This window comes from Pseudomonas sp. FP2335 (genome assembly GCF_030687535.1).
Lineage (GTDB): Bacteria > Pseudomonadota > Gammaproteobacteria > Pseudomonadales > Pseudomonadaceae > Aquipseudomonas.
Genome location: NZ_CP117437.1, coordinates 4,957,501 through 5,071,985, shown reverse-complemented (window position 1 = coordinate 5,071,985; position 114,485 = coordinate 4,957,501). Strand labels below are relative to the sequence as shown.

Genomic DNA, 114,485 nt, shown 5'->3' with positions numbered 1-114,485 from the left:
CCGGGCAAGGCACCGAATTGGTTTGCCGAGAAACTGCCTGGCACTCAATGGCAGGCTGTGACGGTGAAGGATGAAGCGATCACCCCCTTCAAGGATGCGACTCACTACAACAACTTCTATGAGTTCGGCACCGGCAAGGGCGATCCGGCAACGAATGCGGGTTCGCTCAAGACCGAGCCCTGGAGTGTTGTGATTGATGGTGAGGTTGCAAAGCCAGGGCGTTATGCCCTGGAAGACTTTATGAAGCCTTATCAGTTGGAAGAGCGGATCTACCGTTTACGGTGTGTCGAGGCGTGGTCGATGGTCATCCCCTGGATCGGTTTCCCTATCTCGGCGTTGCTCAAGCAAGTCGAACCGACCTCCAAGGCCAAGTACATTCGATTTGAAACGCTTCAGGACCCCAAGAGCATGCCGGGCCAGCGTTCGAGTTTTGGTTTGATCGACTGGCCATATATAGAAGGGTTGCGTCTGGATGAAGCGATGAACCCTTTGGCGATTCTTGCCGTTGGCATGTACGGGCGTGAACTGCCCAACCAGAACGGCGCGCCGCTGCGCTTGGTGGTGCCTTGGAAGTACGGCTTCAAAAGCGTGAAGTCCATTGTGCGCATCAGCCTGGTGAGTGAACAGCCGAAAACCACCTGGCAGAGTATTGCGGCGGATGAGTATGGGTTCTACGCGAACGTGAACCCCACGGTTGATCATCCGCGGTGGACCCAGGCGCGGGAGCGTCGCCTGCCGAGCGGCCTGTTCAGTCCCAATGTGCGTGAGACACAGATGTTCAATGGCTACTCGGATGAGGTTGCCTCCCTGTATGCCGGCCTTGATCTGCGGAAGAACTACTGATGCGCTACCCCATCTGGCGCCTCGGCGTTTTTATCGCAGTGGCCGTGTGGCAGCTATTCTGGCTATATGAGGCGTGGAGCTCTGTTCTCGGGCCTGATCCGGGCAAAGTGCTGGTGGATCGGCTGGGCCTGGGGGCGTTGGTCCTTTTGCTGATCACCCTTGGAATGACGCCGTTGCAGAAGCTCAGCGGCTGGGCGGGGTGGATAGCTGTACGCCGGCAGTTGGGCTTGTGGTGCTTTACTTACGTAGTGCTGCATCTGGCGGCTTATTGCGTGTTTGTCCTTGGGCTCGATTGGTCGCAGTTGGGTGTGGAGTTGCGCAAGCGGCCTTATATTATTGTGGGGGCGCTGGGCTTCTTGTCGCTTTTGGTGTTGGCGGTGACCTCAAATCGCTATAGCCAGCGACGTTTGGGGAGTCGGTGGAAGAAATTGCATCGCCTGGTTTACGTGATTCTTGGGCTCGGCTTGCTGCATATGTTGTGGATAGTGCGGGCTGATCTCAAGGAGTGGGCGGTCTATGCATCTATAGGTGTGTTGCTTTTGGCCCTGCGGATACCACCGGTGATGCGCCGAATCCCTCGCCTTATTGCCAAAAAGGCACCTTCTGCAACAAAAGCGTAATTAAAGGTTGACGGCGAATTGTAACTGTCTATAATTCGCCCCACTTCCGGCGCAGTCGAAACGGAAAACTCATTGATAAACAATGGGTTACGCAGTTTTTCGGCAGCAGGTCGCTTCAGTTCATCGAAGCGCTCAGGAAGTTGAAAAAGAGGTGTTGACAGCAGCGTGTAACGCTGTAGAATTCGCCTCCCGCTAACGAGAGATCGTAAGCGCAAGTGGTTGAAGTTGTTGAAGAAATCTTCGAAAGCTTCTGAAAATAATCACTTGACAGCAAGTGAGGCTGCTGTAGAATGCGCGCCTCGGTTGAGACGAAAGATCTTAACCAACCGCTCTTTAACAACTGAATCAAGCAATTCGTGTGGGTGCTTGTGGAGTCAGACTGATAGTCAACAAGATTATCAGCATCACAAGTTACTCCGCGAGAAATCAAAGATGTAACCAACGATTGCTGAGCCAAGTTTAGGGTTTCTTAAAAACCCAAAGATGTTTGAACTGAAGAGTTTGATCATGGCTCAGATTGAACGCTGGCGGCAGGCCTAACACATGCAAGTCGAGCGGTAGAGAGAAGCTTGCTTCTCTTGAGAGCGGCGGACGGGTGAGTAATGCCTAGGAATCTGCCTGGTAGTGGGGGATAACGTTCGGAAACGGACGCTAATACCGCATACGTCCTACGGGAGAAAGCAGGGGACCTTCGGGCCTTGCGCTATCAGATGAGCCTAGGTCGGATTAGCTAGTTGGTGGGGTAATGGCTCACCAAGGCGACGATCCGTAACTGGTCTGAGAGGATGATCAGTCACACTGGAACTGAGACACGGTCCAGACTCCTACGGGAGGCAGCAGTGGGGAATATTGGACAATGGGCGAAAGCCTGATCCAGCCATGCCGCGTGTGTGAAGAAGGTCTTCGGATTGTAAAGCACTTTAAGTTGGGAGGAAGGGCAGTTACCTAATACGTATCTGTTTTGACGTTACCGACAGAATAAGCACCGGCTAACTCTGTGCCAGCAGCCGCGGTAATACAGAGGGTGCAAGCGTTAATCGGAATTACTGGGCGTAAAGCGCGCGTAGGTGGTTTGTTAAGTTGGATGTGAAATCCCCGGGCTCAACCTGGGAACTGCATTCAAAACTGACTGACTAGAGTATGGTAGAGGGTGGTGGAATTTCCTGTGTAGCGGTGAAATGCGTAGATATAGGAAGGAACACCAGTGGCGAAGGCGACCACCTGGACTAATACTGACACTGAGGTGCGAAAGCGTGGGGAGCAAACAGGATTAGATACCCTGGTAGTCCACGCCGTAAACGATGTCAACTAGCCGTTGGAAGCCTTGAGCTTTTAGTGGCGCAGCTAACGCATTAAGTTGACCGCCTGGGGAGTACGGCCGCAAGGTTAAAACTCAAATGAATTGACGGGGGCCCGCACAAGCGGTGGAGCATGTGGTTTAATTCGAAGCAACGCGAAGAACCTTACCAGGCCTTGACATCCAATGAACTTTCCAGAGATGGATTGGTGCCTTCGGGAACATTGAGACAGGTGCTGCATGGCTGTCGTCAGCTCGTGTCGTGAGATGTTGGGTTAAGTCCCGTAACGAGCGCAACCCTTGTCCTTAGTTACCAGCACGTAATGGTGGGCACTCTAAGGAGACTGCCGGTGACAAACCGGAGGAAGGTGGGGATGACGTCAAGTCATCATGGCCCTTACGGCCTGGGCTACACACGTGCTACAATGGTCGGTACAGAGGGTTGCCAAGCCGCGAGGTGGAGCTAATCCCATAAAACCGATCGTAGTCCGGATCGCAGTCTGCAACTCGACTGCGTGAAGTCGGAATCGCTAGTAATCGCGAATCAGAATGTCGCGGTGAATACGTTCCCGGGCCTTGTACACACCGCCCGTCACACCATGGGAGTGGGTTGCACCAGAAGTAGCTAGTCTAACCTTCGGGAGGACGGTTACCACGGTGTGATTCATGACTGGGGTGAAGTCGTAACAAGGTAGCCGTAGGGGAACCTGCGGCTGGATCACCTCCTTAATCGACGACATCAGCTGCTCCATAAGTTCCCACACGAATTGCTTGATTCATTGAAGAAGACGATAAAGAAGCAGCCCGAAATTGGGTCTGTAGCTCAGTTGGTTAGAGCGCACCCCTGATAAGGGTGAGGTCGGCAGTTCGAATCTGCCCAGACCCACCAATTTTGTGTGGGAAACGCCTGTAGAAATACGGGGCCATAGCTCAGCTGGGAGAGCGCCTGCCTTGCACGCAGGAGGTCAACGGTTCGATCCCGTTTGGCTCCACCACTACTGCTTCTGTTTGTTGAAAGCTTAGAAATGAGCATTCCATCGTGACGATGGTGAATGTTGATTTCTAGTCTTTGATTAGATCGTTCTTTAAAAATTTGGGTATGTGATAGAAAGATAGACTGAACGTTACTTTCACTGGTAACGGATCAGGCTAAGGTAAAATTTGTGAGTTCTCTTAGTTGAGAAATTCGAATTTTCGGCGAATGTTGTCTTCACAGTATAACCAGATTGCTTGGGGTTATATGGTCAAGTGAAGAAGCGCATACGGTGGATGCCTTGGCAGTCAGAGGCGATGAAAGACGTGGTAGCCTGCGAAAAGCTTCGGGGAGTCGGCAAACAGACTTTGATCCGGAGATGTCTGAATGGGGGAACCCAGCCATCATAAGATGGTTATCTTGTACTGAATACATAGGTGCAAGAAGCGAACCAGGGGAACTGAAACATCTAAGTACCCTGAGGAAAAGAAATCAACCGAGATTCCCTTAGTAGTGGCGAGCTAACGGGGACTAGCCCTTAAGTGGCTTTGAGATTAGCGGAACGCTCTGGAAAGTGCGGCCATAGTGGGTGATAGCCCTGTACGCGAAAATCTCTTAGTCATGAAATCGAGTAGGACGGAGCACGAGAAACTTTGTCTGAATATGGGGGGACCATCCTCCAAGGCTAAATACTACTGACTGACCGATAGTGAACTAGTACCGTGAGGGAAAGGCGAAAAGAACCCCGGAGAGGGGAGTGAAATAGATCCTGAAACCGTATGCGTACAAGCAGTGGGAGCAGACTTTGTTCTGTGACTGCGTACCTTTTGTATAATGGGTCAGCGACTTATTTTCAGTGGCGAGCTTAACCGAATAGGGGAGGCGTAGCGAAAGCGAGTCTTAATAGGGCGTCTAGTCGCTGGGAATAGACCCGAAACCGGGCGATCTATCCATGGGCAGGTTGAAGGTTGGGTAACACTAACTGGAGGACCGAACCGACTACCGTTGAAAAGTTAGCGGATGACCTGTGGATCGGAGTGAAAGGCTAATCAAGCTCGGAGATAGCTGGTTCTCCTCGAAAGCTATTTAGGTAGCGCCTCATGTATCACTGTAGGGGGTAGAGCACTGTTTCGGCTAGGGGGTCATCCCGACTTACCAAACCGATGCAAACTCCGAATACCTACAAGTGCCGAGCATGGGAGACACACGGCGGGTGCTAACGTCCGTCGTGAAAAGGGAAACAACCCAGACCGTCAGCTAAGGTCCCAAAGTTATGGTTAAGTGGGAAACGATGTGGGAAGGCTTAGACAGCTAGGAGGTTGGCTTAGAAGCAGCCACCCTTTAAAGAAAGCGTAATAGCTCACTAGTCGAGTCGGCCTGCGCGGAAGATGTAACGGGGCTCAAACCATACACCGAAGCTACGGGTATCACGTAAGTGATGCGGTAGAGGAGCGTTCTGTAAGCCTGTGAAGGTGAGTTGAGAAGCTTGCTGGAGGTATCAGAAGTGCGAATGCTGACATGAGTAACGACAATGGGTGTGAAAAACACCCACGCCGAAAGACCAAGGTTTCCTGCGCAACGTTAATCGACGCAGGGTTAGTCGGTCCCTAAGGCGAGGCTGAAAAGCGTAGTCGATGGAAAACAGGTTAATATTCCTGTACTTCTGGTTATTGCGATGGAGGGACGGAGAAGGCTAGGCCAGCTTGGCGTTGGTTGTCCAAGTTTAAGGTGGTAGGCTGAGATCTTAGGTAAATCCGGGATCTTAAGGCCGAGAGCTGATGACGAGTTACCTTTTAGGTAACGAAGTGGTTGATGCCATGCTTCCAAGAAAAGCTTCTAAGCTTCAGGTAACCAGGAACCGTACCCCAAACCGACACAGGTGGTTGGGTAGAGAATACCAAGGCGCTTGAGAGAACTCGGGTGAAGGAACTAGGCAAAATGGCACCGTAACTTCGGGAGAAGGTGCGCCGGTGAGGGTGAAGGACTTGCTCCGTAAGCTCATGCCGGTCGAAGATACCAGGCCGCTGCGACTGTTTATTAAAAACACAGCACTCTGCAAACACGAAAGTGGACGTATAGGGTGTGACGCCTGCCCGGTGCCGGAAGGTTAATTGATGGGGTTAGCTAACGCGAAGCTCTTGATCGAAGCCCCGGTAAACGGCGGCCGTAACTATAACGGTCCTAAGGTAGCGAAATTCCTTGTCGGGTAAGTTCCGACCTGCACGAATGGCGTAACGATGGCGGCGCTGTCTCCACCCGAGACTCAGTGAAATTGAAATCGCTGTGAAGATGCAGTGTATCCGCGGCTAGACGGAAAGACCCCGTGAACCTTTACTATAGCTTTGCACTGGACTTTGAATTTGCTTGTGTAGGATAGGTGGGAGGCTTTGAAGCGTGGACGCCAGTTCGCGTGGAGCCATCCTTGAAATACCACCCTGGCAACTTTGAGGTTCTAACTCAGGTCCGTTATCCGGATCGAGGACAGTGTATGGTGGGTAGTTTGACTGGGGCGGTCTCCTCCTAAAGAGTAACGGAGGAGTACGAAGGTGCGCTCAGACCGGTCGGAAATCGGTCGTAGAGTATAAAGGCAAAAGCGCGCTTGACTGCGAGACAGACACGTCGAGCAGGTACGAAAGTAGGTCTTAGTGATCCGGTGGTTCTGTATGGAAGGGCCATCGCTCAACGGATAAAAGGTACTCCGGGGATAACAGGCTGATACCGCCCAAGAGTTCATATCGACGGCGGTGTTTGGCACCTCGATGTCGGCTCATCACATCCTGGGGCTGAAGCCGGTCCCAAGGGTATGGCTGTTCGCCATTTAAAGTGGTACGCGAGCTGGGTTTAGAACGTCGTGAGACAGTTCGGTCCCTATCTGCCGTGGACGTTTGAGATTTGAGAGGGGCTGCTCCTAGTACGAGAGGACCGGAGTGGACGAACCTCTGGTGTTCCGGTTGTCACGCCAGTGGCATTGCCGGGTAGCTATGTTCGGAATAGATAACCGCTGAAAGCATCTAAGCGGGAAACTAGCCTCAAGATGAGATCTCACTGGAACCTTGAGTTCCCTGAAGGGCCGTCGAAGACTACGACGTTGATAGGTTGGGTGTGTAAGCGCTGTGAGGCGTTGAGCTAACCAATACTAATTGCCCGTGAGGCTTGACCATATAACACCCAAGCAATTTGCGTCGAAAGGCCAGATTGCGGTGTGTGAAGACGAAATGAACCGAAAGTTCGACGCTCACAAAACACCGAAAGCTATCACATACCCAATTTGCTGAAGCGGGGCATACGCCACGACTCAGTACCCGAATTTCTTGACGACCATAGAGCATTGGAACCACCTGATCCCATCCCGAACTCAGCAGTGAAACGATGCATCGCCGATGGTAGTGTGGGGTTTCCCCATGTGAGAGTAGGTCATCGTCAAGATTAAATTCCAAAACCCCTGTTTGCTAACGCAAACAGGGGTTTTGTTTTGGGCGGTCGAAAAGTGCGAAGAGGGCCATTGCAATGGCCTTCAATGCTAAAGTCCACGCCTCGATTTTGCTTTTCCCAAGGAAGCCGTTATGCCGGATGCGACGTCTCTCAGTGCTGGATTCATGGTGGTTCATGGCAACCGCCTGGATGAACTGCGTAGCCTGGTCGTCAGCTGGATGCGTCGCTATCCCCTGGCGCCGCTTGAAAACGAGATCGCCTTGGTACAAAGCAACGGTATCGCCCAATGGCTCAAGTTGGCCTTGGCCGAAGACCCGGAAGATGACGACATGGGCGGTTGTGGTATTGCTGCAGCAATTGACGTGCAACTCCCCGGCAGTTTCATGTGGCAGCTCTACCGCATGGTCCTCGGCCGTGACGAAATCCCGCTCAAGTCTCTGCTCGACAAAGCCCCACTGACCTGGCGCCTCATGCGCCTGCTCCCGGAACTCATCGATCAACCCTACTTCGAGCCGCTGCAACGCTTCCTCACCCACGACACCGACCTACGCAAACGCTACCAACTCGCCGAGCGCCTGGCCGACCTGTTCGACCAATATCAGGTTTACCGCGCCGACTGGCTTGAGGACTGGGCCGCAGGCAGCCACCAATTACGCAACGGCCGAGGCGAGTCAAAACCCCTCGACCCTGCCAACTGCTGGCAAGCCGAACTATGGCGTGCGCTATTGCTGGATGTCGGCGCAGAGGGCATGGCCGAAAGCCGTGCCGGCGTTCACCAGCGTTTCATCGAGCGCATCAATACCCTTGAAACGGCCCCCCCAGGCCTACCTTCGCGGGTGATCGTGTTTGGGATTTCATCGCTGCCCGCCCAAGCACTGGAAGCACTCGCCGGCCTCGCGCGTTTCAGCCAAGTCCTGCTCTGTGTGCACAACCCTTGCCGTCACCACTGGTCCGACATCGTTGCCGACAAAGACTTGCTGCGTAACGAATACAAGCGCCAAGCACGCAAAGCCGGCATGCCGCTCACCATCGACCCGCAAACCCTGCACCAGCACGCCCACCCGCTGCTCGCCGCTTGGGGCAAGCAAGGCCGCGACTACATCAGCCTGCTCGACAGCTACGACGATCCCAACAGCTACCGCGCCGCATTCCGCGACGGTCGCATCGACCTGTTCAGCGACAGCGAACCCACCACGCTGCTCAACCAACTCCAGGACGACATCCTCGAACTGCGCCCACTCAACGAAACCCGCGAACGCTGGCCCGCTGTCGACCTGGAGCGTGACACCTCAATCCGCTTCCACGTCGCCCACAGTGCCCAGCGCGAAGTGGAGATCCTCCACGACCAACTGCTCCAACGCTTCAGCGCCGACCCCGCATTGCGCCCGCGAGACATCATCGTCATGGTCCCCGACGTCGACAGCTATGCGCCGCACATCCGCGCCGTGTTCGGCCAGCTGGAACGCAACGACCCACGCTTCATCCCCTTCACCCTGACAGACCAGGGCCAACGCGGCCGCGATCCCTTGCTGATCGCCGTCGAACACCTGCTCAAACTCCCCGACAGCCGCTTCCCTGTCAGCGAAATCCTCGACCTGCTCGATGTGCCCGCCCTGCGCGAACGCTTCGCCATCAAGGAGCGCGACCTACCCACGCTGCACCGCTGGATCGAAGGCGCCGGAATTCGTTGGGGGCTTGATGCGCAGCAACGCGCAGGGCTGGGGCTGCCACAAGAACTGGAACAAAACAGCTGGCGATTCGGCCTACGTCGGATGTTGCTTGGTTACGCCGTAGGCAGCGGCGCGTCCTGCGAAGGCATCGAACCCTACGACGAAATCGGCGGCCTGGATGCCGCCCTCATCGGCCCATTGGTCGCCTTGCTCGACGCCCTCAATGACGCGCATAAAACCCTGTCCGAGTCGGCAACTCCCCAGGTCTGGGGCGAGCGCTTGCAACGCCTGATGCAACTGTTCTTCCTGCCTAGCAGCGAGCACGACGACTACTTACTGGGCCAACTCGAACAGCTGCGCGAAACCTGGCTGGAAACCTGCGAGTCCGTAGGCCTACAGGACGAGTTACCGCTCACCGTAGTCCGTGAGGCTTGGCTCGCTGGCTTGGACCAAGGTCGCCTGTCCCAACGCTTCCTCGCTGGAGCTGTCAATTTTTGTACACTGATGCCCATGCGAGCGATCCCATTCAAACTTGTCTGCCTGCTCGGCATGAACGATGGCGACTACCCGCGCGCCCAGCCGCCGCTGGACTTTGACCTGATGGGCAGCGACTACCGTCCCGGCGATCGTTCACGCCGCGAAGACGACCGTTACCTGCTGCTCGAAGCCCTGCTCTCGGCGCGCGACCAGCTTTACATCAGTTGGGTCGGCCGCAGCATCCGCGACAACAGCGAGCGCCCGGCCTCGGTGCTGATCGGCCAGTTGCGCGACCACCTCGCCAGCGGCTGGCACCACGCCCACAGCGCCGAACCGCTGCTTGAGGCAATGACCCAGGAACACCCGCTGCAACCCTTCAGCGCCCGCTACTTCCACGAAGGCGATGCGCTGTTCAGCTACGCTCGCGAATGGCAGCTGCTGCACGAAGCATCTGATGTCGAAGCCAAAGCAGAGCAATTGCCGGAGCATCACCAAGAAGAACCCCTGAGCCTCGGCCAGTTACAAGACTTCCTGCGCAACCCGGTCAAACATTTCTTCAGCCAGCGTCTGAAAGTGTTCTTCGAGGCCGCTGAAGTGCCTCTGGCCGATGAAGAACCCTTCGTTCTCGACGCCCTGCAACGCTACAGCCTCAGCGACAGTTTGTTAAACGCGGCACTGGCCGAGCCCGATCATCCTGACCAGGCCCTCAACGCCCAAGCCCTGCGCCTGCAAGGGAGTGGCCTGCTGCCCATGGTCGGTTTTGGCGAATGCCTGCGCAATGAATTGATCGAGCCGTTGCCCGACCTGCTGCAACGTTACCAACAACTGCTGGCTCTCTGGCCCACGCCACACACCGGTGCTGAACCGATCAGTTTTGAGCATCAAGGCATTCAGCTGGAAGGCTGGATCAGCGGCCTGCACCGGCGCAGTGATGGCGGATTGCTTAGCGTGACCACTATTCCCAACAGCATCGGTTCGATCAAGACTCGCAAGTGGCATCGGCTGATCCGCCCCTGGGTCAACCACGTGGTCGCGTGCGCCTGTGGCCTTTCGTTAAGTACCGGCCTGGTCGCCAGCGACGACACCCTGCTGCTGGCCCCTCTGGAGAAATCCACCGCCCAGGACATCCTGCGCAAGCTGCTCCAGGCCTGGCATCGCGGGATGCAACAGCCGCTCCCCGTGGCCGTCAAGACCGCCTTCGCCTGGCTCGGCCAAACCGACCCGGCCAAAGCCGACGCCGCAGCCAGCAAAGCCTACGAAGGTGACGGCGTGAACACCGACGGCGAGCGCCGCGAAAGCCCTGCGCTTACCCGCCAATTCCCCGACTACGCGACACTCATCGCCAGCGCCGAATTCGAAGGCTGCTGCGAAACCCTGTATCGCCCGCTGATGAACGCAGCATGGCGATCACTGACCAGCGAGGAGGCCAGCGCATGAGCAGCAAACCCTTGGCCCTGGCCTTTCCGCTCAAAGGCAGCCAACTGATCGAGGCCAGCGCCGGCACCGGCAAGACCTTCACCATTTCTGCCTTATACCTGCGTCTTGTACTGGGGCACGGTGGCGAAGAGTCCGGGTTTGGCCGCGAACTGCTGCCACCGCAAATCCTCGTCGTAACCTTTACCGACGCCGCCACCAAGGAGCTGCGCGAGCGTATCCGCATCCGCCTGGCCGAAGCCGCGCGCTACTTTCGCGACGAAATCCAGCAACCCGATGCGCTGATCGCCGACCTGCGCAACCAATACTTGCCCGAACAGTGGCCCGCCTGCGCCAACCGCCTGGACATCGCCGCGCAATGGATGGACGAAGCCGCAGTTTCGACGATCCACAGTTGGTGCCAGCGCATGCTGCGCGAGCACGCGTTCGACAGCGGCAGCCTGTTCACTCAAACCCTGGAAACCGACCACAGCGACTTGCTTGGCGAAGTCCTGCGCGATTACTGGCGACTGTTCTGCTACCCGATGCACGACGATGCGCTCAACTGGGTCCGCACCCACTGGGGTGGCCCCGCCGCGCTGATGCCGCGGGTGCGCGCATTGTTTGGCAGCGAACGCCCCAGCGGTGAAAGCCGCGACCCTGCCGAACTGATCAACGCCTGCCTGCAGGAACGCCGCGAAGCACTGATCGAGCTCAAGGCACCGTGGCAGCAATGGGCCATCGAACTGCGTGACATCTGCCTGCAAGCCGTGGCCGCCAAAGCCGTCGACGGCCGCAAGATGCAGGCGCGGTACTTCGAGCCCTGGTTCGAAAAGATCAGCGCCTGGGCCGCTGACGAAACCCTCGAACAACTCGACATCGGCACCGGCTTCACGCGCCTGAGCCCCGACGGCATGGCCGAAGCCTGGAAGGGCGAGCCGCCGCAGCACCCTGGCATCGAGGCCATGGCCGGCCTCAAGGCCGCCCTCGACGCGCTGCCAACCCCCGATGCCGCGGTGCTGCAACACGCCGCCGGTTGGGTCGGCAAACGCTTCGAAGAAGAAAAGCGTCGCCGCGCCGAAATGGGCTTCGACGACATGCTCACGCGCCTCAACACCGCGCTCCAGGCCGACGGCGGCGAGCGCCTGGCCAGTGTGATCCGCGAGCAGTTCCCGGTCGCGCTGATCGACGAATTCCAGGACACCGACCCGGTGCAATACAGCATCTTCGACAGCATTTACCGCATCGAAGAAAACCACCTCGACAGCGGCCTGTTCCTGATCGGCGACCCCAAACAGGCGATCTACGCCTTCCGCGGCGCCGACATCTACACTTACCTGCGCGCACGCGAGGCCACTACCGGGCGCCATCACACCCTCGGCACCAACTTCCGCTCCAGCCACGCGATGGTCGAGGCGGTCAACCACGTGTTCCAACGTGCCGAAAGCGGCCGTGGCGCGTTTCTCTTCCGCAAGCCGGACGGTGAAAACCCGGTGCCGTTCCAGCCGGTCTTATCCCAAGGCCGCAAGGAGCTGTTGCAGGTCAATGGCCAGACGCTGCCGGCGATGAACCTGTGGCACCTGCCCACCGACCAACCGATTTCCACTGTGGCCTATCGCCAGCAACTGGCAGGCGCCTGTGCCACGCAGATTGCTGAACTGCTCAACGGCGGGCAGCAGGGCACAGCAGGTTTCCTACAGCCAGATGGTAGTTTCAACGGGGTGCTGCCGTCAGACATCGCCATCCTCGTGCGTGATGGCAAGGAAGCCCAAGCCGTGCGCGCCGAACTGGCCGCCCGTGGCGTACGCAGCGTGTACCTGTCGGACAAGGACTCGGTCTTCGCCGCCCAGGAAGCCCATGACCTGCTGGCCTGGCTCAAGGCCTGCGCCGAGCCGGACGTCGAGCGCCCGCTGCGCGCTGCCCTGGCTTGCGTCACCTTGAACCTGTCACTGCCGGAACTGGAGCGTCTGAACCAGGACGAACTGGCGTGGGAAACCCGCGTCATGCAGTTCCGTGGCTACCGCGCGATCTGGCGTACCCAAGGCGTGCTGCCGATGCTGCGGCGCTTGCTGCATGACTTCAAATTGCCGCAAACCCTGATCGCCCGTAGCGACGGCGAACGGGTGCTGACCAATCTGCTGCACCTCAGTGAACTGCTGCAACAAGCCGCCTCGGAACTGGACGGCGAACAGGCGTTGATCCGCCACCTGGCCGAACACCTGGCATTGTCGGGGCAAGCCGGGGAAGAGCAGATCCTGCGCCTGGAAAGCGATGAGCAACTGGTCAAAGTGGTGACGATTCACAAGTCCAAGGGCCTGGAGTACGACCTGGTCTTCCTGCCGTTCATCTGCTCGGCCAAACCGGTGGACGGCACGCGCTTGCCGCTGCACTACCACGATGAAAAGGGTAAACCCCAAGTTAGCCTGCGCCCGACCGCCGAGCTCATCACCCAGGCCGACGATGAGCGCCTGGCCGAGGACCTGCGCCTGTTCTACGTAGCCCTGACTCGCGCCAAGCACGCCTGTTGGCTCGGTATCGCCGACCTCAAGCGCGGCAACAGCAGCAGCTCGGTGTTACATCTCTCGGCGCTGGGCTACTTGCTCGGCGCCGGTGCCGCGCTGGGTGAGTCCGCTGCCCTGGCGCGCTGGTTGCTGGACTTGCAGGAAGGCTGCCCCGCCGTACACTACGGCCACGTGCCCGACGCGCAAGACATCCTCTTCCACCCACCGCGCAACGAAGCCACCTTGCTTGCACCATTGCTGCCCAAACGCAAAGCGGCAGAGAACTGGTGGATCGCGTCCTACAGCGCCCTGCGCATTGGCGACAGCATGAGTGTGGCCACCCTTGAAGCCCCGGAAAGCCCGCAGGCGCAAAAGCTGTTCGATGACGAGCGCCTCGACCCGGATGCGCCGCGCGAAGTGGCGGCGTCCGGTGGTGACATTCACCGTTTCCCACGCGGTCCGAATCCGGGGACTTTTCTCCACGGCCTGTTGGAGTGGGCGGGCGAAGATGGTTTCAACGTCACCCCGCAGGCCATCGAACAAGCCGTTGGTGCGCGCTGCAACCGACGCAATTGGGAAGGCTGGATCACCACCCTCAGCGCCTGGCTGGGCCAGTTGCTGCACACCCCGCTGCCGGTGGATAACGATCAGGTCGCACTCAGCAACCTGCAGCAATACCAGATCGAAATGGAGTTCTGGTTCGCCAGCCACAAAGTCGACGTGCTCGCCCTCGACAAGCTGGTGTGCCAGGCCACCCACAACGGAGTGTCCCGGGTCGCCGCCGAACCGGTGCTGCTCAACGGCATGTTCAAGGGCTTTATCGACCTGACCTTTGAACACGACGGCCGCTATTACGTGGCCGACTACAAATCCAACTGGCTCGGCCCCGACGATTCGGCCTACACACTGGAAGCCATGGAGCAGTCGATCCTCGAGCATCGGTATGACCTGCAATACGTGCTTTACCTACTGGCCCTGCACCGCCAGCTCAAGGCACGCCTGCCCGATTATGACTACGACCGCCACGTCGGCGGTGCGCTCTACGTGTTCCTGCGCGGCGTTCAAGCCGCCAGCCGTGGCGCGTATTTCACCCGCCCGCCGCGCGAACTGATTGAAAGCCTGGACCTGTTGTTTCAGGGCAAGCCCATCCCACCCAAGGTTGAGCCCGCCTGGGAACAAGGAGTTCTGCTATGAGCCTATCGCCATTGCCGTTGGAGGCGTTGGACCCCCTCAGCCGCGCCGCCGACCTCGTGCAACTGCTGGAGCGCTGGGTTGACCGCGGCTGGCTGCGCGCCCTGGACAAAGCCTTCGTCGGCTTCCTGCACGAACTCGATCCCCAGGCCGACCCGCTGGTGCTGCTGGCAGCTGCATTGACCAGCCACCAACTGGGCCACGGTCACGTCTGCCTGGACCTGTTCGAAACCCTCAAGGCGCCGGACTTCGCGCTGTCCTTGCCGCCCGAAGGCGACCTGCAGACCGGTGCGATGTTGCTGCCGTCGCAACTGCTCGACGGCCTCGACGGTGGCCACTGGTGCCAGGCGCTGGCTGCCAGTCGCCTGGTGGCCCAGGCCGTCGACGCCAGTGAGGCCGCGCAAAGCCGCCCGCTGGTATTGGCCGGCACGCGCCTGTACCTGCGTCGTTACTGGACTTACGAGCGGCGCATCGACAGCGCCTTGCGTCGCCGCCTCGCCACCCAGGAAAGCGTCGCTGCCGACTTGCCCCAGCGTCTCAATGGCCTGTTCGACCAGCCGCCACCGGACGGCGTGATCGACTGGCAAAAACTCGCCTGTGCCTTGGCTACGCGCGGTGCATTCAGCATCGTCACCGGCGGCCCCGGCACCGGCAAGACCACCACCGTGGTGCGCCTGCTCGCACTGCTGCAAGCGCCGGCGGTAGAAGCCGGCAGCCCGTTGCGCATCCGCCTGGCCGCGCCCACCGGCAAAGCGGCGGCGCGTCTCACCGAATCCATCAGCCAGCAAGTCCAGTCGCTGACCGTGCCCGACGACGTGCGCGAAAAAATCCCGACCCAGGTCACCACGGTTCATCGCTTGCTGGGCAGCCGCCCGGGGACGCGCCATTTCCGTCATCACCTGGGCAACCCGTTGCCCCTGGATGTGCTGGTGGTGGACGAAGCCTCGATGATCGACCTGGAAATGATGGCCAACCTGCTGGACGCCTTGCCGCCCCATGCTCGGCTGGTGCTGCTGGGCGACAAGGACCAACTCGCCTCGGTGGAAGCGGGCGCCGTGCTTGGCGACTTGTGCCGCGACGCCGAAGCCGGCTGGTACAGCGCCGACACCCGCCAATGGCTGCAAGCGGTCAGCGGCGAAGACCTCAGCGCCAGCGGCCTGGAGGAAGACCGCGACGCCAGCCATCCCCTGGCCCAGCAAGTGGTGATGCTGCGCTACTCGCGGCGTTTCGGCGAAGGCAGCGGCATCGGTCAGCTCGCCCGCTGGGTCAACCAGCAAAACCCCGAGCAAGCCCGTGACCTGTTGAATGCCGGCAGCCACGCCGACCTGGCTTGCGTAAGGCTCAAAGGGGAACACGACCATGCCCTGGAACGCTTGGTCCTGGACGGGCAGGGCAGTGACGGCGCCAGAGGTTATCGCTACTACCTCGACCTGCTGCGCAGTGCGCGTCCCGCCCTCGACACCCCGCGCGAAGACAATGCCTGGATCGACTGGGCACAACAGTTATTGCAGGCTTTCGACGCCTTCCAACTGCTCTGTGCCGTGCGCAAAGGCCCGTGGGGTGTAGAAGGGCTGAACCTGCGCATCACCGCCGCCTTGCGCAAAGCGCGGCTGATCGACGGCGACGAGCAATGGTACGAAGGCCGCCCGGTATTGATGACCCGCAACGATTACGGCCTGGGCCTGATGAACGGCGATATTGGCATCGCCCTCAAGCTGCCCGAAAGTGACGGCGGGCCCCAGGTGCTACGCGTCGCTTTCCCACGTAACGATGGCCAGGGTGGTGTACGGTTTGTTCTGCCCAGTCGTCTGAACGATGTGGAAACCGTGTACGCCATGACCGTGCACAAATCCCAGGGCTCGGAATTTACCCACACCGCGCTGATCCTGCCGGATGCGTTGAACCCGGTGCTGACCAAAGAACTGATCTACACCGGCATCACCCGGGCCAAGCGCTGGTTCAGCCTGATCGAACCCCGTGGCGGGGTATTTGAAGAGGCCGTGCGGCGTAAGGTCAAGCGCTTGAGCGGGCTGATGCTGGAGTTGGGGCATGTGGCGCAAAAACCTGACTGATAGGTCATTTATGGCGCTATATCGCGGGGGTTTCCGTCGCTGTGCTATCGTTGCGGCATCATTGTGACAAGTCCTGAGAGAAACGCTGCATGAACGTGGCTGTCTCGCCTACAGAGCGTCGTTTGAGCTGGAGACACATGCTGCTGACGGCGGTTCTGTGCATGCTCGCTCCCCGCGTGTTTGCCCAGGCGCCCAGCCCGGCGGATCATCGCGCCCAGGCCGTCACCCAGGTGGTACTCGGTATCCTCAGCTACGCCCGTTGGCCGGTGGAACCTGCGCAGCTGCGGCTGTGCATCGTCGGGCCCACCCAGTACACCGACGACCTGATCAAAGGTACCACCCAGGCCACCGGCCGTCCGGTGTTGGTCCAGCGCTTGCTGGCCGATCACCCCGACATCGTCAATACCTGTAACGCCGTATACATCGGCAAACTCAGCGCTGATGAACGCAGCAAGTTGTTTGCCTCGCTGATCGGCCACCCGGTGCTGAGCATCAGTGAAGGTGGCGACCAGTGCACCGTCGGCAGTCTGTTCTGCCTGCGGGTAGGGGATGAGCAGGTGTCGTTCGAAGTCAATCTCGACTCGGTGGCCCGCAGCGGCGTGCGCATTCACCCGAGTGTGCTGCAACTGTCCCGACGCAGGGCGCCAGAGCCATGACCGCGCTGAAAGAACGCCCGACCCTACGTTCGGTCATCGGCCGTGGGCACATGATCCTGGCGCTGGTGGCGGTGATTCTGGCGAGTGTGTCCTTGACCCTGCTCGGCGTGCTGGCGCTGCGTGTCTATGCCGAACACAACCTGCACCTGATCGCGCGTTCGATCAATTACACCGTGGAAGCGGCGGTGGTGTTCAACGACAGCGCGGCGGCCACCGAGGCCCTCAGTCTGATTGCCTCCACCGAAGAAGTGGCCCAGGCCGAAGTCTTCGATGCCAACGGCAAGTTGCTGGCGCAATGGGTGCGTCCGGACACCGGCATGCTTTCGCGGGTTGAGCTGGCGCTGGCGCATACCCTGCTTGAACAACCCATCAGCCAGCCGATCCTGCACCAAGGGCGCGTCATCGGCAGCATCCACCTGACCGGCCACGGCGGCAGCCTGCTGCGCTTCTTGCTCAGCGGCCTGGCCGGGATTCTGATCTGCACCGCCCTCAGCGCCTGGGTCGCTCTGCACCTGGCCCAGCGCCTGTTGCGCGGCATCACCGGGCCGTTGCAAAGCCTCGCCGCCGTGGCCCACGCTGCCCGTAGCGAGCGGGATTTCGACCGCCGCGTGCCGCCGGCGCGGATTGCCGAGCTCGACAGCCTGGGCAGCGACTTCAACGCCTTGCTCGGTGAGATGCAAGCCTGGCAGAACCACCTGCAAAGCGAGAACGAAACCCTCGCGCACCTGGCCAACCACGACAGCCTGACCGGCCTGCCCAACCGCGCGTTCTTCGAAGGCCGCTTGATCCGCGCCCTGCGCAGCGCCGCCAAGGCCAAGGAACAACTGGCGGTGCTGTACCTCGACAGCGACCGCTTCAAGGAAATCAACGACAGCTTCGGCCACGCCGCTGGTGATGCGGTGCTGGTGGCCGTCGCCGACCGTGTGCGTGCGCAGCTGCGTGAGGATGACCTGGTGGCACGCCTGGGCGGTGACGAATTCGCGATCCTGCTGGCGCCCCTGCACAAACTGGAAGACGCTCAGCGCATCGCCGACAACATCATCGCCAGCATGGACCTGCCCATCTCTGTGCCGGGAGAGGCCCAGGTGTTTACCTCCCTCAGTATCGGCATCGCCCTCTACCCCGATCATGGTGCCACCCCCGGCACCCTGCTCAATGCCGCCGATGCGGCGATGTACCAGGCCAAACGCTCGTCTTCGGGCGGCCAGCAAACGGCGGAATCGGAAGCCTCCGTCGTCAACGTTCAACACAGGAGTTGACCCCTTGTTCTCGACCGCGCGCTTTATGTTTATCACCCTCCTGGTGGCGCTGCTCGCCCTCGGCGGCTGCCAGACGGCCCCACCCAAAGGCCTGACCCCGGCGCAGATTGCCGTGCTCAAGCAACAAGGCTTTGAACTCACCGACGACGGCTGGGCCTTTGGCCTGTCTGGCAAAGTGCTGTTTGGCAGCGATGTCGAAAGCCTGAACCCGCCCAGTACCGAAATCGTCGAACGCATTGGCAAGGCCCTGCTCGGCGTGGGTATCGAACGGGTGCGTGTCGACGGCCACACCGACGCCTCGGGCAAGGAAACCTACAACCAGCAACTGTCGCTGCGTCGCGCGAAAAGCGTGGCCAAGGTGCTGACCGGCGTGGGGATGAAGGAAGAAAACATCCAGTTGCGCGGGCTGGGCAGCAGCGAACCTGTAGCGCCGAATACCACGGTGGCAGGGCGTACGGAGAACCGGCGGGTGTCGATCGTGGTGATCGCCGACTGAGTCGACTCACCTATTTTCAAATTGAAACACAATCAACTGTGGGAGCTGGCTTGCCTGCGATAGCGGTCTATCAGCCGTGAAGTGCCGACTGATCCACCGCAATCGCAGGCAAGCCAGCTCCCACACTCTATTTGGGGTGTGCTTTAAACCCCATCTCTCGTGTCTCCCCCATCAACAACCCCTGGTTCTGCTCCGTCACTTCCCGGATGTAGTCCCACAGCAACGTAATCCGCTTCAACTTCCTCAAGTCCTCGCGGCAATACATCCAGAACTGCCGCGTAATCGCGATCTCCTCTCCCAGCACCGGCAATAAGCGCGGGTCCTGCGCCGCCAGGAAACACGGCAGGATCGCCATCGACCGCCCCTGCTGCGCTGCCACGTACTGCGCAATCACGCTGGTGCTGCGCAAGCTGGCGCTGGCGCCGGGCACCACGTTTGCCAGGTACAACAATTCGGAGCTGAACGCCAAGTCATCCACGTAACTGATGAACGGATGCTCGGCCAGATCCGTCGGGCGTCGGATCGGCGGGTGTTGGTCGAGGTATTCCTGGGTCGCGTACAACTGCAGTTTGTAGTCGCACAGCTTGCAGCACACATAAGGCCCGTGTTCCGGGCGTTCCAGGGCGATGACGATGTCGGCTTCGCGCTTGGACAGGCTGATGAAGTGGGGCAGGGGCAGGATGTCCACCGAAATTGCCGGATACGTATCGACGAAGTGGCTCAATTGCGGCGTGACGAAAAAGCTGCCGAACCCTTCGGTACAGCCCATGCGCACATGCCCGGACAGCGCCACGCCAGAGCCGGAAACCTGCTCGCAGGCCATGTGCAGGGTGCTTTCGATCGACTCTGCATAGCCCAGCAAACGCTGGCCTTCGGGGGTGAGGACGAAGCCGTTGGTGCGGGACTTTTCGAACAGCAGGGTGCCGAGTGACACCTCCAGCGAACTGATGCGCCGCGACACCGTGGTGTAGTCCACCGCCAGGCGCTTGGCGGCGACGCTGGCCTTGCGGGTGCGGGCCACTTCGAGGAAAAACTTCAGGTCATCCCAGTTCAGGGCGCCCAGTGACGTGATGTTTTTTTGCATATTGGTCCGGCTTTTATGTGCGTTCTTATTAGAGATTTGCACATCTATACTCCAAAACAGTCCGAACGCCTCATTCCCAAGGCGATTCACGCGCCTTGTCTCTGCATAACTACAAGATTGGAGACCCCATGAACGCTTCTGCCGATATCTCCGTACAACAGGTCAAATTGCTGATCAATGGTGAATGGGTCGAGTCCAAGACCACCCACTGGCAAGACATCGTCAACCCGGCCACCCAGCAAGTGCTGGCCAAAGTCCCGTTCGCCACGGCCGATGAAGTCAATGCCGCCATCGACGCCGCCCACCGCGCCTTCCAGACCTGGAAGCTGACGCCGATCGGCGCGCGCATGCGCATCATGCTCAAGCTGCAAGCCTTGATCCGCGAACATTCCAAGCGCATCGCCGTGGTCCTCAGCGCCGAGCAGGGCAAGACCATTGCCGATGCCGAAGGCGATATTTTCCGCGGCCTGGAAGTGGTGGAACACGCCTGTTCCATCGGCACCCTGCAGATGGGCGAATTCGCCGAGAACGTCGCCGGTGGCGTCGACACCTACACCCTGCGTCAACCGATCGGCGTGTGCGCCGGCATCACCCCGTTCAACTTCCCGGCGATGATTCCGCTGTGGATGTTCCCGATGGCGATTGCCTGCGGTAACACATTCGTCCTCAAACCGTCCGAGCAGGACCCGCTGTCGACGATGCTGCTGGTAGAACTGGCGCTGGAAGCCGGTGTGCCGGCGGGCGTGCTCAACGTGGTGCACGGCGGCAAGGACGTGGTGGATGCGCTGTGCACCCACAAAGACATCAAGGCCGTGTCCTTCGTCGGCTCGACCGCAGTCGGCACCCATGTGTACGACTTGGCGGGCAAGCACGGCAAACGCGTGCAGTCGATGATGGGCGCCAAGAACCACGCCGTGGTGCTGCCGGATGCCAACCGCGAGCACACCCTCAACGCCCTGGTCGGTGCCGGTTTCGGCGCAGCAGGCCAGCGCTGCATGGCCACCTCGGTGGTGGTGCTGGTGGGGGCGTCCAAGCAGTGGCTGCCGGACCTCAAGGCGCTGGCGCAGCAACTCAAGGTCAACGCCGGCAGTGAAGCCGGCACCGACGTCGGCCCGGTGATTTCCAAGCGTGCCAAGGCGCGCATCCTGGAGCTGATCGAAAGCGGTGTGAAGGAAGGCGCCAAGCTGGAGCTGGACGGCCGCGACATCCAGGTGCCGGGCTACGAGCAAGGCAACTTTGTCGGCCCGACCCTGTTCTCCGGCGTGACCACCGACATGCAGATCTACACCCAGGAAATCTTCGGCCCGGTGCTGGTGGTGATCGAAGTTGCGACCCTCGATGAGGCCATCGCACTGGTCAACGCCAACCCGTTCGGCAATGGCACAGGCCTGTTCACTCAAAGTGGAGCGGCGGCGCGTAAGTTCCAGAGCGAAATCGATGTAGGCCAGGTCGGTATCAACATTCCGATCCCGGTGCCGGTGCCGTTCTTCAGCTTCACCGGTTCCCGTGGCTCCAAACTTGGCGACCTCGGCCCGTACGGCAAGCAAGTGGTGCAGTTCTACACCCAGACCAAGACCGTCACCAGCCGCTGGTTCGACGACGACACGGTCAACGATGGCGTCAACACCACCATCAACCTGCGCTGATTCCGGGAGACGAGCATGAAGATTGCATTTATCGGCCTGGGCAACATGGGCGCGCCCATGGCCCGCAACCTGATCAAGGCCGGCCACGCGCTGAACCTGTTCGACTTGAACCAGACGGTCCTCAAGGAGCTGGCCGCGCTGGGCGGCACTATCAGCGCCTCACCGCGTGACGCGGCCAACGGCGCCGAACTGGTGATCACCATGCTGCCGGCCGCGGCCCATGTGCGCAGCGTCTGGCTGAATGAAGACGGCGTACTCGCCGGCATCGGCAAAGGCGTACCGGCGGTGGATTGCAGCACCATCGACCCGCAAACCGCGCGTGACGTAGCCGCGGCTGCCGCCAAGCAAGGCGTGGTGATGGCGGATGCACCGGTGTCCGGCGGCACCGGCGGCGCCCAGGCCGGGACGTTGACCTTTATGGTCGGCGCCACCGCAGAACTGTTCGCCACCCTGCAACCGGTGCTGGCGCAGATGGGCCGCAACATCGTGCACTGCGGCGACGTGGGTACCGGGCAAATCGCCAAGATCTGCAACAACCTGCTGCTGGGCATCAGCATGGTCGGCGTCAGCGAAGCCATGGCGCTGGGGGATGCGCTGGGCATCGATACCCAGGTGCTGGCGGGAATCATCAACAGCTCGACCGGGCGCTGCTGGAGTTCCGATACCTACAACCCGTGGCCGGGGGTGATCGAAACGGCGCCGTCGTCCCGTGGCTATACCGGCGGGTTTGGTGCCGACCTGATGCTCAAGGATCTGGGGCTGGCGACTGAAGCGGCACGCCAGGCGCACCAACCTGTGATCCTCGGCGCGGTGGCGCAGCAGTTGTACCAATCGATGAGTCAGCGTGGGGAGGGGGGCAAGGACTTTTCGGCAATCATCAACAGCTACCGCAAACCCGAATAAGGTCGACCTGTCGTGAGCGGGGCAAGCCCGCTCACGACAGCGGTTTTGGCTTCAGCAGCAGGTCAGGCGAACACGAAGTACTTACGCACGGTCTCGACCACTTCCCAGGTGCCTTTCATCCCCGGTTCCACCACAAAGATGTCCCCGGCACGCAAGTGAATCGGCTCTAGGCCGTCTGGGGTGATGATGCAGTAGCCTTCCTGGAAGTGGCAGTATTCCCACTTCACGTAGTCCACATACCACTTGCCCGGTGTGCAGATCCAGGTGCCCATGATCTTGCTGCCGTCTTCGCTGGTATAGGCGTTGAGGTTGACGGTGTGCGGGTCGCCTTCGAGCTTTTCCCATTTGCACGCGTCCAGGACCGGCAGGGGGTGAGTGTCGCGCAGTACGGTGATGGGCTTGGACATGATGTCTCCGAGGCAGGGAATTCAAAGATGAACCCTACGGCCTCGGGCGTTGCGCCAGTGGTCTGAACTCGACATCGGGATGCCCAGAAGCGCAGCAGAGTCCGATTCCTCTGACACGCTTCTGTTTACTGTGGGAGCGGGCTTGCTCGCGAATGCGGTGGGCCAGTCAACTCAGCCGTAACTGGCCGACTGCATTCGCGAGCAAGCCCGCTCCCACACGGATTACTGCGCCACAGCGACTTTCGTGTTTTTCATCCGCAAGCGATAGGCAATGTAGATCACCCCCACCCACACCGGCATTGCAAACACCGAATTGCGAATCCCCGGGATCGCCAGCATCACGCTGATGATCACCACCATGAATGCCAGGCACAGGTAGTTGGTGTACGGGAACCAGAAGGTCTTGAACGATGGGGTCACGCCTTGCTCGCCCATGGCCCTGCGGAACTTGATGTGGGTGAGGCTGATCAGCGCCCAGTTGATCATCAGCGAGGCAACCACCAGTGCAAACAGCAGCTCCAGCGCGCTGTGCGGTGCCACGTAGTTGACCACCACGCAGAGCATCGTCACCAACGCCGAGACCGCCAGGGCGCGTAGCGGCACGCCTTGCTTGTTCAGCTTCATCAGCGCTTTTGGCGCATCGCCTTGCTCGGCCAGGCCGAACAGCATGCGGCTGTTGCAGTACACGCCGCTGTTGTAGACCGACAACGCTGCGGTCAGCACCACGAAGTTGAGGATGTGTGCCGCGGTGTCATTACCGATCAACGAGAAGATCTGCACAAACGGGCTGCCACTGTAGGCATCGCCCGACGCGCCGAGGGTTTGCAACAGTTGGTCCCACGGGTACAGCGACAGCAGCACGGTCAGGGCGCCGACGTAGAAAATCAGGATGCGGTACACCACCTGGTTGATCGCCTTGGGGATCACCTTGCGCGGCTCGCTGGCTTCGGCGGCGGTGATGCCCACCAGCTCCAGGCCACCGAACGAGAACATGATGAACGCCATCGACATCAACAGCCCCATGCCGCCATTCGGGAAGAACCCGCCGTGGTCCCACAGGTTGCTGATGGACGCTTGCGGGCCGCCAAGGCCGCTGAACAGCAGGTAGCAGCCGAGCAGGATCATGCCGATGATCGCCACCACCTTGATGATCGCAAACCAGAACTCGGCCTCACCGAAGAACTTCACGTTCAGGGTATTGATCAGGTTCACGGCCGCAAAGAACACCAGCGCGCTGACCCAGGTCGGAACCTCTGGCCACCAGAACTGGATGTACTTGCCCACCGCCGTCAGTTCGGCCATGCCGACCAGTACGTAGAGCACCCAGTAGTTCCAGCCCGCCAGAAAGCCCGCGTAGCCGCCCCAGTATTTGTGGGCGAAGTGGCTGAAGGAACCGGCCACCGGCTCTTCGACGATCATTTCGCCAAGCTGGCGCATCATCAGGAATGCGATGAAACCGGCGATCGCGTAACCCAGGATCATCGACGGCCCCGCTGACTTGAGCACGCCCGCCGAACCGAGGAACAGCCCCGTACCAATCGCCCCTCCCAAGGCGATCAGCTGAATATGCCGGTTCTTCAGGCCCCGCTTGAGGCCCACCGGGTTAACCATGTCATCCGCCATTCACGTTACCTTCTACTTTTTTCGCGAGGTGGTGCACATCGCACCTGCCCTTGGAACTGCTGAGGGGGCAGATATTACTCTGCGTGACCGCCGAGCGTTATCAACGCGGTCAAAAAATGTGTGAGGGGTTCAGGGCGTCGAACAAGGCTTTGGCGTAACCGGGTAGCTGTTCAAATGAGCGCGCGCTGAGCAGCAGCTGTCGGCAGGCCCATTCTTCGCGCAAGGGTTGAGCCTTGAAGCGGCGCTCCTTCGGCCAACGCTCCAGGGCCGCCTGGGGCACGATGGCGAGCCCGGCGCCGCCTGCGACCATGCGGATAACCCCATCAAAACCTTCCGCGCGGATCCGCGTTTGCAGGCGGAACCCGGCGTGCAACGCCTGTTCTTCCAGATACACCGCCAGCGCGCTGTTGGCGGCGAGGCCCACGTAGTCGTGTTGCAGGCTATCGATGAAGCTGACGTTCCGGCTGGCGAGCGGATGATCCAGCGGCATGATCAACACCAGCGGGTCGTCGCGAAACGCCAGGGTCTGTAAGCCGTGGGTGTCCACTGCGTCGGAAATGATCCCGAGGTCGGCCGTACCCTGGCGCAATGCCTGGGTGATGCGCAGGCTGGGCAATTCCTGAAGGTCGATGTCGAGGTTGGGGTGCTCACGCAGAAAGTCCGCCAGCAGTTCCGGCAGGTATTCGCTGAGGGCGGTGGTGTTGCACAGCAGGCGCACCTGGCCTTTGACGCCGTTGGCGTATTCCGCCAGGTCCTGTTGCAGGTGTTCGGCCTGTTGCAGCAACAGGCGCGCGTGACGGGCCAGAGCCTTGCCGGCGGGCGTGGGGGTGACGCCACGGCGGCCGCGTTCGAGGAACTCGATGCCCAGTGACGCTTCCATCGCCCGGATGCGTGCACTGGCAGCGGCCAGGGATAAATGGCTGCGGGCGGCGCCGGCGGTGATATTGCCGGTGTCGAGGATGTGCAGGTAGAGGCGCAGGTCGATCAGGTCAAAGTGCATGGCGGGGGTTCTCGAGTGACTGGGCTGGCCCGCGAAAGCGTCATCAGCCTCACGCAAAACAAGAGGCTGCCTCAGTATATGGCGAATTTCCAACCCCGCCTCAACCCGCCACAATCCGGCCATGACTACTGTCCTCACGTTCTACCAAGACATCGGCCCCGCCCTGACCCTGCTGGTATTCGGCACCTTCCTGCTGGCCGGCGCCGTCAAGGGCGTGATCGGCCTGGGCCTGCCCACGGTCGCCATGGGCCTGCTCGGCCTGGCTATGCTCCCGGCGCAGGCTGCGGCGTTGCTGATCATTCCATCGACCGTTACCAACCTCTGGCAATTGGCATTCGGCGGCCACCTGCGTGCGCTGCTCAAACGCCTGTGGCCGCTGTTGCTGCTGATCTTCCTCGGCACCGGGCTCGGCACGCTGTGGCTGGGCATGGACGGCGGCGGCTGGGTGGTGCACGCCTTGGGCGGCGCGCTGCTGGTGTATGCGTTGAGCGGATTGTGCCTGCCTACATTGAAGGTCAAGCCTGAAACCGAACGCTGGCTTGGCCCGGTGTGTGGCCTGGTCACCGGTATCATCACCTCGGCCACCGGCGTCTTCGTGATTCCGGCGGTGCCGTACCTGCAAGCCCTGGGCTTGAGCCGCGACCAACTGGTGCAGGCGCTGGGGCTGTCGTTCAGCGTATCAACCCTGGCGTTGGCCGCCGGCCTGGCCTGGCGCGGCAGCCTCGGCGGTGGCGAGATCAATGCCTCGCTGCTGGCGCTGGTGCCCGCGCTGCTGGGTATGGGGTTGGGCCAAGTGGTGCGTCAGCGCATCAGCGCGGTGCTGTTCAAGCGCGTGTTTCTTATCGGTATGGCACTGTTGGGCGGCCATCTGCTGATCAACGGTTAACAATCGCCAGGTATTCGTGCATTGCAGTCAAATGTATTTTGCCGCGCCACCGCTTATTCCGAGGGGCTGAGGTCGATAGTCTGCGTCCAGACATTTCAACTTCTGGAGACCCTCCCATGAAAAAAGTACTCCTGCTCAACGGCGGCAAAAAGTTCGCCCACTCCGATGGCCGCTACAACAACACCCTGCATGACGCCGCCGTGGCCGTGCTGGACCGTGGCGGTATCGACGTCAAGGTCACCCATATCGATGAAGGCTACGATGTGGCCGAAGAAGTCGCGAAATTCCTCTGGGCCGACGTAATCATCTACCAGATGCCCGGCTGGTGGATGGGCGCACCGTGGATCGTCAAGAAATACATCGACGAGGTCTTCACCGAAGGCCACGGCAGCCTGTACGCCAGCGATGGCCGCACCCGCTCCGACGCGTCGCAGAAATACGGCAGCGGCGGCCTGATCCAGGGCAAGCAATACATGCTGTCGCTGACCTGGAACGCACCGCAGCAAGCCTTCGACGACCCGAGCGACTTTTTCGAAGCCAAGGGCGTGGACGCGGTCTACTTCCCGTTCCACAAGGCCAACCAATTCCTTGGCATGACCGGCCTGCCGACCTTCCTCTGCGTGGACGTGATGAAACGCCCGGCCATCGACGCCGACGTGGCGCGCTACGAGCAGCATCTGGCGCAGGTGTTCAAGCTCTCGGTGTAAGCTGCGGCTAACCCATTACGAGGACAGCCAGTGAAAGCCCGATCCGACGAGCTACAAATCTTCGTCAGCGTGATTGAGTGCGGCTCGATTTCCGCCGCGGCGGAGCAGGTCGGGCAGACGCCGTCGGCGGTCAGCCGCACCTTGTCGCGCCTGGAGGCCAAGCTCGACACCACGCTGATCAACCGCACCACGCGACGCATGGACCTGACCGAAGAGGGCAAGTACTTCTTCGAGCAGGCCAAGCTGATCCTGGCGCAGATGGATGAGCTGGAAGAACGCCTGTCGTCGCGCCAGAAGCACCCGGCCGGGCGCCTGCGTATCAATGCGGCCGTGCCGTTCATGCTGCACGGGATCGTGCCGTACATCGCCGAATTTCGCCGCCTGTACCCGCAGATCCAGCTGGAGCTGAACAGCGATGACTTGATCATCGACCTGCTGGAGCAAAGCACCGACATCGCGATCCGCATCGGTACGCTGGCCGACTCCACCCTGCATGCCCGCGCCTTGGGCTGCACGCCACTGCATATCCTCGCCAGCCCTGCCTATATCGAGCAGTTCGGCACGCCGACCACGGTAGCTGAGCTGGCCGACCACACCTTGCTTGGCTTCACCCAGACTGAAACCCTCAACCACTGGCCACTGCGCCATGTGGAAGGCGACCGCTGGCTGATCCAGCCGGGCATTGCCGCGTCCAGCGGTGAAACCCTGCGCCAGCTGGCGCTGGAAGGGCAGGGCATTTGCTGCCTGTCGAACTTCATGACTAGCGCCGACATCGACGCCGGGCGCCTGGTGCCGGTGCTGGAGGCGTTCAACAGCGGCTATCGCCAGCCGATTCATGCGGTGTTCTATCGCAACTCGCAGTTGGCGCTGCGCATCCAGTGTTTCCTCGACTTTATCCAGGCCAAGCTGGCGCGGTATGCCTGCTAGCGGTTGGCTTGGGACCGCGGTGCGGCCTTTCGCGGGCAAGCCCGCTCCCACACTTGACGGCATTCCAAGGTTCAAACGCGGTCAAGTGTGGGAGCTGGCTTGCCTGCGAAAGGCCCGACACGGTCCGCCAGACTAGCCCCACCCCCCGGCAATTGCGTACCATCGCCCGCCTTATTCCCGCCTTACCCTGGTACTTCATGAACCTCACCCGTCTGCGCGCCGATGCCCTGGCCGGCCTCACCACGTCTTTCGCGCTGCTGCCCGAATGCATCGCCTTTGCCTTGGTAGCCCATCTCAACCCGCTGATGGGGCTCTACGGCGCCTTTATCATCTGCACGCTCACGGCGCTGTTCGGCGGTCGTCCCGGCATGGTCTCGGGTGCGGCAGGGTCGATGGCGGTGGTGATCGTCGCACTGGTGGTGCAACACGGTGTGGAGTACCTGCTGGCCACGGTGCTGCTGGGCGGGTTGATCATGATCGCCTTTGGCCTGTTGCGCCTGGGCAAGCTGGTGCGCATGGTGCCGCACCCGGTGATGCTGGGGTTCGTCAACGGCCTGGCGATCATCATTGCATTGGCGCAACTGGAGCATTTCAAGAGCGGTGAACACTGGCTCAACGGCACGCCGCTGTACGTGATGATCGGCCTGGTGCTGGTGACCATGGCCATCGTCTACCTGCTGCCGCGCATCACCCGCGCAGTGCCGCCGGCGCTGGTGGCGATCCTCGGCGTGGGCCTGGCGGTGTACCTGCTCGGCCTGCCGACCCGCACCCTGGGCGATATGGCCCACATCGCCGGCGGCCTGCCGACGTTTGCGCTGCCGCAGATCCCCTGGACCCAGGAAACCCTTGGCATCATCGCGCCGTACGCGTTCCTGATGGCCATGGTCGGCCTGCTGGAAACCCTGCTCACCCTTAACCTCACCGACGAAATCACCGAGACCCGTGGCTACCCCGATCGCGAAAGCGTGGCTCTGGGCGCGGCGAATATGGTCTCGGGCGTGTTTGGCGGCATGGGGGGTTGCGCGATGATCGGGCAAACCGTGATCAACCTCAGTTCCGGCGGGCGCGGGCGTTTTTCCGGAGTGTTTGCCGGGGTGATGATCCTGTTGTTTATCCTGTTCCTGTCGCCGTTTATCGAGCGCATTCCGCTGGCGGCGCTGGTCGGGGTGATGTTCGTGGTGTCCCAGCAGACCTTCGCCTGGGCGTCCTTGCGGGTGATCAACAAGGTGCCGCTCAACGATGTGCTGGTGATCCTGGCAGTGACGGTGATCACCGTGTTCACCGACCTGGCCACCGCCGTGCTGTGCGGGATCGTGATTGCGGCGCTGAACTTCGCCTGGCAACAGGCCCGCGAGTTGTACGCCGATACGCATCTGGAGGCCGATGGCAGCAAGCTCTATCGGGTGCACGGCACCTTGTTCTTCGCCTCGACCACGCCGTTCTTGAACCAGTTCGACCCGGCGGGCGACCCCGCGCAGGTGACGCTGGATTGCCGGCACCTGAGCTTTGTCGATTATTCAGCGATTGCCGCGCTGATGACCTTGCGCGAGCGGTATGCCAAGGCCGGCAAGCACCTGCGGGTGCTGCATTTGTCGGAGCGCTGCAAGAAGCTGCTCAAGCGCGCCAAGGTGCATCACGACTGAGGGTGGAACCTTGTGGCGAGGGAGCTTATTCCTACAGGGTCATGGTCCGACCAGGTTTTCCAGTTCCTGGGCGCGGGTCTGGGTCATGTCCAGTACGCAGCCGGAGCCGTTGACCTGATCGATGCTGCCTCCGGTGGCTGAGCCGGCGAAGGCGCAATTGGCATCGCGGTATTTTATCCACAGGCGCTGCACGTCTTGCAGTTGCTGTTTGCGTGCGCCTTCCTGGGCGGCGAGGGCGGTCTTGTAGGCCGCGTTCAGGCGCTTGTCCTGCACCTTGGTTTCCTTGGCGTTGCAATTGACCATGTCGGCGGTGGTGTTGGCGCCGTCCATGCATTTTTGCAACGCCGCGTTTTCGGCAGCCGAGGCCGCGCCGCACAGGACGAGGAGCAGGGCGCCGGTGGCTAGGGATGTACGAGTCATGGTCGTGTTTCCTGAGCGTGAGTGATTGCGCATTGTAGGACTCGACGACGACGCTTGAGTTTCCGACATCCTCTGATCTTCATGTAAGAACACCCCCCGAATTTTCATCCACAGCTGTCGGGCATATCCCCAGGCGACAGTGCTTGTCTGTGGGCGAAAATTACTTTCATAAAAATTGAAAACACTCATCGGTAATGATTTATGACTTTCACAACCTATTCGACGTGACCCTTTCCGAGGAGTACCGCATGGCCGCATTACCGGGCTTGGGGCTATTGGCATACGCTGCCATCGCCATCATCGCTTTGATCGTGCTGATTGCACGCTACCGACTCAACCCGTTTATCGTCATCACCCTGGTGTCAATCGGCCTGGCGCTGCTGGCCGGGATGCCGGCGGACACCATCATGGGTTCGTATGAAGCGGGCGTCGGCAAGACCCTGGGGCATATCGCCCTGGTCGTGGCGCTGGGCACCATGCTCGGCAAGATGATGGCCGAGTCCGGCGGCGCCGAGCAGGTGGCGCGTACCCTGATCAATCGGTTCGGCGAGCGCAACGCGCATTGGGCGATGGTCTGCATCGCGTTCCTGGTAGGGCTGCCGCTGTTTTTCGAGGTCGGTTTTGTGTTGCTGGTGCCGATCGCCTTTACCGTGGCGCGACGCGTGGGCGTGTCGATCCTGATGGTCGGTTTGCCGATGGTCGCCGGTTTGTCGGTGGTGCATGCCTTGGTGCCACCGCACCCGGCGGCGATGATGGCGGTGCTGGCGTATAACGCGTCGGTGGGGCAGACCGTGCTGTATGCGATTTTGATCGGTATTCCCACGGCGATCATCGCCGGCCCCGTGTACGCCAAATTCATCGTGCCGCGCATTCACCTGCCGGCGCAAAACCCGCTGGAACGCCAGTTCATCGACCGCGAGCCGCGTACCCGCCTGCCCAGTTTTGCGCTGACCATGGGCACGATCCTGTTGCCGGTGGTGTTGATGATGATCGGTGGTTGGGCCAACGTGATCTCGACGCCGGGCAGCGGTTTCAACCAGTTCCTGCTGTTTATCGGCAACTCGGTGATTGCGCTGCTGCTGGCGACCTTGGTGAGTTTCTGGACCTTGGGCATCGCCCAGGGGTTTAACCGCGAGTCGATCCTCAAGTTCACCAACGAATGCCTGGCGCCGACGGCGAGCATCACCTTGCTGGTGGGCGCGGGCGGCGGCTTGAACCGCATCCTGGTGGATGCGGGCGTGACCAATGAAATCCTGGGGCTGGCCCACGCGTTTCAGCTGTCGCCGCTGGTGATGGGCTGGCTGTTCGCGGCGTTGATGCGCATCGCCACCGGCTCGGCGACGGTCGCCATGACTACCGCTTCCGGCGTGGTGGCGCCGGTGGCCATGGGCCTGGGTTATCCACACCCGGAATTGCTGGTGTTGGCCACTGGTGCGGGTTCGGTGATCTTTTCCCACGTCAATGACGGCGGCTTCTGGCTGATCAAGGAATACTTCAATATGACGGTAATCCAGACCTTCAAGACCTGGACCGTGCTGGAGACCTTGATTTCAGTGGTCGCCTTCGGTCTCACCTATGGTCTGTCCTGCCTTCTGTAACCCGGAGATTCCATGGACATCCTCTACCAGATCCGTGCCCGCCAGGATTCCTTCAGCGCCGGTGAAGGGCGTATCGCCAGGCTGCTGCTCGACGACGTGGGGTTTGCCGCGTCGGCCAGCCTGGAAGCGTTGTCCCAGCGGGCCGAGGTCAGCACGGCCACACTGTCGCGGTTTGCGCGCAGCGTGGGCTGTCGCGATTTGCGTGACCTGCGCCTGCAATTGGCCCAGGCCAGTGGGGTGGGCAGCCGTTTTCTGGACCCGGCGGGCAAGCCTGAGCAGTCGGCGTTTCATCGGCAGATTCTTGGCGACATCGAGGCGACCTTGCGCCAGCACTTGTCGGGGTTCAACCAGGCAGGGTTTGCCGATGCGGTCAGCCTGCTGGGCAAGGCACGGATGGTCCACGCGTTTGGCATGGGCGGCCCGTCGAGCCTGTGCAGCGACGAATTGCAGGTGCGCCTGGTGCGCCTGGGCTATCCGATTGCCGCCTGCCATGACCCGGTGATGATGCGGGTCACGGCGGCAACCCTGGGCTCGGATCACGCGTTGATTGTGTGTTCCTTGACCGGCCGCACGCCTGAGCTGCTGGACGTGGTGGCACTGGCGCGCAATTACGATGCACGCGTCATCGCCATCACCTTGGCCGACTCACCCTTGGCGCAGTTGGCGGATGTCCTGCTGCCGCTGCAACCGGCCGAGACCAGTTTTATCTATAAACCGACGGCGGCGCGCTACGGCATGCTGCTGGCCATCGACCTGCTCGCCACCGAGCTGGCACTGGCCCAGCCGGACGACAACCGCGAGCGCCTGCGCCGCATCAAGCTGGCCCTCGACGAATACCGCGGCGGCCCCGACAGCCTGCCGCTTGGAGACTGATATGAAGTACGACACGCTGATTCGCCAGGCGCTGATCATCGATGGCAGCAACACCCCCGGGTACATCGCCGATGTGGGACTGTGGGAGGGGCGCATCGCGGCGATCGGTGATTTGTCGCAGGCAACGGCCACGGATCAGATCGACGCCACGGGGCGCGTGCTGGCGCCGGGGTTTATCGACGTGCACACCCACGACGACACCATGGTGATCCGCCAGCCGCAGATGCTGCCCAAGCTGAGCCAGGGGGTGACCACGGTAATTGTCGGCAACTGTGGCATCAGCGCCTCGCCAGTGAGTTTGCGCAGTGACCCACCGGACCCGATGAATTTGCTGGGCACGCGTGAGGCGTTCACTTATCCACGGTTTGCCGATTACCGTGCGGCCGTGGAAAGTGCCCATCCAGCGGTCAACGTCGCGGCGTTGATCGGCCACACGGCGTTGCGCAGCAACCATATGGACGATCTGTATCGCACCGCCACGCCGGACGAAATCACCGCCATGCGCGAGCAATTGCAAGACAGCCTCGCGGCCGGCGCCCTCGGCTTATCCACAGGCCTGGCCTACGCCAGTGCGTTTAGCGCCGAGACCGATGAAGTGCTGCAACTGAGTGAAGAACTGACGGCGTTCGGCGCGGTGTACACCACCCATTTGCGCAGTGAATTCGAGCCGGTACTGGAGGCCATGGACGAGGCGTTCCTGATCGGCCGGCACGCCAAGGTTCCGGTGATCATTTCTCACCTCAAATGTGCCGGAGCGGGTAATTGGGGGCGCAGTCCGCAGCTGTTGGCCGCGCTGGAGTCGGCGGCGAAAACCCACCCGGTGGGCTGTGATTGTTACCCCTATGCGGCGAGTTCTTCGACCCTGGATCTGAAGCAAGTCACCGACGCGTTTCGTATCACCATCACGTGGTCGACGCCGCACCCCGAGTTGGGCGGGCGTGATTTGCAGGACATCGCCGCCGAGTGGGACGTTTCGCTGATGGATGCTGCACGTCGCCTGCAACCGGCGGGGGCGGTGTACTACGGGATGGACGAGGCGGATGTGCGCCGCATCCTCGCGCATCCATTGTCCATGGTGGGCTCGGATGGGTTGCCGGAAGACCCGTTCCCCCACCCACGGTTGTGGGGCGCGTTTGCGCGGGTGCTCGGGCATTTCAGCCGGGATGTGGGGCTGTTCCCGCTGCACACGGCGGTGCACAAGATGACTGGCTTGTCGGCGGCGCGGTTTGGCTTGGCCGAGCGTGGCGAAATTCGCCAAGGGCACTGGGCCGACCTGGTGCTGTTCGACCCGTTGCGCGTGCGTGATGTGGCCGATTTCAAGGACCCGCAACGGGCGGCGCAGGGCATTGACGGGGTGTGGGTCAACGGCGTGTTGAGTTACTGCGAGGGGCAGGCGAATGGCCAACACGCCGGCCGGTTCCTGGCGCGCAATGGCGATTTGCGTTGTGGTTTTTCGTCTTTATAGTGGGGGCTTTTCATACACGGAGCGGTTGCCATGCACTTAGGAAAAGTCATCCCCATTTTGCGGATTTTCGACGAGGCCAAGGCGTTGGAGTTCTACGTCGAGTTCCTGGGGTTCAAGGTGGATTGGCAGCATCGTTTCGAGGCGAATTTTCCGCTGTATCTGCAAGTGTCACTGGGGGAATGTGTGTTGCACCTGACCGAGCATCATGGTGACGCCTCGCCGGGCGCAGCGGTGCGAATTCAGGCACAAGGCGTGGACGCCTATCAGCAGCAGTTGCAGGGCAAGGACTATCGCTATGCCAAGCCTGAGGTTGAGCCAACACCGTGGGGCTCGCGGGAGATGAGCATCAAGGACCCGTTTGGGAATCGGGTGGTGTTTGTTGAGGAAGGTGAGGGCTGAGGGGAAATCGCAGGCAATAAAAAACCGCCTTAGTAGGGCGGTTTTTTTGCAACCCCCGTTAGTGACCGGGGCTGCGGCTTCACTGGAAGCGCTGACCTGCAACGCGGATAGTAATGCCGGTTTTTGTATCACGCAAGGTTTGACGGTGGTCGGCAATATTTTTGCTAGTTGTCATATTTTTTTGTAAGCCTGACCGAAAAAAATTGCAATAAATCAGCTGCTTTTTATTGAGGGATTGTTGTGACCTGCCACACCTTTTACCAAAATGTTGGTTAGTATCACCTCCGTTCCAAGTATGTCGTTTTGTAGGTGGCTGGGTGTGCGCGCGGAATTATGGACCGCCCGCCACGGGCTAGTAATCCGTGCCGGATTCATGCGGGAGGAACCAAAGCCCGGCTGCCTCATTGGAAGCGCTGACCTGCTTCCGAAGGCTCACGTGTTCCGGTAAGTGCGCTGGAGGTAAGGCCCAACTCACGGAGGGCCGAGTATGTCTAAGTTCGCACGACGTACGTGGAACCTCGTAGTGAACTGCCTGCGTGCTTATCACGTCTGGAAGTTCCTGCGGGACAGCTTCGATGACCGTTAAGGTCTGAGAAGTGGAGCCGCCTCGGTTCAGGCCGAGGCGGCTTTTTGGTTTCCTACACCCGGAAATGGCTGACCATCTGCTGCAACTGGCTACCCAAACGCGCCAATTCAACACTCGATTTCGCCGTCTCGTCACTCGCCGTAGCCGTCTGTTCCGAGACATCACGCACGTTCACGATACTGCGGCTGATCTCTTCTGCCACGGCACTCTGCTGCTCGGCGGCGGCGGCAATCTGTTGGTTCATCGACTGGATGTTCGACACCGTGCGGGTGATGTTTTCCAGGGACACACCGGCCTTGCGCGTCAGCTCGACGCTGCTGTCGGTGAGGCTGCGGCTGTTGTTCATCACATTGGCCACTTGCTGGGTGCCGTTCTGCAAACCGGCGACCAGGCCTTCGATTTCCTCGGTGGATTTCTGTGTGCGCTGGGCCAGGCCCCGCACTTCATCGGCGACCACGGCAAACCCACGACCGGCTTCACCGGCACGCGCGGCTTCAATCGCGGCGTTGAGTGCCAGCAGGTTGGTCTGCTCGGCCACGGCCTTGATCACGTCCATCACGCTGCCGATCTTGTTGCTCTCTTGTTGCAGGTGCGCCATGGCGTCTGTGGAACGTGCCACTTCGGCGGCCAGGCGCTCGATCTGGGCGATCGCTTCACCCACCACCTTGTCGCCTTCGCGGGCTTGGCCGTCGGCGTCGGAGGCGGCTTGGGAGGCTTGTTCAGCGTTGCGCGCGACTTCCTGCACGGTGGCGGTCATTTCATGCATTGCGGTGGCAACCTGATCGGTCTCGATCTTCTGGCTGTTCACCCCGGCGCTGGTTTGTTCGGTCACGGCCGACAGTTCTTCGGCGGCGCTGGCGATTTGTGTCACACCGTCGCGGATACCGCTGATCAACTCGCGCAGGGTCGTGCCCATGCGCTGGATGCCTTGTTGCAGCACGCCCAGTTCGTCGCGGCGGGTGACCTGGATGTTGTGGCTCAAGTCGCCGGAAGCGATGCGCTCGACCACGGCCAGGGTTTCCTGCAGTGGGCGGGTGATCTGGCGGGTGATGACCAGTGCGGCGATAACACCGACCAGCAGGGCCAGCAAGGTGCTGATCAATTGCAGGCTGCGGGCCTGGGCGCTTTCGGCGTCGCGGCGCTCAAGCTGGATGTCGTAGAGCTTGTCGCTGATGGTGACGATGTCGGCACCTTGGGTGGTCATTTCTGCGCGAGCGCTGACGATGTTGGCGTTGGCGGCCTTGTAGCTTTGTACGGCGGAGCGGTAGGCGCCGAGGGCGGTTTCAAGCGAAGCCAGTGCGGTTTGCTGTTCGGAACCAAAGACGGCGCTGAGCTTTTTCAAGCCACTGATGGCTTTTTCGATTTGTGCGGCGGCGCGGGCTTCGGTTTCGGCGTTGACGTTGCCGGTGTAGCCACGCACTTCATAACGGGCGAGCTGGAACTCTTCCTTGGCCTGGGTCAGTGCCTGGTACTGGACGAAACGCTCCGGACTGTCGGCCATCTGCTGCACGCTGGTGTCCAGGGCATTGATCTGGGCGTTGGCGATGTCGGCCTTGTCACCCATGACCTGGCGCGCGGCGTTGCCGTTACGGTAGGCCTCGCGCATTTTGTTCAAGGATTGCTGGTAGGCGGTGATGACGCTTTTCTGCTCATTGAGCAGCTTGAGGTTATCCGGGCTCTTGAAGCTGTCCAGCAGCTTTTGTTGCTGGGCAGCGAAAGCGTCCAGGTTGGTCTGTACGGTTTGTGCCACGGCTTCGTCACCGTTGGCCAGCATGTATTGCAGGCGCACGATGCGCAGCTTGGTCAGCGAGGCATTGAGCTGGGTGATATCGCTCATCCAGTTGCTGCGGTCGATCAGGCCGCCCAGGCTGGTCCAGCCGGTCAGGGCCAGGATCGAAGTGAGGACCAGTACCAGGCCGAAGCCCAGGCCGAGTTTGAGGTTGACGCTGATGTTACCGAACCAGCTGTTCATCGAATGCTCCGCAAGAGTGATGTCTGTTTGCTGGTTGATGTTGTTGTTTGAGCCAGCCGAGGTGTAGCGGGTTATCGGCGGCAAAACCTGAATCTGAAATGCTATTTCGGCTCATCGACGCAGGGCGCCGATGAGTGGTTGCGGGAGAATTGGGTTACTGGCTCGTGGGGTTTAGCCGACGTGATTCAGGCCAACACCTCTGGGCGGAGGGGTTTTGAGCATATCGACCAGTTGCGATAAATAGAAAAAGCGCTGATGACGCTGTTCTGGCCAGCGCTCGATGAGGAACTGGCCCTTGTCGTTGATTTGAATGGGGGTGGTGACAATCTCATTGCCACGGGACATGTGCACAAGGTTGATCTCGGTGGAGGTTCGGCGCTCGACGATGAAATGCCCGGGTGTTGTGAGTCTGCTGCGGTCCGGCGGCGCCGGCACGCTTGGCACTTTTCGCCCAGGAATACCGACGTAGAGCGTGAAGTCACTGCGCAACGCCACGCCCTTACCTTCCTCGAACGATTCCCACGCCCCCTGGTGCAACGGCCTGGCCAGTTCCGGGGCGCTGTCGCGCACATGCAGGCTGACGGCATCCTGCAGCGTGGCGAGGCCCGGCACGCCCAGGTGCGTATCAGTGTGGGTGCTGCCCACGAACGCGACCCACTTGTGCGGCCCTTGGGCGAGTTGGTCGGCCTTGATCACCTCGTTGGCGAAGTAGCTGAACATTTGGAGGCGCGGCAAATCGCCATTCAGACCTTTGATGTAATAGGTGGCCGTGCAGTCCAGCGCTCGTATGCGTATCCCGTATTTATTGGCTTTCTTGACCAGGTGAGTGTAGGTGTCCGTGCCCTCGTAAAGGGGCATCTGGCCTCGGTCCAACTGCCGGAGGTAGTTCTCCAGGATCGACGGCATCTTCGAGGTGCGGTAGTAGGTTTCCAGGGCTTCCTGATGCAGATCGGTCAACAAATGCTCGAGGTACAGCGTCTTGACCCCCAGCTTTTTCAGGTGCTTGAAGTATTGGATCAGCAGGCGCTTGCTGGATTGCGCGGTATGGGCCTCGCCGATGACCAGCCCATTGCGCTGTTTGAACAGCCGTTCAAACAATACGCTCTCGTCTCTTGCGCTGGTCAGCTCGCCCAAGGCTCTGCGTTGGGGCAAGGTGAGGTCGGCGAAATGCGCTTTGGCAGTGGCGTACAGGCGCTGGCGGGTCTCGATGAAGGTGTTCATTGCCCCGGCATTCTCTGGCTGGGCGTGGGAGTAACGCGAGTCCAGGCCACGCCGCTCCAGGCGCATCTGGTCGATGTTCGCGCGCATCGGCGCCGGGATGTCGAACGCCGCGTAATGAGAGACGGTGCCCGATGCTGGCGTGAGGCTGCTCGGTGCGCGCAGTGCCCCATGGGTTGTTGCAATGGATAGGGCGTAGTCACCTCGGGACTGGGCGCTGCTGTGTGTGTCGGGCCACAGGCCGGTCGGCTCCCCAGGCGCCACGTCGTGAACGCGCAGCGCTGGCGCCTGTTGCAACTCCGCCAGCCCGGCAATGCGCTCGTAACTGCCCAGGCGGTTGGTCTCGACCAACGCCAGCCAACCTTCGTCCGGGTTGTGTTTCAGGTTGAACTCGATAGCGGTGTGAGAGTAGAAATTGCGCAGCTTGCTGCTGCGCGGCACAAAACGCGCGCCTTCGCCCAGGGCCAGCACGTGGCCCATATGGTATGAAACTGCAGCGTCCAGGCCGTCGATGGCGATGTTCAGGCGCTGGGTTTCGAGCAGCAGCTTGCGGTACGTGAACGGCGCATCCGCTGCGAACCCCAAGGCCTCGTCCACCTGCGCCAGATGCCGCTCGATCTGTTGCAGGGCGTGGGCTTTGTTGCCGTTGAGCTGGTTGTTGAGGACTTTCAACTTGCGATGGAACAGGTCGCGGGGCAGGTTCTCGATGTACACCCGCTTGAGTCCCTGTTCCGCCAGGCCTGGCAGTTGTTCGATCAACAGCTGTTTACTGGCGATGGAGTTGTCGACGGCTCCGATAATCAAGCGCTTGTTGCGGCTGAACAGGCTCTTGAGAATGTCGCTGTGGGCTGCGTTGCTCGCCAGTGCGGGCAGTGCGCTTTTCGGCGCCGGGGCCGGTAACGCCTGGTAGAACGCGTCGGCGTCTTCGCTCAAGCGTGCGACGTTTTGTTCATAGGCCGTGCGCAGTGGTTGCGCTTCGATAAACGCGTTGCCTTGGGCAGCCGCCGCGTCCTGCCCCCGGCTTTGCATGTGTGTTTGGAAGCCTGAGTCGAGCAGGGTGCGGAAGGTCTTGGCCTGATCGGGCGCTACGTCGAAGGCCTCCAACGGGCTGCTTTCATCCGCCAGCAGCTTTTCGTATTGCTTGCGCCCACCCCCGGGGACGCTGAAGCGCACCCACTGCCCATCACTGTTCTGGCTGACCAGGCGTGCGGTCGAATGGAGCTGGCCGGTCAGCGGGTCGTGGCGATACAGCAAGTAACGGCCCAAGGCGTCGGGAGTCTGCGATACCCACAGTGGCTGCCCATCAAACAGGATGGATTGCATGCCTTCGGGGTTGATCGCATCCAGTTGCTTGAGCGGCGCACTGCCGACGGCGTGTGAACTGGTCTGGATGACGGCACGCAGGGGTTTGAAGCTGCTTTTGAGCAGTGGGCGCAAATCGAACAGCACGGCCCCCATAGCATTGGCCAGGAAGCCGACGTAGTGCTCAATCGCGGCGGCCCTGTCGTTCTGGTGATAGGCGTTGAGGGCCAGCATGGCGTCCTTGAATGCCAGCAGGCCGCCCAAGGTCAAGCTCAGCAAGGGGAATGGCATCGTTGCAATGGCCGTTACCCACTCGATACAGGTCCACAGGATGCCGGTAATCATTTGGGTGCGATTGATCGTTGTGCCGTGCACGTCATCGATGGTGCGCTGCAAGCTCATGTTGTATAGCTCGTGGCGCAGATCGAGCAGCGGCGTGACGCGGCTTATCGAGTCGTGCCGAGCCGGGCTTGGGGTGGTGCGGTCGATGTCATCCGGCAGGCCGTTGCGGGCATTCTCCAGAAACAGGTGCACTCTGCGTATCGACGGCAACGACACGCGAGAGCACCAATAGCCGGGCATGCCCTCGACTTTTTTCAGCAGGTAGTTGAACAGCTTCGCTTCGCGAAAGTTGACGCCGTCCGGAGCGTTGGGGGTGTACAGCAACACGGGATAGTCGGCGTGGCTGAACAGGTAGTTGCCCAGCACCCAATCACCGTCGATAAACAAGCGGTGGACTTTGTAGGTATTGCGCGTGGTGCTGCGGGTATCCGACAAGCTGTCGATGGCCTGGTTGAGCCAGCTCAGGTCGACACTGGTGATATGCCCCTTGAGTCGGGCCTCCAGCGCGGCACTCTGCATCTGCAATTGGTGAATCGCCAGCACCGCACTGCGTCGTTCGTGATAACCGGGGCTGTCGCTGGATTGCAGGCGCTGGCGCACTTCATTGATATAGTGTTCTCCGACCCATACGCCGGTGACCGAGCGGGCAACGTTCTGTGCAGTCAGCGGGCTCAGGTCTACGCCCCTGGGGCCGCGAAAGACCGCGGATCTGGAAAACTTCTCGTCGAGAAAGCCGATGCCGTCTGCATAACCGTCGCGGTACAGGGTGGTGTAGGACAGTGGTGTTGGCGGCGCACCGAGCAATGTCCGTGGCGAGTAGGCGAAGACGCTGTCCGGGTCGACGTCATTTTTGGAGCGTCCCAGCAGTCTGTTCAGGCTGAGCCTGGCTTTATCGCGCAAATAGCTGTCGAAGCTCGGGAAATTGGCTTCGGTATCGGGTCTGGCATTGTAGGTGCGCAGGGCACCCTCGATGTTATCCGCCAGGGTGATCAGCCGGGTTCTGTCTGCCAGGGAGGCGTTACGAAACCAGGCTGGTGAGCTGAAACTGTAATCATCCAGTTGCAGCGCCAGGCGGTGTGCGGCCATCGCGTCCAGGCAATCGGCGTGGCTGCAGGGTTTGCCGAAGGTCACCTCGCGGTGTTCTTCGGCATCGGGGCGCAGGCTGATCGCCTGGATGAAGGTGCTCATTTTCGGGCGGAAGCGCAGCGGCACTTGTTGCAGTACGTAATTGCTCATCGTGTGGGGTTGATCCAGCCAACCGATGATATGGGTCTGGCATTCGCGCAGGCTGCTGAAGGCGAAGAACTGTTGTGCGCTGGGGGCGTCAGGGGTGCACAGCAATAGGCGTTTGACCTGGCCGTGAGCATCATCTTCGCGCAGCAGCCACAGGTCTCGCAGTTGAGCGCCGTGCAGCAGCACGGTTTGTGCGCAGAGCTGCGGGCGGGGATTTTCGCGCAGATCTGCAAACAGCTGCACATCGTCCGGACTGAGGTGGCCTTGCAGTTGGGCAATGTAGGCCAAGGCGACCAGGCGTTGATCGAAAAACGTGCGGGCCGCCTGTTTGATCTGCGGCGTGCCTAGCACGGTTTTTTGTGTGTCGGCAAAGTCCAGGCGTGGTTGCAGGTCTTGCAGCAGGGTGATCAGCACTTGCGGGGTGAGTCGGGCATAAGCCATATCGAGCGGGGCGCCGGCGTAGCTCAAGGTGCTGTGTTCAAGGAAGGCTGAGCCCGGCGCACTGTCGCCGGTGTGCAGGCCGCGCAAGGCCAGTTCCACCAGTGAACGCTGCTGCTCGTAGGTGCCGACCGGCGGCACTGTGCGCCGGGTTGTGATGCGCAGCAGGTCTGGGTCGAGGTCGTGGATGTCCAGTTCATCGGCCAGTTTCTCGGCCCATTGGTGCCGGGCGAGGGCCTGGGGCGTTGCCGCCGGGCCGAACAGATTCATGAACGCCTCGCGCGCCTGGTTGTAGTTGCGCAGGTGTTGGTCGAGGGTGTCGCGAAGCGGCTTGCTGGCGCTGCGGTACCAGTCGGGCAGGGCGTAGAACAGGTCGCGCTCAAGCAGTCGCTGTGCGCGAAAGTCCAGGCGCAACGTCAGGTCGGGCAATGCGGCTTGGATGGCGTTGTCGAGGTGCTCCTTGATGTGTGTGGCTTCTGCATGGCTCAGGGCGTAATTGATGTCCTGTTCACGTTTGTCGAGCAGGGCTTGGTAGACGTGTTCGAACAGCGGTTTGTCCTGGATCGGAAGTAAGGTCAGTGGCCATATATCAACGGTATCCAGGTGTTGGTAGCGCACAGGCAGGTGACGATTGAACTCTGCCCGCCCGGTGGCGAGCGCCATCGCAGATTGCAGGCCTTGGTCCAGGTCGTGCAGTGAGTCGAAGGCTTCCAGACCCCGCGCGGGCGTGAACAACAAGACCGGCCCCACGGGGGGCGCTGCTGGCAGGCTGTCGACGACGGGGTTGGCCTGGCGCGTCAGCACAAACGCACCGGCGAACGTGACGGTCTGTTCCTGGTAGGTGAAGGCCAGGGCGTACATGCCGGGGCGGAAGGTTGGCCCCAGCGAGCAGTTTTCCAGCATCTGCTGGTCGGCGGGGGACAGCAGGTTGTCACTGACGTTGAGCCGGGTTTCCAGTTCCAGCGCGTTGATGCCGGCGGTGAAGGTCAGATAAGTCTTACGGCTCTGCCCTGCGACGGCGCTGGTTTCATCCAGCGCCTTGAGGCGGCTGTTCAGGTCCGGTGGGATCACATCCTGATACAGGGCACGCGCCTGGCTCATAAACGTAGCGTTGATACGCTTGAGGTCGGTGTTGAGCTGTTGCAGCGTGGCGTACTCCGCCGGCAAGGTAACGGGGCGTTTGCTCTGGCTGCGCAGGGTGGGGTCAATCTCCAGCAAGTGGGCGTGAATCTGATCAAGCGTGGGCGCGGCATCGCGGGTATTCGGCGTACTCATTGGCACAACCCCTGAGGTGGTGAGTGGAATCACCAGCATGGGCAGCGCAGGGGCGTGTTCGGCAGTAGATAGGTATGTCGGTGCGCTCATCAAGGCACGGTGTTGTGTGCTAGTCTGCTGGCCCTTTTAGTTTTGGGTGACAAGGAACGCGCGGCTTTTGTGCGGCGTTTTCAGTGTTGTCCTACAGCGGAGCACCTTCATGTCCGAAGTTAATCTGTCCACCGACGAAACCCGCGTCAGCTACGGTATTGGCCGTCAACTGGGCGACCAACTGCGCGACAACCCGCCACCGGGTGTGAGCCTGGACGCCATCCTGGCTGGCCTGACCGACGCTTTCGCCGGCAAGCCAAGCCGTGTTGATCAAGAGCAAATGGCTGCCAGCTTCAAGGTTATCCGCGAAATCATGCAAGCCGAAGCGGCTGCCAAGGCCGAAGCGGCTGCTGGCGAAGGCCTGGCTTTCCTGGCTGAGAACGCCAAGCGTGATGGCATCACCACCCTGGCTTCCGGCCTGCAATTTGAAGTGCTGACTGCCGGTGAAGGCGCCAAGCCGACCCGTGAAGACCAGGTACGTACCCACTACCATGGCACCCTGATCGACGGCACTGTGTTCGACAGCTCCTACGAGCGCGGCCAGCCTGCAGAATTCCCGGTTGGCGGCGTGATCGCCGGCTGGACCGAAGCCCTGCAACTGATGAATGCCGGCAGCAAATGGCGCCTGTACGTGCCGAGCGAACTGGCTTACGGCGCTCAAGGCGTTGGCAGCATCCCGCCGCACAGCGTTCTGGTGTTCGACGTCGAGCTGCTCGACGTTCTGTAAGACCTGCTGATTACTGCGGGAAATGGCTTGTGTGGGAGCGGGCTTGCTCGCGAAGACGGCGTGTCAGTCGCACATTTATTGACTGACCCACCGCTTTCGCGAGCAAGCCCGCTCCCACATGAAGCTCGCTTCCACAGGATGGGCTCATGGATGGAATTTGCCATTCAATTCAGTGGCCGGGCGCAACGCTCGGGCATAGCAGAACAGAAACAGATTGCGCACCACTTCCTTCAGTACCCCGGGCTCACTTGAGCTCAAGCCATTCACGTCCAGGTCGCCCTGGTCCTGCAGCTCGCTCAGCGCTTCTTCTTCCAATACCGCACAGACTTCGCCGGTTTCCCGATGCAGGATGCGCAGGTAAGGGTGTGGGCGGTCCAGCCAGGCGTCTATCAAATAAGTCATGGTCGTTCTCCTTGATGGGTTTCAATGAGAATAATTCTTATTCGTAGAATAGCAAGTGCCTATTGGCGGTTTGTGGTTTTTTCTGTGTGGTTATTGCGCGGGGTCAACCGGGAGGGCGAAACGCCATCCCGCGGCGGGCGCGGGATGGAAGTTGCAGGTTCAGACCTTGCGGACGAACTCGGACTTGAGTTTCATCGGGCCGATACCGTCGATCTTGCAATCGATGTCGTGGTCGCCATCGCACAGGCGGATGTTCTTGACCTTGGTGCCGACCTTGACCACCAGGGAGGTGCCCTTGACCTTGAGGTCCTTGATCACGGTGATGGTGTCGCCGTCCTGCAGGACGTTGCCCACAGAGTCTTTCTTCACGGTTTCATCGCTAGCCGCTTCGGCCTCGCCATTGGCGGACCACTCGTGGGCGCATTCCGGGCAGATCAGCTGGGCGCCGTCTTCGTAGGTGTATTCGGAATTGCATTTCGGGCAGGGTGGCAACGTGCTCACTAAAGCTCCTTGTAGAGTCAGGGATGGCTAAAAGTCGCACATTATATAGGGTTTTAGCGGCGGGAGGGGCGGCTTGGCTCGGTCTAATGTGGGAGCTGGCTTGCCTGCGATATCGGTAGTGAATTCACTAAAGCTATCGCAGGCAAGCCAGCTCCCACATTAAACGGTGTGCAATCAGTGCGTACGGGCTACCGCAAACTCACTCAGCTCAACCAGTGCATCCCGGTATTCGCTGGCCGGCAGGGCTTCCAGGCATTGAATGGCGCGGGCCACGTAGTCACGCGCCAATTGTGCGGTGTAGTCCAGCGAACCCGAGGCCTCCACGGCTTCGCGGATGCTTTCGAGGTCTTCGATCCCGCCTTTCTGGATCGCCTTGCGCACCAGGGCCGCCTGTTCCGGCGTGCCTTCGCGCATGGTGTAGATCAGCGGCAAGGTCGGTTTGCCCTCGGCCAGGTCGTCACCGACGTTCTTGCCCAGGGTCTCGGCGTCGCCACGGTAATCGAGCAGGTCGTCTACCAATTGGAAGGCCACGCCCAGGTGGTCGCCAAAGGTGCGCAGCGCTTCGGCCTGTTCGGCGGTCGCGCCACACAGCGCGGCGGCGCTATGGGTGGAGGCTTCGAAGAGCATCGCGGTTTTGCCGCGAATCACTTCCATATAGGTTTCTTCGGTGGTGCTGGCGTCACGCACCTTGGACAGCTGCAACACTTCGCCTTCAGCGATGATGCGGGTGGCCTGGGACAGAATCTTCATCACCGGCATCGAACCCAGTTCGACCATCATTTCGAACGAGCGCGAGTACAGGAAATCGCCGACCAGCACGCTGGGGGCGTTGCCCCACATGGCATTGGCGGTCTCGCGGCCACGGCGCATGCCCGACATGTCGACCACGTCGTCATGCAGCAGGGTCGCGGTGTGCAGGAATTCGATAGTCGCCGCCAGCAAACGCAAGTCGTCGCCTTCGCGACCCAGGGCCTTGCCACACAGCAACACTAATAAAGGACGCAGGCGTTTGCCGCCCGCCGACGTAATATAGTCGCCAATTTTGGAGACCAGCGGCACTTTGGACGTGAGCTGTTTCTTGATGATGCCGTCGACGGCGCTAAAATCGTCCGCGACCGCGCGGTAGAAAGCTTGGGGTTGCATCAGCTACAGTCGCTCCAGAAGGGTTGCGCGGCATGCTAGGACCCTGACCCCGCAGTGTCAAGGCGCGATAGACGGCCCCTTGCAAGGCTTCTATAGCTTGCGTACAATCGCGCACCCTGAACTTCCTGGGCAGCACCTGCCTTACGCAATTGCATTCGGGACGTCCATCCCATGCAGCCATGCCAGCCAATACCTCTTCTTATAAAGAGCTGGGTGAGCAGGATTATCGGAGAAATACCATGTCGTACGCAGTAATTGTTACTGGTGGCAAGCAATACAAAGTCGCCCCAGGTGAATACCTGAAGATCGAAAAACTGGAAGTCGCTACCGGCGAATCCGTTACCTTTGATCGCGTTCTGTTGGTCGCCAATGGCGATGACGTGAACATCGGCGCTCCAGTTGTTGCTGGCGCTACCGTTGTGGCTGAAGTGATCTCCCAAGGTCGTCACGATAAAGTCCGCATCATCAAGTTCCGTCGTCGTAAGCACCACATGAAGCGTATGGGCCACCGCCAGTGGTACACCGAGATCAAAATCACCGGTATTCAGGCTTAATTTCAGCCTAATTCCTCACTAGGAGAATTGACTCATGGCACACAAAAAAGCTGGTGGTAGTACCCGTAACGGTCGCGACTCAGAAGCCAAACGCCTTGGCGTGAAGATGTATGGCGGCCAGAAAATCATTCCGGGCAACATCATCGTGCGTCAGCGCGGCACCCAATTCCACGCCGGTTACGGTGTAGGCATGGGTAAAGATCACACCCTCTTCGCGAAAATCGAAGGCGTGATCAAGTTTGAAGTAAAAGGCGCGTTCAACCGCCGTTACGTGAGCGTTGTCGCAGCTTAATTGCGAGATCGCTGGAAAAGCCCTGTCTTGCGACGGGGCTTTTTCGTTTGTGGAGTGAGTCTCTTGCAAAGCTGTTTGTAATGGGCGATAGCAGCAGGATATGCGGTCGTTGCTTGAGGTCGCTGCGCTCATTTTTGCAAGAGTCTTATGTCTTGGTTTCTTAAGCTCGTCCGTGCGGCGAGAGGCGTTTTGTTATGAAGTTCGTTGATGAAGTTTCCATCCGAGTAAAAGCAGGCGACGGCGGTAACGGTTGCATGAGTTTCCGTCGCGAAAAATTCATCGAAAACGGTGGTCCAAACGGCGGTGACGGCGGTGACGGCGGTTCCATCTACATGATGGCCGACGAAAACCTCAACACCCTGGTCGACTACCGTTACACCCGGCACTTCGATGCCGAGCGTGGCTCCAACGGCGGCAGCACCGACTGCACCGGTAAAAAAGGCGAAGACCTGGTGCTGCGCGTACCCGTCGGCACCACGATTATCGACTCCGCTACCCAGGAAGTGATCGGCGACCTGACCAAGGCCGGCCAGAAGCTGATGGTGGTGCAGGGCGGCTGGCACGGTCTGGGTAACACCCGATTCAAGTCCAGTACCAACCGCGCGCCACGCCAGACCACGCCAGGCAAGCCGGGCGAGCAGCGTGACCTCAAGCTGGAAATGAAAGTACTGGCCGACGTAGGCCTGTTGGGCCTGCCGAACGCGGGTAAAAGTACCTTCATCCGCTCGGTCTCGGCCGCCAAGCCGAAAGTCGCCGACTACCCGTTCACCACCCTGGTGCCAAACCTGGGCGTAGTCAGCGTCGACCGCTGGAAAAGCTTCGTGATCGCCGACATTCCCGGCCTGATCGAAGGCGCTTCCGACGGCGCCGGCCTGGGCATTCGCTTCCTCAAGCACTTGTCCCGCACCCGTTTGCTGCTGCACCTCGTGGACATGGCGCCGTTGGATGAAACCAGCGCAGCGGACGCCGCTGAAGTGATCGTCAGCGAACTGACCAAGTTCAGCCCGGCCCTGGCCGAGCGTGATCGCTGGTTGGTCCTGAACAAGTGCGACCAGATCCTCGAAGAAGAGCACGAAGAGCGCGTCAAGGAAATCGTCGACCGCCTGGAGTGGGAAGGCCCGGTCTACGTGATCTCGGCCATCGCCAAAGAAGGCACCGAGCGCCTGACCCGCGACATCATGCGCTACCTCGAAGACCGCGCCGACCGCCTGGCGGCCGACCCGGTGTTCAAGGCCGAACTGGCTGAACTCGACCAGCAGATCGAAGACGAAGCCCGTGCCCAGTTGCAGGCGCTGGACGACCAGCGTGCCCTGCGCCGCAGCGGCGTGAAGTCGGTCCATGACATCGGTGACGACGATTGGGACGAAGAAGACGTGGATGATGAAGACGGTCCTGAAATCATTTACGTGCGCGACTGATTCGTTGCAGTAAACTTAAGCGCCGCTCAATTGAGCGGCGTTTTGGTATCTGGGTATACGTAGTCACGAATAACGTTATGGGTTGCGCTGGGTCGCGCAGCCCTCTATCTAAGGTTGAAGATGATGCGGAGCAAAGTGACAGGTGCGCAGCGCTGGGTCGTAAAGATCGGAAGTGCGCTGCTGACGGCGGATGGCAAGGGGCTCGATCGTGCAGCCATGAGCGTCTGGGTCGAGCAAATGGTGGCCTTGCATGAGGCTGGCGTTGAGTTGGTGCTGGTGTCGTCCGGGGCGGTTGCCGCCGGGATGAGCCGCCTCGGCTGGACCGCGCGACCCAGCGCGATGCACGAACTGCAAGCCGCCGCCGCCATCGGCCAGATGGGCCTGGTACAAGCCTGGGAATCCAGCTTCGCCGAGCACGGCCGCCACACGGCGCAGATCCTGCTGACCCACGACGACCTGTCCGACCGCAAGCGCTACCTCAACGCCCGCAGCACCCTGCGTGCGCTGGTAGAGCTGAAAGTCATCCCGGTGATCAACGAAAACGACACCGTGGTCACCGACGAAATCCGCTTCGGCGACAACGACACCCTGGCCGCCCTGGTGGCCAACCTGGTGGAAGCCGACCTGCTGGTGATCCTCACCGATCGCGACGGCATGTTTGACGCCGACCCGCGCAACAACCCCGATGCGCAACTGATCTACGAAGCCCGCGCCGATGACCCTGCGCTGGACGCCGTGGCCGGCAGCGTCGGCGGTGCCCTGGGCCGTGGCGGCATGCAGACCAAGCTGCGCGCTGCACGCCTGGCTGCGCGTTCCGGTGCCCACACCATCATCGTCGGCGGGCGCATCGAGCGTGTGCTCGACCGCCTCAAGGCTGGCGAGCGGATCGGCACGCTGCTGTCGCCGGAGCGGGGTATGCTCGCGGCGCGCAAACAATGGTTGGCCGGTCATCTGCAAACCCGTGGCACCCTGGTGCTGGACGATGGCGCTGTATCTGCGCTGTCCCAAGGCAACAAAAGCTTGCTGCCGGTCGGCGTCAAGCTGGTGCAGGGCAGCTTCCGCCGTGGCGAGATGGTGGTGTGTGTGGCCCCGGACGGTCGTGAAATCGCCCGCGGCCTGGCCAACTACAGCGCCCTGGAGGCGCAGAAAATCATTGGGCAGTCGTCTGACGCGATTGTGGGCCTGTTGGGTTATATGGCGGAGCCGGAACTGGTGCACCGCGACAACCTGATCCTGGTTTAAACAAAGGGAGTATTCGATGCGCGTAATGAAGGGATTGCTCGGCCTGCTATTGGCCATGCCACTGTTGGCGTCTGCCGAAGAAGTTGGCCAGGTGTCGACGGTATTCAAGTTTGTCGGCCCCAACGACCGGATCGTCGTCGAAGCCTTCGATGACCCCAAGGTCGACGGTGTGACGTGCTACCTGTCGCGCGCCAAGACCGGCGGCGTCAAAGGCGGCCTGGGCCTGGCCGAAGACCGTGCCGAAGCCTCGATCGCCTGCCGCCAGGTGGGGCCGATCCGCTTCAAGGGCGAGCTCAAGGATGGCGACGAAGTATTCAAGGAGCGTACGTCGCTGGTGTTCAAGACCATGCAGGTGGTGCGCTTCCTCGACAAGAAGCGCAACACCCTGGTTTACCTGGTGTACAGCGACCGCCTGATCGAAGGCAGCCCGCAGAACGCCGTGACGGCGATTCCGATCCTGCCGTGGCCGACCGCTCAGTAATCAGCAGGCGGGTTTTGTCATCGGCGTCTATGATTGCAGGCTTGCGGGTTGTAATCTCGACGAGCCGCTTTGCTAAGAACATGGGATATCTGGAGTTCGTCATGAGTGCTTTCCACGACCTGAAACTCAAAGCTTTGGACGGACAAGAGCTGCCACTGGCACCCTTCAAGGGGCAAGTGGTGCTGGTGGTCAATGTGGCCTCCAAGTGTGGCTTGACCCCGCAATATGCGGCTCTGGAAAACCTCTACCAGCAATACAAGGGCAAGGGGTTTGTCGTGTTGGGCTTGCCCTGCAATCAGTTTGCAGGCCAGGAGCCGGGCAGCGAAGAGGAGATCCGCGAGTTCTGCAGCCTGAACTACGGTGTGACCTTCCCGCTGGGCGGCAAGCTTGACGTCAACGGGCCGGACCGTCACCAGCTCTACCGCTTGCTGGCGGGCGAGGGCGCGGAGTTTCCCGGGGATATAACCTGGAACTTCGAGAAATTCCTGCTGGGCAAGGATGGGCGGGTGCTTGCACGCTTCTCTCCGCGTACCGCACCGGATGATCCCACCATCGTCCAAGCCATCGAAAAAGCCTTGAATTAACTCGGCCCGGCCTGTGGAGAGAGAGCAAGCTCTCTCGCCACAGGTCAGTCGCCGTTCGCTTTTATCCTTTAATCATTCAGATCAATAGTGCTGTTCAGGTCTGTGTGGGGCCAATATTATCCACGTCATAAACCCGCCTTACGTGGAGCATCCCCATGCCTGTCCAAGCCTTGTTCAAACCCTTCCAGCTCGGTGCTCTGCAACTGTCGACCCGTGTAGTCATGGCGCCGATGACCCGTTCGTTCTCGCCGGGCGGCGTACCCAACGCTCAAGTCATCGAGTACTACCGCCGCCGCGCCGCTGCCGGTGTGGGCCTGATCATCACTGAAGGCACGGTGGTCGGCCACCCAGCGTCCAACGGCTATCCCAACGTCCCGCATTTTTACGGTGAGGCCGCTCTGGCTGGCTGGAAAAAAGTGGTCGACGCCGTGCATGCCGAGGGCGGCAAGATCGTCCCGCAGCTGTGGCATGTGGGCAGTGTGCGGCGCATCGGCACCGAGCCGGATGCCAGTGTGCCGGCCTACGGCCCAATGGAAAAACTCAAGGACGGCAATGTCGTTGTCCATGGCATGACCCGGCAAGACATCCAAGACGTGATCAATGCCTTTGCCCAAGCCGCCAAGGATGCCCAACGCATCGGCATGGACGGTGTGGAGATCCACGGCGCCCACGGTTACTTGGTCGACCAGTTCTTCTGGGAAGGCAGCAACCAGCGCACCGACGAATACGGTGGCAGCCTGGCCAACCGTTCGCGTTTTGCCATCGAGTTGATCCAGGCCACCCGCGCCGCGGTTGGCGCGGACTTTCCGATCATCTTCCGTTTCTCCCAGTGGAAACAGCAGGACTACACCGCACGCCTGGTGCAAACCCCCGAGGCGCTGGGTGAGTTCCTGCAGCCGCTGGCTGACGCTGGTGTGGACATTTTCCACTGCTCCACTCGCCGCTTCTGGGAGCCGGAATTCGAAGGTTCCGACCTCAACCTGGCCGGTTGGACACGCCAGCTCACCGGCAAGCCGACCATCACCGTAGGCAGTGTTGGCCTGGACGGCGAGTTCCTGCAATTCATGGTCAACACCGACAAGGTCGCGCAGCCGGCCAGCCTGGAGAAGCTGCTGGAACGCCTCAACAATGAGGAATTCGACCTGGTTGCCGTGGGCCGTGCGTTGCTGGTGGACCCGGATTGGGCGGTGAAGGTGCGCGAAGGTCGCGAGGGCGACATTCTGCCGTTCAGTCGCGAGGCGTTGACCACATTGGTCTGATCAAGCCATTCGGCGTTGGAGAGGGGCCGGGTATGTCGATACCCGGCCCTTTTATTTCAGCGGTTGCTCAAACGATGGTGTGGTTGTACCGGCCGCCGCTCTGCATAGGGCGTCCGGTAACCGTCATCGTGGTCGGGCTGCCTCGGTGTAGGCCTTGACGAGGTTTGCCGGAAGTCCCAGCCGGGTTGTGAGTAGTCGCGATCCGGCTGTGGCCGGTACTGAGGGTTCCAGCCTGGCCGGGTGTACTGGTAGTCGGGCTGTGGCTGGTACGGAGGGTTCCAGCCTGGCCGAGTGTGCTGGCAGTCGGGCTGTGGCTGGTACGGAGGGTTCCAGCCTGGCCGGGTGTACTGGTGGTCCGGCTGTGGCTGGTACGGAAGGTTCCAGCCTGGCCGGGTGTATGGCTGATCCGGCTGTGGCCGGTGTGGTGGGTTCCAGCCCGGCTGGGTGTGTTGGTTATCCGGCCGGGGTGGGCGCGGGCGATACCACGGTTGCTGAAGATGGGTCTCGGGCCTTTGCGAGGGATTGCCCGTATCCGCCGGAGCGCTGAAGTGCCAATTACCGTGAGCCGCTGCTCCGTTGATGTGTGTCGACATAAAAAACTCTTTCAGATTATGGGGTGCCCACCTTCACCAGGCAGGTGCGTCATGGGTGGCCATAATCGGAGTGACGTTCCCGAAATATCCTGTTTGGTGGCGGGGATTCAGACAATGCCTATTGCCTATTCCGAATCGCGGCCCCATAAGCCGTCGGCTGTGGGCGCCGGGTGGGGAAGTGGATGACTGAAACTGTCGCCGGATCAGCGGGTGGAGGGTAACGGCGGAGCGACAAGCTCTCCCTTGCACACACCCCGTAACTGGTGCTCGAACTGCTCGATGATCGCCGGCCAACCCTGGCGGCTGGCATGTTGGCGTGCATTCAGGCGCGCCCTGCGCAAACTCTCGCGCTCTTCGAGCAGCCAGCAGGCCGCATCGCAAAACGCCTCCTCATCCCCCGGCATCGCCAGTACGCCGTTATAGCCATGGCGGATATGCTGGGTCGCAGCCGCCTGGTCATACGCCACCACGCCCAACCCGGAAGCCATGGCTTCCAGCACCACGTTGCCGAAGGTTTCGGTGAGGCTGGGAAACAGGAACAAATCGCCCGACGCGTAATGCCGCGCCAGTTCTTCGCCGCGTTGCGTGCCGCAGAACACGGCGTCGGGCAGGTCATGTTCCAGCAGTGAGCGTTGCGGCCCGTCGCCGACGATGATCAATTTCAGCCTGCGCTGTGGATATGTGCTGCGCAGGGACTCGAAACAGCGCTTGAGTACACCCAGGTTTTTCTCCTGGGCCAAACGTCCTACGTGCAAAACTGCAATGTCGTCATTGCCCAGGCCCCAGCTCTCACGCAGTACGTTGTCGCGCTTGGCCGGATGGAACAATTGGCTGTCGACGCCCCGCGACAACATGCCCAGCCGCTCGAAGTGGCGGCGTTCCAACTCCAGGCGCTGGCTGGCACTGGGCACCAGGGTCAAGGTCGAGCGGTTATGGAACCAGCGCAGATAATGGGTGACTACCCGGCTCAGCATGCTTAACCCATATTGGTTCGAGTACTGCTGGAAGTTGGTGTGAAAGCCACTGACCACGCTGATCCCCAGGCGCCGGGCAGCGCGCAGCGCGGATAAGCCCAGCGGGCCCTCGGTGGCGATGTACAGCACATCCGGACGCTGGCGGGTCCAGCGGCGCAGCAATTTGTGCATCGACGACTGGCCCCATTGCAGGCCCGGGTAGCCCGGTAGCGGCCAGCCACGGCACAGCAGCAATTCGTCGTCGCTGGGACGGCTCTGGTCAGCGTTCTGGCGTGGACGCACCAGTTCGACCTGATGGCCGCGCGCGCGCAGACCTTCGCACAGGCGGCCAAGGGTATTGGCCACCCCGTTGATTTCGGGCGGGAAGGTTTCGGTGATCAGAGTGATGTGAAGCGAGGCTGTCGTCATGGCCCACAGTGTCACTGTGGGCCGTGTCGTCATTGTGTCATTGGGATGATGGATTTATGACGTGGTCACGTTCTGTCGCGCCATCGCTTCGGCGCCCTGCTCACGCACCCAGAACAAGGTCGCCCCGGCCACTGCCGCCGGCATCATCAACAGGTTGACCACCGGCACCAGCAACACCAGGTAAACGATGCCGCCGAAGCTCATGCTCTGCCAGCGTTTCTGGCGCAGCCAGGCGAGCATCTCGTTCCAGCCCAGCTTGTGGTTGTCGGCCGGGTAGTCGATGTACTGGATCGCCATCATCCACACCCCGAACAGTAGCCACAACGGCGCGGCGATCAGGTTGACCACCGGAATGAACGACAGGATAAACAAGCCGATGGCCCGTGGCAGGAAGTAACCCAGTTTGCGCATTTCCCGGGCCAGTGTGCGCGGCACCATGGCGATCAACTCACCCCAACTGAACGCCGGGAAATCGTCGGTGCCACGCACCACCACTTCGACTTTCTCCGAAAGAAAACCGTTGAACGGCGCGGCGATGATATTGGCCAGCATGGTGAAGGTGAAAAACACCATCAGCACCACCAACACCACAAACAGCGGCCATAGCAAGTAGTTGAGGAAGCTCAGCCAGTTCGGCAGCGTCGGCATCAGGTGGTCGACCCACAGGCTGAACTGATGGCCGGCGAAATAGATCAAGCCGACGAATAACACCAGGTTGATCGCCAGTGGCAGCAGCACAAACAGGCGCAGGCCAGGGCTCAAGACCAGCTTGAGGCCTTCACGCAGGTATTGCGGGCCGGAAAGGGCAGGGGCGGGCATGGATAACTCCGAGCAAAGGGGCGAACGCGCCGACCTTACCGGCTTTGTATCACGGGCGAAAGCGGCGACATCAGCCGTAACAAACCCGTCGATCAGCCGGGTCGACTGCATAGGGACCGTCTATGAGCTGGATTGTTAATGCGTATTTCCTTAATCTTGCCCCCCTCTATACGCTGCACCCATTATTTTCAGGGCCTGCGAGTTAAAGCCTTCCCCAAGTGCTTCGTGGTCCCTTTTTTATTCCAGCCGCCTTGTGGTCCGGGCGGTCGACAGGAGTGAGTCATGTCTGATACCCGTCATTCGCGAGTGATTATTCTCGGTTCCGGCCCTGCCGGTTACAGCGCTGCCGTCTACGCTGCCCGGGCCAACCTCAAGCCGCTGCTGATCACCGGCATGCAGGCGGGCGGTCAATTGACCACCACCACCGAAGTCGACAACTGGCCGGGCGACGTCCACGGCCTGACCGGCCCGGCGCTGATGGAACGCATGAAAGAACACGCCGAGCGCTTCGAAACCGAGATCGTGTTTGACCATATCAACCAGGTCGACTTCTCCAAGAAGCCTTACAGCCTGACCGGCGACAGCGGCGTCTACACCTGTGACGCACTGATCATCGCGACCGGCGCCAGCGCCCGTTACCTGGGCCTGCCATCGGAAGAAGCGTTCATGGGCAAGGGCGTTTCCGCCTGCGCGACCTGCGACGGTTTCTTCTACCGCAACAAGCCGGTCGCTGTGGTCGGTGGCGGCAACACTGCCGTGGAAGAAGCGCTGTACCTGGCCAACATCGCCAGCACCGTGACCCTGGTTCACCGCCGCGAGACGTTCCGCGCCGAGAAGATCCTGATCGACAAGCTGCACGCCCGTGTGGCTGAAGGCAAGATCATCCTCAAGCTCAATGCCACCCTGGACGAAGTCCTGGGCGACAACATGGGCGTGACCGGCGCCCGCCTGAAAAACAACGACGGCAGCTTCGACGAGCTGAAAGTCGACGGCGTATTCATCGCCATCGGCCACACGCCGAACACATCGTTGTTCGAAGGCGTGCTGGAAGCCAAAGACGGTTATCTGGTCGTACAGGGCGGCCGTGAAGGCAATGCGACTGCGACCAACCTTGAAGGCATCTTCGCCGCTGGCGACGTAGCCGACCATGTGTATCGCCAGGCCATCACCTCGGCTGGCGCTGGTTGCATGGCGGCACTGGATGCCGAGCGTTACCTGGATGGTTTGGGTAACGCTTCGCTCTAAACCGTAGCAATAAAAAACCGGCTGAGAGGCCGGTTTTTTTACACCCACGATTTAACTGACACCAAAGCACAAATGTGGGAGCGGGCTTGCCCGCGAATGCTGAGTGTCAGTCACTGAATTAGGCGACTGACCCACCGCTTTCGCGGGCAAGCCCGCTCCCACAGTTTGATTGGTGTCTGACTCAGGATCTGCGGGTCAGGGGCTGCGCCGTGAACGTCACACCCGCCAAGCCGTGTGCGATAAGTGCACGGATATTGCCATGGTCACTGCCCTCAGGCGTCGCCACCACCGAACGGTAGTGCTCGCCAAACGCCAGCAGCGCTTGCTGATCGCTCAAGCCTTCCAGCACAGCCAGGCCCAGGGTCTTGCAGGAGCCTTCGTTCTGCCCGGCAGCGTTTTCCACATCACCATTGGTAAAGGCTTGCGGCTGGTAGTCATAACCTGCGGCAATAAACGCCAAGGTGTCGGCAAACGCATGTTCGCCGCTGTTGAGGCTGGCGCGCAGGGTGTTCAAATCAGTCATGGGTTTTTCCTTTGGCGAACGCCGCCTGTTGATCGGCGCTGGCTTCTTTCTGGTATTGGGCTTTCCACTCGGCGTACGGCATGCCGTACACCACTTCTCGGGCATCATCGAGGCTCAGCTCGATGTGGCGCTCATCGGCCTCGGCCTTGTACCACTTGGACAAGCAGTTGCGGCAGAAGCCTGCGAGGTTCATCAGGTCGATGTTCTGCACATCCTTGCGGCTGTCCAGGTGTGCCACCAGCCGGCGGAAGGCGGCGGCTTCGAGTTCGAGGCGTTCTTGGTCGTTCATAGGGCTCACGCAGGTTCAGGGTTGGCGGCTGGCTGCCAGGGTAATCGACACCGATTCGGCAAAGCGCAGCGCATGGGGCTTGTCCACTTCGACTTCGGCGTACAGCACTGTTTCATTGCTCATCACCAGATCCAGCAGTTCCTGGGTCAGGCGCTCCAGCAGGGCAAAACGGTTGCCCTCCACATGGGCAATGATCGCCTTGGTGATGGTGCGATAGTTCAGCGCATGGTCGATGTCATTGTCGCGCACGGCCTCCTGGGCGGCATACAGGATGGTCAGGTTGATCAGCACATCCTGCTTGTTGAGGATTTCGTCCTCGTTGATGCCGATGTAGGTGCGCAGGCACAGGTCCTTGACCCGGATGCGCGCCATGCCTGGTTGAAGTTGTGGCATTGCTACTTGCTCCGTCCGATCAGTTGCAGGAACTCCATGCGCGTGGTGTTCGACTCGCGGAACGCGCCGAGCATCACCGAGGTGTTCATGGTTGAATTCTGTTTCTCCACACCGCGCATCATCATGCACATGTGCTTGGCCTCGATCACCACCGCCACGCCGGCGGCCTGGGTCACGTCCTGGATCGCATCAGCGATTTGCCGCGTGAGGTTTTCCTGGATCTGCAGGCGCCGTGCGTACATGTCGACGATGCGCGCCAGCTTCGACAGGCCGAGGACCTTGCCGGTCGGAATATAGGCCACGTGGGCCTTGCCGATGAAGGGCAGCAGGTGGTGCTCGCATAGCGAGTACAGCTCGATGTCCTTGAGGATCACCATCTCGTCATTGTCGGAAGTAAACAGCGCGCCGTTGACGATGTCGTCAAGGTTCTGCTCGTAGCCGTGGCACAGGTACTGCATTGCCTTGGCCGCGCGCTTGGGGGTGTCGAGCAAACCTTCACGCTCCGGGTCTTCGCCCAGGCCTTTGAGAATCTCGCGGTAGTGTTGGGGCAGGGATAAGGTCATACAACATCCTCACAAACGGCTTACTTGATATGCCGCCCGCCGTTGACGGTCAGGGTGGTACCAGTGACATAGGGGTTGTCCAGCAGGTAACGCACGCTCTGGTAGATCACCTCGGGCCCGGGTTCGATGCCCAGTGCGGACTTGGCCAGCACCTGGGTGCGATAAGCGGCGGCGTCGCCTTCGTTGAACATCACCATCGCGGGCGCGACGCCGTTGACCTTGATCAGCGGCGCGAACTGCGCGGCAAACGACAGCGTGAGGCTGTCGAGCCCGGCCTTGGTGGCGCAATAGGCGATGTGCTGGCGGCTGCCCTTGCGCACCACGTCATCGCTGATGTGCACGATGTCGGCGGGTGTCGAGCGTTGCAGCAAAGCTGAACAATGCAGGTTGATCAGGTAAGGCGCAAGCATGTGCACGCTGAACATGTCGGTAAAGGCACGGCTTTCGTCATCGGGACTCTCTGCGATCCAGGCCGAGGCGTTGTGGATGATCGCACGCAGGCTTTGGGTGTGGGTGTTCAGCTCGGCGATAAACGCCAGGATGCCGGCTTCGCTGGAGAAGTCGGCAAACACACCGATCGCACCACGTTCGCGCAGGGCCTGCACGCCGGGACGTTCGCTGCGGTAGCTGAAAATCACCGGATGGCCGTCGTCCAGCAGGCGCTGGGCGCAATGCAGGCCGACACGCTGGCCGGCGCCGGTGATCAGGATCGGGGCGTGTGTTGCAGTCATGGAGGGCTCGCTTCGCTGGCAGGTTCAAATCATACCAGCGAGCGGGCCCCCCTGTACTCACGCGGCGGCTTCGGTGGCCTTGCGTGGTGTGGGCGCAGGGTGCAGCCAGTTGGCCAGCAGGTGGGTCGACAGTGGAATGAACAGATAAACCATCAGCGGCGTGAGTGCCAGGGTGCTGATCAGCACGCGCGGCACCAACTCCAGCTCATTGAGCAGCGGGCCCAGTACAAAGTTGAAGATCAGTGACACCGGGAAAAACGCCAGCCAGATCGCCACGGCCTGCTTCCAGCGCGGCGGCCGTGCCCCCACGGCACCAAACCAACCGTCGATGCCGCTCACGCGATGCTCGGACGGGTCGGCAAACAGCTCGCTGCCACGGCCCAGCCAGGCACTGCGGGACGCGGAAAACTCCCAGGCATGCAGGGTCTTTTCATCGGCGAAGCGGAAGATGATCTGGAATTCGTCGTCATTGGGCGGCGGTGCGAGCACGCCTGAACCCAGGTAACCGGGGAAGTCGGTGGCCAATTGCTCGCCTTCGCGCAGCCAGGCCATCAGTTCTTCGTAGCGACCTTTGGCCACGCGACGCGCAACCATCAGGGTGACTGGGGAGGTAGACATTATGTATCTCCAAATAAACGGGTGCGCTGGACCGGGTAGGTGGCGCACGAACATAGCGGCGGGGTAGTGCCGCTATGTAAAAACAGGCAAGGATTATTCCTGTTTTACAGAAATACGCCAGTGACATTGGTCTAAAGAGGGTGGACCTTGAAAAAGACAGCTCTAAAGGCGTTAAATGGCTGCCCCAATTACCATTGGTTTTTTGGTCTCAAATGCCCGAAATTACTGCTCCCCTTGATAGCATTTCACATCTGGATTCGACCGATTCCGAGGCGTTTTTTCCGATTCGTGAAGTGTCGAGATTGACAGGCATAAATCCAGTGACGCTGCGTGCATGGGAGCGGCGTTATGGCCTTATACAGCCGACGCGCACCGAAAGCGGGCACCGGCTCTACTCCAAGGCCGATATTGAGACGGTCAATCGCATTCTTGATTGGATCGAGCGCGGCGTGGCCGTAAGCAAGGTCGGCAAGATCCTGGCGCGCGATGACCAGCAGGCGCAAGCCGTGCGTGCCGAGCACGACACGCCCGAGGGCGCCGAGTGGGCTCAATGGCAGGCGCGGTTGAGGCTGGCCGTGAGTGCTTTCGATGATCGCCAGTTGGAGCATGTGTACGGCCAGATTTTTGCGACCTACCCCCAGAGCATCGTGTTCCAGGACATCCTGATGCCCCTGTGGAGCGAGCTGCTGCGCCATCAAGGCCGATTCGGCCAGGCCAGTGAGTGGCTGTTCTTCGACGCGTTCCTGCGGGTACAGGCGTTGGCGCGTCTGCATGTGGCGTGCGCGTCGTCGGCCCCCCGGGTGCTGTTGGCGGCCATGCCCGGCGAATGCCGCAAGTTGGAATTGCTGGTGGCCGGGCTGTTGATGACGCGCGACGACCTGGCGGTGAAGGTGCTGGGCATGGGCCAGCCATTTGATGAGCTGACACTGGTCTGTGAAAAGACCCGTCCCCAGGCCCTGATCGTCTATTCCAACCGTTCCCACCGTTATGACCTGCCGGGGCGCCTGAGCCGCCTGGCGCTGACCCTGGATTGCCCGTTGTTCCTGGCGGGGGTCGCGTCGGACCTGGCCGAGAAGGACCTCGCCGGTTCTTCCATCGGCTGCCTGGGCAATGAAGGACGCCTGATGCAGCGTCGCTTGCAGCAGTTTCTCAGTGGGCAGCTGGATACCTGAGATCAGGCGTGTACGTGCGGGTGGACCAGGCGGTGTTGATGCAGGATGAATTGGCGCAGGCGCTCGATCTCATCCGCATCGCTCTGGCTCAGGCGGTAGGCGAACAAACCGCGTGCGGTTACCCGTTCCAACGTGCCGCGTAGCGCAATGCGTTCGTAACCGGAAGGGCTGAACCACAGCGCAAAGGTCTTGGGCGCCTTGACCCGGCCGCGGATCTCGACCAGCACACCCTTGAATGACACTTCGTGCACCCACAGCGCGCCCGGCGTGCCTTTGATGTTCTCCAGTGCCACCGGTGCCTCGAGGGCCAGGCGCCATGGACGGATCATCGGCCCGTCTTCGAAAATGCTCGGCACCCCCAGACGCAGATGCACCGCATGAAACTCATCCTCCACCAGATGCAGGGGGAAGGTGAGTTGCTGGTTGTCGAACTGTGCCTGGATGGTGACGTGATCGTGGGCGGCCAGGCGTGTGAGCAAATCGCGGATCTGCGCGCCGCCGTTGACGGTCAGGCTCGATGAAGCATCCCGCAGGTTTAGCTGGGGGGTGTGCTGCATGTTCTGAATGAAATCCAGTTCATCCTGGGTCAGAAGTGCGTCGCGTCGCATCGATCATTGCTCAATGAGGGGGTACTAAAATGCCATTATCCGCTCTACAGACCGCATTATCTAAATTTTGTTAGATCCGCTCGTCATCTTTAGCGCGGCCAGCTCTGCCTTGACCTGGGCCAGTTCGGCTTCCAACTGGGCGACGCGCTGCTGGGCCTTGACCTGCAAGGTCACATCTTTTTGCACACCGACAAAATAAGTCTGCTTGTCGGCCTCGTTGTACACCGTCGACAACGACAATTCGTTCCAGAAGTGACTGCCGTCCTGACGATAGTTGCGCAGGATTTCCCGGCACGAACCGCCACTGTCCAGCGCCTCGCGAATCGCCATCAGCGCCGGCTGGTCGCGGTCACCTGACTGCAGGAAGCGACAATCCTGGTACAGGATGTCATCCAGGTGGTAGCCGGTCAGCTTCTCGAATGCCGGGTTGACGTAGATTATCGGCTTGTCCTTGCCTTCGCGCTCGGCGACGACAATCCCGTCGTTGGAAGCGTTGACAACCATTTGCATCAGCTTTGCGTTGATCATTGAGCGGTCCATGGCTTGTTTTGGGAGCTTTGAGTTTATGGCAACGGTTGAATGTTTCACCGGGCCCGCTGAAATATTTGTGACAACTGCTAATATCCCAGCTTTTCACTCAACTACAGGATCAGATTGATGAAAGTCGCCATCCTTTCCGGCTCGGTCTACGGCACGGCTGAAGAAGTCGCCCGCCACGCCGCCGGTATCCTCAACGCCGCCGGTTTTGAAGCCTGGTACAACCCGCGCGCCACCCTGGCGGACGTACAGGCTTTCGCGCCCGAAGCGTTTCTGGCGGTGACGTCCACCACCGGCATGGGTGAGCTGCCCGACAACCTGCAACCCCTGTATTCGGCCCTGCGTGACCAACTGCCCGCCACCTTGCGCGGTCTGCCCGGTGCGGTGATCGGCCTGGGCGACGCCAGCTACGGCGACACCTTCTGCGGCGGCGGCGAGCAAATGCGTGAACTGTTCGGTGAACTGGGCGTGCGCGAAGTGCTGCCGATGTTGCGCCTGGACGCCAGCGAAAGCGTCACCCCCGAGGCCGACGCCGAGCCCTGGTTGGCCGAGCTGGTCACTGCACTGCGCGGCTGACCGGATACTCGCGCAACAACGCCAGCCAGGCCTGGGCGGCTCTCGACAGATAGGCGCCCTCACGCCAGATGAATGCAATGTCCCAGCGCAGGAAGTCCGGCGCCTTGAGCGTCAGGCGCACCACGCCCGGTCGCACCAGCCCACGGGCGACCACGCTGGGCAGCAGCACCACGCCTTGACCGGCCGCGACCAAGGCCACGAGAAAATCCGCCTGGCCACTGCGGCCGATTTCCTTCGGGCTAAAACCCACTTGCTTGCACGCCTGCATCAGCCGGTCGTTCAGCACAAAACTGCGCTGGTACATCAGGAATGGCGTGTCCGCCAATTCCTCCAGGCGCACCTGGGCGTTTTCCGCCAGCGGGTGATCCATCGGCAGCAGGGCGTCCAAAGGCTCGTCGCAAAAGGCTTGCCAGGCGAAGGCCGGGTCGTTGGGCATCAGGCTGCCACCGACATCCAGCTCACCGTTGAGGATCGCCTGTTCGATAGTGCGGCTGCCGCCCTCCAGCAACTGGATAGTGACGTTGGGGTAACGCTTGCGATACTCGGCAAACAGCCCGGCGAACAACGTATCCCCCGCCAGCAGCGGCAAGCCCAGGCGCAGCTCGCCGCGGGCCAGTTGCTGCATGTCGTCCAGCTCACTGAGCAACTCGCTTTGCAGGCGCAGCATCGCCTCGGCGCGCTGTAATACCACGGCGCCGGTGGCGGTCAGGCGCACGTGCGAGCCGGTGCGCTCAAGCAACGGTGTGCCAAGGCTGTGCTCCAATTGCGCCACCTGTTTGCTCACGGCGGATTGGCTGATGTGCAAGGTTTTACCGGCTTGGGTAAAACCGCCCCGGTGGATGACTTCGACAAAGCTGCGCAGCTGTTTGAATTCCATGCTCTCAATTCCGGTTTGGAATAGTTGACAGTCTAACAATTCGCTGTGGGTATGGGGTTGGCCTCTTTAAAATGGGCGCTTGCGAGGACCCAAAGCCCATGAAACGTTTCACCCGTCTGTCTATTGAATTGGTTGTGTTGTTGGCCATCTACTTTCTCGGCTGCCAACTGGCCGTGTGGTTCGCCTGGCCTATCCCTGGTGGTGTCGTCGGTCTGGGCCTGCTCCTGGCAACGTTCGCCAGCGGCCTGGTCAAGCCCGCCGCCCTGCAGCTGGGCGCTGGCGTGTTGATGGCCGAGATGCTGCTGTTCTTTATTCCGGCCTTGATGAGTTTGCTGGACTACGGCGGCCTGCTGCGCAACGAGGGCTGGCGCATCCTGCTGGTGATCGGCGTGAGCACCTTGGCGGTGATGTTGGTGACGGCGTTCACCGTTGAGATCGTCTGCCGCTGGAGGCTGCGCCATGAAGCTTGAACTGATGCCGGTGTTCTGGCTCGCCCTGACCCTGGGCGCGTACATCTTCAGCCGCTGGATCTACCGGCGCACCGGGCGCTATCTGTTGTCGCCGCTGATTCTGGTGCCGGTGCTCTTGCTGGCGGTGGCGGTGCCGATGCACACCGCCTACGCCGAATACGCTGCCGATACCCACTGGCTGATGCTGGTGCTGGGGCCGGTCACCGTGGCATTCGCCGTGCCGATCTGGCAACAGCGCCGCCTGTTGGCGCGGCACTGGTCGGCGTTGCTGCTGGGAATGGTCGCCGGCAGCGTGGCCTCCATCGGCACCTCGTTCGGCCTGGCCAAAGCGCTGGCGCTGGACAGCGCGGTGACAATGTCCCTGGTGCCGCGCTCCATCACCACACCGTTTGCCATGCCGGTGTCGTCCGACTTGGGCGGCGTGCCGGAACTCACCGCCGTGTTCGTGATGTTCACCGGCGTATTCGGTGCGATGCTCGGTGGCGTGTTGCTCAAGTGGCTGCCGCTGCGCACGCCCTTGGCGCGTGGCGCATTGTTTGGTGTGGGGGCCCATGGCGCCGGGGTCAGCCGGGCACATGAAGTGGGCGGTGAAGAAGGCTCGGTCGCCGGTTTGGTGATGGTATTGACCGGGCTGCTCAACCTGTTTGCCGCGCCTTTATTGGCGGCGCTTCTCTGACGCCATTTGCGCAGGTTTCAACTATTCTCAAAGCTGACTCGTACGGTCATCAAGCTGGCTGCCAAGGCAACTACGACGACTGGGACGTCTGACTAGACTGGCCCATCACTCAAAAAAACAATAAGAAAGTGCGCCAAGGAGGTCATCACCGTGAGCTTAGCCCCGGTTCTATCGCCGCAAAATGTCCAAGGCCAGGTCAGCGCTGCCGAATGGCAGACCCGTGTCGACCTGGCAGCCTGCTATCGCCTGGTGGCGTTGCACGGTTGGGATGACCTGATCTTTACCCACATCTCGGCCAAGGTGCCGGGCACCGATGACTTCCTGATCAACCCGTATGGGCTGATGTTCCACGAGATCACTGCGTCGAGCCTGGTCAAGGTCGACCAGGCCGGCAACAAGCTGATGGACAGCCCCTACGAGATCAACCCGGCGGGCTACACCATCCACAGCGCGATCCACGAAGTCCGCCATGACGTCACCTGCGTGCTGCACACCCACACCGCGTCCGGTGTCGCAGTGGCGGCGCAGAAGCAGGGCGTGCTGCCGATCAGCCAGCAATCGATTTTCGTGCTGTCGAGCCTGGCCTACCACGCCTACGAAGGCGTGGCGCTGAACCATGAAGAGAAGGCCCGCCTGCAGGCCGACCTCGGTGATAACAATTTCCTGATGTTGCACAACCACGGCCTGCTCACCTGCGCCGCCAGCATTGCCGACACCTTCCTGATGATGTTCACCTTCCAGCGGGCCTGCGACATCCAGGTGCTGGCGCAGAACGGCGGGGCCGAGTTGATCCCTATCGGCCCGCAGATTCTTGCCGGGGCCAAGGCGATGGTGGCGGCCGTGACCAAGAGTGCACAAGGCATGGGGGGCGCGCTGGCCTGGCCGGCGTTGCTGCGTAAGTTGGACAGCCTCGACCCTGGGTATAAAACCTGATGCCACTCGCCGAGATCCCGCTCACTGCCTGGCACAAGCGCGGCCAGAGCTTCGTCTTCCGTGGCCATACCATCCGTTATTGGGTGGCGGGGCAGGGCGAACCGCTGCTGCTGATCCACGGCTTCCCCACCGCCAGCTGGGACTGGCACTACCTGTGGCAACCCCTGGCCCAGCGCAACCTGGTGATCGCCTGCGACATGCTCGGCTTTGGCGAATCGGAAAAACCCCTCGACCATGAGTACTGCCTCTTGGAGCAGGCGGATTTGCAGCAAGCCTTGCTGGAGCATTTGGGTGTGGACCAGCCGGTGCACGTGCTGGCCCATGACTACGGCGACAGCGTCGCCCAGGAACTGCTCGCGCGGCATTACGAAGCGCGTTTCCAGATGGCCAGTTGCGTGTTTCTCAACGGCGGCTTGTTCCCCGAAACCCACCGGCTGGCGCTGGTGCAGAAACTCCTGCTCAGCCCCCTGGGCTGGATGATCGGTCGCGCCTTTGGGCGCAGCGCGTTGTCCGACAGCTTCGGCCAGATTTTCGGTCCGCATACACGTCCCAGCGAAAGTGCCCTGGATGATTTCTGGCAGTTGATCAGCTGCAACGATGGCACGCGGGTGCTGCATAAACTGATCGTCTACGTGCCCCAGCGCCGTCGCCTGCGCGAGCGATGGCTGGAAGCGATGCAGCGTGATGAGGTGCCCCTGCGGGTGATCGACGGCGAGGTTGATCCGATTTCCGGTGCCCATATGGTGGCGCGTTATCAGCAGCTGATCCCCCATGCGGATACGGTGCTGCTGGCCAATATCGGCCACTACCCGCAGATCGAGGCGCCGGTGCAGGTGCTCAAGCATTACCTGGCGTTTCGTGAGCGGATCGCCGGCCCGATGTCCTATCTGGCTTATTCCTGACGGCACACAGTTCAACAACTGGTGGCAGCGGGCTTGTGTGGGAGCGGGCTTGCTCGCGAAAGCGGTGGATCGGAGAAATAGGTGTCGACTGAAACACCGCCTTCGCGAACAAGCCCGCTCCCACACAAGCTGACGTCCACGGCGCACCGGCCATCATCCCCCAGCCTTATCGCGCACCATTCAGCCCTGGCCGACTTTATTGTGACCAGAGGCCGGGTGCCTGACACTCATGGCATTCCCATTGTCGCCAGCGGAGTTCGGTATGAGTGAGTCAGTGCAGTTCCAGGATAAGGTCGTGATCGTCACCGGAGCCGGCGGCGGGTTGGGCCGGGCCCATGCGCTGCTGTTCGCCCGCCACGGGGCCAAGGTGCTGGTCAACGACCTGGGCGGCTCGACCCAGGGCGAAGGTGCCAACGCCTCGGCGGCCGACCGCGTGGTTGCCGAAATCCGCGCCGCTGGCGGTATTGCCGAAGCCAACCACGACTCTGTCACCGACGGTGACAAGATCGTGCAGCACGCGCTGGAGGTGTTTGGCCGCATCGATGTGGTGGTCAACAACGCCGGCATCCTGCGCGACAAGACCTTCCACAAAATGGACGACAGCGACTGGGACCTGGTTTACCGGGTGCATGTCGAAGGCGCCTACAAAGTCACCCGCGCTGCCTGGCCGCACATGCGTGAGCAAGGGTATGGACGGGTGATCTTCACCGCGTCCACCTCGGGCATCTACGGCAACTTCGGCCAGTCCAACTACGGCATGGCCAAGCTCGGCCTGTATGGCTTGACCCGCACCCTGGCGCTGGAAGGGCGCAAGAACAACATCCTGGTCAACGCCATCGCGCCCACCGGCGGCACACGCATGACCGAAGGCCTGATTCCGCCGCAGGTGTTCGAGCGGCTCAAGCCGGAGTTGGTCAGCCCGCTGGTGGTGTACCTGGGCAGTGCCGCGTGCGAGGAAACGGCCGGCCTGTTTGAAGTGGGCGGCGGCTGGATCGGCAAGACCCGCTGGGAGCGCAGCCTTGGCGTGGGGTTCGATCCTGAAGCCGGTTTTTCCCCGGATGACGTCGCCGCGCACTGGCAGCAGATCTGCGACTTCGAGGGCGCCGCCCACCCCAAGGACAACATCGAGGCGCTGAAGGAGATGATGGCCAACTTGCAGAAGTACAGCCTCTGATCATTGCTCCAACAGCAGTGAATCGTGCGGGGCGCCAAGGGCGCCCCGTTTTATTGCGCGCATAAAAAAGGCCGCTGCATAGGCAGCGGCCGAAGTAAGACGTTGGATCAAGGAGCTACAAATCCACGTCAGTGAACACCGGTAACAGATTGATAAAAGGCATCAATCCCATTGAATCTGGCTTTTCTCCCGGTAGCGGAAGCGGGCGTTTTGCCCTGCAAGCCCGGTAAGAATAGTCGGTTGTAACAGAATGAGTAATAGCGCTTCAGGACAAGGACTGTTACCGATACCGCAACAGTTGCCGGGGTGCTATCCATTGGCCTGATAAGCCGCCATCCATTCGATCCATACCTGCCTCCAAACCCGCTGCCTGGGCGGCCGCTAATCCTTTCGAGCGACAACACGAATCCCTCCTTGGTGCGCTTATCGCTCCTGTTGCGCGGCAGTAGGGTGGGGCCTTCTGTCACTCACCGGGGAAGACGCATGACAAAAACAACAATGCGCGCCATCTTCACGCCACAGGCGCTGGCCGCTGCGGTTGCACTGGGTTGCTGTGCGCAGGCGCAGGCTGTTTCGTTCAACATTGGCGAGATCGAAGGGCAATTCGACTCCTCGCTGTCGGTCGGCGCGAGCTGGGGCATGCGCGATGCCGATAAGAAACTGGTCGGCACCGTCAATGGCGGCACCGGGCAGGCGTCTACCGGGGATGACGGACGGCTGAACTTCAAGAAGGGCGAAACCTTCTCCAAGATCTTCAAGGGCCTGCACGACCTGGAACTCAAGTACGGTGACAGCGGCATGTTTGTGCGCGGCAAGTACTGGTACGACTTCGAGTTGCAGGACGAAGACCGCGAATTCAAACAGATCAGCAACCACCATCGCGACGAAGGCGCGCGCTCGTCCGGCTACGAGTTGCTCGATGCCTTCGTCTATCACAACTATTCGATTGGCGATCAGCCGGGCAACGTGCGCCTGGGCAAGCAGGTGGTCAGCTGGGGCGAAAGCACCTTCATCGGCAACTCCATCAACAGCATCAACCCCATCGACGTTTCCGCCTTCCGTCGCCCTGGCGCGGAGATCAAGGAAGGGCTGATCCCGGTGAACATGCTGTTCGCTTCCCAGAGCTTGACCAACCAGCTGACGGTGGAAGGCTTCTACCAGTTGAACTGGCAGAACACCGTGCTGGATAACTGCGGTACGTTTTTTGGTGGCGACGTTGCGGCCCATGGCTGTAATGGCAACTACACCGTGGGCAACCCGGCGATTGCGCCGTTGCAGCCAGTGGCCGCAGCCTTCGGGCAGGGTTTTGAAGTGACGCGCGAGGGCGTGATTGTGCAGCGCGCTCGGGACCGCGATGCGCGTGACGGCGGCCAGTTCGGTGCGGCCCTGCGCTGGCTGGGGGATGACACCGAGTACGGGCTGTATTTCATGAACTATCACAGCCGTACCCCGACCGTCGGCACCATCACCAACAACACCACGCTGGCCCGGCTCGGCGCCATCGCTGGCGCCGCCAACGGTATCGCGCCCGGCACTGGCTCGGGCCTGGTCCAGAGCCTGATGCTCGGCCGTGGTCAGTACTACCTCGACTACCCCGAGGACATTCGTCTGTTCGGCGCCAGTTTCTCCACCACCTTGCCGACCGGCACGGCGTGGACCGGCGAAATCAGCTACCGCCCGAATGCCCCGGTGCAACTCAACACCACCGACCTGACCCTGGCCCTGATCAACCCGGTGGCCGGCCAGGCGGCCTCACCGATCCGCAGCAACTTCGGCGACGACAACAAAGGCTACCGCCGCAAGGAAATCACCCAGATCCAAAGCACCATGACCCAGTTCTTCGACCAGGTGCTGGGCGCCGAACGCCTGACCCTGGTGGGCGAGGCGGCCTTCGTGCACGTCGCCGGGCTGGAAGACAAATCCAAGCTGCGTTACGGCCGTGACTCGGTCTACGGCGCCTACGGTTTCCAGGGCGACACCGACGGTTTTGTCACGGCCAATTCCTGGGGCTACCGCGCCCGGGCGATCCTTGACTACAACAACGCGCTGTTCGGGGTGAACCTCAAGCCCAACCTGTCGTGGTCCCACGATGTCGCCGGCTACGGCCCCAACGGCCTGTTCAACAAAGGCGCCAAGGCCATCAGCGTCGGCGTGGATGCGGACTACCGCAGCACCTACACCGCCAGCCTGAGCTACACCGACTTTTTTGGTGGCGACTACAACACCCTCACCGACCGTGACTTCCTCGCCCTCAGCTTTGGCGTGAACTTCTGATCTGGCTTAAAGAAGGACAAGAATCCATGCGTAAGACACTTGCTGTATTGGCTCTGAGTTTGCTGGCTGCCAATGTCATGGCTGCCGTATCGCCGCAGGAAGCCGACAAACTCGGCACCAGCCTGACCCCGATCGGCGCCGAAAAAGCCGGCAACGCCGACGGCTCGATCCCGGCCTGGACCGGCGGCATCCCGAAAAACGCCGGCGCGGTGGACAGCAAAGGCTTCCTCGCCGACCCGTTCGCCAGTGAAAAACCGCTGTTCGTGATCACCGCCGCCACCGTCGACAAGTACAAGGACAAACTCTCCGAAGGCCAGGTGGCGATGTTCAAGCGCTACCCCGAGACCTACAAGATCCCGGTGTACCCGAGCCACCGCACGGTCAACCTGCCGCCGGAGATCTACGAGTCGATCAAGCGCAGCGCGCTCAACGTCAAGCCAATCAACGACGGCAACGGCCTGGAGAACTTCACCGGCAACCGCTACTACGCGTTCCCGATCCCCAAGAACGGCGTGGAAGTGCTGTGGAACCACATCACCCGCTACCACGGTGGCAACCTGCGCCGCATCATCACCCAGGCCACACCGCAGACCAATGGCAGCTACACGCCGATCCGCTTCGAAGAAGAGGTGGCGGTGCCGCAACTGATCCCCGACATGGACCCGGCCAAGGCCGCCAACGTGCTGACCTTCTTCAAGCAGTCGGTGACCGCGCCGGCACGCCTGGCGGGCAACGTGCTGCTGGTGCACGAAACCCTCGACCAGGTGAAAGAGCCGCGCCTGGCGTGGATCTACAACGCCGGCCAACGCCGCGTACGCCGCGCCCCGCAAGTGGCGTATGACGGGCCGGGCACCGCGTCCGACGGCCTGCGCACCTCCGACAACTTCGACATGTTCTCCGGTGCACCCGACCGCTACGACTGGAAACTGGTGGGCAAGAAGGAGATGTACATCCCCTATAACAGCTACAAGCTGGACCAGCCGACACTCAAGTACGATGACATCATCAAGGCCGGCCACATCAACCAGGACCTGACCCGCTACGAACTGCACCGGGTGTGGGAAGTGGTCGGCACGGTCAAGCCCAGCGAGCGGCACATCTACGCCAAGCGCCACATGTACATCGACGAAGACAGCTGGCAGGTGGCGCTGGTGGATCACTATGACGGTCGTGGCCAACTGTGGCGGGTCGCCGAAGGGCATGCGCAGTTCTACTACAACCACCAGACCCCGGCCTACACCGTGGAAACCCTGTACGACATCATCGCCGGGCGCTACATCGCCCTGGGCATGAAGAACGAGGAGAAGAGCAGCTTCGTGTTCGGCTTCAACGCCAAGGCCGCGGACTACACCCCGGCTGCGCTGCGAGCCGAAGGCGTACGCTGATTTCAGAGGTGAAATGCAATCCAACTGTGGGAGCGGGCTTGTGTGGGAGCGGGCTTGCTCGCGAATGCAGTGTGTCAGTCAAAGATGCTTCGACTGATCCACCGCCTTCGCGAGCAAGCCCGCTCCCACACAAGCCCTGCTACCACATTCGTTTGTGTACACCTTGGGTTTTATGGCCGCCAATCACGCCGCTGAATCTTTCTTCAACAACCACCAACCACAGGACTAGGGTACGCATCAGGTTGCATAACAATAAAAAAGCAGGATGCAGCAATGACCGCCATGACACGCTGCCTGGACCGTCCTGGATTCATGCCCCGGCTGTCCGCCCACCATCTGCTGCGCCCGCGCCTGGCCGAGCCTTTGCTGGCGGCGCAGGCACGGGTCAGGTTGCTCTGCGCCCCCGGTGGCAGTGGCAAGAGCGCCTTGCTCGCCGAGTGCGCGTTGCAGGCACCGGCCGCTTGCCAGGTGTATTGGCTGCCGCTCAATGGCGCCACCCTCAGCCCGCTGGAGTTGTGCCAGCGCCTGGCCCTGAACCTGGGCCTGCCGTTTACCGATGAAGCCACCTTGCTGCTCGACCTTGGTCGCTGGCAGGCCCCGGCTTGGCTGTTTCTCGACGATTTCTGCCGCCAGCCTGCGCCCGCACTGGACGCACTGCTCGACCGCCTGCTCAGCGCCGCCAGCCCGGCGTTGACCTGGTGGCTGGGCGCTCGCCGCCGGCCCATCTGCAACTGGCCGCGCCTGTTGCTTGATGACGAACTGCTGGAATGCAGCGGCAGCGAACTGGCCTTCAGCGCTGCAGACATCCAGGCGCTGGCGCCGGGGCACGAGGTCGACCGCATCCTGCAGTTCAGCGGCGGCTGGTGCGCGGGCGTGCGGATCGCCCTGCTCGGCGACGGGCACCCGGACAAAACCCTGCTCGACTACCTGCAACACGAACTGTTCAGCAGCTTGCCGGCGGAACTGGCCGAGGCCTGGCGCGTGCTTGCCCATCTGCCGCGTTTCAACCCCGGCTTGTGCGAGCACCTGTTCGGCGCCGGCGACGGTGATCAGTACCTGCGCGACTTGCAGGCCCTCGGCGCCTTTATCCAGCCGTGGGAAGACGCCGCCGACTGGCTGCAGGTGTTCCCGCCGCTCGCACAACTGCTGCGCGACGAGCCCTGGCCGGCCAAGCGCTCCTGGCATCGGCGTGCCTGCCAATGGTTCACCGCCGAGGGGGATTGGCAGGCGGCGTTCGAGCAGGCGTTGCTGGCGGAGGAATATGAGATCGCGGTCAGCCTGTTGCAGCACTTCAGTTTCGAGGACCTGTTCCGCCAGCAAAACGCCGTGCTGCTGTTGCGCCTGCACGAGCAGCATGGCGATGAGCTGATGCTCGGTTCGGCGCAACTGGTGGGGTTGGTCACGGCGGCCTTGTTGTTCGCCGGGCGCTTCGAACAGGCGGCGTTGTGCATCGATCAACTGGCGCGTTTCGCGCCGCAACCCAGCGCGGCGCAACAGTGCTATCTGCTGGCGCGCTGGCAGGCGCAATGGGGCTGGTTGCTGCATTTGCGTGGCGATGCCGAGCGTTCCCGCGAACATTTTCTTGAAGCGCTGCAAGCTTTGCCCGACAGCGCTTGGACCTCGCGCCTGATGTGCTTGTCGGGGTTGACCCAGCAAGCCTTGCTGCGCGGCGAACTGGAAGTGGCGCAAGCCTTGAGCCGCGAAGCGTTGTGCCTGGCCCGTGCCCACGGGTCATTGGTGTTGGAGGCGTTGCTGGAGTTGGACCACGCTCAATTGCTGGAACAGCGCGGCGCGCCGTACCGGGCGCAGAGCCTGTTGGAAAATGTCCAGGCGATGTTGCTCAAGCAGCGTCTCAAGGCCGGGCCGCTGGTCGGGCGCATCGCCTTGCGCCGTGGGCACCTGGCCTTGCGTCAAGGCCAGGATGCGCTGGCCGCCGAGTGTTTCGATGCCGGCTTGAAGATGTGCCTGCACAGCCAGGACAAGCGCGTGCTCTATGGCTTTCTCGGCCTGGCGTTGCTGGCGGCCAACCATGGCGATTACGCCCAGGCCTTTGTGCAACTGCGCGAGGCCGAGCGGCTGATGCAGCAGCGTCAGGTGCCGGATTCGGTGTATCGCGCGGTGTTGCTGTTGGTCAGTGGGCACTTCTGGTTGCAACAGGGCCGTGCCGAGTTGACGCTGGAAGCGGTGCGGCGGGTGCTGCGTCACTTCCGCGGGCCACAGGCCAAGCAGGCACCGCCGGCGACGTTGGAGTTGATACCGCGTCTGGAATACCTGCTGGTGCTGGCCGAAGTGAAACTGGGTCGTGCCGAGCAACCGTTGGAGCGCTTGCGCGCCTTGCTGGCGACTATCCAGCAGCGCGGCATGTTGTGCCTGGAAACCGAACTGCACCTGGTGCTCGGCGAGGTGGCCTGGCAACTCGGCGACTCGACCCTGGCGCGACGGTCGTTGCAGGCCGGGTTGGAGCTGGCCGCACGTTGCCAGGTGCAGCAGGCCATTCGTGAGCTGCGTTTGCGCTCGCCCGGGTTGTTGAGTGAGGTGGGGCTTGAAGCGCAGGTGTCGCCCGCCGGTGCGGCGGACAATCCCCTGAGCCAGCGCGAACTGGAAGTGCTGCAATTGATCGCCCTGGGCAGCTCCAACCTGGAAATCGCCGACCGTTTGTTTATCTCCCTGCACACGGTCAAGACCCATGCACGGCGCATCCACAGCAAGCTTGGCGTGGAGCGGCGCACGCAAGCGGTGGCCAAGGCGAAGACGTTGGGCCTGATGGTCTAGGCGCTGAACGCCTGGCGGTATTCGCCGGGCGTGGCGCCCATGGCCTGGCGGAAGCGATGGGTGAAGTGGCTGGCGCTGGAAAAACCGCACATCAGGGCGATCTCACCCAGGGGCAGGGCGCTGCTGCGCAGCAGTGCCTGGGCGCGGGTCAAGCGCCGCGCCAGCAGGTATTGGTGCGGCGGCAGGCCGAAGCTTTGGCGGAACATCCGCGCGAAGTGGTATTCCGACAGCGCGCACAGCCCGGCGAGTTGCCCGAGGCTGATGGGGTCTTCCAGGTGCTGATCGATGTAGTCCATCAACCGCCTGCGCTGGTACGCCGCCAGCCCGCCTTTCAAGCGCAACCCATCGCGTGCGCCGACCTGGCTGAGCAGGGTGTGGCTGAGCATTTCGTGGGCCAGGCTGCTGGTCAGCAGGCGTTCGGCCGGTTCGTGCCAGTTGAGGGCGATCAACTGGTGGAAGCGCCGGGCCTGGCTGGCATCTTCCAGGAAGGTGCTTTCGCGCAGTTGCAACGCGCGCGGTTCGCGGTCGAGCAGGGTGACGCAGCCCAGGGCAAATTGCTCCGGGCTGAAATACACGTGGGCCAGGCGGATCTCGCCGTTGATCACCCAGGCCGACTGATGCTCGGCCGGCAGGATGCACAGCTTGTCGGGCCCGCCCTTGGTGCCCGGCTGGTCGCGGCGAAACGTGCCGGTGCCGCCGCCGACGTAGCAGGACAAGGTGTGATGGCTCGGCGCCTGATAATCCTGGGAATCGTGATGGTTGCTCCACAAGGCCGCAGACAAGCCGTCACCGAGCTCGGCGCAGGCTTCGAGGCGTGCGTTGGGCGAGCGGTTAAGGGCTTGGAAGACTTGCAGGGATTGCAGATCAGGCATGGCGAGCACTCTGTGGACGCCTTGCATCCTACTCTGCGCTGATGACGCTGTGATCCCACCGCCCGACAAAAGCGCAAGAATCTGCAAGCGGTTTGCTCGGGGCGGGGGCGACACTGGGGCTCAATCGATGGAGCCTGTCATGAACCTTTTCCTGTACTTACTCACCGTGCTGATCTGGGGCACCACCTGGATCGCCCTTAAATGGCAACTGGGCGTGGTGGCGATCCCGGTGTCCATCGTCTATCGCTTCGGTCTCGCGGCGCTGGTGCTGTTTGCGTTGTTGCTGCTCAGCCGCCGGTTGCAGGTGATGAACCGGCGCGGGCATCTGATCTGCCTGGCCCAGGGCTTGTGCCTTTTCTGCGTGAACTTCATGTGCTTCCTGACGGCTAGCCAGTGGATTCCCAGCGGCCTGGTGGCCGTGGTGTTTTCCACGGCGACCTTGTGGAACGCGCTGAACGCCCGGGTGTTTTTCGGCCAGCGCGTGGCGCGCAATGTGTTGATGGGCGGCGGCCTGGGTCTGCTGGGGTTGGGCTTTCTGTTCTGGCCGGAGCTGGTCGGGCACACCGCCAGCCCGCAGACCCTGCTTGGCCTGGGCTTGGCGCTGCTCGGGACGATGTGTTTCTCGGCGGGTAACATGCTGTCGAGCCTGCAACAGAAAGCCGGGCTCAAGCCGCTGACCACCAATGCCTGGGGCATGGCCTATGGTTCGGCGATGTTGGCGACCTATTGCGCGGTGCGCGGGATTCCGTTCGAGATGGACTGGAGCGCGCGGTATATCGGCGCATTGTGGTACCTGGTGATCCCAGGTTCGGTGATCGGGTTTACCGCGTACCTGACCCTGGTCGGACGCATGGGGCCGGAGCGGGCGGCGTACTGCACGGTGCTGTTCCCGGTGGTGGCGTTGAATGTGTCGGCGTTTGCCGAGGGCTATCAATGGACCGGGGCGGCGCTGGTGGGGTTGGTGCTGGTGATGTTGGGGAATGTGTTGGTGTTCAGAAAACCCAAGCCCGTTACCCCCATCCTCAAGGCGCAGCAAATCTAATGTGGGGGCTTGTGTGGGAGCGGGCTTGCTCGCGAAGGCGGTGGGTCAGTCAACGGATTTAGCGACTGACACTGCGCCTTCGCGAGCAAGCCCGCTCCCACATTTGACCGAGTTGACCGGGTTATTTGAGACCGAGGCGCTTGGCCATGCGCCCCAGGTTGGCGCGGTCCAACCCCAGCTCACGGGCCGCACTGGCCCAGTTGTGCTGGTGACGCTCCAGGCAGGCGCTGATGATCTGGCGTTGAAAGTGCTCGGTGGCCTGGCGCAGGTCGCCCGTGACCACGGGGATCACGTCGTCTGGGGCTTCGATGGCCGGCGCGCTGACGTCAGGCAAGTCCAGGTCCTGGGCGCTCAGGCTGAGAATCTTCGGCCGCTCGCGGCAGTTGCCCAGGGCTTTGAGCGCGCTGCGGCCGATCAAGTGTTCCAGCTCTCGCACATTGCCCGGCCAGTTATAGGCCAGCAGCGCCGCCTGGGCATCGCTGCTCAGGCGCAGGCTGCCCAGGCCCATGCGCGAGCGGTTCTGCTCCAGGAAGAAACCCGCCAGCAGCAACACATCGCGCCCGCGCTCGCGCAGGGCCGGGACTTGCAGCGGGTACACGCTGAGGCGGTGGTAGAAGTCGGCGCGGTAGCGGCCGTTGCGCACCTCTTCGGCGAGGTCGCGGTTGGTGGCGGCGATCAGGCGCACGTCGACCTGATGTTCCTTGTCCGAGCCCAGTCGCTGCAACTGGCCGCTTTGCAGCACGCGCAGCAGTTTGGCCTGCACGCTCAGGGACAGTTCGCCGACTTCATCAAGGAACAGCGTGCCGCCGTTGGCCAGTTCGAACTTGCCGCGTCGCTCATTCAGCGCGCCGGTAAAGGCGCCGCGCACATGGCCGAACAGCTCGCTTTCCACCAGGGTTTCCGGCAGAGCGGCGCAGTTGAGGCTGATCAGCGGTTTGTCGGCACGGGCTGACGCAGCATGGATCGCCTGGGCCACCAACTCCTTGCCCACCCCGGTTTCGCCGGTGATCAGAACGGTGAGGTCGCTGCCGCCCACCAGCTTGATCTCTTCCACCAGGCGTTTGTGGGGTTTGCTCTGGCCGATCATTTCCTTGTGCTGCTGGCCGCTGGCCTCGCGATAGATTTCGGCGCGCAGGGTCAGGCGTTCGATACGTTCGGCGACGTTGACGGTCGCGGCCGCGAGGCTGGCGAAGGCTTGCAGGGCGTCGAGTTCGACCCGTTCGAAACGCTCGGTGTCGAGGGCGTCCAGGGTCAGCAGGCCCCATGGCCTGTCGTCGACAAACAGCGGGCAGCCCATGCAGTCGTGGACTTCCAGCTGCCCGTGTATGCCAGCGACGAGACCGTCGTAGGGGTCGGGCAATTCGCTGTCGCTGTCAAAGCGCGTCGGGCCGGGGCTGGCGAGCAATACGGCGAAGCGCGGGTGTTCACTGACCTTGAAGCGCCGCCCGAGGGTATCGGGGCTCAAGCCATCCACCGCCAGTGGTACCAGCCATTCACCGTCCAGGCGCAACAACGCGGCGGCATCACACGGCAGCAGGGCACGCATGGCTTGCAACAGGCGGCGGTAGCGCTCGCCTTCGGGCAGTTCACGGGACAGGTCGGCGACCAGGGGCAGCAGGGTGGTGAGCAGCGATTGTGCAGTCATAATGACTCCTTGTAGTCCTTATGACTATAAAGTGTAGGAAGTCATACTGACTACATATTATTCAACTCATTGAAATATAAGGATTTATAAGTTGGCACGAATACTGAGTAGGTAAAGGCAATCAGTAAAAAGACCCAGGAGTCTGCCATGCTTAGTGCCCAAGACCGTGCCATCGTCAAATCCACTGTGCCCCTGCTGGAAAGCGGTGGCGAAGCGCTGATCACCCATTTCTACCGCATGATGCTCTCCGAGTACCCTGAGGTGCGCCCGCTGTTCAACCAGGCTCACCAAGCCAGTGGCGACCAGCCGCGCGCCCTGGCCAACGGCGTGCTGATGTATGCGCGACACATTGACCAGTTGGACCAGCTGGGTGACCTGGTGGCGAAGATCATCAACAAGCACGTGGCCTTGCAGATCCTGCCGGAGCATTACCCGATCGTGGGGGCCTGCCTGCTGCGGGCGATTTCCGAAGTGCTGGGCAGCGAGATCGCTACCCCTGAAGTGATGAATGCCTGGGGCGCGGCCTACGGCCAACTGGCGGATATTCTGATCGGTGCCGAAAGCGCCATCTACGCTGAAAAAGCCCAGGCCCCCGGTGGTTGGCGCGGTGCGCGGGCGTTCACGCTGGTCAAGCGTGTGGAAGAAAGCGCCGAGATCACGTCCTTCTACTTTGCACCTGTGGATAACGGCCCGATCCTCGCGGCTGCGCCCGGCCAGTACATCGGCATGAAGCTGGTGCTGGACGGCGAAGAAGTGCGCCGCAACTATTCTCTGTCGGCCCTGAGCGATGCCGGCCAGTACCGCATCAGCGTCAAGCGCGAAGCCGGTGGGCGGGTGTCCAACTACCTGCATGATCAACTGCAGGTTGGCGCGACCATCGACCTGTTCCCGCCGGCGGGCGAGTTCACCTTGGCGGCCAGTGATAAACCGCTGGTGCTGATCAGCGGCGGGGTGGGTATCACACCGACCCTGCCAATGCTCGAAGCCGCGCTGGCGACCGAGCGCCCGGTGCACTTTATCCACTGCGCGCGCAATGGCGGGGTGCATGCGTTCCGCGATTGGGTGGATGCCCTGGCGGCCAAGCACCCGCAACTCAAGCGCTTCTATTGCTACGCCGAGGATGACGGGGTGAGCCCGGCGGCAGACAAGGTGGGCTTGTTGAGCCAGGCGCAACTGGCGGCGTGGTTGCCCGAGCAGCGTGATGTGGATGCGTATTTCCTCGGGCCCAAGGGCTTCATGGCGGCGGTCAAGCGTCACCTCAAGGCGTTGGGGGTTCCAGAGAAACAAAGCAGGTATGAGTTCTTCGGTCCGGCTGCGGCATTGGAGTAACACACTGTCCGAATTGTGGGAGCGGGCAAGCCTGCTCCCACATGGGGTCGCTATTGCGACTGATTAATCTCCTGTTAACCCCTTTCTGTTTAAACCTCTCTCTGTGTGTAAACTTGCGGCCATTGGCATGACCAGACAAAGGGAAACAGAGATGAGTGACGAATTGCGTTTAGGCAGGGAGCGGCGCTTTCTGGTGTTGCTGGGCATCATCTGCCTGGCGCTGATCGGTGGTGCACTTTATATGCAGGTCGTGCTGGGCGAGGCGCCGTGCCCGCTGTGCATCCTGCAACGCTATGCGCTGCTGCTGATTGCGGTCTTCGCCTTCCTTGGCGCGGCCATGCGCCGCAAAGGCGCGGTGACGCTGTTCGAAGGCCTGGTGGTGCTCAGCGCCCTCGGCGGCGTGGCAGCAGCCGGCCATCATGTGTACACCCAGTTCTTCCCCCAGGTCAGTTGCGGCATCGATGTGCTGCAACCGATCGTCGACGACCTGCCCCTGGCCAAGGTGTTCCCCCTGGGCTTCCAGGTCGACGGTTTCTGCAGCACGCCGTATCCGCCGATACTGGGCCTGTCCCTGGCGCAATGGGCGCTGGTGGCGTTCGTGCTGACGGTGATCCTGGTGCCGCTGGGTATTTACCGTAACCGCCAACGCCGCACCTGAGTGTTGACTGAAACGCCCCGGTCCTCCTTGAGGGAAGTCCGGGGCGTTTTTGTTTGTAGGGTTTTGTGAACAGAGCGTGACGCGGGACAATTCCGGGTGCGCGCAGCGTGCGACATGTTGTCACACGGAAGCTGCCGCAGGACGTTTCCGACTCGCTCATTGCCTCGTTAAATTTGCCTAAAACGCGCAAATTGTGCTGTCAGTTCGTGGTTTGGACGAGGCGGCGCAGCTCACGCCGCCCGTGCCTTTGAGTGATGTCCGAATGCCTTGTTTTCTGGGGGGTTGGGTACGTTTAGCGTGCCCTTACACTGGGTAAGGGCTGTGACGCTTTGTGCAATAACACGGCAATTTTTGTGGTTTTTGTTGAGAATCGAACACGATAAGATCGCGAACCTTTGCGGTTTTGGTGAAGGATTGTTGCTGTAATCGATAAAAATTATTTCTTTATAAGACATGGTTTATACATCGCTAGCTAACTACAATCGCCCGCACTGAATGTCCGGTGCTGTTCAATATTTGAGCACTGGAGCGGTCGAGGGGCAGATGGATGGCTCTGTGCGACCCCAAGGTTCCGGCAGCCTTTCAACTATCCGCACCAAATGGAATTGGTCTGTAACAAGGCCTTTAACCACGAAATCGAATAAGAACTCACCGCAGGTCCGCGAAACGCGCCGTTAAATGGCGTGATGGGCAGGCTCTTATTCAATCGAAGAGAAATGCCAACCCTTGGCAGGGTGAAGTGTTGGCGATCAAAACCCAACTGCATTGCGCAAGCTGCTTTAGAGGTCGTGAGATGAGTAAAAACAGGTACCCCCGATTACTAGGCTTTTTGCCGCTGCTTGGCATGATGTTAATGCTGGGAGGCTGCAAGTGGACCTTGCTCGACCCGAAAGGACAGGTCGGCCTGGATGAACGAAACCTGATCATCACCGCTACCCTGCTGATGCTGCTGGTCGTGGTCCCTGTGATCATCATGACCTTCGCGTTCGCCTGGAAATATCGCGCGTCGAACACCAGCGCGACCTACGCGCCGAAGTGGTCGCACTCCACCAAGATCGAAATCGCGGTGTGGCTGGTCCCGATCCTCATCATCATTGCCCTGGGTTATGTGACCTACAAGTCCACCCACGCTCTGGACCCGTACCGTCCGCTGGAATCCGACGTCAAGCCGATCAACATCGAAGTCGTCGCGCTGGACTGGAAGTGGCTGTTCATCTACCCAGACCTGGGTATCGCCACTGTTAACCAGATCCGCTTCCCGGAACACACTCCGCTGAACTTCAAGATCACCTCCGACGCCGTGATGAACTCGTTCTTCATCCCAGCCCTGGGCGGCCAGATCTACGCGATGGCAGGCATGCAGACCAAGCTGCACCTGATCGCCAACCAGAAAGCTGAAATGGAAGGCATCTCCGCCAACTACAGCGGCGCTGGCTTCACCGGCATGAAATTCAAAGCGATCTCGACAAGCCAGGAAGAATTCGACGCCTGGGTAGCCGAAGTCAAGGCCGCACCTAAACAGCTTGATCAAGCTGAATACGACGCCCTGGCCAAACCAAGCCAGAACAACCCAGTCGCCCTGTACTCCACGTACGAGCCGAACCTGTTTCAGAAAATCGTCGACAAGTACGAAGGTATGAAGCCAGGCAAGCCGGTCAAGCACGAGAAGAAAGAAGTGGCCGCGGTTGAAGGTTCTGACACGGGCTCGCATTCAACTGCTGGGGCAGAGGAGTAAACGATGTTTGGTAAATTAAGTTGGGATGCGATCCCGTTCCACGAGCCGATTGTGATGATTACCATCGCCATGATCGCGCTGGGTGGTCTGGCACTGTTCGCGGCAATCACTTATTTCAAGAAGTGGACCTACCTGTGGACCGAGTGGCTGACTTCGGTTGACCACAAGAAAATCGGCGTCATGTACATCATCGTGGCCATGGTCATGCTGCTGCGTGGTTTTGCCGACGCCATCATGATGCGTACCCAGTTGGCCATGGCCACCGAGGGTTCGCCTGGCTACCTGCCACCTGAACACTATGACCAGATCTTCACCGCCCACGGTGTGATCATGATCATCTTCATGGCGATGCCATTCTTCACCGGCCTGATGAACCTTGCAGTGCCGCTGCAGATCGGCGCGCGTGACGTTGCCTACCCGTTCCTGAACTCCCTGAGCTTCTGGCTGCTGGTTTCCGGCGTGGTGCTGATCAACGTATCCCTGGGCGTCGGCGAATTCGCCAAGACCGGTTGGGTTGCGTATCCGCCGCTGTCGGGCATTCAGTACAGCCCTGGCGTGGGTGTGGACTACTACATCTGGGCCCTACAGTTATCAGGACTCGGGACGACGCTGACGGGGGTCAACTTCCTGGCCACCGTGCTGAAAATGCGCGCCCCTGGCATGAAACTGATGGACATGCCGATCTTCACCTGGACCTGCACCTGGGCCAACGTCCTGATCGTGGCTTCGTTCCCGATCCTGGCCGCCACCATGGCGCTGCTGTCGCTTGACCGTTACCTGGATTTCCACATTTTCACCAATGAACTTGGTGGCAATCCAATGATGTACGTGAACCTGTTCTGGGCATGGGGTCACCCTGAGGTGTACATCCTGATCCTGCCAGCGTTCGGTATCTTCTCCGAAGTGATCTCGACCTTTACCGGCAAGCGCCTGTTCGGTCACCACTCGATGGTTTACGCATCGGGCGCAATCTCTGTACTGGGCTTCATGGTTTGGCTGCACCACTTCTTCACCATGGGTTCGGGGGCAAGCGTCAACGCCTTCTTCGGCCTGGCGACGATGCTGATTTCCATCCCGACGGGGGTGAAGCTATTCAACTGGCTGTTCACCATCTACCACGGTCGTCTGCGCATGACCAGCCAGGTCCTGTGGACCCTGGGCTTCATGGTGACCTTCGCCATCGGCGGCATGACTGGCGTACTGCTGGCCATCCCGGGTGCTGACTTCGTCCTGCACAACAGCCTGTTCGTGATCGCGCACTTCCATAACGTGATCATCGGTGGTGCGGTATTCGGTTACATCGCTGGCTTCAGCTTCTACTTCCCGAAAGCGTTCGGCTTCAAGCTGCACGAAGGTTGGGGCAAGGCTGCATTCTGGTTCTGGATCTCGGGCTTCTTCGTCGCGTTCATGCCGCTCTACGCGCTGGGCTTCATGGGCATGACCCGTCGTCTGAACGCCACTACCAACCCTGAGTGGGTGCCGTACCTGTACGTCGCCATGTTCGGTGCGGTGATGATCGCTGTGGGTATCGCCTGCCAGCTGATCCAGCTGTACGTGAGTATCCGTGATCGCAAGCAGAACATGTGCGAGTCCGGCGACCCATGGAATGGCCACACCCTGGAATGGTCGACTTCGTCGCCACCACCGTTCTACAACTTCGCTGTGATCCCGACTGCGAACACCATTGATGCGTTCACCGAAGCCAAGGAAGACGGTACTGCGTACCAGAAACCGGCCAAATATGAACCGATCCACATGCCAAGCAACACCGCCACTGGCGTGGTGATGGGTGCGCTGTTGACCGTGTTCGGTTTCGCGATGATCTGGCACATCTGGTGGCTGGCAATCGTGAGCCTGGTTGGCACTATCGGTTACTTCATCGTTCACGCAGCCCGTGACGATCAAGGCTACATGGTGCCGGTCGAAGAGATCGAACGCATCGAAGCCGAGCAGCACGCTCGCCTGGTAGCCGAGAAGAAGATCCCGGCCAACCGTGTTGAAACCTCGTTGGAACAGGCTTAAACCATGTCGAACTTAGTGACCAATGCTGGACACGCCCATGTCGATGACCATGGGCACGATGACCATCACCACGACTCGGGGCCGATGACCGTTTTCGGTTTCTGGCTCTACCTGATGACCGACTGCATCTTGTTTGCGTCGATCTTCGCGGTGTACGCGGTACTGGTAAACAACACTGCCGGTGGCCCGTCGGGCCACGACATCTTCGAACTGCCCTACGTGCTCGGCGAAACCGCCTTGCTGTTGTTCAGTTCGATCACCTACGGCTTCGCCATGTTGGCCTTCTACAAGGGCAACAAGAAAGGCGTACTGAGCTGGTTGGCACTGACCTTCCTGTTCGGCCTGGGCTTCATCGGCATGGAGATCAACGAGTTCCACCTGCTGATCTCCGAAGGTTACGGCCCGCACCGTTCCGGCTTCCTGTCCGCGTTCTTCACGCTGGTAGGCACCCACGGTCTGCACGTATCCGCCGGCCTGCTGTGGATGGCGGTGATGATGTATCAGGTCAATAAACACGGCCTGACCAACACCAACAAGACTCGCCTGAGCTGCCTGAGCCTGTTCTGGCACTTCCTGGACGTGGTCTGGATCTGCGTATTCACCGTTGTCTACCTGATGGGGACTCTGTAATGGCTAATGCACACTCCCATGACAGCCACGATGCAAGCCACGGCAGCGTCAAGTCGTACGCTATCGGCTTCATCCTGTCGGTCATCCTGACCCTGATCCCGTTCGGCCTGGTGATGTACCCGACCCTGCCGAAATCGATCACCTTGATGATCGTGTTGGCATTCGCGGTAATCCAGGTTCTGGTTCACCTGGTGTACTTCCTGCACCTGGACCGTTCCGAGGCCCAGCGTGAGAACGTGATTGCGTTCGTGTTCGCAGGCCTGGTGATCGTTCTGCTGGTTGGTCTGTCGCTGTGGATCATGTTCAGCATCCACACCTACATGATGGCGAAGTGAGGTAAGACCCGATGTCGCTTAAGCACTTTATCCAAATCACCAAACCGGGGATCATTTTCGGTAACGTGCTTTCTGTGGCGGGCGGTTTCTTCCTGGCCTCCAAGGGACATGTCGATCTGGCCATCTTCCTGGCTGCGATGATCGGTACGTCCCTGGTGGTGGCTTCCGGTTGCGTGTTCAACAACTGCATCGACCGTGACATCGACATCAAGATGGAGCGCACCAAGAATCGCGTGCTGGTCCAGGGCCTCATCTCCCTGAAGCTGGCACTGATCTATGCGACCGTCCTCGGTGTTGCCGGTGTGGCGTTGTTGTACAAGGTGGCCAACCCGCTGGCGGCGCTGTTCGCCGTGATCGGTTTTGTCATCTACGTCGGCCTCTACAGCCTGTACCTCAAGCGCAAGTCGGTGCACGGCACGCTGGTGGGCAGTCTGTCGGGGGCGATGCCGCCGGTGATTGGTTATGTGGCTGTGACCAATAGCTTCGACATGGCCGCGCTGACGCTACTGGTGATGTTCAGCCTGTGGCAGATGCCGCACTCCTACGCCATTGCGATTTTCCGCTTCAATGACTACCTGGCTGCGTCGATTCCGGTTCTGCCGGTCAAGCGTGGCATCCAGGTGGCCAAGAAACACATCCTGCTCTACATCCTGGCCTTCCTCGTGGCGACCTTGATGTTGACCTTCAGTGGCTATGCCGGCATGAGCTACCTTGCCGTCGCCGCCGCCATGGGCATGTACTGGTTGTACATGGCCTGGACCGGCTACAAGGCGGTGGATGACACCGTCTGGGCGCGCAAGCTGTTCGTGTTCTCGATCTTCACCATCACCGCGCTCAGCGTGATGATGTCCCTGGATTTCCAAGTGCCGAAAGAGCTTCTGCTGACCTACGCTCACTGAGTGGTCGCGCAGTGAAAGAGCCCCGCCTTCGAGAGAAGCGCGGGGCTTTTTCTTGGGCGGGCGGTTAAATCGGACTAGGCTTTTCTCGTCTTACCCTCAAGTACGAGCTGTGCGAATCCATCCCCCGCCTTACAAGGAGTTGTCACATGGTCAGCGTTAGTCGTCGGTCCCTTCTCGCCGTGGGCGCAGCCCTGCCGCTGTTAGGGCGTCTGGACTGGGCGGTAGCGGCCCCGAAGCCGGCAAAGTCTGACAAGGTGCGGCTCAACTACAACGAAAGCCCCTACGGCCCATCGGGCGCTGCGCGTGAGGCGATGCAACGCGGCATCGCCAGCGCCGGGTTGTACCCCTACGGCCACATGTACGCACTGGCCGGGCTGTTCGCCCAGCAGCAAGGGCTTGCCGAGGACCAGGTGGCGGTGTTTTCCGGCTCCATGGCCGCGCTGCGGTTTGCGGTCCTGGCGTTTACCAGTGAAACCCGCGGGCTGGTGATGGCCACGCCGTCCTATGAAGTCCCGCGCCAGGCGGCCGAATCGCGCAAGGCGCCGGTGAAAGAGGTCGACCTCAACGCCGAACACGCCCACGACGTGCCCGCCATGCTCGCCGCCGCCCCCCAGGCCGGCATGCTCTACCTGTGCAACCCCAACAACCCCACCGGCACCATGACCCCCACCGAGGCGATCCGCCACGCACTGGCGAACAAACCCAAGGGCAGCGTGCTGGTGGTGGACGAGGCTTACATCGACTTTTCCGACGCTCCCAGCGTGATCAGTTGGGTCAAGGAACACGATGACCTGCTGGTGCTGCGCACCTTCTCGAAAATCTACGGCATGGCCGGTGCCCGCGTCGGCCTGGCGGTGGGGCACCCGAAGTTGCTGGAACAACTGGCGGTGTTCGGCGGCGACAATGTCCCGGCCGGTTCGGCGCTGCTCGGCGCCAAGGCCAGCCTGGAAGACATCAAGCTACTGCCCCAGCGCAAGGCGCTCAACGCACAACTGCGCGACGAGACCGTGGCATGGCTGAAGGGGCGTGGGTTTACCTGCACGGTGTCCCAGAGCAACTGCTTCATGATCGACGTGAAGCAGCCGGCCGAGCAGGTTATCGAGCGCCTGGCAGAGCAGGGTGTGTTGATCGGGCGGGTGTGGAAGAACTGGCCGCAGTGGGTGCGGGTGACGGTGGGGAACAAGCAGGATATGCAGCGCTTTCGTGAGGCGTTTGCGGCGCAGGATGTGCGGGCTGTCTGACCCCGCATGAAACAGATGTGGGAGCGGGCTTGCTCCCACATTCAGTTCGGCGGTGTCGCTGGCGACGTGTTATTGCTGGACGATGCTGTAACCGTCAAACGCACGCTGCTGCTGCAACGCGGTGATCACACTCTTGCGGCTCAGCGGTTGCTCAGCGCCGGTGTTGTCCACGAAGCTTTCCACTTCCAACTCAGCCTCATCCCCTTCACCTACAAAGCTGAAGCCCAGGAATTCAAACGCCTCGCGGTCAACGTTCAGCTTCGAGCGCGGTGTGCGCAATGGCAGGGTGACGCTGATCCCATCCTTGCTGATCACAAACACTTCGGCTTCTTTCTTCGGGCGCGAGGCCTTGCTCTTGCCGGCGCTTGGGTTGCTGATGGCCTGGTGGCTCTGGTTCAGCACCTTCAACGCCAGGCCGTAGACCAACTCCTGGAACTCGGGGTCGTCCTTGAAGCTGGACAGGATGCGGCTGATGGAGAACTTGCTGCTCAGGTCTTCCAGGGCAATGTTGTCGGCGGCCTCGGCGTCCTTGAGTTGCTTGAGATGGCCCATCAGGTCGTAGGCCTTGTCATCGTCGAAAGCGTCGTGGGCCTGGCGGATCGCCACGCGCAGTTCGCGGATCTGATCGCTTTCCTTGGAGGTGTGAAACGCGTCCAGCACCATTTCGCTGATGATCTTGGCCGCTGGCACATGCTGTGAAAGATTGATGGCGTTTTCGTATTCAGCTTTGGATTGCAAGGCGACTACGGATTCTTCGTGGTGGGAATCAGACATTGAAATTTCACTACTTCAGTAAACGGGAGACAAAAAAGCGTCGCGCATTTTCAAGGCGTGGGGGGATCAGGTCAAGGCAGCACATTGCCCCTGACCCATATCAAAACCCCCTGCCCGCATATCCGTTACAACAACCCTGCCTGATGAACCTATAAAAACGACCACTGACCTGCGCCAAGGGGACCTCCCCACGCCAGGTGATTAAAGGACTAACACGATGGCGCTTTCTCTTGCACGCCTGGCCATGCTGGGGGCGACGCTGAGCGTGGCGCTTCCCCTGCACGCCAGCGCCCCCGACACCCCACTGATCGAGCATGGCAAGTACGTCGCGCAACTGGGCGACTGCATCGCTTGCCACACTGCCAAGCAAGGCCAAGTGATGGCGGGCGGGCTGGAGCTGAGCACGCCGATGGGCACGATCTTTTCCAGCAATATCACGCCCGACCGTGACACCGGCATCGGCAACTACACCTACGAGCAATTCGACCGGGTCATGCGCGAAGGTGTCACGCCCAGCGGTATGAACCTGTACCCGGCGATGCCATATCCGTCCTACGCCAAGATGAGCGAAGACGATATGCGCGCCTTGTACGCCTACCTGATGCAAGACGTAGCGCCTGTGCAGCAAGCCAACCGTGAAGCCGACATGGGTTTCCCGTTCAACCAGCGCTGGGGCCTGGCGCTGTGGAATTTCGCCTTTCTCGACAAGCGGCCCTTCCAGCCGGACCCGGCGCGGGATGCACAGCTCAACCGCGGCGCCTACCTCGTCCAGGGCCTGGGCCATTGCGGTTCCTGCCACACGCCGCGTGGCATCGCCTTCCAGGAAAAAGCCCTGAGTGATGAAGGCCGCAGTGGCCAGCATTACCTGGCTGGCGAAACCGTAGAGCATTGGCGCGCCCTGAGCCTGCGCAACCTGTGGACCGTGGAAGACACCGTGCAATTGCTCAAGACCGGGCAAAACCGCTTCGCCACGGTCGCCGGCAACATGGCCGATGTGATCCACCACAGCACCCAGCATTTCAGCGATGACGACCTCACGGCCATCGCCCGCTACCTCAAGTCCCTGCCACCGGGCAAAGACGATTTGCCAATGCCGTCCGTGGCCCAGGCACCCGCTGCGCCGCCGACGGATCTGTTCACCAGCCGTGGCGGCCTGGGTTACATGCAGTTCTGCAGCGACTGCCATCGCAGCGACGGCGCCGGTGTCAAAGGCCTGTTCCCGCCGCTGGCGGGCAATCCGGGCACTGCCTCCAGCAACCCGACGTCACTGCTGCACATCACCCTGACGGGTTGGGAAACCGCGCAAACGGCCGCTCACCCACGGGTCTACACCATGCCCGGTTTCGCCCGCCTGGCCGATCAGGAAATCGCCGAGATCCTCAGCTTTGTGCGCACGAGCTGGGGCAATGGGGGCACGCCCATCAGCGCGGCGCAGGTCAAAACGCTGCGTGACCAGCTCAACCCGGTGACCACCGATTCAACGGCATTTGAAACCCCGCGCCTGGCCGATCTGCTCGCCGCGCCCAACGCCGACCAAGTGGTGCGCGGCATGCGCCTGCATCTGCAAACCAAGGCATTGTTGCCGGACAACGTCGGCAACTCGCTCAATTGCACCAGTTGCCATCTCAACGCCGGTACCGTGGCGGACGGTTCGCCCTTTGTCGGCGTGTCGGCATTCTTCCCCAGCTACGCGCCGCGTGCGGGCAAGGTGGTGAGCCTGGAAGAACGCATCAACGGCTGTTTCCGTCGCTCGATGAACGGCAAGCCGTTGCCGCCGCAATCGGCAGATATGCAAGCGATGGTCGCCTACTTCGACTGGATGAAAAACAACACCGGCCCCGCAGACAAAGTCGCCGGGCGCGGCGTGGGCAAGGTCGACCCGGCGATCAAGCCGGACCTGCTCAATGGTCAAGCGGTCTACGCCAAGCAATGTGCGGTGTGCCATGGTGACAACGGCCAGGGCCTGGCGCGCGCCGACGGCGAACTGATCTACCCGCCGCTGTGGGGCGAGCAATCGTTCAATATCGGCGCCGGCATGGCCCGCACCTATACGGCGGCGGCATTCGTCAAACGCAACATGCCAATAGGCTTTCACGAGAAATTTCCGCTAGGGCAGGGTGGTTTGTCCGACCAGGACGCAGTGGATGTCGCGGCGTTTTTCTCGGGGCAACCGCGCCCGGACTTCCCGGACAAGGTCAAGGATTGGCCCAATGGCGGCAAGCCCGCCGATGCACGTTATTGATGGGCTGAAAACGGGGAGCCGCCGGGCTCCCCGCGCAGGCGCCTAGGGGTAGGTGACCGCTCCCACCGAGCAGCTTTGCTTGTTGCTTTCATAACTGTTGGCCCGCACCGTCCACGTGCCGCCCTGGGTGGTGCCCAGCCAGATGGCGATGGTGGTGATCAGCGTCGCGTCATGGACGTGCTTGTCCTGGCGCCAGCAGACTTTCAGTTCGGTCATGGTTCCGTCTTTCGTGAATTTTTCCTGGCAATAGCTGGCCATGGTTGGGTTCTCCCTGAGTGGATGGCGGTACAACGCTTAATGACCCGTGGCGCTCGGGATGCTGATCACCCCGAGCAACACCGGTATGTCGATGTCGGTGGAATCAAGCTCAATATCGAACTGGTCCGAGCCCGCGCTCGTCACCGCGCCGGCCTGCACCGAGAACGGGCCGATGCGGCTCACATTGCTGGCCAATTGCTGGGCCGATTGCAGGGTGCTGGCGCGCAGTTTCAGGCACGGGCGAAAGCCCAGCACTGCCTTGAGCGGCAGCAGGCCAAGCGGGCCGTCGAGCGCCAGAAAGGGCGGTGCGCCAGCGGGCAATGGGTAACGGGTGGCGTCGAAGAAGCTCGGGGCGAGCCACGCGGCGGGGCTCAGGCTGAAGGTGCCGAAGGCCTGCATCGACACGCTCAAGCTCAGCGTCGTGGTGTCTTCCAGGGCGGCGAGGCTGGCCGTATCCACTTGGATAAAGGCAGGCGCGCTTTCCGGCACGTTGACGCTGACGGCATCGAGCACTGCCACGGGTGCAACGCGTGCTTGCCACTGTGCAAACGTGGCGCTCCAGTTTTCCAGGGCATAGCCGGGATACAGGTACTGAGGAGCGCCCGCCGCCAGTTGCACCCACATGTTGGTCGCGACCTTCTCCGGCTGCATGGCCAGCCAGCATTGATTGAGTGCCGCGCAAATCTCGGGGACGCTCGGCCCCAGCGTTGCCATCAGGTGTTGATGGGTCTGGGACAGCGGTGTGCTGTTCAGTTGTTGGGCCTGCAAGGGATTGGGCGGCGTCGAGGTGCTCACCAGTTGCCGATACCGATCAAAGTCGACCGGGCTGGCGTTTACGTTCGCCAGAGATGCCGGTTGTGCGGCTTCCAGCAAGTAGCTGAGGTAAATCCAGTAAGCGGTGAACACACCGCTGTGGATCGAATAAGTCCCCGTGGGCACGGGAATGCCATTGCCCAGCTGGTAGATGCTGGCGTTGCATATGGCCGGAATCGGGCTACCCAGGTCGGTGTAGGTGTTGAGCGCGGTAATCGAAAACACTTCGCCGGGTGCTACTTGGGCCAGGTTGGCCAAGGTTTGGTCGTATAGCTGCCAAAGCGTTGGGTCTGCCACGCGCGATGCTCCTGTGCCATGAAGCCGGGAGCCGCGAAGGCCCCCGGCCGGGCTGTCACTGGCCCAGTTGTTGGCTGACCACACCCAACAGAATCGGCAGGCTGCTGTGGATCGGACCGATGGTCACGGTGGCCGAGGCGTCATCCCAACGGATGTCTTGTTTGCTGCCATAGGCGGACGTGGTCGCCGACCCGATGCGGAACGGGCCGATGCCGATGGACGCGGTGGCCTGGGATTGCCAGCTGCTTTTCACGTTGCTGTAGTCGCTGGCCTTCATTTTCAGTTTCACCGTTGGCTCAAAGCCGACCACCAGTTGCGTCGGCACGGCCGCCAGGGAGCCGTTTTCGCCGAAGAAGGCCGGCGAGCCCGGTTTGAGTTTGTTCTGGAAGGTGTTCACCAGTGAACCGTTATCCCACCAGGCGCCCGGAGCGATGATAAAGCTGCCCAGACCAGTGAAGTCGACGGTCAGCGAGAAGTCGCTGCTTGAGGTGTCGATGCTGGTTTTCTGGCCACTGGCGGAACCGCTGGCGGTGAAGTTGAAAAAATCACCGAACAGGCTGGCATTCGCCGAAGCACTCCAGCCGGATTGGCTGAAACTGTAACTGGCGGTGCTGGAGCTGACCGAGATCGAGGCCCCGACCTGCCCGGCGACGCTAGCGGCTTGCCAGGCTGCATACGCGGTGGAAAATCCTTGCAGGGTGTAGGACGGAGCAAAGGACGATACCAACGCACTGGCCGGTGGTGGAGTGGTGCCACCGACGACCACCGGCTGTGAACCCGGCGCTGCGATCGACCCGGAGGTCACGGCCATGTTGAACGGGTTTTGCGCGGTGAGGCTCTGCGCACCGTTGATCCCGACCTTGCTGCGTGCTTGCTGCAACGGCACATACCCGGCGCCATACGCCTGCACCATCAACGAATCGAGGGCATTGGCGGCGCCAATCAGGTTGTTGTTGGCGGTGACGTAGCTTGGGTAGCTTTGTACGACCCACGTCGAGAACGGCACAAACGGTGGAGAGTTGATGGCTTTGTAGTTGACGTACTGCTGGATCGCCTGGGTGGTGACGTTGTTGAACGCGGTTTGCGCGGTGTTCAACGCCGACGTGGCAAGGTTCACCTGGCTGGCCAGGTTCGGGTTGGGGATCGCGCCCAGGTCGATGCAATCCAGAAACACCGCGTAGCTGGTCAGCAGGCCGCCGGCCGGCGAGTACGACGGGCTGTTGGCGGGCACCACATCGCCCAGGCCGTGGATGTAGTAATTGACGATCGTCGGGTCGACGTTGCCCAGGTCGACGTTCAGCGTGGTGGAACCTGCGCTGAAGCGCTGACCGCCGCCCAGCCCACCGCTCAATGCTTGATTTTGTACAGCCCCCATCCATTTTGCCCACAGGTCCAGCGTATCAACGTTAGCCATGACATTAAGCTCCAAATCGGTTGAGTAAACCGAGCACCGGGCAACCGCCGCGGTCTCCGAAGGCCATCAATGCAAAAGGTGAAGGGCACTGATAGCCGGAGGCCATATTCGTCATCGCGGGCGTTCGAGGCACTGTGCCGGATGCTGATTTACGTGTTCCGCAATGCTGATTTTCGGATCGGTACAAGTACCGATGCTCGCCGTCAGACCAGGCCTTCGCGTAGCGCATAACGGGTCAGTTGGGCGATGCCTTTGACGTTGAGCTTGCTCATGATGTGCTCGCGGTGGGTGCTCACGGTCTTGCTGCTGATGTGCATGCGTTCGGCAATCACCCGCGTGGTGCAGCCTTCCACCAGCAACTGCAGGATCTGTTTTTCGCGCGGGCTCAAGGGGGCTCCAGCGACCCCGGTGCGTTGGCTGGGGTGTTGATGGGCGACCATCTCGGTGGCCACCTCCGGTGACAGGTAGATGCGCCCGCCGGCCACACTGCGCAAGGCCTTGAGCAGTTCTTCGGCGGCGCAGTCCTTGAGCAGGTAACCGCAGGCCCCCGACTCCAGCGCCAGGGCAATCTTGCGCAGTTCACCATGGGCGGAAACGCACAGACAACGTGCCGCGGGGTAGGCCTGGCGGGCGCGAAGCAACGTGTCGATACCGTTGAGCAGCGGCATCTCCATATCCAGCACCACCAACTCGGGGCGCAGCAGGTCAATCTGCGCCAACGCCTGCAGGCCATTTTCTGCCTGGCCGACAACGTGCATGTCCGCCTCGGCGGCGAGCAAGGCGGCCAGGCCCTGGCGAAACAGTTGGTGATCGTCAACCAGCAGCACCCGCAATGGGGCGCCGCTCACGGCGCAGGTACCCTGAAACGCCGGTGATGTGCTGGGGCCACTGGGATCACCACACGGGCGCATGTGCCAAAGCCAGGGCGCGAGTCGATCATTAGCCTGGCACCGACCGCTTCCAGGCGTTGGCGGATGCTCGCCAAGCCGCGGGAGGGGTCTATCAGCGTCGGGTCAAAGCCACGGCCACAATCGGCCAGCACCACTTCAACGCAGCGCTGAAGGCACGAAGAACTCAGGAACGCCTGGCTCGCCTCGCTGTGTTTGCGCAGGTTGGCCAGCAACTCCTGGACGGCACGCAACACGGCGGCCATCAGCGGTGGCGCAAGCGGCAGGCGTGGCCCCTGAAGGTTGAGCAGAATCGATGGCGAACCGGTGAAACGCTGGTGCATTTCGCGCACGCTGGTACGCAGCGCATCATCCAGGCGCAAGCCGCCCGCGGGGGGGCGCACCAGGCCGTCGATCACTTGGCGCAGTTGTTGGCTCACGTCACGAATCAGGCGCCGTATGTCCTCGATCATCGGTCGGATATGGGCGCTGCCCTCGTGGCGATTCAACTCCGCCAGGCGCAGTTGCGCCCATGCCAGGGTTTGCAGCGGTTGGTCGTGCAGTTCGTGGGAAATGCGTCGGCGCTCTTGTTCAAGCGGCGACAGTTCAAGCACAGGCGTTGCTGGCGAGGCGTGCGGGGCAAAGGTCTGTGGCCCGGCACGCAGGGTTTTTTGACGTGACATTCCTTGTCTCCGTGATAGATCGGGATAGTGCGTCACAAAAAGGGCGGTGCTGAAGGTTGCTGTGTCACTTGCCCGATGTTCCTTGCAAAGGGGGATGAATCACAACATTGGAGTCCAGCCGCGTGCAGCGCAATACTGCCGATGGCGTAGGTTTTACGCGGGCATGGCAGTCTAGAGCGGGTGTTGCAGGCAGTAGAGGACCAGTTGCGCCATGCGCTGGATGCCGAGTTTACGGTAGAGGTTTTCCCGGTGTTTGCGCACGGTGAGGTCACTGATGCCGAGGTTTTTTGCAATTTGCTTGCTGGTTTGCCCGGCGGCGATGTATTCGGCAATTTCCCGTTCACGGCGTGTCAACGGTGGTGCAAGGGCCAGCCGCCGACGGCCGGGGTGGAATTCCCATTCGACGGCAAAGGTGGCGAGTTGAACCGCAGACTTGAGCCCGGTTTTCGCCAGGATATTGCTGCGGTGTTTACGCGCGGTCAGTGGGCTGATGGCCAGGTGCAGGGCTACCGCCTGGCAATCCATGCCCATGCTGATCAATCGCAATACCGCTTGTTCGCGGGCCGTCAGGGCACCCGTATTCAAGGCCCGCTCCGGTTCCATATGGGGATGACTGCGCAAAATGTGACCCTGGAGTTCTCTGCTGAGAACAACGGTATAGCACTTTGACAGCAGTTCGGAGGGGCGACCCGCTCAGAGGTGACGCAATCAGACCAACTGCGCCAGGCAGCGCTGCAAAATATCCAGGCCTTCCTCCAGCACCGCAGGCTCGATCGTCAGCGGTGCGAGCAAGCGGATGATGTGCCGCGACTTGCCGCTGGGCATCAGCAGCAAGCCTGAATCCCGCGCCAGACCGAGCAATTGCGTGAGTTGCTGGGGCGCTGGCGTGCCGTCGGCGTGGGCCAACTCGATGCCGCGCATGGCGCCGACGCCGGTCAGGCGGCCGAGGTAGGGCGACAGGCCTTGTGCACGCCAGGCGTTGTAGCGGCTGACGATGGCTTCTTCCTGCTGCGCGCCCCATGTGTTCAAGTGCGCATCGCTCATCGCATCCAGCGTGGCCAACGCTGCTGCGCAGGCAATCGGGTTGCCGGAATAGGTGCCGCCCAATCCGCCTTTGGGCAGGTTGTCGAGCAGCGCCTTGCGCCCGACCACCGCACCCAGCGGTACGCCACCGGCGATGCTTTTGCCCAGCAGGATCAGGTCCGGCTCAATACCCAGGCGCGAAAAGGCGAAGCGCTGGCCGGTGCGGCCGAAGCCGGACTGGATTTCATCGGCGATCAGCAGGATGTTCTTTTCATCGCAAAACTGCCGCAAGGCTTGGGCGAACTCACTGTCCAGGGCCAGGAAACCGCCTTCGCCCTGCACCGGCTCGATGATGAAGCAGGCTACGTCGTTGACGTCGATTTCCACGCTGAACAGGCGGTCCATGGCCTTCAAGGCCTCGGCGCAGGACACGTCGTTATCGGGGCTTGGATAAGGCAAGTGGTACACAGGGCCGGGTAGTACGCCGACCTTTTGCTTGTAGGGCGCTACCTTGCCATTGAGGTTGAGCGTGGCCAGGGTACGGCCGTGGAACGCGCCGTCAAACGCGATCACCGCCGTGCGGCCAGTGGCGCCGCGCACGATCTTCAAGGCGTTTTCCGCAGCTTCCGCGCCACTGTTGGTGAGCATGCCGCTGACCGGGTAATCCACTGGGATAAACGCGCTCAGACGCGTCATCAGTTCAATGTAGGGCGCGTGGGGCGCGGCGTTGAACGCGTAGTGGGTCAACTTTGTCGCCTGTTCGCGAATCGCTGCGACCACACCGGGGTGGCAATGGCCGAGGTTGAGTACGCCGATGCCGCCGACAAAATCGATATACCGTTTGCCCGTGGTGTCCCAGACCTCGGCGTTCCTGCCGTGGCTGAGGCTGATGGGGTGAACGATGGAAATCGACTGGCTGATGGTTTCGCGGCTCATGAATCTGGGACTCGGCAATGGAGGGCACCTTTTTATCTAAGCCGTGCGCCGGGCCTTGTCGCAAACGAAATAAAGTCGCCGGGTCATTATTAAAATTCGGGATGTGCCGTGGCGAGGGCGCTTGCTGCCGCGGGGCGTGCAGCCGTCCCTATCCAGTTGGAGCACGTTGCTTTGCTACCTCGACTATCCAGCTGAGAAAGGCCTTTACCTTGGGAATCTCCCCGGCATGTTCGGCGTGGGCGATAAAGTGCGCGCCAGCGCTGGGCATCGCGTACTGCCACGCAATCATCAAACTGCCATTGGCCAGCTCTTCGGCCACCAGATACTGTGGCACCAGCGCTACGCCGTAGCCCGACTGCGCGGCACGGATGCACATGTAGAAGGTGTCGAAACGCGGCCCGTGGTAGCTGTTCTGCGAGTGCAGGCCCTGTTCCAGGAACCATTCGTGCCAGGCCTCCGGGCGCGAGGTGCATTGCAGCAAGGTATGGCGCGACGAGGCGTCGCTGCCCTCGGCGACGAACCCCGGTGCACACACCGGTACCACCGCTTCACGAAACAACTCGATGCAGGTCGCCCCCGGCCACGAGCCCTGGCCGAAGAAAAACGCGATGTCGGCCTTGGCCTGCAGCACATCGAAGGGTTCCAGTTCGTTGCGCACGTCGAGGTGGATATTGGGGTGGCGCGCCGCGAAGTCCTTGAGCTTGGGCACCAGCCAGCGGTCACCGAAGGTCGGTTGGGTGGCGATGCGCAGCACTTCGGTCTCGCCACCGTAGGTGAGGATGTAGCGGCTGGAAATGTCCACCTGCGTGAGGATCTTGCGCACTTCGGCCAGGTACAGCGAGCCCGCCGGCGACAGGTACAAGCGCTGGCGCACCCGTTCGAAGAGGTTGTGGCAGAGCATTTCCTCCAACTGCGCCACTTGCTTGCTCACGGCACTCTGGGTCAGGTGCAGCTCTTCGGCGGCGCGGGTGAAACTCAGGTGGCGGGCAGCGGCTTCGAAGCACTGCAGGGCGGTCATCGAGGGGGTCAAGCGTTTTGAAATCATGCAGTTCATTCCAAATCGGAAGGAGCCTTTGCCTAAAGGTCGTTTGTGGCAGCGGCGCAAAGCCGTTGATACTGCCCGCCAGCACTATAAACCGGCGCGGGATATGCGGCGCCGAATAAAAAAAACGACAGGGAGAGCCTTGCATGACCCCATTCAAAACCACCTTGGCCGCACTTGTTGCCGGCGCTGTACTGGGCCTGGCCGGCACCGCCCAGGCGGGCGTGACCCTTGATGCGATCCAGAAGAAAGGCTTTATCCAGTGCGGTGTCAGCGACGGCTTGCCAGGCTTTGGTGTGCCGGACAGCAACGGCAAGATGACCGGCATCGATGTGGACGTGTGCCACGCCGTCGCGGCGGCGGTGTTTGGTGATGCGTCGAAAGTGAAGTTCAGCCAGTTGACCGCCAAGGAGCGTTTCACTGCGTTGCAGTCCGGCGAAATCGACCTGATCTCGCGCAACACCACCTGGACCAGTTCGCGGGATTCGGGCATGGGCCTGGTGTTCACCGGCGTGACCTACTACGACGGCATCGGCTTTCTGGTGAACAACAAGCTGGGCGTCACCAGCGCCAAGCAACTGGACGGCGCGACGGTGTGTATCCAGGCCGGCACCACCACCGAACTCAATGTCTCCGACTACTTTCGCACCCACGGCCTGAAGTACACGCCGATCACCTTCGACACCGCCGATGAAAGCGCCAAGGGCCTGGAAGCCGGCCGTTGCGACGTGCTGACCACCGACCAGTCGGGCCTGTACGCCCAGCGCATCAAGATGGCCCACCCGGACGAATTTGTGGTGCTGCCGGAAATCATCTCCAAGGAACCCCTGGGCCCGCTGGTGCGCAAGGGCGATGACGAGTGGTTCAGCATCGTCAAGTGGACCCTGTTTGCCATGCTCAATGCCGAGGAAATGGGCATCACCTCGCAGAACGTCGAAGAGCAGGCCAAGACCACCAAGAACCCGGATGTGGCGCGTTTGCTCGGCGTAGACGGTGAGTACGGCAAGGACCTGAAACTGCGCAAGGATTGGGTGGTGCAGATCGTCAAGCAGGTGGGCAACTACGGCGAGGTGTTTGAGCGCAACATTGGCCAGGGCAGCGTGCTGAAGATCAAGCGTGGGTTGAATGCGTTGTGGAACAACGGCGGGATTCAATACGCGCCGCCAGTCAGGTAGGCAATAACCTGTGGCGAGGGAGCAAGCTCCCCCGCCACTGCCAGCGGGGAGCCAGTCGCAGCGCTTTTCCCACCTCAGCTCCCCGGCGCCTGTTCACCGGTTTCGCTGGAACATTTGCGCAGATGAATATCACGGTGCGCCCCCACCATGCGCGCCACCGAGCCGTCAGGGTTACGCGCGATCACGTAGCCACGATCCTCGACCCAAAGGTAGCTGCCGTCTTCTTTGCGGCAGCGGTATTCGGTTTGGTAAAGGGCTGTGCGCTGGCTGATGTAGTCATCAAACGCCGCCATCACGCGAGGGAAGTCCTCGGGGTGGATCACGGTTTCCCAGGTGAGCACGCTGTTCTCCAGGGAGTGGCGGGGGTAGCCGAGCATCTCGTACCAGCCAGGGCTGCGGTACACGAAACCGGTATTGGCGTTCCAATCCCAGACCCCGTCGCTGACCAGTTCCATGACCGCATGCAGCATGTCGGTGGTGAGGTCGGAAAAGTCGTTCTTTAACGGCTTGTTGCTGGATCTATCGTCCATTTGCGCGCTTCCTGCATGGGCTGGCTGGGGGCTACTGTACATCGCAGGTTGTGGGCTTTGAATAGGCGGCTGCAGTCGCGTGGCGTTAGGGGATTACTGCGGCGCCACCATCCGCGTCTGCGGCGTCCCATCGGCGTTGTGCTGGTAGATTGCTTCAGGCTGGCCCTGTTCGTTGAAAAACACCTGGCCGATCCCTGCCGAATTCCATAGCCGTTCGCCCGCTTCGGCGTGTTCGGGGATGTGCGGCACCACTTGCATGGTGCGTCGACGGGTAAACCAGTTGAGCGGGGAGCGCGGTGAGTAGAGCCAGCGGTTGAGGCGGTCGAACCATTCCAGCAGGCGCGGCGGGAATTCGTTCTTGATGCCGCTGCTGGTGATCTGCCAGATTTTCGGGCCGGCGTTGCGGTGGCGGATCAGCACTTCGTAGACGAACGAGTAATGCACGTCGCCGGAGAGGATCACGTAGTTACCCGGCGTGCGGGAGTGACGGAAGATATTGAGGATCACCTGGGCGGCGCCGCGATGGGCCATCCAGTTTTCCGCGTCCACCAGCAGCGGGTAACCGCACCAGCTGAAGACCTTTTGCACGGTTTCGATCAGCTTGACGCCGAAGATCGGTGCGGGCGAGACGATGATGGCCGAGGGGTGGTCGAGCAGTGCCTGTTGCAGTTCGCTCAAGGCTTCCCAGTCCAGCAGGCCGGAGGGTTGCTTGAGGGTGAACTCGCTGCGCCAGCGCCGGGTGCGGGTGTCGAGCACCACCAGGGCCGGAGTGGTGGGCAGCACGTAGTGCCAGTGCTGGAATGTCAGCAGGGTTTCGAGCAATTCATCCTGTTTGGTCGCATCGAGACAATTGTCCAGGGCGTGGGCGGTGAGCGTTTGGGTCTGGCTCAGCAGATCACCGAACACCTGCGGCTGGTTACCCCATCCCTGACAGAGCAGATAGGCGAGCAGCGCGTTGCCGATGATGCGTTTGGAAAACGGGTGGCCGTAGGCGGTTTCTTCCCATTGGGCGCTGAGGTTCCAGTCGTCGGTGATGTCATGGTCGTCAAAGATCATCAGTGTGGACAGGTGCGCAAACACCCGCGCGACACCCGGCAGGCCATCGCGGAACCGTTCGATCTGCACCTGTTCCCGGGCGTACCGCCGTTGTTCGTCCGCACTCAACTGCGGCGGTTGCGGCGCGATCAGTGTCCACGGCGTGGGCGACCATACCAGCAGGTACATCGCGATCACTTCGGCAAAGGTCACCAAGTGATTGTCGGCGGTGCTGCTGGTGAAAATCGGTTTCTTCGCCCCACCAAAAAAGCGTTCGCGCAGGGTTTCGTTGCTCTCCAGCGCGGGCAGCAGGTCGGCACGATGGTAATAGCTGGCGCGATGCCCATAGAGGCTGGCGCTGTCGTCCACCACCGCACCTTCAAGGGATTCGTCGAACAGGCCCAGGCGCTCGACCAAGGCATGAATCGCCCGCAGCATCGGCCCGGCGACATCGTCTGCGTAGATCTGGTCGCCGCTCATCATCAGCAAGGCCGGACGTTCTGTCGGGGTGGCTGCACCCGCCAGCAGGCGGTCGACACACAACAAGCCTTCGTCGGCACGGTGATGGGGTTTGCGGCAGGAGCCGTGCACCAGTTGCCGGATGCGACTGTGCAACACGAACGTCGGGCCGTGGGCATTGGCATAGAGCAGGTGCGGCGCCCAATCGGCGATGCCGTGACCGTCGATCAGCAGGTCATAACCAATCTCTACATCCTCGGGCAGCGCGTCATCCAGCGGCACGTCGATCAGGTGGATGAACGCGTGGCGCCCGACCGGCACGACCTGGCACTGGCCCTGGTCCAGGGTGACCAGACGGGCCTGCCCGGCAACGTGCAGTTTGAGGGTCAGCGCCAGTTCACGACTGCCCACCAGCCAGAACACCAGGCGGTGGGGTTCCAGCCGCCGTAGAAGCGGGCCAGCGAGGACAGCAGGTTGACGCATGGGTATGACGGCTCTGTTCAAGGACGATATTCAGATTAACGCAGTGGATGTCAGCATTTTGTCGAAGCGACCCAGAGGACGGTATTTAAACCGCCCCCTGACTCAACGCGTCAGATGATTCTTCCGCCGCCCAGGCTGTCGATGCTGCCAGAGCTCCGGTTGTCTTGCCGGTTTCTGCTACCGCTGAAATCAACGCTGGCGTCCGGAGTGGGCGGCGGTTGTCGGGGGGCTGTGGTTTTTGCCTGTGTGGAAGTGGCCGGCAGAATGTTGTGTATGAACGTTGCGCTAGAACCGAAAAAAATATCCATGGCGTTTTCCTCTGAATGGTTGGGGCACGCCGCGCTGCATCATGGGCACTGCGACGCGAGCCGACCTTACAGAGCGTGTGACGGGAAACCTATAAACGCCTCATCTCAAAACGTTGCGAGATTCAGGTATGCGAATCGCCAAGTACCTTGGGCACCGTAAAGCGGAACTCGCTGCCACGCCCCACCTCGCTTTCAGCAACAATTTTGCCGCCGTGGGCCTGGATGATGCCTTGGGTGATGTACAGCCCCAGCCCGCTGCCGGTGGGATTGTTTTCAGTCTTTGTCCAATAGCGATCAAACACGTGGGGCAGTTGCTCCGGCGCAATGCCTTCACCGCTGTCACGTACCGAAAACACGATCTCTTCACCGTTGCTCATGGCGCTGATACCGATATTGCCCTGGCGCGGGGTGAACTTGATGGCATTGCCGATCAGGTTCGACAGCACCTGGAACAGGCGCTCCGGGTCCGCATTGATCTGCAGGCCGGGCTCGGCATTGAACGACAGGTCGATGCCTTTCTCCATCGCCAGCGGCGCCAGCAGCGAATAGGCCTCCTCAAAGATCTGGCTGACGTCCAGCGACACCGGCTTGACCACATAACGCCCGGCCTCGATTTTAGAGGTGTCGAGCAGGTCCTCCAGCAACACGTTCATGCGCCCGGCGGCCTGTTGCATGGTGTCGATGGCCGAGGAAATCCGCCGCGAGGTGTGTGGGCCATCGGAGCTGAAGGCCTTTTGCATCATGCCGCAGAGCATCGAGATGACAGTCATCGGGTTGCGCAGGTCGTGGGACACCACCGCCACCAGTTCATCACGTGCGCGCACCGCTTGTTGCTCGCGCAGCACCTGGCGCGCCAGGTCGTTTTCCAGGGCGGACCGGCGCAGGTCGTTGGCGGCGAAGCGGTCGCCATGGCTCCATTTGGTGGAGATGCCGGCCATTTCCACTTTCCAGATTTCAAACGAGGTGCGTGGGCGAAGGCGCAGGCCTGCGTCGGAGTTTTCCAGGGCCAGCGGCTTTTTCGGGTCGCCACTCCAATTGATGTTCTCTTTCACTTCCGGGCGGAACCACAGCACGCCGTTGTCCACCGGCTTGGGCAGGCTCATGGCCAACACGCCGCTGGCGACTTGTTGGAAGTCGACGGCCGGTGGGTACACCGAGGCCAGGTTGTGGCTGGAAAACACCGGCTCGCCGCCTTGTTGCAGCCACTTGTGCAGCGCACGGATCTGCCCCGGTTCCGGGCAATTGCCGTAGCGGTGCAGTTGCTTGTCTTCGATGATCGCCACGCCGCCGGACAGGGTCAGGTTCATCAGCACCTGGGCTTGCTGGGCCAGGCCGTCGAAGACGTTTTCGTGGGACGCCTTCATCGCTTGATCCAGCAGGGCCAGGGCCTCGACCTTTTCTTCGCGTTGGCGGTTCAGGTCGAGGGCTTCCATGGCGCTGATCTGCAACGACAGCACCTGGCCGATGGTCTGGCAGGCGGTGCGCAGGTCGTTCGGCACCAGCAGCGGCGCGCGGTTGCCGCAACTGATCAGGCCCCAGAGCTTGTCGCCCTTCATCAGCGAGATGCTCATGGACGACAACACACCCATGTTCTGCATGTATTGGCAGTGAATCGGCGACACGCTGCGCAGGGTGGCGAAGCTCAGATCCAGCGGTTGGCCGGTGTCCGGGCGCAGCTTGGGCAGCAGTGGCACGGGTTCGTAGGCTGCGTTCGGGATGATGCGTAGCCAGTTGGTGCGATACAGCTCACGGGCCTGCTCTGGGATGTCGGACGCGGGGAAGAACAACCCGTTGAAAAGCTCCATGGACGGCGCTGATGCTTCGGCGATGACCTGGCCATGGCCTTCTTCTTCGAAACGGTAGATCAGCACACGGTCGTAACCGGTCATGGCCTGAATTTCATTCACGCTGATTTCGTACAGCGCCTGCAGGGTTTTCGCCGACTGCAAACGCTGCAGCATCTTGCCCAGGTCACTGGTGCGACCGTTCAGCGCCCGTGGGTGGAAATCCCTGAGCAGCGGTTCGAACTCCAGCACCAACACGTTCTGATGGCGATGCAACAAGCCCTCGAATTCCGCACCGTTGAACGTGACGTGCAGCGGTGGCGCATCGAAAAACGTGTTGTTTGCGGCCATGGCTGCAACAGCCTGGGCTTGCTCGCTGCCAATCAGCGTGTGCAGCGGCTGGCCCAGCAGCGCCTCGGGCGCATGGCCGAACAAAGTGCCGATGTTGGCGCTGACCTGGATGATTTCCAGGCCCGGTTCGGACAAGGTCAGCAGCACGCCGTGGGGCTGGATCGCCCCCGGGAAACGAATGGGCTCGTCGGCACAGTTGGCAAGCAGCTTTTCAAAATCGTCGGGTTTCATAGCAGTACCTCCTGGCTGTCGAGCCATTGCTCAAAGCAGCTGAATGTCGAACGGGCTGCATCCACCGCGCGCTGTTTGGCGTCAGCGTCCAGTGGCAGGCGGCCCAGGTAATCGAGGAAATCCTTCCAGCGTCGACCGGTCTCGGCGCCGTACACATTGAGAAACGCGCCACCGTTGTCGGCATCCAGGCCCAGGCGCTGGGCCATTTCCCGGCGCAGTACCTGGCCGCCCAAGGTTGCGCCTTCGAGCACATACAAGGCGCCTAGACAGGCGGCGGCGGTATCGCAGACCGGGAGTTCGGCGCAGCGGGGGAGGGCGTCGATGGCGAGGTTGTCCAGGCCCAGCGCGTGCAGGTCGTCCACCAGCGTCGGTGTTTTCAGACGCATTGCCGAGTCGAAGCCTTCAGGAATCAAGGCGTTGTCATACAGTGAGGCTTCGATAGGCCGATAAAAGCCGTAGTACGCCTGGAGCAAGCGCCCATACCAATGGGCTTCCAGGCGTTCAGAGAAAAACGGCAGGCGCTGTTCCAGCGCTACGTGCAGCTGGGCAGTGCCTGTGCGCAACGCTTCCAGCAAGGTGGGCGGACCAACGTCATGGGCCTTTGAGTGCATTCAGCTAGCTCGAACTGTGGGCCTGTCGGCCATGAATGACGCGTGGAAATGGGCGACGATTCTACACACCTCAGAGCCGATAACTGTCCGCACAAGGCGAATAGGCTGACCAGCGGATCAGAAAAGTCGCTCCATGCCTCATTAATGACTGCACTATTTGCCGCGAAGTTCGGTTTAAGTAATGTCGTGAAGCTATCAGTGCACGGACGATCAGTGCCCGGTCAGTGCGGTTTGCACCGACTCCAGCAGGTGTTCAGTGCTCCATGGTTTGGGCAAAAAACGCACCGAGCCCCCCAATTGCGCCGCCAGTTTGGTATTACCGGACGTCAGCAGCACCGGCACGTTCGGCCAGCGGTGGGCCACCACCCGGCTCAAGTCATAGCCATTGAGCAACCCCGGCATCTGAACATCACTGACAATCAGGTCCACCGGTTCGTCGCCTCGTTCCAGGTAAATCATTCCTTCATCCGCCGAAGGAAACGACGTCACCAGCGCCCCGAATTCCTCTAGCACATCCACCATTAACGAGCGAATGATCTCGTCGTCTTCCAACACTAAAATCGATGGCTGAGCCATGATCCTTACTCCACCATCAGGGTTCATTAACGTGGAGTAGAGCACGACTGGATAGGTTCGATTGGATGTGTTCGAAGTGATGGGTGGTCATGAGAATGCCGTTGCAGGATACTCGCGCACCTCAAGGCCACTCGCGCAAGGCAGTCAACCGTGAATGATCCGGATCTGGGCAACCGCATGATCAAAGTCGACCATGCCGGTGAGCATGGCGCGATTTGCATCTACAGCGGCCAACTGTTCATGGCCCGGTTGTTGGTCCCGGGCATGGTGGCCGAGTTGCAAGAATTCCTGTCCCACGAACGGCGTCATCGCGAGGTGTTCAGGGCTGAACTGCAACGCCGCGGTTACCGCCGCTGCCGCAGCTATTGGTTGTGCGGGCTGGGTGGCCTGGTGCTGGGGTTGATCACTGGCCTGTGCGGACGCAAGGCGATCGTTGCCACCACCGTTGCCGTGGAAAGCGTGGTGTTGCGCCACCTGGCCCATCAACTGCACAGCTTGCACGACATCGACCCGCAGGCCGTAGCGGCGATTGCCTCGATTGTCGAGGAAGAACAGCACCACCACGACCACTCGGCGGCGCAGATTGATCAGCGTGACCCGTGGTTCCGTGGGTTGACGCCGGTGGTCACGGCGTGGACCGAAGCCGTGATCTGGATGGGCATGCGTTCCTGACAAACAGGCATAATCGCCCGCTACACCTGATGGAGCTTGCCATGAAGTACGCCTTGATCACCCTCGCCCTGACCCTCAGCGCCAGCCCCGCCTTCGCGGCCGGCGATGCCGAGGCGGGCGGCAAGCTGTTCACCAAGACCTGCGGCGGTTGCCACAGCGTTGGCGAAGGCGCGCGGGGCGGGTTTGGGCCGCAGCTCAATGGCATCATTGGCCGTCCCGCCGGTACCACGGACGACTACCAGTACTCCGACGCGATGAAAAACTCCGGCGTGGTCTGGACCCGCGACAAACTCGCCGCCTATATCGAGGCGCCGAAGAAGGTGGTGAGCGGCACACGGATGATCTTCTGGGGCATCAGCGACCAGGAGAAGATCGACAACATCCTGGCCTACCTCGAAACCTTCCAGCCCCGATAATCACTCGCGCACATTCCGGAACAGCATCCACCGCGCACTCTCATGCAGCCCGCGCGTGAGCCCCTGCAAGCGCTGGAATTCCTGCGGATGCTGCGCGGCCACGTCGTCTCGCGGGGTTTGTGAGGCCAGGTCATGCAGGGTCGGTGAGCTGCCGTCGTGCTGCATCTGCAACAGGAAATGTTGGGTTACGCCGCCGATAATCGGGAAGCTGCCTTCACGCAACACCAGCGGCACCACGCGTTCGCCTTCGGGCGCCGGCTGCTGGATGTCGCGGCCCAGGGCACCATTGCGAAACGGCATGCCCGCCATACCCGCCACGGTCGGCAACAGGTCCGCCAGCCCCACCGCGTCTTCGATCACCCGTGGCGCCAGGCCAGGGGCGTGGATCAGCAGCGGCACGTTATTGCTCTCCAAACCGAGCTGTTCGAAGGCCGGCGCCATGTGTGGGATCTGGCTGATGCGCGTGTTGTGGTCGCCGAAGAACACAAAGATGCTGTTGTCGTACCAGCCGCCGGCCTTGGCGATCTCCATCAGGCGGCCGATGTTGTAGTCCAGCAGGCGCACCGCGTTGTATTGCTCGACGCTGCGCGACCCGGCGGCCTGGACTTGCTCCAGAGTCACCTCGGCGACCTGGAACCCATCGTTGTGTTTGGGGATGGTGAATGGCCGATGGTTGCCGGAAGTTTGCAGGTAGGCGAAGAACGGTTGTGCCTCCGGTACGGCGCGCAGCAGTTGGTCGCTTTCCTTGAACAGGTCCAGGTCGGAAATGCCCCACACATCCACCCGTGGCGAGCGCCAGTGGCTTTCGTCATAGAGCTGCACGCCGTCGATGCTTTGGCGGATCAGGGCGTTGATATTCGCCCAGCCGGCATTGCCGCCGATCATGTAGAACTTCTGGTAACCCGCGAACGCATTGATCAACGTGTGTTGCCGGGTGATCAGCGGGTTGCGCGTGGCGGTCTCCTGGCGGGTCACGTCCGGCACGCCGCTGATGCTGGCCCACACGGTCTTGGCGGTGCCGGTGACAGGTACGTAGAAGTGTTTGAAGAACCAGCTCTGCGTGGCCAGCTTGTCGAGGTGCGGCGTGGGGTTCAGCGGGTTGCCGTAGGCGCCGACAGCACTGGTGCCGAGGGATTCAAGCATCACGAACACCACATTGGGCGGGCGCTTGCCGGCCAGTCGATAGGGCTGCACGCCTTGTTCGCGGATGAAATTCAGTTGCTGGGTGTCGGGCTGATCGACCCCCAGGTAATCGGCGATTTGCGAATAGTGTTCGCGCACCTTTTTTTCATCGAATTGCGACTGCCCGACCTTGAAGGTGTCGTACAAAAACAGCACCGGGTTCAGGCCCACGGCGGCGACTTGGCTGTTGCCGGAAAAGAACGCATCGCTCCAGCGCAGGGGCACCGGGTTTTCCAGGTTGAGATTGGCGACGCGACCGAGTAGGGCCAAGAGTACGGCGACCACGCCGATCACCGAGACTGACGCCACTGCCCATTTGCCCATCTGCTGGGCTGGACGCTCCAGGGTCAGGCGTTCCAGGCACACCAGCGCCCATACCCACAGCGCCACGGCGGCCAGCCAGCAGGCAGTTATCCACAGCACGGGGTAGGTTTCCCACACCATCTGTTGTGAAATCTGCGCGTCTTGCAGGTAGCGCAACACGGTTGCGTTGATACGTACACCCAGGTAGGCGTAGTGGCCGAAGTCGATGATGTAGACCAGGCCGACCGCGGCCAGGGCCATCACCAGATAACCGCGCGCGAGCCAGCGCAGGGCGGGCAGGGTGATGAGGTTCCAGCGCGGCAACCACGCCAGCACCGCCAGCGGCAGTAGCAGCAACACCGCCAGGCGCAGGTCGAAACGCAGGCCGATGCCGAGGGTTTCCAGTAACTGCGGAGTGTTTAACGGCAGGCCGGAAAAACCCAGCACAAACACCAGCCGCAACGCCGCCAGCAACACAAACACCAAGCCGATCGCGCCTACGCCGTAGCGCAGGCGGCGTGATTGCAACGCACTCATCATCTCTCTCTACTCAATCTAATAAACACCACAAGACAAATGTGGGAGCGGGCTTGCTCGCGAAAGCGGTGGGTCAGTTAGAGCTGCTGTGACTGACACTGCGCATTCGCGAGCAAGCCCGCTCCCACAGTTTGAATTGCATTAACCCGGCGATGACGCAGTAGGTCGCCAGGAGTGGGTCCACCAGATAATCCCAGTAGTTCTCCGACGCTTTCAGCCGCAGTGCAAACGCTAAAGTGCCCAGCACCAGCATCCACACGGCCAACGCATTACGCAGCCACAACATCAACAGCGCCGCCACGGCCACCAGCACAATCATCGGCCGCGGGTTGAACCCCCAACGGTACGGATCGACATACGTCAGCCCCAGCGTCGCCGGGTACAGCACCAAGCTCAACACACAGAACACCAGCAACATTTGCACCCGCTGCGGGCGAGCAAGCGGCTGCACCAAGCCCAATCGGCTCAAGGCAACCCACGCCAGCAACACCAGCGTGCTGATCGCCAGATCATCGGTAAAACTGCGCACATACGCCGCCAACGGCAGTTCATTGACCGGGATAAAACTTGTCGCCACCAACACTGGCAGCAACCACGGCCGCCACGGCTGGGTGAAGCGCAGCGCGCACAGCGCCACAAACCCCAGCAACACAAAACTCAAATGGGCCTGCCACAGGGAAACCATCACAGACGCTCCGCCAGCCAGGCTTCGTTGAAGCTGACGTGTTTGATAAAGGTGTTATTCCACGAGTACACCAAGTGGTAGGTGCCGTCCGGGCTGCGGCTGAAATACGGGTACTCGTATTCGAAATCGCAGCCACGGGGTTTGCACACGCGGTAATCCAGGTTGCTCAGGAAACGTTGTTCCAGGGGCAGGCGTTTTGCGCCGCTGGAGGCGCGGAAGCCTTCGCCGATGATTTCTTTGTAGGCGTCGGGGGAGAACGGCTGGCCCAGCGGGTCCGGCGACTGGTCCAGTTGCACCACGGTGCGCCACTGACTGAGCTGGGCGTCGGTGCCGTAGAGGCTGAGCTTGAAGCGGCCGTCCTTCAGGTCGTTGAGTGCCACTAGCAAACCATCATCTTCGGTGCCCACCGCCGCTAGCGAGGAATTCGGGTTGGCCGGCTCCAGCGGGTATGGCTCGCTCCAGGTCTGCCCGGCGTCGGTGGTGCGGCTGGCCAGCACACGATGGTGAGTGTCGCCGGCGTAACGCAACATCGCCACGGCGCGCTGGCCGTCCAGCGGCACAATGGTCGGTTGCAGCGAGTGCTTGCCCCGGCTGATGCGGAATTTGTCGATCACGGCACCGTCGGCGCTCAAGTACAGGTACTCGGCGAACTTGCCCATGAACTCGTGGTACACCGGCAGGCCAATGGAACCGTCGGCGTGGAACACCGGCGCGGCACGCACCAAGGTGCTGATATTGAAAAACGGCGAGGTCACCAGTTGCCTCGGTGCCGACCAGCTGGCGCCGAGGTCATCCGAGACCATCACATTGATCGCACTGGTGGCCCAACCACCGACTGACACCGACACGTAAAACATCCACAGACGATTGTCCGGCGCGAGGGCGATCACCGGGTTGCCGAGTTTGCGGATATAGCGCTGGGTGCCGTCGCGGGTGCTTTCCCGCGTGGCCAGTACCTGCTCGGCGCCCCATTCGCCACTGTGGGCGTCGAAGCGCGCGGTACGCACCTGCACATCGGCGGCGCCTTCGCGGGAACCGGCGAACCACACCGCCATCAAGTCGCCGCCGGGCAGGGCAGTGACGGAGGAGGAGTGCACAAAATCCGTCAACTGTGTCGACACGAACCGGCTGGTGTACTGCGGGGCCGCCGCGACTTTCGCGGTCGTCGGGCTGGCCTGGGCAAACGGCGCCAGCACATGGGGCGGATGGCTTTGCCAGGCGGCGAGAAACACCGCGAGCAGGCCGCAAATCATTAAGACGCAGCGCATAGGAGACCTGTGGATAAAAGGATTACTGCGCACGTTCATCCGGCAGGCGCTTCCTGCGACCGGTGAGCATGGATAACGGTAAGTTGTCGCGTACCAGTGCACTTTCAAACAGCGCGGCCAACACATGCATACACACCAGGCCCAGCAGCCCATTCGCCGCGGTCTCGTGGATTTGTTGCGGCCAGTCGGCGCCCCACAGCGCATCGACTTCCTGCATCAAGAAGCCGCTGACGCCAAGGGTGAGCAAGGCAAGCAACATCAACAGCATCACCAGCGCGCCAATCGGTGAATGACCCAGGCGATGTTGCGGTCGGCGGTTGAGCAGCGAACGCAGGTGGGCATTCAGCCGTTTGGGTGTCGGCCAAAAGTCCGCCCAGCGTGCGCTGCGCGGCCCGACGAAGCCCCACACCAAACGCACCAGCAGCCAGGCCATGGCGTAGTAGCCCAGCCAGACGTGCCAGTCGTCGCCCGCTTCGTTAAAGAAGTAATTGGCGACAAAGACCCCGGCGATCGACAGGTGAAACAGCCGCACCAACGGGTCCCACAGGCGCAGGGATTCGCCTGGCATCAGCCTTTGATCTCAGTCTTCACGGCCTTGCCGGTCACCGGGTCGTGGTAGATCTCGACCTTGCGCTTGTCCTTGTCGAAACCGTAGATCTCGTAGCAATTGCCGTCGGTGACCTTGAATTTGCTGATCTGGTAGCCGTCGGCCTTGAGCTTGTCCTGGAAGGCTTGCTGGTCTTGCCATTGCGAGCGTTCGGCGGTGGTGCACTGCGGGCCGGCGAGGGCCAGGGGGCTGGTGAGGATCAGGGACAACAACAGAATTTTGCGCATGGAAAAGCTCTCTGCAGAGGTGGGAGATTTCACAGTGCAAAACCAACCTTAGTGCAACCTTAGTTGGCAACGAGCCGTAACATCTTTGCCAAGGGTGTGCCTGGAAAACCCGGCATGATTTCGCCGTTTCCTACAGAGAATTAGTAATGCGTCTACTCCTTGTCGAAGATGATCGTGCCCTCGGCCAGGGGATTCGCGTGGCCTTGGGTGCCGAAGGCTACACCCTCGATTGGCTGCAAGATGGCGTCGCGGCCCTGCATGCGCTGCGTACGGAGTCGTTTGATCTATTGCTGCTCGACCTCGGCCTGCCGCGCCTCGACGGCCTTGATCTGTTGCAGCAACTGCGCGCCGAGCAACACGACTTGCCGGTGCTGATCCTCACCGCCCGCGACGGCACCGCCGAACGCATCGCCGGCCTGGACGCCGGCGCCGACGACTACCTGGTCAAACCTTTCGACGTCGAAGAACTCAAGGCCCGCGTACGCGCCTTGTTGCGCCGCAGCCTGGGGCGCGCGCAGCCGTTGCTGGAACACGCCGGCGTCAGCCTCGACCCGGCCACCCAGCAAGTGCGCTATCAAGATGGGGAGGTCATCGTGACGCCGATGGAATACCAACTGCTGCACCAACTGATGGTGCGCCCCGGCAAAGTGGTGACCCGCGAGCGCCTGTCCCGCGCGTTGTACGGCTGGCAGGACCGGGTCGAGAGCAATACCCTGGAAGTGCTGATCCATAATCTGCGCAAGAAGTTATCCACAGAGCTGATCCGCACCGTGCGCGGTGTCGGTTATGTGCTGGCGCTTAAACCATGACCTCGGTTCGTGCGCGCATCCTCATCCCCGTGCTGGTGCTGATCCTGCTCGGCGACGCGTTGATCAGCTGGCTGGTGCTGCGCGACAGCCACCACGAAATCGAAGAAGTCTACGACGCCCAACTCGCCCAAAGCGCGCGCCTGCTGCAAGGCGTGTTGCGCCAGCGCGACCCCGGCGAAGCCGACTGGCAGCGCTTGTACGAGGCGTTTGACCAGGCCATGAGCCGCGTGGGTGAGGAGGGCGTGGCCCATCCCTATGAAACCCGCCTGACCTTCCAGATCTGGCGCATCGACGGCCAACTGCTGGTGCGCTCCGCCGAAGCGCCGGTGTTGGCCGCACCGCCTGCGACCCTCGGCTCCCATGACCTGATGGACAACGGCAACGACTGGTGCGCCTTCCTCCTCGCCGACCCGCAGCAAGGGCTGTTGATCTGGGTGGGCGAGCGTGACGACATTCGCCAGGACGTGATCCAGCGCATCATGCGCCACACCCTCTGGCCTACGTTGATCGGTGTACCACTGCTGGCGGTGTTGATCTGGCTGGTTATCGGTTGGGGCTTCAAACCGCTGCGCGCCATGGCCCTGTCGATTCGCGGACGCAGTACCGATACCTTGCAACCGCTGCATTTAGCGCCACTGCCCAGCGACCTGGAACCCATGCAAACCGCGCTGAACCGGTTGCTGGTCCAGGTGGACGAGCTATTGGAGCGCGAGCGCCGCTTCATCGCCGACGCCGCCCACGAACTGCGCACGCCCCTGGCGATCCTGCGCATCCACGCACAAAACGCGCAAGGCGCCGAAACCCCGGAGCAACGCCGTGAAGCCCTGGAGTTTCTGGTCAATGGCGTCGACCGCGCCACCCGCATCGGCAGCCAACTGCTGACCATGGCGCGCATCGAACCGCAACTGAATAACCCGGTGCGCAGCCGTGTGCAACTGACCGAGTTGGTGCGCGAAGAACTGGCCGAACTGACGCCGTTGGCCATGGAGAAAGGCGTGGAACTGGTGCTGGAAGGCGAAGAAGAGGTTTGGGTGGAAACCGAGCCTGTCGCGCTGGCGATTGCATTGCAAAACCTGGTCACCAATGCGCTGAATTTTTCGCCGGCCGGCAGCGAAGTGAAGGTGGTGATTGGCGCCAATTGCCTGAGCGTCGAGGACCAGGGGCCGGGGATCGATGAGGCGGAATTAGGGCGATTGTTCGAGCGGTTCTACAGCCGCGGGAACGCCAACGGCGCTGGGTTGGGGTTGGCGATTGTGGAGATGATCGTTGGCAAGATTGGCAGTCGGTTGGCGTTGCGGAATTTGGAGCAGGGTGGGTTGTGTGCCCGCCTGGAATTCTGACCCAGCACTAATCCCCTGTGGGAGCGGGCTTGCCCGCAAAGACGGCGTGTCAGCTGATATAAGTGCTGGCTGAGCCCCCGCGTTCTCAGGCAAGCCAGCTCCCACACTTTGACCTGTGCCAGGCTCGGGAAATGATTGCACCGCCAATCATCTGTGGGAGCTTTCGAGGCCCGGTGAAGCGGGTGATAGCGGGCTGATCGAATTTGGGGTTTCGCTCGTACCGATAAGCGCAGTAACTGCCGTGACGCACACCATGAGTACGGGTGTTGACGGAGCGGTAGAGGAGGGGCTTTTTCATGGTCGGCCTCATGGGGTCTTGGGCTGCTTGGGGGGTGGTGGCCAGGCGCCTTGGTAGCGGAAGGATATTTGGTAGTTGAAAAGGCCAGGCGCTATTACGTGTTGGAAGTACGGCTGGAGAATCGTTATCCAACTAGGTAGTACGTCGAACCCTCCTGCATATATCTGGGGCTCCTCGTTTAAATCGAGCGCGTTGAGGATGCTGTCCTCTTCTTCAAAGTCTGCTGAGTGTTCGCTTGCTTCCAAGTTGTCGGTTGTTTTGTTGAACCATTGCAGGCGTATTTTCATTGTCATAACAACGTCTCCAGTTATTTTTCTATGCGTCTTTCGTCTTTTGCTGGACCCCGTCGTTCGCCGGTGTAGGGGTCAAATGAGCCTAGATGCTCCAAGTCGCTGTATCGATATACTTCCAGTTCACCTTGTTCTGAGTCCCACTCAAAAATCCTCCTTCCTTTGGCGTCCTTCCAAAGCTCTCGCAGGCCGCCGCCATTACGTTTTCGTGTCTTTCTTTTTGTTCTATCAAGCCAGGGAATCCAGTGATGTCCTCGGTTTTTGGTGCAGGAAAGTAATCATAATCCGGGTTTTTCATCCCCTTCCGAGGCTGATTAACCACCACATACAACGGCCCAACCCCCGACTCCACCGGGAACACCAGAATAAAATCCCGATACTGCGGCGGATAAACCGGGGTCACCAAAATCTGCGCAGCCTTCTGCGTCGGCGGATAAATCCAGATCACCGGTGCTTGCGGCGCCGCCTCCAAAGCCGGAATGCCCAAGGTGTCCCCCGGATCAACCGCAGGCATCCAGATCAGCTCCACACCCTCACCCAAATCCGCCACAAACCGATCATCACGGCTTTGGAACTGCACCACATCGATCATCTGCCAGTCGGCGTTACGGCCAGTGTAAAAGCCATAGCCCTTGAGCGTGCCATCCTCCAACTGCTCGATATGCAACCGCATCTGCGAACGCGCCCGTTGCATCGCACGCAATTGCTCGTCGGTGTAGAGCGCGCTGTCGCCCAACGTCGCCGGCCAAGCCAGCCCGACCAATCCCGCTAGCAACCCACTCGCTACCGTGCCAGCCGCAACAGCTGCCGACTCCACAACCGCCGTACGTAACGCCAACGATCCCAAACCGACAGGCAATGCACTGCCGCTGATTTTGCTCAAGGCCACCGTGCCCTGGTCATCCACCTCACGGCCGCCCAAAAGGCTGAAGTGGCCGTATTCCTCGATCAGCTCAAGGGGGACGTAACCGGATGGATCGTTGTAGTGAATGAGCCCGTCGGGCAGTTGGCAGGGCTTGAGGAATACGCAGCCGGGAGGTTTGGTGGGCGCAGGGTTTGCAGGAGGGAGAGGGGCGAGCAATTCGATGGGCGGCGAATAGGGAATCCGTTTCGGCTGCGGAGTCAGGATGCGGCGTTTGAGTTGTTCTTCTTCGGTGATGGGGTAGGCGCGTTCTGACATGGCTGGCTCACTTCCTTGTGTGGGGGAGTGAGGCTACGGGGGGGAAGCGAGGGGCTGAAATAAGCGTTGTTCGATGGTTTTCGTGGGAAAAGTCAGCTGGCTTGTCGCGACGTTGAAAGTACGTATTTGAGTTCTCTCATCTGCGGGTGGGTGGGGCTGTGTGCTTTGGACTTCAGGCAAAACTTGCACACGAGTAGGACCGATCTGTTTTCCGTCTGCGTCCCTCTTTGAATGCAAGGTGTTTGTTACGGTCGCGCGAAAAAACGCGATGGAAATACCAAATGCTGACGTTCAACACCCTATGGAAAAACCACCCCGAAATTTTCGGCGATGCAGCCCCGTGCAGAACCAACGGCACCAAAGATTTCAGCGATCAATGCGCGATCAATTTAGGCGTGGCGCTGCGTAGATCTGGCGTCGATCTGAGCCGCTTAGTCGGCGTGCGCTATTGTTGGCAGCACCCCAAAATCGTAGTGGTGACCATATCGACCTGTGGAATGGGCGACGGTTGACGGATTGGCTGAGCTACCCGCGTATTCAGATGGGTTTTTCGATTGAGGGGACTTTTCCGAGTTATCACGATTCCACGGAGATTTGGTTTTGGAGGGTTTTATGACGGTGGTTAAGGGGATTGGGTTTGTGGTGTTGGTGGTTGCGGTAGCGCTTGTGGTGTTTAACGGGTTAGTGGTGGCGGTGTCTGCGTATTTTGGGCCGTTTTATGACAGTGATGCGGATCAGAGTCGGAATTTTGGGCTTTGGTTGGTGGGGAATGGGGTGGTGGTTGTGGGAGCGGTGGTGGGCGGGGTGGTCTGGTATTGCAGTTGTTTAAAGAGGGGCACGGAGTCTCGGGAGAGTAGAACGGGGCGGAAATAGTTAGCTTTGTTTCGAATACTGCGATTTTCGTTTATTTCGTCTGGCGTTGGCCTCAACTGAATTACGCAACATTGGAGCTGCATCATGATCACCAAGTTGCTCCCACATTTTGATCCGGTACAGCCGTTTAACGATGTAGGCAGCAAAAAGACCTTGGAGCGCCGAGGTCTTTTTTTACCCACCGATCAGGTCAGCAGATGCTTGGAAATCAACCGGGAAATTTCAACAATCGAAGTCTTCCCCGTGAATTCAAACTTCACTTTCCCCAACGACGAAAAGTAAATCTCCAACTCCGAATCCAGATCAAACGTCCCGGATGTTTCCACCGAGTAGGCGACGATATTTTTGTACGGCAGCGACGTGAAGTCTTTTTTGCTGCCGGTAATCCCCTGCACGTTCACGGCGATGATGCGTTTGTTGGTGAAG

General features: G+C 61.0%; 95 protein-coding genes, 2 tRNA genes, 3 rRNA genes and 4 pseudogenes (2 of these 104 only partly in view). 58 read left to right on the top strand and 46 right to left on the bottom strand.

Going from position 1 to position 114,485, the window contains the following annotated elements; all coding sequences use genetic code 11:
- From msrP to PSH81_RS22735, 13 genes are all read left to right on the top strand, one after another.
- A protein-coding gene (msrP, locus tag PSH81_RS22795) for a protein-methionine-sulfoxide reductase catalytic subunit MsrP (protein ID WP_226455712.1) crosses the window boundary here: on the top strand, positions 1-843 show its 3' portion. Its footprint begins 171 nt before the window's first position; only the last 843 of its 1,014 coding nucleotides appear in the window; its start codon lies beyond the left edge, outside the window; the stop codon is at positions 841-843.
- Positions 843-1,463 (top strand): protein-methionine-sulfoxide reductase heme-binding subunit MsrQ, encoded by a 621-nt coding sequence (gene msrQ, locus PSH81_RS22790; protein WP_305391525.1) that lies wholly within the window; start codon positions 843-845, stop codon positions 1,461-1,463. The genes msrP and msrQ overlap by 1 nt, the downstream gene beginning before the upstream one ends.
- Before the next feature lie 489 nt (positions 1,464-1,952).
- Positions 1,953-3,489 (top strand): 16S ribosomal RNA (locus PSH81_RS22785).
- Positions 3,490-3,572: 83 nt separating this feature from the next.
- Positions 3,573-3,649: transfer RNA gene (locus tag PSH81_RS22780), tRNA-Ile, on the top strand.
- A 30-nt stretch (positions 3,650-3,679) separates the two neighbouring features.
- Positions 3,680-3,755, top strand: a tRNA-Ala gene (locus tag PSH81_RS22775).
- Positions 3,756-4,002: 247 nt separating this feature from the next.
- Positions 4,003-6,894 (top strand): 23S ribosomal RNA (locus PSH81_RS22770).
- A 149-nt stretch (positions 6,895-7,043) separates the two neighbouring features.
- A 5S ribosomal RNA gene (gene rrf, locus PSH81_RS22765) occupies positions 7,044-7,159 on the top strand.
- The 16S, 23S and 5S rRNA genes sit together here with 2 tRNA genes alongside, the layout of an rRNA operon.
- A gap of 137 nt (positions 7,160-7,296) precedes the next feature.
- Positions 7,297-10,749, top strand: a complete 3,453-nt coding sequence (gene recC, locus PSH81_RS22760; RefSeq protein WP_305391524.1) for an exodeoxyribonuclease V subunit gamma — start codon at positions 7,297-7,299, stop codon at positions 10,747-10,749.
- The gene (recB, locus tag PSH81_RS22755; protein WP_305391523.1) at positions 10,746-14,420 is read left to right on the top strand and encodes an exodeoxyribonuclease V subunit beta; all 3,675 of its coding nucleotides are present in this window, start codon (positions 10,746-10,748) and stop codon (positions 14,418-14,420) included. The genes recC and recB overlap by 4 nt, the downstream gene beginning before the upstream one ends.
- Positions 14,417-16,489, top strand: coding sequence for an exodeoxyribonuclease V subunit alpha (recD, locus tag PSH81_RS22750; RefSeq protein WP_305391522.1), 2,073 nt, complete (start codon positions 14,417-14,419; stop codon positions 16,487-16,489). The genes recB and recD overlap by 4 nt, the downstream gene beginning before the upstream one ends.
- An 89-nt stretch (positions 16,490-16,578) precedes the next feature.
- Positions 16,579-17,145, top strand: coding sequence for a YfiR family protein (locus PSH81_RS22745; RefSeq protein ID WP_305391521.1), 567 nt, complete (start codon positions 16,579-16,581; stop codon positions 17,143-17,145).
- Complete coding sequence (locus PSH81_RS22740; RefSeq protein ID WP_305391520.1) at positions 17,142-18,404, top strand: diguanylate cyclase domain-containing protein; 1,263 nt, start codon at positions 17,142-17,144, stop codon at positions 18,402-18,404. Before PSH81_RS22745 ends, PSH81_RS22740 begins: the two co-directional genes overlap by 4 nt.
- A gap of 4 nt (positions 18,405-18,408) precedes the next feature.
- On the top strand, positions 18,409-18,900 hold the full coding sequence (locus PSH81_RS22735; protein WP_226457244.1) for an OmpA family protein: 492 nt from the start codon (positions 18,409-18,411) through the stop codon (positions 18,898-18,900).
- A gap of 127 nt (positions 18,901-19,027) precedes the next feature.
- Here the strand turns inward: PSH81_RS22735 and PSH81_RS22730 are convergent, their stop codons facing one another.
- Complete coding sequence (locus tag PSH81_RS22730) at positions 19,028-19,984, bottom strand: LysR family transcriptional regulator (protein WP_226457245.1); 957 nt, start codon at positions 19,982-19,984, stop codon at positions 19,028-19,030.
- Positions 19,985-20,112: 128 nt separating this feature from the next.
- On the opposite strand from PSH81_RS22730, the gene PSH81_RS22725 reads away from it, so the two are divergent.
- On the top strand, positions 20,113-21,630 hold the full coding sequence (locus tag PSH81_RS22725) for a CoA-acylating methylmalonate-semialdehyde dehydrogenase (RefSeq protein ID WP_226457246.1): 1,518 nt from the start codon (positions 20,113-20,115) through the stop codon (positions 21,628-21,630).
- 15 nt (positions 21,631-21,645) lie between these two features.
- On the top strand, positions 21,646-22,533 hold the full coding sequence (gene mmsB / locus PSH81_RS22720) for a 3-hydroxyisobutyrate dehydrogenase (protein ID WP_192300626.1): 888 nt from the start codon (positions 21,646-21,648) through the stop codon (positions 22,531-22,533).
- A gap of 62 nt (positions 22,534-22,595) precedes the next feature.
- Here mmsB and PSH81_RS22715 read toward each other — a convergent pair whose 3' ends face one another.
- From PSH81_RS22715 to PSH81_RS22705, 3 genes are all read right to left on the bottom strand, one after another.
- Positions 22,596-22,940, bottom strand: coding sequence for a cupin domain-containing protein (locus PSH81_RS22715; protein WP_192300625.1), 345 nt, complete (start codon positions 22,938-22,940; stop codon positions 22,596-22,598).
- 222 nt (positions 22,941-23,162) lie between these two features.
- Positions 23,163-24,563 carry an amino acid permease gene (locus PSH81_RS22710; protein WP_305391519.1) on the bottom strand — a complete coding sequence of 467 codons (1,401 nt, stop codon included), beginning with the start codon at positions 24,561-24,563 and terminating at the stop codon, positions 23,163-23,165.
- 109 nt (positions 24,564-24,672) lie between these two features.
- Entirely contained in the window at positions 24,673-25,563 is an 891-nt protein-coding gene (locus PSH81_RS22705; protein ID WP_226457249.1) for a LysR substrate-binding domain-containing protein, read from the bottom strand.
- Positions 25,564-25,684: 121 nt separating this feature from the next.
- Here PSH81_RS22705 and PSH81_RS22700 point away from each other — a divergent pair, with 121 nt between their 5' ends.
- The 4 genes from PSH81_RS22700 to PSH81_RS22685 all read left to right on the top strand — a co-directional run bounded on the left by PSH81_RS22700 (position 25,685) and on the right by PSH81_RS22685 (position 29,726).
- Positions 25,685-26,449 (top strand): sulfite exporter TauE/SafE family protein, encoded by a 765-nt coding sequence (locus PSH81_RS22700; protein WP_226457250.1) that lies wholly within the window; start codon positions 25,685-25,687, stop codon positions 26,447-26,449.
- 116 nt (positions 26,450-26,565) lie between these two features.
- The gene (locus tag PSH81_RS22695; RefSeq protein WP_305391518.1) at positions 26,566-27,156 is read left to right on the top strand and encodes an NAD(P)H-dependent oxidoreductase; all 591 of its coding nucleotides are present in this window, start codon (positions 26,566-26,568) and stop codon (positions 27,154-27,156) included.
- 30 nt (positions 27,157-27,186) lie between these two features.
- The gene (locus PSH81_RS22690; protein WP_305391517.1) at positions 27,187-28,083 is read left to right on the top strand and encodes a LysR family transcriptional regulator; all 897 of its coding nucleotides are present in this window, start codon (positions 27,187-27,189) and stop codon (positions 28,081-28,083) included.
- 197 nt (positions 28,084-28,280) lie between these two features.
- Complete coding sequence (locus PSH81_RS22685; protein WP_305391516.1) at positions 28,281-29,726, top strand: SulP family inorganic anion transporter; 1,446 nt, start codon at positions 28,281-28,283, stop codon at positions 29,724-29,726.
- A 39-nt stretch (positions 29,727-29,765) separates the two neighbouring features.
- Here the strand turns inward: PSH81_RS22685 and PSH81_RS22680 are convergent, their stop codons facing one another.
- Positions 29,766-30,146 (bottom strand): lysozyme inhibitor LprI family protein, encoded by a 381-nt coding sequence (locus PSH81_RS22680; protein WP_192300618.1) that lies wholly within the window; start codon positions 30,144-30,146, stop codon positions 29,766-29,768.
- Between the two features lie 194 nt (positions 30,147-30,340).
- On the opposite strand from PSH81_RS22680, the gene PSH81_RS22675 reads away from it, so the two are divergent.
- The 4 genes from PSH81_RS22675 to PSH81_RS22660 are packed head-to-tail and all read left to right on the top strand — an operon-like array spanning position 30,341 to position 34,481.
- Positions 30,341-31,744: a gluconate:H+ symporter gene (locus PSH81_RS22675; RefSeq protein ID WP_192300617.1), complete on the top strand. Its 1,404-nt coding sequence runs from the start codon at positions 30,341-30,343 to the stop codon at positions 31,742-31,744.
- A gap of 12 nt (positions 31,745-31,756) precedes the next feature.
- Positions 31,757-32,617 (top strand): MurR/RpiR family transcriptional regulator, encoded by an 861-nt coding sequence (locus PSH81_RS22670; protein WP_192300616.1) that lies wholly within the window; start codon positions 31,757-31,759, stop codon positions 32,615-32,617.
- A gap of 1 nt (position 32,618) precedes the next feature.
- Positions 32,619-34,082: an amidohydrolase family protein gene (locus tag PSH81_RS22665; RefSeq protein WP_226457253.1), complete on the top strand. Its 1,464-nt coding sequence runs from the start codon at positions 32,619-32,621 to the stop codon at positions 34,080-34,082.
- Positions 34,083-34,112: 30 nt separating this feature from the next.
- Entirely contained in the window at positions 34,113-34,481 is a 369-nt protein-coding gene (locus tag PSH81_RS22660; RefSeq protein WP_192300614.1) for a glyoxalase superfamily protein, read from the top strand.
- Between the two features lie 638 nt (positions 34,482-35,119).
- On the opposite strand, the pseudogene PSH81_RS27630 reads toward PSH81_RS22660, so the two are convergent.
- From PSH81_RS27630 to PSH81_RS22650, 3 genes and pseudogenes are all read right to left on the bottom strand, one after another.
- Positions 35,120-35,716 (bottom strand): annotated as a pseudogene (locus tag PSH81_RS27630) (methyl-accepting chemotaxis protein); the annotation flags it as partial.
- A 306-nt stretch (positions 35,717-36,022) separates the two neighbouring features.
- Positions 36,023-37,039: pseudogene (locus PSH81_RS27625) on the bottom strand (methyl-accepting chemotaxis protein); the annotation flags it as partial.
- 171 nt (positions 37,040-37,210) lie between these two features.
- On the bottom strand, positions 37,211-42,847 hold the full coding sequence (locus PSH81_RS22650) for a membrane-targeted effector domain-containing toxin (protein ID WP_305391515.1): 5,637 nt from the start codon (positions 42,845-42,847) through the stop codon (positions 37,211-37,213).
- Between the two features lie 199 nt (positions 42,848-43,046).
- Between PSH81_RS22650 and PSH81_RS22645 the strand changes: the two genes are divergently transcribed.
- Positions 43,047-43,664, top strand: a complete 618-nt coding sequence (locus PSH81_RS22645; protein WP_192300611.1) for an FKBP-type peptidyl-prolyl cis-trans isomerase — start codon at positions 43,047-43,049, stop codon at positions 43,662-43,664.
- A gap of 144 nt (positions 43,665-43,808) precedes the next feature.
- Here PSH81_RS22645 and PSH81_RS22640 read toward each other — a convergent pair whose 3' ends face one another.
- From PSH81_RS22640 to PSH81_RS22630, 3 genes are all read right to left on the bottom strand, one after another.
- On the bottom strand, positions 43,809-44,066 hold the full coding sequence (locus tag PSH81_RS22640) for a hypothetical protein (RefSeq protein ID WP_056858344.1): 258 nt from the start codon (positions 44,064-44,066) through the stop codon (positions 43,809-43,811).
- A gap of 159 nt (positions 44,067-44,225) precedes the next feature.
- Positions 44,226-44,567: a zinc ribbon domain-containing protein YjdM gene (locus PSH81_RS22635; protein ID WP_027617845.1), complete on the bottom strand. Its 342-nt coding sequence runs from the start codon at positions 44,565-44,567 to the stop codon at positions 44,226-44,228.
- Between the two features lie 174 nt (positions 44,568-44,741).
- Positions 44,742-45,710, bottom strand: a complete 969-nt coding sequence (locus PSH81_RS22630) for a polyprenyl synthetase family protein (RefSeq protein ID WP_192300610.1) — start codon at positions 45,708-45,710, stop codon at positions 44,742-44,744.
- A 239-nt stretch (positions 45,711-45,949) separates the two neighbouring features.
- On the opposite strand from PSH81_RS22630, the gene rplU reads away from it, so the two are divergent.
- The 7 genes from rplU to PSH81_RS22595 all read left to right on the top strand — a co-directional run bounded on the left by rplU (position 45,950) and on the right by PSH81_RS22595 (position 51,540).
- On the top strand, positions 45,950-46,264 hold the full coding sequence (rplU, locus tag PSH81_RS22625) for a 50S ribosomal protein L21 (RefSeq protein ID WP_007950961.1): 315 nt from the start codon (positions 45,950-45,952) through the stop codon (positions 46,262-46,264).
- A 34-nt stretch (positions 46,265-46,298) separates the two neighbouring features.
- The gene (gene rpmA / locus PSH81_RS22620; protein WP_003176049.1) at positions 46,299-46,556 is read left to right on the top strand and encodes a 50S ribosomal protein L27; all 258 of its coding nucleotides are present in this window, start codon (positions 46,299-46,301) and stop codon (positions 46,554-46,556) included.
- A gap of 194 nt (positions 46,557-46,750) precedes the next feature.
- Positions 46,751-47,974 (top strand): Obg family GTPase CgtA, encoded by a 1,224-nt coding sequence (gene cgtA, locus PSH81_RS22615; RefSeq protein ID WP_003230855.1) that lies wholly within the window; start codon positions 46,751-46,753, stop codon positions 47,972-47,974.
- 123 nt (positions 47,975-48,097) lie between these two features.
- On the top strand, positions 48,098-49,216 hold the full coding sequence (gene proB / locus PSH81_RS22610; protein ID WP_003176047.1) for a glutamate 5-kinase: 1,119 nt from the start codon (positions 48,098-48,100) through the stop codon (positions 49,214-49,216).
- A 16-nt stretch (positions 49,217-49,232) separates the two neighbouring features.
- The gene (locus PSH81_RS22605) at positions 49,233-49,697 is read left to right on the top strand and encodes a CreA family protein (protein ID WP_034100556.1); all 465 of its coding nucleotides are present in this window, start codon (positions 49,233-49,235) and stop codon (positions 49,695-49,697) included.
- 101 nt (positions 49,698-49,798) lie between these two features.
- Complete coding sequence (locus tag PSH81_RS22600; RefSeq protein WP_226457256.1) at positions 49,799-50,281, top strand: glutathione peroxidase; 483 nt, start codon at positions 49,799-49,801, stop codon at positions 50,279-50,281.
- 149 nt (positions 50,282-50,430) lie between these two features.
- A complete protein-coding gene (locus PSH81_RS22595; protein WP_226457300.1) occupies positions 50,431-51,540 on the top strand; it encodes an NADH:flavin oxidoreductase in 1,110 nt (369 codons plus the stop codon).
- A gap of 796 nt (positions 51,541-52,336) precedes the next feature.
- On the opposite strand, the gene PSH81_RS22590 is transcribed toward PSH81_RS22595, so the two are convergent.
- Complete coding sequence (locus tag PSH81_RS22590; RefSeq protein ID WP_305391514.1) at positions 52,337-53,515, bottom strand: glycosyltransferase family 1 protein; 1,179 nt, start codon at positions 53,513-53,515, stop codon at positions 52,337-52,339.
- Between the two features lie 54 nt (positions 53,516-53,569).
- Positions 53,570-54,334: a sulfate transporter CysZ gene (gene cysZ, locus PSH81_RS22585; protein ID WP_192300607.1), complete on the bottom strand. Its 765-nt coding sequence runs from the start codon at positions 54,332-54,334 to the stop codon at positions 53,570-53,572.
- Positions 54,335-54,616: 282 nt separating this feature from the next.
- Between cysZ and trxB the strand changes: the two genes are divergently transcribed.
- A complete protein-coding gene (gene trxB / locus PSH81_RS22580) occupies positions 54,617-55,579 on the top strand; it encodes a thioredoxin-disulfide reductase (protein WP_192300606.1) in 963 nt (320 codons plus the stop codon).
- A gap of 181 nt (positions 55,580-55,760) precedes the next feature.
- Here the strand turns inward: trxB and PSH81_RS22575 are convergent, their stop codons facing one another.
- The 6 genes from PSH81_RS22575 to PSH81_RS22550 are packed head-to-tail and all read right to left on the bottom strand — an operon-like array spanning position 55,761 to position 58,696.
- A complete protein-coding gene (locus PSH81_RS22575) occupies positions 55,761-56,102 on the bottom strand; it encodes a HopJ type III effector protein (protein ID WP_192300605.1) in 342 nt (113 codons plus the stop codon).
- Positions 56,095-56,391: a DUF1244 domain-containing protein gene (locus PSH81_RS22570; RefSeq protein WP_305391513.1), complete on the bottom strand. Its 297-nt coding sequence runs from the start codon at positions 56,389-56,391 to the stop codon at positions 56,095-56,097. The genes PSH81_RS22575 and PSH81_RS22570 overlap by 8 nt, the downstream gene beginning before the upstream one ends.
- Before the next feature lie 15 nt (positions 56,392-56,406).
- Positions 56,407-56,784, bottom strand: coding sequence for a dihydroneopterin triphosphate 2'-epimerase (folX, locus tag PSH81_RS22565; RefSeq protein WP_226457260.1), 378 nt, complete (start codon positions 56,782-56,784; stop codon positions 56,407-56,409).
- Positions 56,785-56,786: 2 nt separating this feature from the next.
- The gene (folE, locus tag PSH81_RS22560) at positions 56,787-57,347 is read right to left on the bottom strand and encodes a GTP cyclohydrolase I FolE (RefSeq protein ID WP_226457261.1); all 561 of its coding nucleotides are present in this window, start codon (positions 57,345-57,347) and stop codon (positions 56,787-56,789) included.
- A gap of 20 nt (positions 57,348-57,367) precedes the next feature.
- Positions 57,368-58,078, bottom strand: coding sequence for a dihydromonapterin reductase (folM, locus tag PSH81_RS22555; protein ID WP_305391512.1), 711 nt, complete (start codon positions 58,076-58,078; stop codon positions 57,368-57,370).
- 57 nt (positions 58,079-58,135) lie between these two features.
- Positions 58,136-58,696, bottom strand: a complete 561-nt coding sequence (locus PSH81_RS22550; RefSeq protein WP_305391511.1) for an antibiotic biosynthesis monooxygenase — start codon at positions 58,694-58,696, stop codon at positions 58,136-58,138.
- 212 nt (positions 58,697-58,908) lie between these two features.
- On the opposite strand from PSH81_RS22550, the gene PSH81_RS22545 reads away from it, so the two are divergent.
- Positions 58,909-59,868: a MerR family transcriptional regulator gene (locus tag PSH81_RS22545; protein ID WP_226457263.1), complete on the top strand. Its 960-nt coding sequence runs from the start codon at positions 58,909-58,911 to the stop codon at positions 59,866-59,868.
- 2 nt (positions 59,869-59,870) lie between these two features.
- Here the strand turns inward: PSH81_RS22545 and PSH81_RS22540 are convergent, their stop codons facing one another.
- Together PSH81_RS22540 and PSH81_RS22535 are read right to left on the bottom strand one after the other, a co-directional pair.
- Positions 59,871-60,476 carry a hypothetical protein gene (locus PSH81_RS22540; protein WP_192300598.1) on the bottom strand — a complete coding sequence of 202 codons (606 nt, stop codon included), beginning with the start codon at positions 60,474-60,476 and terminating at the stop codon, positions 59,871-59,873.
- 60 nt (positions 60,477-60,536) lie between these two features.
- The gene (locus tag PSH81_RS22535; protein ID WP_226457265.1) at positions 60,537-61,004 is read right to left on the bottom strand and encodes a PAS domain-containing protein; all 468 of its coding nucleotides are present in this window, start codon (positions 61,002-61,004) and stop codon (positions 60,537-60,539) included.
- 129 nt (positions 61,005-61,133) lie between these two features.
- Between PSH81_RS22535 and PSH81_RS22530 the strand changes: the two genes are divergently transcribed.
- On the top strand, positions 61,134-61,589 hold the full coding sequence (locus PSH81_RS22530) for a flavodoxin (protein ID WP_226457266.1): 456 nt from the start codon (positions 61,134-61,136) through the stop codon (positions 61,587-61,589).
- Here the strand turns inward: PSH81_RS22530 and PSH81_RS22525 are convergent.
- Positions 61,570-62,466, bottom strand: a complete 897-nt coding sequence (locus tag PSH81_RS22525; protein WP_305391510.1) for a LysR family transcriptional regulator — start codon at positions 62,464-62,466, stop codon at positions 61,570-61,572. The two genes, PSH81_RS22530 and PSH81_RS22525, sit on opposite strands and share 20 nt — an antisense overlap.
- 98 nt (positions 62,467-62,564) lie before the next feature.
- On the opposite strand from PSH81_RS22525, the gene PSH81_RS22520 reads away from it, so the two are divergent.
- The 8 genes from PSH81_RS22520 to PSH81_RS22485 all read left to right on the top strand — a co-directional run bounded on the left by PSH81_RS22520 (position 62,565) and on the right by PSH81_RS22485 (position 73,052).
- Positions 62,565-62,936, top strand: a complete 372-nt coding sequence (locus tag PSH81_RS22520) for a CidA/LrgA family protein (RefSeq protein ID WP_192300594.1) — start codon at positions 62,565-62,567, stop codon at positions 62,934-62,936.
- Positions 62,926-63,612 (top strand): LrgB family protein, encoded by a 687-nt coding sequence (locus PSH81_RS22515; RefSeq protein ID WP_305391509.1) that lies wholly within the window; start codon positions 62,926-62,928, stop codon positions 63,610-63,612. Before PSH81_RS22520 ends, PSH81_RS22515 begins: the two co-directional genes overlap by 11 nt.
- Before the next feature lie 150 nt (positions 63,613-63,762).
- Positions 63,763-64,545, top strand: coding sequence for a class II aldolase/adducin family protein (locus tag PSH81_RS22510; RefSeq protein WP_192300592.1), 783 nt, complete (start codon positions 63,763-63,765; stop codon positions 64,543-64,545).
- Positions 64,545-65,447, top strand: coding sequence for an alpha/beta fold hydrolase (locus PSH81_RS22505; RefSeq protein ID WP_305391508.1), 903 nt, complete (start codon positions 64,545-64,547; stop codon positions 65,445-65,447). The genes PSH81_RS22510 and PSH81_RS22505 overlap by 1 nt, the downstream gene beginning before the upstream one ends.
- Positions 65,448-65,709: 262 nt before the next feature.
- Entirely contained in the window at positions 65,710-66,621 is a 912-nt protein-coding gene (locus tag PSH81_RS22500) for an SDR family oxidoreductase (RefSeq protein ID WP_192300590.1), read from the top strand.
- A gap of 483 nt (positions 66,622-67,104) precedes the next feature.
- Positions 67,105-68,895 carry a DUF1302 domain-containing protein gene (locus PSH81_RS22495; RefSeq protein WP_192300589.1) on the top strand — a complete coding sequence of 597 codons (1,791 nt, stop codon included), beginning with the start codon at positions 67,105-67,107 and terminating at the stop codon, positions 68,893-68,895.
- 26 nt (positions 68,896-68,921) lie between these two features.
- Positions 68,922-70,280: a DUF1329 domain-containing protein gene (locus PSH81_RS22490; RefSeq protein WP_226457270.1), complete on the top strand. Its 1,359-nt coding sequence runs from the start codon at positions 68,922-68,924 to the stop codon at positions 70,278-70,280.
- A gap of 273 nt (positions 70,281-70,553) precedes the next feature.
- A complete protein-coding gene (locus PSH81_RS22485) occupies positions 70,554-73,052 on the top strand; it encodes a LuxR C-terminal-related transcriptional regulator (protein ID WP_305391507.1) in 2,499 nt (832 codons plus the stop codon).
- Here the strand turns inward: PSH81_RS22485 and PSH81_RS22480 are convergent.
- A complete protein-coding gene (locus PSH81_RS22480) occupies positions 73,049-73,924 on the bottom strand; it encodes a helix-turn-helix domain-containing protein (protein WP_305391506.1) in 876 nt (291 codons plus the stop codon). The genes PSH81_RS22485 and PSH81_RS22480 overlap by 4 nt on opposite strands.
- Before the next feature lie 139 nt (positions 73,925-74,063).
- Here PSH81_RS22480 and PSH81_RS22475 point away from each other — a divergent pair, with 139 nt between their 5' ends.
- Positions 74,064-74,966: a DMT family transporter gene (locus tag PSH81_RS22475; RefSeq protein WP_226457273.1), complete on the top strand. Its 903-nt coding sequence runs from the start codon at positions 74,064-74,066 to the stop codon at positions 74,964-74,966.
- Between the two features lie 121 nt (positions 74,967-75,087).
- On the opposite strand, the gene norR is transcribed toward PSH81_RS22475, so the two are convergent.
- Positions 75,088-76,611 (bottom strand): nitric oxide reductase transcriptional regulator NorR, encoded by a 1,524-nt coding sequence (gene norR / locus PSH81_RS22470; RefSeq protein WP_226457274.1) that lies wholly within the window; start codon positions 76,609-76,611, stop codon positions 75,088-75,090.
- Between the two features lie 147 nt (positions 76,612-76,758).
- Between norR and hmpA the strand changes: the two genes are divergently transcribed.
- The 8 genes from hmpA (at position 76,759) to PSH81_RS22430 (ending at position 85,460) form a co-directional block, all read left to right on the top strand.
- Positions 76,759-77,940 (top strand): NO-inducible flavohemoprotein, encoded by a 1,182-nt coding sequence (gene hmpA / locus PSH81_RS22465; RefSeq protein ID WP_305391505.1) that lies wholly within the window; start codon positions 76,759-76,761, stop codon positions 77,938-77,940.
- 151 nt (positions 77,941-78,091) lie between these two features.
- The gene (locus tag PSH81_RS22460; RefSeq protein ID WP_192300582.1) at positions 78,092-78,598 is read left to right on the top strand and encodes a disulfide bond formation protein B; all 507 of its coding nucleotides are present in this window, start codon (positions 78,092-78,094) and stop codon (positions 78,596-78,598) included.
- Positions 78,599-79,391: 793 nt separating this feature from the next.
- The gene (cyoA, locus tag PSH81_RS22455) at positions 79,392-80,333 is read left to right on the top strand and encodes a ubiquinol oxidase subunit II (protein ID WP_192300581.1); all 942 of its coding nucleotides are present in this window, start codon (positions 79,392-79,394) and stop codon (positions 80,331-80,333) included.
- A 3-nt stretch (positions 80,334-80,336) separates the two neighbouring features.
- Entirely contained in the window at positions 80,337-82,355 is a 2,019-nt protein-coding gene (cyoB, locus tag PSH81_RS22450) for a cytochrome o ubiquinol oxidase subunit I (protein ID WP_192300580.1), read from the top strand.
- 3 nt (positions 82,356-82,358) lie between these two features.
- A complete protein-coding gene (locus tag PSH81_RS22445) occupies positions 82,359-82,985 on the top strand; it encodes a cytochrome o ubiquinol oxidase subunit III (RefSeq protein WP_060754365.1) in 627 nt (208 codons plus the stop codon).
- A complete protein-coding gene (cyoD, locus tag PSH81_RS22440) occupies positions 82,985-83,320 on the top strand; it encodes a cytochrome o ubiquinol oxidase subunit IV (protein ID WP_003176003.1) in 336 nt (111 codons plus the stop codon). The genes PSH81_RS22445 and cyoD overlap by 1 nt, the downstream gene beginning before the upstream one ends.
- Before the next feature lie 11 nt (positions 83,321-83,331).
- Complete coding sequence (cyoE, locus tag PSH81_RS22435; RefSeq protein ID WP_003194050.1) at positions 83,332-84,219, top strand: heme o synthase; 888 nt, start codon at positions 83,332-83,334, stop codon at positions 84,217-84,219.
- 146 nt (positions 84,220-84,365) lie between these two features.
- Positions 84,366-85,460: a pyridoxal phosphate-dependent aminotransferase gene (locus PSH81_RS22430; protein ID WP_226457276.1), complete on the top strand. Its 1,095-nt coding sequence runs from the start codon at positions 84,366-84,368 to the stop codon at positions 85,458-85,460.
- Positions 85,461-85,529: 69 nt separating this feature from the next.
- On the opposite strand, the gene PSH81_RS22425 is transcribed toward PSH81_RS22430, so the two are convergent.
- Positions 85,530-86,234 carry a hypothetical protein gene (locus PSH81_RS22425; protein WP_305391504.1) on the bottom strand — a complete coding sequence of 235 codons (705 nt, stop codon included), beginning with the start codon at positions 86,232-86,234 and terminating at the stop codon, positions 85,530-85,532.
- A gap of 217 nt (positions 86,235-86,451) precedes the next feature.
- Here PSH81_RS22425 and PSH81_RS22420 point away from each other — a divergent pair, with 217 nt between their 5' ends.
- Positions 86,452-88,476: a c-type cytochrome gene (locus PSH81_RS22420; protein ID WP_305391503.1), complete on the top strand. Its 2,025-nt coding sequence runs from the start codon at positions 86,452-86,454 to the stop codon at positions 88,474-88,476.
- A gap of 42 nt (positions 88,477-88,518) precedes the next feature.
- On the opposite strand, the gene PSH81_RS22415 is transcribed toward PSH81_RS22420, so the two are convergent.
- The 8 genes from PSH81_RS22415 to PSH81_RS22380 all read right to left on the bottom strand — a co-directional run bounded on the left by PSH81_RS22415 (position 88,519) and on the right by PSH81_RS22380 (position 95,832).
- Positions 88,519-88,692: a hypothetical protein gene (locus PSH81_RS22415; protein ID WP_225595684.1), complete on the bottom strand. Its 174-nt coding sequence runs from the start codon at positions 88,690-88,692 to the stop codon at positions 88,519-88,521.
- A gap of 78 nt (positions 88,693-88,770) precedes the next feature.
- Entirely contained in the window at positions 88,771-89,844 is a 1,074-nt protein-coding gene (locus PSH81_RS22410; protein WP_305391502.1) for a hypothetical protein, read from the bottom strand.
- 55 nt (positions 89,845-89,899) lie between these two features.
- Complete coding sequence (locus PSH81_RS22405) at positions 89,900-91,258, bottom strand: hypothetical protein (protein ID WP_226457279.1); 1,359 nt, start codon at positions 91,256-91,258, stop codon at positions 89,900-89,902.
- A 203-nt stretch (positions 91,259-91,461) separates the two neighbouring features.
- Positions 91,462-92,106, bottom strand: coding sequence for a response regulator transcription factor (locus tag PSH81_RS22400; protein ID WP_305391501.1), 645 nt, complete (start codon positions 92,104-92,106; stop codon positions 91,462-91,464).
- Positions 92,103-92,828, bottom strand: a complete 726-nt coding sequence (locus PSH81_RS22395) for a sensor histidine kinase (RefSeq protein ID WP_226457281.1) — start codon at positions 92,826-92,828, stop codon at positions 92,103-92,105. The genes PSH81_RS22400 and PSH81_RS22395 overlap by 4 nt, the downstream gene beginning before the upstream one ends.
- 171 nt (positions 92,829-92,999) lie before the next feature.
- Positions 93,000-93,413, bottom strand: a complete 414-nt coding sequence (locus PSH81_RS22390) for a helix-turn-helix transcriptional regulator (protein WP_192300571.1) — start codon at positions 93,411-93,413, stop codon at positions 93,000-93,002.
- Between the two features lie 123 nt (positions 93,414-93,536).
- Positions 93,537-94,787, bottom strand: a complete 1,251-nt coding sequence (locus PSH81_RS22385) for an aspartate aminotransferase family protein (protein WP_226457282.1) — start codon at positions 94,785-94,787, stop codon at positions 93,537-93,539.
- 148 nt (positions 94,788-94,935) lie between these two features.
- Positions 94,936-95,832 carry a LysR substrate-binding domain-containing protein gene (locus PSH81_RS22380; RefSeq protein WP_226457283.1) on the bottom strand — a complete coding sequence of 299 codons (897 nt, stop codon included), beginning with the start codon at positions 95,830-95,832 and terminating at the stop codon, positions 94,936-94,938.
- A gap of 143 nt (positions 95,833-95,975) precedes the next feature.
- On the opposite strand from PSH81_RS22380, the gene PSH81_RS22375 reads away from it, so the two are divergent.
- Positions 95,976-97,004 (top strand): amino acid ABC transporter substrate-binding protein, encoded by a 1,029-nt coding sequence (locus tag PSH81_RS22375; protein ID WP_192300568.1) that lies wholly within the window; start codon positions 95,976-95,978, stop codon positions 97,002-97,004.
- Between the two features lie 101 nt (positions 97,005-97,105).
- Here the strand turns inward: PSH81_RS22375 and PSH81_RS22370 are convergent.
- The 5 genes and pseudogenes from PSH81_RS22370 to PSH81_RS22350 all read right to left on the bottom strand — a co-directional run.
- Positions 97,106-97,534: pseudogene (locus PSH81_RS22370) on the bottom strand (PAS domain-containing protein); the annotation flags it as partial.
- A 93-nt stretch (positions 97,535-97,627) separates the two neighbouring features.
- Positions 97,628-99,511, bottom strand: a complete 1,884-nt coding sequence (locus PSH81_RS22365) for an alkaline phosphatase D family protein (RefSeq protein ID WP_305391500.1) — start codon at positions 99,509-99,511, stop codon at positions 97,628-97,630.
- A gap of 430 nt (positions 99,512-99,941) precedes the next feature.
- On the bottom strand, positions 99,942-102,185 hold the full coding sequence (locus PSH81_RS22360) for an ATP-binding protein (RefSeq protein WP_226457285.1): 2,244 nt from the start codon (positions 102,183-102,185) through the stop codon (positions 99,942-99,944).
- A complete protein-coding gene (locus PSH81_RS22355) occupies positions 102,182-102,796 on the bottom strand; it encodes a biliverdin-producing heme oxygenase (protein WP_305391499.1) in 615 nt (204 codons plus the stop codon). The genes PSH81_RS22360 and PSH81_RS22355 overlap by 4 nt, the downstream gene beginning before the upstream one ends.
- A gap of 210 nt (positions 102,797-103,006) precedes the next feature.
- Positions 103,007-103,372 carry a response regulator gene (locus PSH81_RS22350; protein WP_305391498.1) on the bottom strand — a complete coding sequence of 122 codons (366 nt, stop codon included), beginning with the start codon at positions 103,370-103,372 and terminating at the stop codon, positions 103,007-103,009.
- A gap of 150 nt (positions 103,373-103,522) precedes the next feature.
- Here PSH81_RS22350 and PSH81_RS22345 point away from each other — a divergent pair, with 150 nt between their 5' ends.
- Both PSH81_RS22345 and PSH81_RS22340 read left to right on the top strand, forming a co-directional pair.
- Entirely contained in the window at positions 103,523-104,044 is a 522-nt protein-coding gene (locus PSH81_RS22345) for a demethoxyubiquinone hydroxylase family protein (RefSeq protein WP_226457288.1), read from the top strand.
- A 41-nt stretch (positions 104,045-104,085) separates the two neighbouring features.
- Entirely contained in the window at positions 104,086-104,460 is a 375-nt protein-coding gene (locus PSH81_RS22340; protein WP_192300560.1) for a cytochrome c family protein, read from the top strand.
- Here the strand turns inward: PSH81_RS22340 and PSH81_RS22335 are convergent, their stop codons facing one another.
- From PSH81_RS22335 to PSH81_RS22315, 5 genes are all read right to left on the bottom strand, one after another.
- Positions 104,461-106,482, bottom strand: coding sequence for an LTA synthase family protein (locus PSH81_RS22335; RefSeq protein ID WP_305391497.1), 2,022 nt, complete (start codon positions 106,480-106,482; stop codon positions 104,461-104,463). It abuts the gene before it with no gap.
- A gap of 73 nt (positions 106,483-106,555) precedes the next feature.
- Positions 106,556-107,167 carry a hypothetical protein gene (locus PSH81_RS22330; protein WP_305391496.1) on the bottom strand — a complete coding sequence of 204 codons (612 nt, stop codon included), beginning with the start codon at positions 107,165-107,167 and terminating at the stop codon, positions 106,556-106,558.
- A complete protein-coding gene (locus PSH81_RS22325; protein WP_305391495.1) occupies positions 107,167-108,435 on the bottom strand; it encodes an exo-alpha-sialidase in 1,269 nt (422 codons plus the stop codon). The genes PSH81_RS22330 and PSH81_RS22325 overlap by 1 nt, the downstream gene beginning before the upstream one ends.
- Before the next feature lie 22 nt (positions 108,436-108,457).
- Entirely contained in the window at positions 108,458-109,003 is a 546-nt protein-coding gene (locus PSH81_RS22320) for a cytochrome b/b6 domain-containing protein (RefSeq protein ID WP_226457292.1), read from the bottom strand.
- Entirely contained in the window at positions 109,003-109,269 is a 267-nt protein-coding gene (locus tag PSH81_RS22315; protein ID WP_192300555.1) for a PepSY domain-containing protein, read from the bottom strand. The genes PSH81_RS22320 and PSH81_RS22315 overlap by 1 nt, the downstream gene beginning before the upstream one ends.
- 146 nt (positions 109,270-109,415) lie before the next feature.
- Between PSH81_RS22315 and PSH81_RS22310 the strand changes: the two genes are divergently transcribed.
- Both PSH81_RS22310 and PSH81_RS22305 read left to right on the top strand, forming a co-directional pair.
- Positions 109,416-110,078, top strand: coding sequence for a response regulator (locus tag PSH81_RS22310; protein ID WP_226457293.1), 663 nt, complete (start codon positions 109,416-109,418; stop codon positions 110,076-110,078).
- Positions 110,075-111,418, top strand: a complete 1,344-nt coding sequence (locus PSH81_RS22305; RefSeq protein ID WP_305391494.1) for a sensor histidine kinase — start codon at positions 110,075-110,077, stop codon at positions 111,416-111,418. The genes PSH81_RS22310 and PSH81_RS22305 overlap by 4 nt, the downstream gene beginning before the upstream one ends.
- 306 nt (positions 111,419-111,724) lie before the next feature.
- On the opposite strand, the gene PSH81_RS22300 is transcribed toward PSH81_RS22305, so the two are convergent.
- Entirely contained in the window at positions 111,725-112,003 is a 279-nt protein-coding gene (locus PSH81_RS22300) for a colicin E3-like toxin immunity protein (protein ID WP_318652612.1), read from the bottom strand.
- 20 nt (positions 112,004-112,023) lie between these two features.
- Positions 112,024-113,186: pseudogene (locus tag PSH81_RS22295) on the bottom strand (S-type pyocin domain-containing protein).
- A gap of 281 nt (positions 113,187-113,467) precedes the next feature.
- Here PSH81_RS22295 and PSH81_RS22290 point away from each other — a divergent pair.
- Complete coding sequence (locus PSH81_RS22290; RefSeq protein WP_305391493.1) at positions 113,468-113,698, top strand: hypothetical protein; 231 nt, start codon at positions 113,468-113,470, stop codon at positions 113,696-113,698.
- Between the two features lie 546 nt (positions 113,699-114,244).
- On the opposite strand, the gene PSH81_RS22280 is transcribed toward PSH81_RS22290, so the two are convergent.
- Positions 114,245-114,485: the 3' portion of a PH domain-containing protein gene (locus PSH81_RS22280; protein ID WP_305391491.1), read on the bottom strand. The gene runs 131 nt beyond the window's last position; 241 of the gene's 372 nt are visible here — the last part of the coding sequence; its start codon lies beyond the right edge, outside the window — the gene reads right to left on this strand; its stop codon occupies positions 114,245-114,247.

What these genes read in the sequence shown, in the direction of transcription:
- PSH81_RS22520 (WP_192300594.1), top strand. Translation starts at nt 62,565, where the DNA reads ATGAAACGTTTCACCCGTCTGTCTATTGAATTGGTTGTGTTGTTGGCC.
- PSH81_RS22640 (WP_056858344.1), bottom strand. Translation starts at nt 44,066, where the DNA reads ATGACTTATTTGATAGACGCCTGGCTGGACCGCCCACACCCTTACCTG.
- PSH81_RS22675 (WP_192300617.1), top strand. Translation starts at nt 30,341, where the DNA reads ATGATTTATGACTTTCACAACCTATTCGACGTGACCCTTTCCGAGGAG.
- PSH81_RS22505 (WP_305391508.1), top strand. Translation starts at nt 64,545, where the DNA reads ATGCCACTCGCCGAGATCCCGCTCACTGCCTGGCACAAGCGCGGCCAG.
- PSH81_RS22320 (WP_226457292.1), bottom strand. Translation starts at nt 109,003, where the DNA reads ATGCCAGGCGAATCCCTGCGCCTGTGGGACCCGTTGGTGCGGCTGTTT.
- PSH81_RS22360 (WP_226457285.1), bottom strand. Translation starts at nt 102,185, where the DNA reads ATGAAACCCGACGATTTTGAAAAGCTGCTTGCCAACTGTGCCGACGAG.
- PSH81_RS22485 (WP_305391507.1), top strand. Translation starts at nt 70,554, where the DNA reads ATGACCGCCATGACACGCTGCCTGGACCGTCCTGGATTCATGCCCCGG.
- PSH81_RS22340 (WP_192300560.1), top strand. Translation starts at nt 104,086, where the DNA reads ATGAAGTACGCCTTGATCACCCTCGCCCTGACCCTCAGCGCCAGCCCC.
- PSH81_RS22420 (WP_305391503.1), top strand. Translation starts at nt 86,452, where the DNA reads ATGGCGCTTTCTCTTGCACGCCTGGCCATGCTGGGGGCGACGCTGAGC.
- PSH81_RS22710 (WP_305391519.1), bottom strand. Translation starts at nt 24,563, where the DNA reads ATGGCGGATGACATGGTTAACCCGGTGGGCCTCAAGCGGGGCCTGAAG.
- PSH81_RS22325 (WP_305391495.1), bottom strand. Translation starts at nt 108,435, where the DNA reads ATGCGCTGCGTCTTAATGATTTGCGGCCTGCTCGCGGTGTTTCTCGCC.
- PSH81_RS22495 (WP_192300589.1), top strand. Translation starts at nt 67,105, where the DNA reads ATGACAAAAACAACAATGCGCGCCATCTTCACGCCACAGGCGCTGGCC.
- PSH81_RS22380 (WP_226457283.1), bottom strand. Translation starts at nt 95,832, where the DNA reads ATGATTTCAAAACGCTTGACCCCCTCGATGACCGCCCTGCAGTGCTTC.
- PSH81_RS22430 (WP_226457276.1), top strand. Translation starts at nt 84,366, where the DNA reads ATGGTCAGCGTTAGTCGTCGGTCCCTTCTCGCCGTGGGCGCAGCCCTG.
- PSH81_RS22645 (WP_192300611.1), top strand. Translation starts at nt 43,047, where the DNA reads ATGTCCGAAGTTAATCTGTCCACCGACGAAACCCGCGTCAGCTACGGT.
- hmpA (WP_305391505.1), top strand. Translation starts at nt 76,759, where the DNA reads ATGCTTAGTGCCCAAGACCGTGCCATCGTCAAATCCACTGTGCCCCTG.
- PSH81_RS22575 (WP_192300605.1), bottom strand. Translation starts at nt 56,102, where the DNA reads ATGACTGATTTGAACACCCTGCGCGCCAGCCTCAACAGCGGCGAACAT.
- PSH81_RS22315 (WP_192300555.1), bottom strand. Translation starts at nt 109,269, where the DNA reads ATGCGCAAAATTCTGTTGTTGTCCCTGATCCTCACCAGCCCCCTGGCC.
- PSH81_RS22700 (WP_226457250.1), top strand. Translation starts at nt 25,685, where the DNA reads ATGACTACTGTCCTCACGTTCTACCAAGACATCGGCCCCGCCCTGACC.
- PSH81_RS22405 (WP_226457279.1), bottom strand. Translation starts at nt 91,258, where the DNA reads ATGGCTAACGTTGATACGCTGGACCTGTGGGCAAAATGGATGGGGGCT.
- PSH81_RS22385 (WP_226457282.1), bottom strand. Translation starts at nt 94,787, where the DNA reads ATGAGCCGCGAAACCATCAGCCAGTCGATTTCCATCGTTCACCCCATC.
- folM (WP_305391512.1), bottom strand. Translation starts at nt 58,078, where the DNA reads ATGACTGCAACACACGCCCCGATCCTGATCACCGGCGCCGGCCAGCGT.
- rpmA (WP_003176049.1), top strand. Translation starts at nt 46,299, where the DNA reads ATGGCACACAAAAAAGCTGGTGGTAGTACCCGTAACGGTCGCGACTCA.
- PSH81_RS22650 (WP_305391515.1), bottom strand. Translation starts at nt 42,847, where the DNA reads ATGAGTACGCCGAATACCCGCGATGCCGCGCCCACGCTTGATCAGATT.
- PSH81_RS22300 (WP_318652612.1), bottom strand. Translation starts at nt 112,003, where the DNA reads ATGAAAATACGCCTGCAATGGTTCAACAAAACAACCGACAACTTGGAA.
- folX (WP_226457260.1), bottom strand. Translation starts at nt 56,784, where the DNA reads ATGCCACAACTTCAACCAGGCATGGCGCGCATCCGGGTCAAGGACCTG.
- PSH81_RS22745 (WP_305391521.1), top strand. Translation starts at nt 16,579, where the DNA reads ATGAACGTGGCTGTCTCGCCTACAGAGCGTCGTTTGAGCTGGAGACAC.
- cyoB (WP_192300580.1), top strand. Translation starts at nt 80,337, where the DNA reads ATGTTTGGTAAATTAAGTTGGGATGCGATCCCGTTCCACGAGCCGATT.
- recC (WP_305391524.1), top strand. Translation starts at nt 7,297, where the DNA reads ATGCCGGATGCGACGTCTCTCAGTGCTGGATTCATGGTGGTTCATGGC.
- PSH81_RS22715 (WP_192300625.1), bottom strand. Translation starts at nt 22,940, where the DNA reads ATGTCCAAGCCCATCACCGTACTGCGCGACACTCACCCCCTGCCGGTC.
- PSH81_RS22630 (WP_192300610.1), bottom strand. Translation starts at nt 45,710, where the DNA reads ATGCAACCCCAAGCTTTCTACCGCGCGGTCGCGGACGATTTTAGCGCC.
- PSH81_RS22525 (WP_305391510.1), bottom strand. Translation starts at nt 62,466, where the DNA reads ATGGAATTCAAACAGCTGCGCAGCTTTGTCGAAGTCATCCACCGGGGC.
- PSH81_RS22535 (WP_226457265.1), bottom strand. Translation starts at nt 61,004, where the DNA reads ATGATCAACGCAAAGCTGATGCAAATGGTTGTCAACGCTTCCAACGAC.
- PSH81_RS22445 (WP_060754365.1), top strand. Translation starts at nt 82,359, where the DNA reads ATGTCGAACTTAGTGACCAATGCTGGACACGCCCATGTCGATGACCAT.
- cyoA (WP_192300581.1), top strand. Translation starts at nt 79,392, where the DNA reads ATGAGTAAAAACAGGTACCCCCGATTACTAGGCTTTTTGCCGCTGCTT.
- PSH81_RS22695 (WP_305391518.1), top strand. Translation starts at nt 26,566, where the DNA reads ATGAAAAAAGTACTCCTGCTCAACGGCGGCAAAAAGTTCGCCCACTCC.
- PSH81_RS22355 (WP_305391499.1), bottom strand. Translation starts at nt 102,796, where the DNA reads ATGCACTCAAAGGCCCATGACGTTGGTCCGCCCACCTTGCTGGAAGCG.
- cyoE (WP_003194050.1), top strand. Translation starts at nt 83,332, where the DNA reads ATGTCGCTTAAGCACTTTATCCAAATCACCAAACCGGGGATCATTTTC.
- rplU (WP_007950961.1), top strand. Translation starts at nt 45,950, where the DNA reads ATGTCGTACGCAGTAATTGTTACTGGTGGCAAGCAATACAAAGTCGCC.
- PSH81_RS22515 (WP_305391509.1), top strand. Translation starts at nt 62,926, where the DNA reads ATGAAGCTTGAACTGATGCCGGTGTTCTGGCTCGCCCTGACCCTGGGC.
- PSH81_RS22670 (WP_192300616.1), top strand. Translation starts at nt 31,757, where the DNA reads ATGGACATCCTCTACCAGATCCGTGCCCGCCAGGATTCCTTCAGCGCC.
- PSH81_RS22545 (WP_226457263.1), top strand. Translation starts at nt 58,909, where the DNA reads ATGCCCGAAATTACTGCTCCCCTTGATAGCATTTCACATCTGGATTCG.
- cgtA (WP_003230855.1), top strand. Translation starts at nt 46,751, where the DNA reads ATGAAGTTCGTTGATGAAGTTTCCATCCGAGTAAAAGCAGGCGACGGC.
- PSH81_RS22475 (WP_226457273.1), top strand. Translation starts at nt 74,064, where the DNA reads ATGAACCTTTTCCTGTACTTACTCACCGTGCTGATCTGGGGCACCACC.
- PSH81_RS22480 (WP_305391506.1), bottom strand. Translation starts at nt 73,924, where the DNA reads ATGCCTGATCTGCAATCCCTGCAAGTCTTCCAAGCCCTTAACCGCTCG.
- PSH81_RS22540 (WP_192300598.1), bottom strand. Translation starts at nt 60,476, where the DNA reads ATGCGACGCGACGCACTTCTGACCCAGGATGAACTGGATTTCATTCAG.
- msrQ (WP_305391525.1), top strand. Translation starts at nt 843, where the DNA reads ATGCGCTACCCCATCTGGCGCCTCGGCGTTTTTATCGCAGTGGCCGTG.
- trxB (WP_192300606.1), top strand. Translation starts at nt 54,617, where the DNA reads ATGTCTGATACCCGTCATTCGCGAGTGATTATTCTCGGTTCCGGCCCT.
- PSH81_RS22725 (WP_226457246.1), top strand. Translation starts at nt 20,113, where the DNA reads ATGAACGCTTCTGCCGATATCTCCGTACAACAGGTCAAATTGCTGATC.
- PSH81_RS22310 (WP_226457293.1), top strand. Translation starts at nt 109,416, where the DNA reads ATGCGTCTACTCCTTGTCGAAGATGATCGTGCCCTCGGCCAGGGGATT.
- PSH81_RS22740 (WP_305391520.1), top strand. Translation starts at nt 17,142, where the DNA reads ATGACCGCGCTGAAAGAACGCCCGACCCTACGTTCGGTCATCGGCCGT.
- PSH81_RS22600 (WP_226457256.1), top strand. Translation starts at nt 49,799, where the DNA reads ATGAGTGCTTTCCACGACCTGAAACTCAAAGCTTTGGACGGACAAGAG.
- PSH81_RS22305 (WP_305391494.1), top strand. Translation starts at nt 110,075, where the DNA reads ATGACCTCGGTTCGTGCGCGCATCCTCATCCCCGTGCTGGTGCTGATC.
- recB (WP_305391523.1), top strand. Translation starts at nt 10,746, where the DNA reads ATGAGCAGCAAACCCTTGGCCCTGGCCTTTCCGCTCAAAGGCAGCCAA.
- PSH81_RS22665 (WP_226457253.1), top strand. Translation starts at nt 32,619, where the DNA reads ATGAAGTACGACACGCTGATTCGCCAGGCGCTGATCATCGATGGCAGC.
- PSH81_RS22500 (WP_192300590.1), top strand. Translation starts at nt 65,710, where the DNA reads ATGAGTGAGTCAGTGCAGTTCCAGGATAAGGTCGTGATCGTCACCGGA.
- PSH81_RS22350 (WP_305391498.1), bottom strand. Translation starts at nt 103,372, where the DNA reads ATGGCTCAGCCATCGATTTTAGTGTTGGAAGACGACGAGATCATTCGC.
- cysZ (WP_192300607.1), bottom strand. Translation starts at nt 54,334, where the DNA reads ATGCCCGCCCCTGCCCTTTCCGGCCCGCAATACCTGCGTGAAGGCCTC.
- recD (WP_305391522.1), top strand. Translation starts at nt 14,417, where the DNA reads ATGAGCCTATCGCCATTGCCGTTGGAGGCGTTGGACCCCCTCAGCCGC.
- PSH81_RS22365 (WP_305391500.1), bottom strand. Translation starts at nt 99,511, where the DNA reads ATGCGTCAACCTGCTGTCCTCGCTGGCCCGCTTCTACGGCGGCTGGAA.
- mmsB (WP_192300626.1), top strand. Translation starts at nt 21,646, where the DNA reads ATGAAGATTGCATTTATCGGCCTGGGCAACATGGGCGCGCCCATGGCC.
- PSH81_RS22660 (WP_192300614.1), top strand. Translation starts at nt 34,113, where the DNA reads ATGCACTTAGGAAAAGTCATCCCCATTTTGCGGATTTTCGACGAGGCC.
- PSH81_RS22570 (WP_305391513.1), bottom strand. Translation starts at nt 56,391, where the DNA reads ATGAACGACCAAGAACGCCTCGAACTCGAAGCCGCCGCCTTCCGCCGG.
- PSH81_RS22290 (WP_305391493.1), top strand. Translation starts at nt 113,468, where the DNA reads ATGCTGACGTTCAACACCCTATGGAAAAACCACCCCGAAATTTTCGGC.
- PSH81_RS22685 (WP_305391516.1), top strand. Translation starts at nt 28,281, where the DNA reads ATGAACCTCACCCGTCTGCGCGCCGATGCCCTGGCCGGCCTCACCACG.
- PSH81_RS22705 (WP_226457249.1), bottom strand. Translation starts at nt 25,563, where the DNA reads ATGCACTTTGACCTGATCGACCTGCGCCTCTACCTGCACATCCTCGAC.
- PSH81_RS22605 (WP_034100556.1), top strand. Translation starts at nt 49,233, where the DNA reads ATGCGCGTAATGAAGGGATTGCTCGGCCTGCTATTGGCCATGCCACTG.
- PSH81_RS22550 (WP_305391511.1), bottom strand. Translation starts at nt 58,696, where the DNA reads ATGTCTACCTCCCCAGTCACCCTGATGGTTGCGCGTCGCGTGGCCAAA.
- PSH81_RS22680 (WP_192300618.1), bottom strand. Translation starts at nt 30,146, where the DNA reads ATGACTCGTACATCCCTAGCCACCGGCGCCCTGCTCCTCGTCCTGTGC.
- proB (WP_003176047.1), top strand. Translation starts at nt 48,098, where the DNA reads ATGCGGAGCAAAGTGACAGGTGCGCAGCGCTGGGTCGTAAAGATCGGA.
- PSH81_RS22375 (WP_192300568.1), top strand. Translation starts at nt 95,976, where the DNA reads ATGACCCCATTCAAAACCACCTTGGCCGCACTTGTTGCCGGCGCTGTA.
- PSH81_RS22730 (WP_226457245.1), bottom strand. Translation starts at nt 19,984, where the DNA reads ATGCAAAAAAACATCACGTCACTGGGCGCCCTGAACTGGGATGACCTG.
- cyoD (WP_003176003.1), top strand. Translation starts at nt 82,985, where the DNA reads ATGGCTAATGCACACTCCCATGACAGCCACGATGCAAGCCACGGCAGC.
- PSH81_RS22415 (WP_225595684.1), bottom strand. Translation starts at nt 88,692, where the DNA reads ATGACCGAACTGAAAGTCTGCTGGCGCCAGGACAAGCACGTCCATGAC.
- PSH81_RS22330 (WP_305391496.1), bottom strand. Translation starts at nt 107,167, where the DNA reads ATGGTTTCCCTGTGGCAGGCCCATTTGAGTTTTGTGTTGCTGGGGTTT.
- PSH81_RS22425 (WP_305391504.1), bottom strand. Translation starts at nt 86,234, where the DNA reads ATGTCTGATTCCCACCACGAAGAATCCGTAGTCGCCTTGCAATCCAAA.
- norR (WP_226457274.1), bottom strand. Translation starts at nt 76,611, where the DNA reads ATGACTGCACAATCGCTGCTCACCACCCTGCTGCCCCTGGTCGCCGAC.
- folE (WP_226457261.1), bottom strand. Translation starts at nt 57,347, where the DNA reads ATGACCTTATCCCTGCCCCAACACTACCGCGAGATTCTCAAAGGCCTG.
- PSH81_RS22335 (WP_305391497.1), bottom strand. Translation starts at nt 106,482, where the DNA reads ATGAGTGCGTTGCAATCACGCCGCCTGCGCTACGGCGTAGGCGCGATC.
- PSH81_RS22395 (WP_226457281.1), bottom strand. Translation starts at nt 92,828, where the DNA reads ATGTCACGTCAAAAAACCCTGCGTGCCGGGCCACAGACCTTTGCCCCG.
- PSH81_RS22590 (WP_305391514.1), bottom strand. Translation starts at nt 53,515, where the DNA reads ATGACGACAGCCTCGCTTCACATCACTCTGATCACCGAAACCTTCCCG.
- PSH81_RS22490 (WP_226457270.1), top strand. Translation starts at nt 68,922, where the DNA reads ATGCGTAAGACACTTGCTGTATTGGCTCTGAGTTTGCTGGCTGCCAAT.
- PSH81_RS22460 (WP_192300582.1), top strand. Translation starts at nt 78,092, where the DNA reads ATGAGTGACGAATTGCGTTTAGGCAGGGAGCGGCGCTTTCTGGTGTTG.
- PSH81_RS22530 (WP_226457266.1), top strand. Translation starts at nt 61,134, where the DNA reads ATGAAAGTCGCCATCCTTTCCGGCTCGGTCTACGGCACGGCTGAAGAA.